Origin of the sequence: Desulfosediminicola flagellatus, from assembly GCF_005116655.2 — a bacterium.
GTDB lineage: Bacteria > Desulfobacterota > Desulfobulbia > Desulfobulbales > Desulfocapsaceae > Desulfopila > Desulfopila flagellata.
On sequence record NZ_CP050698.1, the window covers coordinates 3,557,501 to 3,672,843 of the forward strand.

General features: G+C 44.0%; 101 protein-coding genes, 3 tRNA genes, 3 rRNA genes, 1 other RNA gene and 1 pseudogene (2 of these 109 running past the window's edge). 71 read left to right on the forward strand and 38 right to left on the reverse strand.

All coding sequences use genetic code 11. The annotated features are described in order from the left end of the window. From FCL46_RS14660 to FCL46_RS14725, 14 genes are all read left to right on the forward strand, one after another. Nucleotides 1–291: ribosomal RNA gene (locus FCL46_RS14660) — 23S ribosomal RNA — on the forward strand; it begins 2,627 nt to the left of the window's first position. 141 nt (nt 292–432) lie between these two features. After that, a 5S ribosomal RNA gene (rrf, locus tag FCL46_RS14665) occupies nt 433–549 on the forward strand. A gap of 319 nt (nt 550–868) precedes the next feature. Next, the gene (locus tag FCL46_RS28885; RefSeq protein ID WP_420811277.1) at nt 869–997 is read left to right on the forward strand and encodes a response regulator; all 129 of its coding nucleotides are present in this window, start codon (nt 869–871) and stop codon (nt 995–997) included. A gap of 1,040 nt (nt 998–2,037) precedes the next feature. Next, a 5S ribosomal RNA gene (gene rrf / locus FCL46_RS14675) occupies nt 2,038–2,154 on the forward strand. 1,082 nt (nt 2,155–3,236) lie between these two features. Then, nucleotides 3,237–4,892 carry a sensor histidine kinase gene (locus FCL46_RS14680; protein ID WP_136806863.1) on the forward strand — a complete coding sequence of 552 codons (1,656 nt, stop codon included), beginning with the start codon at nt 3,237–3,239 and terminating at the stop codon, nt 4,890–4,892. A gap of 43 nt (nt 4,893–4,935) precedes the next feature. Beyond that, nucleotides 4,936–5,364, forward strand: coding sequence for a response regulator (locus tag FCL46_RS14685; RefSeq protein ID WP_136806862.1), 429 nt, complete (start codon nt 4,936–4,938; stop codon nt 5,362–5,364). 68 nt (nt 5,365–5,432) lie between these two features. Further along, nucleotides 5,433–6,725, forward strand: a complete 1,293-nt coding sequence (locus FCL46_RS14690; RefSeq protein ID WP_136806861.1) for a sulfite exporter TauE/SafE family protein — start codon at nt 5,433–5,435, stop codon at nt 6,723–6,725. After that, nucleotides 6,709–7,398, forward strand: coding sequence for a hypothetical protein (locus tag FCL46_RS14695; RefSeq protein WP_136806860.1), 690 nt, complete (start codon nt 6,709–6,711; stop codon nt 7,396–7,398). The genes FCL46_RS14690 and FCL46_RS14695 overlap by 17 nt, the downstream gene beginning before the upstream one ends. Nucleotides 7,399–7,481: 83 nt before the next feature. Beyond that, on the forward strand, nt 7,482–10,052 hold the full coding sequence (locus tag FCL46_RS14700; protein ID WP_136806859.1) for a PEP/pyruvate-binding domain-containing protein: 2,571 nt from the start codon (nt 7,482–7,484) through the stop codon (nt 10,050–10,052). Between the two features lie 4 nt (nt 10,053–10,056). Beyond that, complete coding sequence (locus tag FCL46_RS14705; protein WP_136806858.1) at nt 10,057–10,425, forward strand: response regulator; 369 nt, start codon at nt 10,057–10,059, stop codon at nt 10,423–10,425. A 406-nt stretch (nt 10,426–10,831) separates the two neighbouring features. Next, a complete protein-coding gene (locus FCL46_RS14710) occupies nt 10,832–11,461 on the forward strand; it encodes a cytidylate kinase family protein (protein ID WP_136806857.1) in 630 nt (209 codons plus the stop codon). Further along, on the forward strand, nt 11,458–13,014 hold the full coding sequence (locus tag FCL46_RS14715; protein WP_136806856.1) for a sensor histidine kinase: 1,557 nt from the start codon (nt 11,458–11,460) through the stop codon (nt 13,012–13,014). Before FCL46_RS14710 ends, FCL46_RS14715 begins: the two co-directional genes overlap by 4 nt. 9 nt (nt 13,015–13,023) lie before the next feature. Next, nucleotides 13,024–14,448, forward strand: coding sequence for a sigma-54-dependent transcriptional regulator (locus FCL46_RS14720; RefSeq protein WP_136806855.1), 1,425 nt, complete (start codon nt 13,024–13,026; stop codon nt 14,446–14,448). Between the two features lie 512 nt (nt 14,449–14,960). Beyond that, entirely contained in the window at nt 14,961–15,437 is a 477-nt protein-coding gene (locus tag FCL46_RS14725) for a universal stress protein (RefSeq protein ID WP_136806854.1), read from the forward strand. A 19-nt stretch (nt 15,438–15,456) separates the two neighbouring features. On the opposite strand, the gene FCL46_RS14730 is transcribed toward FCL46_RS14725, so the two are convergent. Continuing rightward, nucleotides 15,457–15,855, reverse strand: a complete 399-nt coding sequence (locus FCL46_RS14730) for a response regulator (protein WP_167505839.1) — start codon at nt 15,853–15,855, stop codon at nt 15,457–15,459. A gap of 58 nt (nt 15,856–15,913) precedes the next feature. Continuing rightward, nucleotides 15,914–16,306, reverse strand: coding sequence for a response regulator (locus FCL46_RS14735; RefSeq protein WP_136806852.1), 393 nt, complete (start codon nt 16,304–16,306; stop codon nt 15,914–15,916). 612 nt (nt 16,307–16,918) lie between these two features. Between FCL46_RS14735 and FCL46_RS14740 the strand changes: the two genes are divergently transcribed. After that, nucleotides 16,919–17,146, forward strand: coding sequence for a hypothetical protein (locus FCL46_RS14740; protein WP_136806851.1), 228 nt, complete (start codon nt 16,919–16,921; stop codon nt 17,144–17,146). 326 nt (nt 17,147–17,472) lie between these two features. Further along, nucleotides 17,473–17,892, forward strand: a complete 420-nt coding sequence (locus tag FCL46_RS14745; RefSeq protein ID WP_136806850.1) for a hypothetical protein — start codon at nt 17,473–17,475, stop codon at nt 17,890–17,892. Between the two features lie 273 nt (nt 17,893–18,165). Here FCL46_RS14745 and FCL46_RS28470 read toward each other — a convergent pair whose 3' ends face one another. The 4 genes from FCL46_RS28470 to FCL46_RS14760 form a co-directional block, all read right to left on the reverse strand. After that, nucleotides 18,166–18,294, reverse strand: coding sequence for a PIN domain-containing protein (locus FCL46_RS28470; RefSeq protein ID WP_267313629.1), 129 nt, complete (start codon nt 18,292–18,294; stop codon nt 18,166–18,168). A gap of 167 nt (nt 18,295–18,461) precedes the next feature. Further along, complete coding sequence (locus FCL46_RS14750; protein ID WP_136806849.1) at nt 18,462–19,592, reverse strand: 6-phosphofructokinase; 1,131 nt, start codon at nt 19,590–19,592, stop codon at nt 18,462–18,464. A gap of 179 nt (nt 19,593–19,771) precedes the next feature. Continuing rightward, a complete protein-coding gene (locus FCL46_RS14755) occupies nt 19,772–20,977 on the reverse strand; it encodes an SO_0444 family Cu/Zn efflux transporter (protein WP_153307122.1) in 1,206 nt (401 codons plus the stop codon). 49 nt (nt 20,978–21,026) lie between these two features. Further along, nucleotides 21,027–21,398: an ArsR/SmtB family transcription factor gene (locus FCL46_RS14760; RefSeq protein ID WP_136806848.1), complete on the reverse strand. Its 372-nt coding sequence runs from the start codon at nt 21,396–21,398 to the stop codon at nt 21,027–21,029. Between the two features lie 172 nt (nt 21,399–21,570). Here FCL46_RS14760 and rsmI point away from each other — a divergent pair, with 172 nt between their 5' ends. Beyond that, on the forward strand, nt 21,571–22,428 hold the full coding sequence (gene rsmI / locus FCL46_RS14765; protein ID WP_136806847.1) for a 16S rRNA (cytidine(1402)-2'-O)-methyltransferase: 858 nt from the start codon (nt 21,571–21,573) through the stop codon (nt 22,426–22,428). A 63-nt stretch (nt 22,429–22,491) separates the two neighbouring features. Further along, nucleotides 22,492–24,126 carry a hypothetical protein gene (locus FCL46_RS14770; RefSeq protein ID WP_136806846.1) on the forward strand — a complete coding sequence of 545 codons (1,635 nt, stop codon included), beginning with the start codon at nt 22,492–22,494 and terminating at the stop codon, nt 24,124–24,126. A 28-nt stretch (nt 24,127–24,154) separates the two neighbouring features. Here FCL46_RS14770 and fliW read toward each other — a convergent pair whose 3' ends face one another. Beyond that, nucleotides 24,155–24,589: a flagellar assembly protein FliW gene (gene fliW / locus FCL46_RS14775; protein WP_136806845.1), complete on the reverse strand. Its 435-nt coding sequence runs from the start codon at nt 24,587–24,589 to the stop codon at nt 24,155–24,157. Between the two features lie 350 nt (nt 24,590–24,939). Between fliW and trpB the strand changes: the two genes are divergently transcribed. From trpB to FCL46_RS14790, 3 genes are all read left to right on the forward strand, one after another. After that, complete coding sequence (trpB, locus tag FCL46_RS14780) at nt 24,940–26,172, forward strand: tryptophan synthase subunit beta (RefSeq protein WP_136806844.1); 1,233 nt, start codon at nt 24,940–24,942, stop codon at nt 26,170–26,172. Nucleotides 26,173–26,246: 74 nt separating this feature from the next. Continuing rightward, nucleotides 26,247–27,011: a tryptophan synthase subunit alpha gene (gene trpA, locus FCL46_RS14785; protein WP_136806843.1), complete on the forward strand. Its 765-nt coding sequence runs from the start codon at nt 26,247–26,249 to the stop codon at nt 27,009–27,011. A 92-nt stretch (nt 27,012–27,103) separates the two neighbouring features. After that, the gene (locus FCL46_RS14790; protein WP_136806842.1) at nt 27,104–28,882 is read left to right on the forward strand and encodes a M3 family oligoendopeptidase; all 1,779 of its coding nucleotides are present in this window, start codon (nt 27,104–27,106) and stop codon (nt 28,880–28,882) included. 89 nt (nt 28,883–28,971) lie between these two features. Here FCL46_RS14790 and FCL46_RS14795 read toward each other — a convergent pair whose 3' ends face one another. Then, entirely contained in the window at nt 28,972–30,366 is a 1,395-nt protein-coding gene (locus tag FCL46_RS14795; protein WP_136806841.1) for a sigma-54-dependent transcriptional regulator, read from the reverse strand. A 120-nt stretch (nt 30,367–30,486) separates the two neighbouring features. Here FCL46_RS14795 and tadA point away from each other — a divergent pair, with 120 nt between their 5' ends. The 21 genes from tadA to FCL46_RS14900 all read left to right on the forward strand — a co-directional run bounded on the left by tadA (nt 30,487) and on the right by FCL46_RS14900 (nt 48,640). After that, a complete protein-coding gene (gene tadA / locus FCL46_RS14800) occupies nt 30,487–30,996 on the forward strand; it encodes a tRNA adenosine(34) deaminase TadA (RefSeq protein WP_136806840.1) in 510 nt (169 codons plus the stop codon). A gap of 117 nt (nt 30,997–31,113) precedes the next feature. Continuing rightward, nucleotides 31,114–31,199: transfer RNA gene (locus tag FCL46_RS14805), tRNA-Ser, on the forward strand. Nucleotides 31,200–31,223: 24 nt separating this feature from the next. Then, an RNA gene (gene ffs, locus FCL46_RS14810) (signal recognition particle sRNA small type) lies at nt 31,224–31,320 on the forward strand. A 47-nt stretch (nt 31,321–31,367) separates the two neighbouring features. After that, nucleotides 31,368–33,230 carry a DNA polymerase III subunit gamma/tau gene (dnaX, locus tag FCL46_RS14815; RefSeq protein ID WP_136806839.1) on the forward strand — a complete coding sequence of 621 codons (1,863 nt, stop codon included), beginning with the start codon at nt 31,368–31,370 and terminating at the stop codon, nt 33,228–33,230. Between the two features lie 52 nt (nt 33,231–33,282). Next, nucleotides 33,283–33,603, forward strand: coding sequence for a YbaB/EbfC family nucleoid-associated protein (locus tag FCL46_RS14820; RefSeq protein ID WP_136806838.1), 321 nt, complete (start codon nt 33,283–33,285; stop codon nt 33,601–33,603). 14 nt (nt 33,604–33,617) lie between these two features. Next, nucleotides 33,618–34,220 carry a recombination mediator RecR gene (gene recR, locus FCL46_RS14825; RefSeq protein ID WP_136806837.1) on the forward strand — a complete coding sequence of 201 codons (603 nt, stop codon included), beginning with the start codon at nt 33,618–33,620 and terminating at the stop codon, nt 34,218–34,220. Between the two features lie 127 nt (nt 34,221–34,347). Beyond that, nucleotides 34,348–34,422: transfer RNA gene (locus FCL46_RS14830), tRNA-Val, on the forward strand. 79 nt (nt 34,423–34,501) lie between these two features. Further along, nucleotides 34,502–36,430, forward strand: coding sequence for a threonine--tRNA ligase (thrS, locus tag FCL46_RS14835; protein WP_136806836.1), 1,929 nt, complete (start codon nt 34,502–34,504; stop codon nt 36,428–36,430). A gap of 210 nt (nt 36,431–36,640) precedes the next feature. Next, complete coding sequence (infC, locus tag FCL46_RS14840; RefSeq protein ID WP_267313788.1) at nt 36,641–37,096, forward strand: translation initiation factor IF-3; 456 nt, start codon at nt 36,641–36,643, stop codon at nt 37,094–37,096. 147 nt (nt 37,097–37,243) lie between these two features. After that, nucleotides 37,244–37,441 (forward strand): 50S ribosomal protein L35, encoded by a 198-nt coding sequence (gene rpmI, locus FCL46_RS14845; protein WP_136806834.1) that lies wholly within the window; start codon nt 37,244–37,246, stop codon nt 37,439–37,441. Between the two features lie 97 nt (nt 37,442–37,538). After that, nucleotides 37,539–37,895 carry a 50S ribosomal protein L20 gene (gene rplT, locus FCL46_RS14850; protein WP_136806833.1) on the forward strand — a complete coding sequence of 119 codons (357 nt, stop codon included), beginning with the start codon at nt 37,539–37,541 and terminating at the stop codon, nt 37,893–37,895. 101 nt (nt 37,896–37,996) lie between these two features. Then, on the forward strand, nt 37,997–39,010 hold the full coding sequence (pheS, locus tag FCL46_RS14855) for a phenylalanine--tRNA ligase subunit alpha (RefSeq protein ID WP_136806832.1): 1,014 nt from the start codon (nt 37,997–37,999) through the stop codon (nt 39,008–39,010). Nucleotides 39,011–39,038: 28 nt separating this feature from the next. Continuing rightward, nucleotides 39,039–41,480, forward strand: a complete 2,442-nt coding sequence (gene pheT, locus FCL46_RS14860) for a phenylalanine--tRNA ligase subunit beta (protein WP_136806831.1) — start codon at nt 39,039–39,041, stop codon at nt 41,478–41,480. Between the two features lie 6 nt (nt 41,481–41,486). Beyond that, on the forward strand, nt 41,487–41,777 hold the full coding sequence (locus FCL46_RS14865; protein WP_136806830.1) for an integration host factor subunit alpha: 291 nt from the start codon (nt 41,487–41,489) through the stop codon (nt 41,775–41,777). A gap of 41 nt (nt 41,778–41,818) precedes the next feature. Then, nucleotides 41,819–42,181, forward strand: a complete 363-nt coding sequence (locus FCL46_RS14870) for a MerR family transcriptional regulator (RefSeq protein WP_136806829.1) — start codon at nt 41,819–41,821, stop codon at nt 42,179–42,181. A gap of 66 nt (nt 42,182–42,247) precedes the next feature. After that, a tRNA-Pro gene (locus tag FCL46_RS14875) sits at nt 42,248–42,324 on the forward strand. Nucleotides 42,325–42,882: 558 nt separating this feature from the next. Continuing rightward, nucleotides 42,883–43,509: a recombinase family protein gene (locus FCL46_RS14880; RefSeq protein ID WP_136806828.1), complete on the forward strand. Its 627-nt coding sequence runs from the start codon at nt 42,883–42,885 to the stop codon at nt 43,507–43,509. A 114-nt stretch (nt 43,510–43,623) separates the two neighbouring features. Next, complete coding sequence (locus FCL46_RS14885) at nt 43,624–44,877, forward strand: AAA family ATPase (protein WP_136806827.1); 1,254 nt, start codon at nt 43,624–43,626, stop codon at nt 44,875–44,877. Beyond that, a complete protein-coding gene (locus FCL46_RS14890; protein ID WP_136806826.1) occupies nt 44,877–45,851 on the forward strand; it encodes a hypothetical protein in 975 nt (324 codons plus the stop codon). Before FCL46_RS14885 ends, FCL46_RS14890 begins: the two co-directional genes overlap by 1 nt. Further along, entirely contained in the window at nt 45,848–47,443 is a 1,596-nt protein-coding gene (locus tag FCL46_RS14895; RefSeq protein WP_136806825.1) for a DUF262 domain-containing protein, read from the forward strand. Before FCL46_RS14890 ends, FCL46_RS14895 begins: the two co-directional genes overlap by 4 nt. Before the next feature lie 36 nt (nt 47,444–47,479). Further along, nucleotides 47,480–48,640 carry a DNA cytosine methyltransferase gene (locus tag FCL46_RS14900; RefSeq protein WP_136806824.1) on the forward strand — a complete coding sequence of 387 codons (1,161 nt, stop codon included), beginning with the start codon at nt 47,480–47,482 and terminating at the stop codon, nt 48,638–48,640. Between the two features lie 579 nt (nt 48,641–49,219). Here FCL46_RS14900 and FCL46_RS14905 read toward each other — a convergent pair. The 7 genes from FCL46_RS14905 to FCL46_RS14935 all read right to left on the reverse strand — a co-directional run bounded on the left by FCL46_RS14905 (nt 49,220) and on the right by FCL46_RS14935 (nt 56,786). Continuing rightward, nucleotides 49,220–50,053 carry a C1 family peptidase gene (locus FCL46_RS14905; protein WP_136806823.1) on the reverse strand — a complete coding sequence of 278 codons (834 nt, stop codon included), beginning with the start codon at nt 50,051–50,053 and terminating at the stop codon, nt 49,220–49,222. Between the two features lie 48 nt (nt 50,054–50,101). Then, complete coding sequence (locus FCL46_RS14910) at nt 50,102–51,037, reverse strand: trypsin-like serine peptidase (RefSeq protein WP_136806822.1); 936 nt, start codon at nt 51,035–51,037, stop codon at nt 50,102–50,104. Nucleotides 51,038–51,116: 79 nt separating this feature from the next. Then, nucleotides 51,117–52,454, reverse strand: coding sequence for a M14 family metallopeptidase (locus FCL46_RS14915; protein WP_136806821.1), 1,338 nt, complete (start codon nt 52,452–52,454; stop codon nt 51,117–51,119). A gap of 199 nt (nt 52,455–52,653) precedes the next feature. Then, entirely contained in the window at nt 52,654–53,754 is a 1,101-nt protein-coding gene (locus FCL46_RS14920) for a trypsin-like peptidase domain-containing protein (RefSeq protein WP_136806820.1), read from the reverse strand. A gap of 101 nt (nt 53,755–53,855) precedes the next feature. Continuing rightward, nucleotides 53,856–54,032 carry a hypothetical protein gene (locus tag FCL46_RS14925; protein ID WP_153307121.1) on the reverse strand — a complete coding sequence of 59 codons (177 nt, stop codon included), beginning with the start codon at nt 54,030–54,032 and terminating at the stop codon, nt 53,856–53,858. A gap of 22 nt (nt 54,033–54,054) precedes the next feature. Further along, nucleotides 54,055–54,456 (reverse strand): DUF1360 domain-containing protein, encoded by a 402-nt coding sequence (locus tag FCL46_RS14930; RefSeq protein WP_136806819.1) that lies wholly within the window; start codon nt 54,454–54,456, stop codon nt 54,055–54,057. Continuing rightward, nucleotides 54,453–56,786, reverse strand: a complete 2,334-nt coding sequence (locus FCL46_RS14935; protein WP_136806818.1) for a hypothetical protein — start codon at nt 56,784–56,786, stop codon at nt 54,453–54,455. The genes FCL46_RS14930 and FCL46_RS14935 overlap by 4 nt, the downstream gene beginning before the upstream one ends. A gap of 1,326 nt (nt 56,787–58,112) precedes the next feature. On the opposite strand from FCL46_RS14935, the gene FCL46_RS14940 reads away from it, so the two are divergent. Then, nucleotides 58,113–58,805 (forward strand): rhodanese-like domain-containing protein, encoded by a 693-nt coding sequence (locus FCL46_RS14940; RefSeq protein ID WP_136806817.1) that lies wholly within the window; start codon nt 58,113–58,115, stop codon nt 58,803–58,805. 179 nt (nt 58,806–58,984) lie between these two features. Here FCL46_RS14940 and FCL46_RS14945 read toward each other — a convergent pair whose 3' ends face one another. After that, nucleotides 58,985–60,259 (reverse strand): glycerophosphodiester phosphodiesterase family protein, encoded by a 1,275-nt coding sequence (locus FCL46_RS14945; RefSeq protein WP_136806816.1) that lies wholly within the window; start codon nt 60,257–60,259, stop codon nt 58,985–58,987. A 363-nt stretch (nt 60,260–60,622) separates the two neighbouring features. On the opposite strand from FCL46_RS14945, the gene FCL46_RS14950 reads away from it, so the two are divergent. Further along, on the forward strand, nt 60,623–60,922 hold the full coding sequence (locus FCL46_RS14950; protein WP_136806815.1) for a hypothetical protein: 300 nt from the start codon (nt 60,623–60,625) through the stop codon (nt 60,920–60,922). A gap of 445 nt (nt 60,923–61,367) precedes the next feature. On the opposite strand, the gene FCL46_RS14955 is transcribed toward FCL46_RS14950, so the two are convergent. After that, entirely contained in the window at nt 61,368–61,823 is a 456-nt protein-coding gene (locus FCL46_RS14955; protein ID WP_136806814.1) for a group II truncated hemoglobin, read from the reverse strand. 267 nt (nt 61,824–62,090) lie between these two features. Here FCL46_RS14955 and FCL46_RS14960 point away from each other — a divergent pair, with 267 nt between their 5' ends. Beyond that, the gene (locus FCL46_RS14960) at nt 62,091–64,370 is read left to right on the forward strand and encodes a response regulator (protein ID WP_136806813.1); all 2,280 of its coding nucleotides are present in this window, start codon (nt 62,091–62,093) and stop codon (nt 64,368–64,370) included. Between the two features lie 358 nt (nt 64,371–64,728). Here FCL46_RS14960 and FCL46_RS14965 read toward each other — a convergent pair whose 3' ends face one another. From FCL46_RS14965 to FCL46_RS14975, 3 genes are all read right to left on the reverse strand, one after another. Next, entirely contained in the window at nt 64,729–66,420 is a 1,692-nt protein-coding gene (locus tag FCL46_RS14965) for a tetratricopeptide repeat protein (RefSeq protein ID WP_136806812.1), read from the reverse strand. Nucleotides 66,421–66,715: 295 nt separating this feature from the next. Continuing rightward, on the reverse strand, nt 66,716–67,396 hold the full coding sequence (locus tag FCL46_RS14970) for a hypothetical protein (protein ID WP_136806811.1): 681 nt from the start codon (nt 67,394–67,396) through the stop codon (nt 66,716–66,718). Between the two features lie 312 nt (nt 67,397–67,708). After that, complete coding sequence (locus FCL46_RS14975; RefSeq protein WP_136806810.1) at nt 67,709–67,972, reverse strand: hypothetical protein; 264 nt, start codon at nt 67,970–67,972, stop codon at nt 67,709–67,711. Between the two features lie 513 nt (nt 67,973–68,485). On the opposite strand from FCL46_RS14975, the gene FCL46_RS14980 reads away from it, so the two are divergent. Beyond that, nucleotides 68,486–68,680, forward strand: a complete 195-nt coding sequence (locus FCL46_RS14980; protein WP_136806809.1) for a hypothetical protein — start codon at nt 68,486–68,488, stop codon at nt 68,678–68,680. Nucleotides 68,681–68,710: 30 nt separating this feature from the next. On the opposite strand, the gene FCL46_RS14985 is transcribed toward FCL46_RS14980, so the two are convergent. After that, complete coding sequence (locus FCL46_RS14985; protein ID WP_136806808.1) at nt 68,711–69,037, reverse strand: PqqD family protein; 327 nt, start codon at nt 69,035–69,037, stop codon at nt 68,711–68,713. Between the two features lie 353 nt (nt 69,038–69,390). On the opposite strand from FCL46_RS14985, the gene FCL46_RS14990 reads away from it, so the two are divergent. The 9 genes and pseudogenes from FCL46_RS14990 (at nt 69,391) to FCL46_RS15025 (ending at nt 77,926) form a co-directional block, all read left to right on the forward strand. Next, complete coding sequence (locus FCL46_RS14990; RefSeq protein WP_136806807.1) at nt 69,391–69,777, forward strand: PilZ domain-containing protein; 387 nt, start codon at nt 69,391–69,393, stop codon at nt 69,775–69,777. A gap of 373 nt (nt 69,778–70,150) precedes the next feature. After that, a complete protein-coding gene (locus FCL46_RS14995; protein ID WP_136806806.1) occupies nt 70,151–70,498 on the forward strand; it encodes a PAS domain-containing protein in 348 nt (115 codons plus the stop codon). Nucleotides 70,499–70,563: 65 nt separating this feature from the next. Continuing rightward, nucleotides 70,564–72,627, forward strand: a complete 2,064-nt coding sequence (locus FCL46_RS15000; RefSeq protein ID WP_136806805.1) for a PAS domain S-box protein — start codon at nt 70,564–70,566, stop codon at nt 72,625–72,627. An 8-nt stretch (nt 72,628–72,635) separates the two neighbouring features. Continuing rightward, nucleotides 72,636–72,938: an Hpt domain-containing protein gene (locus tag FCL46_RS15005; protein WP_136806804.1), complete on the forward strand. Its 303-nt coding sequence runs from the start codon at nt 72,636–72,638 to the stop codon at nt 72,936–72,938. A gap of 98 nt (nt 72,939–73,036) precedes the next feature. Further along, nucleotides 73,037–73,394: pseudogene (locus FCL46_RS28890) on the forward strand (response regulator); the annotation flags it as partial. A 23-nt stretch (nt 73,395–73,417) separates the two neighbouring features. Beyond that, nucleotides 73,418–74,218, forward strand: coding sequence for a PP2C family protein-serine/threonine phosphatase (locus FCL46_RS15010; protein WP_420811278.1), 801 nt, complete (start codon nt 73,418–73,420; stop codon nt 74,216–74,218). Nucleotides 74,219–74,365: 147 nt separating this feature from the next. Next, nucleotides 74,366–74,704 (forward strand): STAS domain-containing protein, encoded by a 339-nt coding sequence (locus tag FCL46_RS15015; RefSeq protein ID WP_136806802.1) that lies wholly within the window; start codon nt 74,366–74,368, stop codon nt 74,702–74,704. A 30-nt stretch (nt 74,705–74,734) separates the two neighbouring features. Continuing rightward, a complete protein-coding gene (locus FCL46_RS15020; protein WP_136806801.1) occupies nt 74,735–75,166 on the forward strand; it encodes an ATP-binding protein in 432 nt (143 codons plus the stop codon). Nucleotides 75,167–75,448: 282 nt separating this feature from the next. Next, complete coding sequence (locus FCL46_RS15025) at nt 75,449–77,926, forward strand: glycogen/starch/alpha-glucan phosphorylase (protein ID WP_136806800.1); 2,478 nt, start codon at nt 75,449–75,451, stop codon at nt 77,924–77,926. 67 nt (nt 77,927–77,993) lie between these two features. Here the strand turns inward: FCL46_RS15025 and FCL46_RS15030 are convergent, their stop codons facing one another. Then, the gene (locus FCL46_RS15030) at nt 77,994–79,553 is read right to left on the reverse strand and encodes a DUF4301 family protein (RefSeq protein WP_136806799.1); all 1,560 of its coding nucleotides are present in this window, start codon (nt 79,551–79,553) and stop codon (nt 77,994–77,996) included. A 565-nt stretch (nt 79,554–80,118) separates the two neighbouring features. On the opposite strand from FCL46_RS15030, the gene FCL46_RS15035 reads away from it, so the two are divergent. From FCL46_RS15035 to FCL46_RS15075, 9 genes are all read left to right on the forward strand, one after another. Then, nucleotides 80,119–81,990, forward strand: a complete 1,872-nt coding sequence (locus FCL46_RS15035) for a fructose-bisphosphatase class III (protein WP_228723229.1) — start codon at nt 80,119–80,121, stop codon at nt 81,988–81,990. Nucleotides 81,991–82,008: 18 nt separating this feature from the next. Continuing rightward, nucleotides 82,009–82,956, forward strand: coding sequence for a fructose-bisphosphatase class II family protein (locus FCL46_RS15040; protein ID WP_136806798.1), 948 nt, complete (start codon nt 82,009–82,011; stop codon nt 82,954–82,956). A 348-nt stretch (nt 82,957–83,304) separates the two neighbouring features. Continuing rightward, complete coding sequence (locus tag FCL46_RS15045) at nt 83,305–84,243, forward strand: NADH-quinone oxidoreductase subunit B family protein (RefSeq protein WP_136806797.1); 939 nt, start codon at nt 83,305–83,307, stop codon at nt 84,241–84,243. A 1-nt stretch (nt 84,244) separates the two neighbouring features. Beyond that, a complete protein-coding gene (locus tag FCL46_RS15050; RefSeq protein ID WP_136806796.1) occupies nt 84,245–85,753 on the forward strand; it encodes a nickel-dependent hydrogenase large subunit in 1,509 nt (502 codons plus the stop codon). 16 nt (nt 85,754–85,769) lie between these two features. Beyond that, nucleotides 85,770–86,201 carry a hydrogenase maturation protease gene (locus FCL46_RS15055; RefSeq protein ID WP_136806795.1) on the forward strand — a complete coding sequence of 144 codons (432 nt, stop codon included), beginning with the start codon at nt 85,770–85,772 and terminating at the stop codon, nt 86,199–86,201. Between the two features lie 128 nt (nt 86,202–86,329). After that, complete coding sequence (locus FCL46_RS15060; RefSeq protein ID WP_136806794.1) at nt 86,330–87,730, forward strand: response regulator; 1,401 nt, start codon at nt 86,330–86,332, stop codon at nt 87,728–87,730. A 126-nt stretch (nt 87,731–87,856) separates the two neighbouring features. Further along, nucleotides 87,857–88,516, forward strand: a complete 660-nt coding sequence (locus tag FCL46_RS15065) for a nitrite/sulfite reductase domain-containing protein (protein ID WP_136806793.1) — start codon at nt 87,857–87,859, stop codon at nt 88,514–88,516. Between the two features lie 416 nt (nt 88,517–88,932). Then, a complete protein-coding gene (locus FCL46_RS15070; RefSeq protein ID WP_136806792.1) occupies nt 88,933–90,048 on the forward strand; it encodes an OmpA/MotB family protein in 1,116 nt (371 codons plus the stop codon). A 62-nt stretch (nt 90,049–90,110) separates the two neighbouring features. Continuing rightward, on the forward strand, nt 90,111–90,917 hold the full coding sequence (locus FCL46_RS15075; protein WP_136806791.1) for a motility protein A: 807 nt from the start codon (nt 90,111–90,113) through the stop codon (nt 90,915–90,917). Nucleotides 90,918–91,237: 320 nt separating this feature from the next. Here the strand turns inward: FCL46_RS15075 and lepB are convergent, their stop codons facing one another. The 7 genes from lepB to FCL46_RS15110 all read right to left on the reverse strand — a co-directional run bounded on the left by lepB (nt 91,238) and on the right by FCL46_RS15110 (nt 99,966). After that, on the reverse strand, nt 91,238–91,993 hold the full coding sequence (gene lepB / locus FCL46_RS15080) for a signal peptidase I (RefSeq protein ID WP_217909441.1): 756 nt from the start codon (nt 91,991–91,993) through the stop codon (nt 91,238–91,240). Then, nucleotides 91,986–93,395 carry a DUF3999 domain-containing protein gene (locus FCL46_RS15085; protein ID WP_136806790.1) on the reverse strand — a complete coding sequence of 470 codons (1,410 nt, stop codon included), beginning with the start codon at nt 93,393–93,395 and terminating at the stop codon, nt 91,986–91,988. Before FCL46_RS15085 ends, lepB begins: the two co-directional genes overlap by 8 nt. Then, nucleotides 93,392–96,142 (reverse strand): DUF2339 domain-containing protein, encoded by a 2,751-nt coding sequence (locus FCL46_RS15090; protein WP_136806789.1) that lies wholly within the window; start codon nt 96,140–96,142, stop codon nt 93,392–93,394. The genes FCL46_RS15085 and FCL46_RS15090 overlap by 4 nt, the downstream gene beginning before the upstream one ends. 308 nt (nt 96,143–96,450) lie before the next feature. Continuing rightward, nucleotides 96,451–97,041, reverse strand: coding sequence for a pyridoxamine 5'-phosphate oxidase family protein (locus FCL46_RS15095; RefSeq protein WP_136806788.1), 591 nt, complete (start codon nt 97,039–97,041; stop codon nt 96,451–96,453). 23 nt (nt 97,042–97,064) lie between these two features. Beyond that, nucleotides 97,065–97,853 carry a radical SAM family protein gene (locus tag FCL46_RS15100; protein ID WP_136806787.1) on the reverse strand — a complete coding sequence of 263 codons (789 nt, stop codon included), beginning with the start codon at nt 97,851–97,853 and terminating at the stop codon, nt 97,065–97,067. A gap of 39 nt (nt 97,854–97,892) precedes the next feature. Further along, the gene (rph, locus tag FCL46_RS15105) at nt 97,893–98,597 is read right to left on the reverse strand and encodes a ribonuclease PH (RefSeq protein WP_136806786.1); all 705 of its coding nucleotides are present in this window, start codon (nt 98,595–98,597) and stop codon (nt 97,893–97,895) included. A 325-nt stretch (nt 98,598–98,922) separates the two neighbouring features. Then, on the reverse strand, nt 98,923–99,966 hold the full coding sequence (locus FCL46_RS15110; protein ID WP_136806785.1) for a TRAP transporter substrate-binding protein: 1,044 nt from the start codon (nt 99,964–99,966) through the stop codon (nt 98,923–98,925). 383 nt (nt 99,967–100,349) lie between these two features. Between FCL46_RS15110 and FCL46_RS15115 the strand changes: the two genes are divergently transcribed. The 4 genes from FCL46_RS15115 to FCL46_RS15130 all read left to right on the forward strand — a co-directional run bounded on the left by FCL46_RS15115 (nt 100,350) and on the right by FCL46_RS15130 (nt 103,839). After that, entirely contained in the window at nt 100,350–101,387 is a 1,038-nt protein-coding gene (locus FCL46_RS15115; protein ID WP_136806784.1) for a TRAP transporter substrate-binding protein, read from the forward strand. A gap of 112 nt (nt 101,388–101,499) precedes the next feature. Further along, on the forward strand, nt 101,500–102,009 hold the full coding sequence (locus tag FCL46_RS15120; RefSeq protein ID WP_136806783.1) for a TRAP transporter small permease: 510 nt from the start codon (nt 101,500–101,502) through the stop codon (nt 102,007–102,009). A 2-nt stretch (nt 102,010–102,011) separates the two neighbouring features. Next, on the forward strand, nt 102,012–103,307 hold the full coding sequence (locus FCL46_RS15125) for a TRAP transporter large permease (protein WP_136806782.1): 1,296 nt from the start codon (nt 102,012–102,014) through the stop codon (nt 103,305–103,307). A gap of 103 nt (nt 103,308–103,410) precedes the next feature. Next, entirely contained in the window at nt 103,411–103,839 is a 429-nt protein-coding gene (locus tag FCL46_RS15130; RefSeq protein ID WP_136806781.1) for a universal stress protein, read from the forward strand. An 80-nt stretch (nt 103,840–103,919) separates the two neighbouring features. Here FCL46_RS15130 and FCL46_RS15135 read toward each other — a convergent pair whose 3' ends face one another. Next, a complete protein-coding gene (locus FCL46_RS15135) occupies nt 103,920–104,270 on the reverse strand; it encodes a GTPase (RefSeq protein WP_136806780.1) in 351 nt (116 codons plus the stop codon). Between the two features lie 484 nt (nt 104,271–104,754). Between FCL46_RS15135 and fbaA the strand changes: the two genes are divergently transcribed. After that, a complete protein-coding gene (gene fbaA, locus FCL46_RS15140; RefSeq protein ID WP_136806779.1) occupies nt 104,755–105,786 on the forward strand; it encodes a class II fructose-bisphosphate aldolase in 1,032 nt (343 codons plus the stop codon). 108 nt (nt 105,787–105,894) lie between these two features. Here the strand turns inward: fbaA and ftsH are convergent, their stop codons facing one another. The 6 genes from ftsH to FCL46_RS15170 all read right to left on the reverse strand — a co-directional run bounded on the left by ftsH (nt 105,895) and on the right by FCL46_RS15170 (nt 111,800). Further along, on the reverse strand, nt 105,895–107,757 hold the full coding sequence (gene ftsH / locus FCL46_RS15145) for an ATP-dependent zinc metalloprotease FtsH (RefSeq protein ID WP_136806778.1): 1,863 nt from the start codon (nt 107,755–107,757) through the stop codon (nt 105,895–105,897). Nucleotides 107,758–108,173: 416 nt separating this feature from the next. Continuing rightward, on the reverse strand, nt 108,174–108,356 hold the full coding sequence (locus FCL46_RS15150) for a hypothetical protein (protein WP_136806777.1): 183 nt from the start codon (nt 108,354–108,356) through the stop codon (nt 108,174–108,176). Between the two features lie 607 nt (nt 108,357–108,963). Next, the gene (locus FCL46_RS15155) at nt 108,964–109,251 is read right to left on the reverse strand and encodes an FmdB family zinc ribbon protein (RefSeq protein WP_136806776.1); all 288 of its coding nucleotides are present in this window, start codon (nt 109,249–109,251) and stop codon (nt 108,964–108,966) included. A 4-nt stretch (nt 109,252–109,255) separates the two neighbouring features. After that, nucleotides 109,256–109,963, reverse strand: coding sequence for a DnaJ domain-containing protein (locus tag FCL46_RS15160; protein ID WP_136806775.1), 708 nt, complete (start codon nt 109,961–109,963; stop codon nt 109,256–109,258). A 262-nt stretch (nt 109,964–110,225) separates the two neighbouring features. Then, complete coding sequence (locus FCL46_RS15165; RefSeq protein ID WP_136806774.1) at nt 110,226–111,185, reverse strand: zinc metalloprotease HtpX; 960 nt, start codon at nt 111,183–111,185, stop codon at nt 110,226–110,228. 30 nt (nt 111,186–111,215) lie between these two features. Continuing rightward, nucleotides 111,216–111,800, reverse strand: coding sequence for a hypothetical protein (locus FCL46_RS15170; RefSeq protein WP_136806773.1), 585 nt, complete (start codon nt 111,798–111,800; stop codon nt 111,216–111,218). Nucleotides 111,801–112,070: 270 nt separating this feature from the next. Between FCL46_RS15170 and FCL46_RS15175 the strand changes: the two genes are divergently transcribed. Both FCL46_RS15175 and FCL46_RS15180 read left to right on the forward strand, forming a co-directional pair. Beyond that, nucleotides 112,071–112,517 carry an Hsp20/alpha crystallin family protein gene (locus FCL46_RS15175; RefSeq protein ID WP_136806772.1) on the forward strand — a complete coding sequence of 149 codons (447 nt, stop codon included), beginning with the start codon at nt 112,071–112,073 and terminating at the stop codon, nt 112,515–112,517. A 60-nt stretch (nt 112,518–112,577) separates the two neighbouring features. Beyond that, entirely contained in the window at nt 112,578–112,964 is a 387-nt protein-coding gene (locus tag FCL46_RS15180; RefSeq protein WP_136806771.1) for an Hsp20/alpha crystallin family protein, read from the forward strand. Nucleotides 112,965–113,175: 211 nt separating this feature from the next. Here the strand turns inward: FCL46_RS15180 and FCL46_RS15185 are convergent, their stop codons facing one another. Both FCL46_RS15185 and FCL46_RS15190 read right to left on the reverse strand, forming a co-directional pair. Continuing rightward, nucleotides 113,176–113,685 (reverse strand): ADP-ribosylglycohydrolase family protein, encoded by a 510-nt coding sequence (locus tag FCL46_RS15185; RefSeq protein ID WP_136806770.1) that lies wholly within the window; start codon nt 113,683–113,685, stop codon nt 113,176–113,178. Nucleotides 113,686–113,805: 120 nt separating this feature from the next. Next, nucleotides 113,806–115,343: the 3' portion of a PAS domain S-box protein gene (locus FCL46_RS15190; protein WP_136806769.1), read on the reverse strand. The gene runs 808 nt beyond the window's last position; only the last 1,538 of its 2,346 coding nucleotides appear in the window; the start codon falls outside the window, past its right edge; it ends in the stop codon at nt 113,806–113,808.

Below are 115,343 nucleotides of genomic sequence, written 5' to 3' on the forward strand. Positions count from 1 at the left end.
TTATCTGTTGCGGGCGCAGGAAATTTGAAGAGATCTTCCCCTAGTACGAGAGGACCGGGGTGGACGAACCTATGGTGTTCCAGTTGTTCTGCCAAGGGCATTGCTGGGTAGCTAAGTTCGGAAGGGATAACCGCTGAAAGCATCTAAGCGGGAAGCCCACTCTAAGATGAGATTTCCCATGACACTAGTCATCTGAAGGCTCGTTGTAGACTACAACGTTGATAGGTCGGGTGTGGAAGCGTAGCAATACGTGGAGCTTACCGATACTAATAAGCCGTGCGGCTTATCCACATTTTTTTGATTAACAACTACTGATTACTCTACTATTCGATTATCGATTTTTAATTGTGAGGTGTAAGGCGTGAGGAGTGTGGCGTAACTGCTATCCCCTACCCTATTTCTTGCAAGATATGCGCTGAATACACAAAGTTTTTCGGCGGTCATAGCGAAGAGGCTCCACCCGTTCCCATTCCGAACACGGAAGTTAAGCTCTTCAGCGCCGATGGTACTGCATGGGCAACTGTGTGGGAGAGTAGGTCACCGCCGATTTTATTTATAAAAAGCCCGATTGAATTATATTCAATCGGGCTTTTTGTTTTTGTGTATCAACAGGTTCATTCGAAAAACTTTATACTCTCTTTATACGATACAGCTCACGGTTTGTTTTCCCAGACCTACTGCTATTTATCTTCAAGGTCATAGCGAAGAAGCTCCACCCGTTGCCATTACGAACACGGTAGTTTCCTGAACTGTTCACCACTACGTTCTAATCGATATGACTTACTATGATGAAGAAGTTGCTCGCTGATGAAAAAGTAAAATCTACACAGCCTCATCCGGCAACGAAACACTAACACTTTGTCTTAATATCAATTTTTCTCTCACCCTGCTTGATGTTCAAATGGATGGAATGGATGGGTTCGAAACTGTAGAATTGATCCGTTCTAATGATAGCGCCGGTACAACACAGATAATTTTTCTTACAGCCAACAAATAAAAATATGCTGGATCTTTTTCGAGGTTACGATTCCGGCGCAGTCAATTACCTCTTTAATCCTATGGAATCTTATATACTTCTCAACAAGGTTGCAATATTCCTGGAACTGTGTAGTCAAAAACATGAACTGGAAACTGCCAGGCAAGCCCTTCTGCGCAAAATTGAACTTCGAATCCACGCTGAAAATGAAAAAATTCACTCATTGCAGAACTCAAACTAGCCTTGGCTGAGGTAAAAAACCTTCAGGGCATACTCCCTATGTGCTCAAATTGCCATAAAATCAAAAACGACGATGGGTAAAAATTGAACTCTATATCAGTGAACATTCGGAAGCGACTTTCCCCCATGGCATGTGTATGCAATGTTGTGATAAATTATACGGCAATTAAGAATGGTACACGAAAAAGTCGTAATCAGGAGGACGCCATCCACAAATCTGCATGATTTATTAATTAGTTTCCGTAGGAAAACGGTACTTTTCATCTAACTCTTTGTCATTCTCAAAACTTTACTCTCACAGATAAGCGAACGAAGTGAGACTTCGAGATCTTATATGTGGCTGTGCTAAAATTTATCAATTTGAGAATAACTGTCTATTCTCGGACCACCTTCCAGTTACCTATCAAAATCCAACAGTCAAAGATTGCCAGGTCAGCGTGTCCGTATCGTTGTAATCTCTCTCATACGTCTTACTTTGATCCCACAATTTCATATAAATAGTAGAATATTCTATTGATGTGTTGCTATTGCACATGTCTATAGTGAGTTTTTTATGCCTTCTGTGCTCCTTATCTTAATAAATAGTTTTTCTTCCTTTTTCATCTTCTCCTCGACTCGATATTATTATTCCCCCAAAACACTGGATATTTTGGTCCAATTTAATCTTTTCATACTCAACTATTTACATTTTTTTGAAAGTGTTCCTTGCTTTTCTATAAACATTTATGTAAAAGGGCTCTTCCAGCTCGGCTGGACGATTTACCGGAAGGATACTGATAGTAAAAAGTCACTCTCCTTCCCACGCCGAAATATCATTTTTTTTCGGTGGTCATAGCGAAGAAGATCCACCCGTTCCCATTCCGAACACGGAAGTTAAGCTCTTCAGCGCCGATGGTACTGCATGGGAAACCGTGTGGGAGAGTAGGTCGCCGCCGATTTATATATACAAAAAGCCCGATTGATTAATTTCAATCGGGCTTTTTGGTTTTCTTAACTATTTTTGATGATAGCCTTCCTATCTCCCCATCCCCGCTTTTTCATTCCTATTTTCCCCTTATTATCGCGACTATCACACGTATCATTCCTAAGCGTTGTATCTTATCAAAAGTTTTTTTTAGAAATTCAGCCCCAAATTTGATCGCCTGACGATTAGTGAATATTCAAAAAAGCTACATTATCCCATGGAATGAGTAAACTATGCTGCGATACGCTGTATGGCGATGAAGAATGATACAATAGATCCATCCGACAGCATTCCCAACAACCAGCCAGACCAATGAAACACTCCACTCTAAGGAAAATTTGCCTCTAATGTGATTCGTCTCAATCTTCCACCAAGACTTACACCACGAACCCTCGGATAATGTGATTATATCCTCTGATTTCTCAGATACTAATAGCTAACCGCCATTTTTTATTCTTTATTTACAGCTTTAACCTTTGATCGAGATGAATTTATAGAAAGTGTTACGTGGAATAACATCAGTTTTAATCGAGTCATTTATCCTTCCTGGAATTCCCTAAATTCATCGTTTTAACCCTACATATATCCTGCGATTTTTTTTCGCTTCTGCCAAACCCGCTATTACCCGATATACACTGTTAGGCCGCCGTCACGCGCCTGATTCACCATACAGGAACGCCTTCTTCTCGTTCCTGATGCGATTTTTTTACTAAAATTCCGTATGGAGGGTCATCACAATTACACAAGAATCAGCTGGTCATTTCGAAAATACATTTGATTCACTTGCAGTCTAAATGTGTCTGTTATTTTTACACCGTGTTAAGCAGTCAGACATCCTGTGATCTTCTATCCCTGCTCTATATTAATCGTACACCACCCTCAGAAACACTCATCAACTCAGCCTATCAATTTGTAATTATTGAATATATATTTGATACATCTAGGTTCACTTAGCATGGCACAGCAGTTGCTATTATAGCGGTATATGAATCTGACATATGTCGTCCTATCAACGACAAACCGCTAATTAATTAAAAACCAGAACGACTGAATACCATGGAGAGAAAAAAGCAATACTACAGCCGGATAACCAGAAGATTGCTCATTGCTTTTTTCTGCCTCAGTACCCTACCTATCATCATCTTTGCCTGGATAATGAAGGATTCTGTAGAACAAACAAATATCTTTAAACTTCAGGAACTCGCCAAAAGCACTATTGAACACAGGACCGAAGTAATAACACAATTTCTTGGAGACAAGATCGACCTTTTGAGCATGCTCGTCACCCTGTACCCAAAAGATCACCTTTTCAACCAGCAGAATGTAGAGCAGATCTTTCTCGCCATAAACCAAAGCGGTGATATCGTCGACCTTCAGGTGATCGGTGTCGACGGCCTCCAGCACGCCTATGTCGGACCATACAGCGCAAAGGTCAAAGACAAGACTTATAATGAAGCACTCTGGTTCATGGAAACCCTCATCAGCGGAGTTCATGTCAGTGATGTTTTTCTGGGATACCGCGATACACCACACTTCGTTGTTGCAGTTACAGATTCCCTAAAGAGTTTTGTACTGCGGGCAACTATCAACTCATCCATGTTCAACGCCCTACTCCACTCCGCCCAGCTAGGACCCGGCGGAGACGTTTTCATCATCAATCGAGCAGGTGAAATGCAAACGCCAAGCCTGCTTGGTAATACAGAACTCACCTATACAGAAAAGCAACTCATCTCCTTTGACCACTCAAACAGATCTCTATCGACAAATAACCACATCTATGCCACGCGGCGAATCGACAAGAGCATGTGGCTCCTGGTTCTGAAAGCTAGTATCAACGATTCCCTCGGGTATTACCTGACTCTCAGAAACAGGATCATCCTGGCTGTCATAATTATTTCCGGAATCGCGATGGCAGCCGCGACCTTCACTACACTCTCACTCTCCCATAACCTTGAGCATTCCGACAAAGAATATGCAGCACTAAGCCTGCAATTTTCTCAGGTTGAAAAGATGGCCACCGTCGGTCGACTTGCTGCCGGCATTGCCCACGAGATAAACAATCCTCTACAGATGATCGCAAACCAGGTGAGCTGGATTAGAGAACTCCTTCCCGATGAAGATCCTACCCAGGTAAAAAACTTCGATGAATACAAAAATTCAGTAGAAAAAATCAGGCATCATGTTCGCAGGGCCGGCACCATCACCCACCGGCTGCTCGGTTTTTCCAGAAAAATGACGGGCGAAAAAGAAAGTGTCCAGATTAACGACCTTATCGTCGAGACAGCATCATTCGTAGAGCGGGAGGCTAGCTATAACAATATCAACATTATCAAGAATCTTGCTCCCGATCTTCCATTAACCATGACTGACGGACCTCAACTCCAACAGGTACTGCTCAATCTGATCAATAACGGTATAGACTCCGTTGGGAAGTCAGGTGAAGTGGTACTTACCAGCAAACTCGAATCGCCAAACAGGATCATTATACAGTGCGCCGACAGCGGTCCTGGTATCCCTGAAGAAAACCTCAAATATTTGTTCGACCCGTTCTTCACTACGAAGGAACCCGGTAAGGGAACAGGACTTGGGCTCTACATAAGTTACGACATCGTAAAGAAACTCGAAGGGACAATATCGGCCGCAAATAAACCGGGCGGAGGTGCACTTTTCACCATCTCCCTGCCGATCAATAATTTCGCCAGACAGGCCTAGCAAACATACTCAATCGTTATTCTCAACTGAAAAGGAGTCAGCCATGAAAGAATTTACTGTACTGGTCGTTGATGATGAAGAGGAGTTCAGGGATCTCACCGTGAAGATCCTCAACAAAAGGGGAATAAAGGCAACAAGTGCTGAAAGTGGCACAGAGGCTCTTGAGTTGCTACAGCGAACCCCTGTTGACGTGGTGCTGCTTGATGTCAAAATGCCAGGCATTGATGGGATTGAGACACTGCGCCATATCAGGTCCAGGTCTCCGCTGGTCGAAGTTGTACTGCTGACCGGCCATGCGTCTGTGGAATCCGGAATTGAAGGAATGAAGCTGGGCGCATTTGACTACCTGATGAAGCCAATAGAACTCGAGCCGCTCCTTGAAAAACTGCGCCTTGCCTATGAGAAGAAGCGGCTTCAAATGGAGAAAATTGAAATGGCCCAGATGAAGAAACATATGGCTATGCCAAGCTGAAACAATGCCTTAACTGGATCATCTACGTTAGGCTTTAGAATAACCTTCGATATTGAAAAGGAAATAACATGAACTCGCTCAAACAGTTTTACCAACTGCTGGTCGCTGGCTCCAAGGCCCACGCCAGGTGGGAGCTGGAAATGTCGACCAACATCATCAAAAGCCGGTGGCGTATGAGTGTCCTCCTGCTGCTGCTTGTGCCGATACTTCTAGGCGGAATTGCCATAGCAGCCGGTGACGGATCGGGGTTGCCCAATGTGCTTGGGGGTAAATCAGCCTATATGCCGTCCAATTACACTCCTCTCATCTTTTTCGCCTCGATCTTTGTCGGTGTCTGCGCAGGTCTCATTACTGGCTGTATCGGTGCAGGCGGAGGGTTCATTATCGCTCCCGCCCTCATGAGCGTTGGTGTTAAAGGTATTCTCGCAGTCGGTACTGATCTATTCCACATCTTTGCCAAGGCAATCATGGGAAGCGTACTTCATAAGAAACTTGGTAACATCTCTATCTCACTTGCTGTCACCTTTCTCGTTGGCTCAATTGCTGGTTCAACTATGGGGGGTATGCTGAATAGATACCTCTATGATCTTAACCCGGTATTGAGCGACCTGTTCATAACATCGGTCTATGTTTTCATCCTTGGTTTTCTCTCATTCTACGCTCTGAGCGACTATTTCCGCAGCAAACGTGCAAACAGCACAGAGGATGGCATTTCAGTAAACGACGAGGATGTATCCCCCATGGGTGAACGAATACAGTCCGTCAACATCCCTCCCATGCTCACCTTCGATGAAGGTGTAACCCCAGGAGGCAGAAAAATATCAGCGATCTTTCTGGTCGTAAGCGGCTTCGTCGTCGGCATGGCTGCTGCGATCATGGGTGTTGGTGGAGGATTTCTCACTTTCCCCATCTTCGTTTACGGGCTTGGCGTCTCATCGATGACAACTGTTGGCACTGACATTTTTCAAATCGTTTTCACTGCTGGTTACAGTGCCCTAAGCCAATATGCAATCTACGGTTTCGTCTTCTACACCCTGGCTATGGGAATGTTGATTGGTTCTCTGTTAGGTGTACAGATAGGTTCCCTGATAACACGGGTGGTGTCGGGCATAATGATCCGCGGCTTCTTCGCACTTGCAGTGACGGCCGGTTTCATCAATCGCTTCTTCGCCCTGCCAGAAAAGCTCAAGAGCCTCAACTACATAGATATTTCCGATTCCACCGGAGCATGGCTCAGTACAATAGGCAACACCCTCTTCTTTGTCGTCATCGGTGCCTTCACTGTCTGGGTGCTATACGTTTTTTTCCGCAACATCAAAGCCTTGAAATCGGAGGAACAGTATCATGAATATGCAGAATAAACTGAAAACCAGAGGTATTCTTATGCTGATAGGTTTTGCAGCAGTTCTGGCAATTATCTTCAGTCCCGTCTTTCCTGAGAAAATGAACGGCCTTGATTTCATGGATAACCTGTTCAACATGGTGTCGAAGGGGTCATCCTATTTTATCCCGGCTGCGCTGGAGGACAGCGAACAATATGCAGGCAAGATTATTGATGTTACAATAACTATGAAAGACGAAAAGGAAGCTGCCGCGACATCAGGCCTACTCCAAAAATCCGGCGTAGCGGTCTCAACTACAGGTTCCCAGTTGCGGGTTAGAGGCGACATGAGCACCATACTCAAAAACAGCTTAGCCGACAGCGACTTGATGTTTGCCAATAATAGCGATGCGGTGCAGCAGAAGTATGGTTTTGGCGCAGAACTGGCACTGTTTACCTGGTGGAAATCATTCCACGCCATTGGAGCTGCTCTGAATAAACAGAAAAAATTTATCGAGGCCAAACCGTTTGCAACTATCCGCAAAAAGGCACTTGAACCCGCTTACAACTATTACGGTGTCACCCCCATGAACTGGCAGGACAACATTGGTCTAATCATTGCCGCGCTTGCATTCTACGTTGCCTATACACTCTGGTACGGGTTCGGAATCATGTTTCTTTTTGAGGGGTTTGGTTTGAAAATCGGGCACTGAGTTTTATACATACATCCTCACCACCCCCCAGGTATGCCGGAATTCATTCTGGCATACCTTTCTCCACCATAAGAGAGATTGCGATGCGCGCTTTATTTTCCACCTTACGGAACCATTTGTTCCCGCCCTCTTTGCCAGTAAAAAGCTCTGAGGAACTGCGAGCTGAATTCGCACTGCGCTATCGCAATTTCCGAAGCCTGCTAACCGCTAACAATAATGCTCTGCAGGCAATGGCCGAGCTTGAAAAGCTCTATTACTCTGGTGAAAGCTATCGGATGGCTGTCATCCGCTCTAAAATCACTGCCATCCTTGTCAACGTATACAAGATGATCCGCAACCTGAGAGAAATGTCCGGTGGAAGATACGCTGAACTAGAACGGAAATTCGAAGGCATCAGCAAACAACTCGGCACAATAGTCGACAGCATCCCTCGACACAAGGACGGCCCGCTCATACTACCATTGCACGATGTCAGTCGTGCACAGAGAGAACAGGTGGGTGAGAAAATGGCCAACCTCGGGGAGGTTGCCGGTCTTGGAGACATCAGAGTGCCCCACGGGTTTGTAGTAACAGCTACAGCAACCCGGCGCTTTCTTTCCAGTACACTTATAAACGAAATTAATCGAAGACTGCAGTCACTCGATCCGGACAACCTTAACGACCTCTCCCCTGTATGCAAAGAACTGCAGCAGATGATCATCGACAGCCCGCTGCCTCCTGAACTCGAAGAACTGCTTATGATCCACTATGAAAGGCTGGAGCGTGCAGTTCATCCAGGTTGCCTGGTGGCACTACGCTCAAGCGGACTCGGCGAAGATACAGCCGGCGTCTCCTTTGCCGGTCTTTACCGCACTATCCTTGATGTCGATAAAGACACATTCGTTAGCGCCTACAAAGAAGTCATTGCGGGTAAATATGGTGCCAGAGCAATCGCCTACAGACGAAAACGCGGATATCGGCATGAGGATATAGAGATGTGTGTCGGCTGTCTCACCATGATCGATAGTGCCATAAGCGGCGTAACCTATTCGCGAGATCCCAAACGACCTGAGCAGGATCTCATTTCCGTCAATGCTGTGAGCGGGCTCGGTCGCGGGGTTGTCGACGGTGTTGCCGATACAGACCTTTTCCTTATCGAGCGGCGTCCACCTTATCGGCTGGAATCATGCGAATTGCGCCAGCAGGCCAGCAAGCTGAACAACGGCACAGCCTTACAAATACTTACCGAACCACAGCTCAAAAATCTTGCAGATACCGCCCTTCGCCTCGAACGATATTTCGGCAGCCCACAGGATATCGAATGGTCCTTTGACCAGCAGGGTCTGCTCTATATCCTGCAAAGCAGACCTATGCTCCGTAACAATCTCAGAAGCGAACAGAACATTTCTTCTAAACCGATCAACCTGCTGCCACTCCTGAGTGGTGGAATCTCAGCTTCCGGCGGTATTGCCTTCGGAGCAGTTCATCACGCCATTACAGAGAACGCGCAAAACTCCTTCAGCGACGGTTCCGTTTTAGTGATTGAGCACCCCGTTCCTGACTGGGCGCCACTCGTCAGCCGTGCCTCAGCAGTCATTGCCGAGACCGGTACTGAAGCAGGTCACCTTGCCACCATCGCACGCGAGTTCGGCATCCCTGCGCTGTTTGGTCTACCCGGCGCAATTACCAAACTCACCGACGGCCAGCTTATAACCGTTGACAGCTCCAGCACCTCTATATATGCGGGGCGGATTGATGAACTACTTACCCGAAAAACAGTCAGAAGAGACCTGATGGCAGGTAGCCCGGTGCAGCGAATCGTCTCCGAGGCACTTGAGCATATTACTCCCCTCAACCTGAGTGATCCGGCCTCCATGCATTTCAAAGCATCAATGTGCGAGACGCTGCACGACATCACGCGTTTCAGTCATGAAAAATCTGTCTCGGAAATGTTCAACTTTGGCGGCTCAACCAGGTTCGCGCAGGGCAGCGCCAAACGGTTGGTCGGTGACGCACCAATGGAATGGTGGGTGATCGATCTTGCCGACGGATTCAAACCCGAAATAGCTGATGACGCCAGAACAATTCGCATCGAGGAAATCGTCTCGCAACCGATGCTGGCAATCTGGCAAGGCATCTCTGCCTTTCCATGGCAAGGACCACCACCTATAAGTGCCCGAGGTTTCGGATCGATCATCTTTCAATCTGCGATTCGACCGGACCTTGACCCGGCGGTCGCCTCAAAACTGACGACCAAGAATTATTTCCTCATCTCGGCAAATTTCTGCAATCTGAGTGTCCGCCTCGGCTACCATTACGCGATGATTGAGTCGTACCTGAGCGACTTGCTTACCGAGAGTTACGTCACTTTCCGTTTCAAAGGTGGTGCCGCAGACATGAGGCGTAAAGCAGTACGGGCCGAACTTCTGGCCGAAGTACTCAAAGAGTACGGTTTTAGCGTGGAGCTTCGCTCGGATGCCCTGCTCGCACGAGTGAAAAAGAAACCGATTGATTATTTGAGCCGTCGCCTTCAGATTCTCGGCTACATCACCCTACATGCTCGTCAAATCGATATGGTCATGACCAACCCTCAAGCATTGGCTCGTTACAGAGAAAAATTTTATAAAGACATCAATGAAATGCTGGCAAAAAAACCTTCACAGACACAAGGATGAATCCATGAACCGCAAAATCATGATGGTTGATGATGAACCGGAATTTCTTGAAACTATGTCCAAGTTCTTTATTCGACGTGATATTGATTTTGAGATGGCAGGTAACTGCCTTGAAGCTCTTGACCTTCAGGCAAAAGGCTGTTTCGACGTGGTTATAATGGATGTAAGTATGCCGGGTATGAGCGGGCTTGAATGTATGACAGAGATGAAAACGGTGCAACCTGATTTGAAAGTCATCGTGCTGACCGGGCACGCCTCAGTCAGTAGCGGCCTTATCGGTATGAAACAGGGTGCCTTCGACTACTGCCTTAAGCCGGTCGCTTTTGAGGAACTGTTCGAAAAGATTCTCCTCGCCAGACAAGGCCACAACTGAACAAAACGTTTAAAAGAATTTTTCTACAGATTATCGCTTCAACGTACTACCCACATTTCCATTACTATTGCTGGATATTTTTTCGATAGCAGAATAATTGACAGGCTAATTACTTGAAAAAACTTCCCAAAGGTGTCAGATATCTTTACACCCTGTCACTCTCCTTTACAACACTGTCCGATATCGTTGGACCGTTCATCTCATCGAACTGCATATTTTTACCATTTCCCATCAATAACAGATGCAACCATCACGCCTTATTTTGTTATACTACTGATATTACAAATTAAACGAATACGCTATTTCCTTCAGGGGATTTCCTAACCATTCCCAAACATTCCAGTATCACGCTAGGCATACTCCCTGCATTACTTAAAGTAAAACATAACCATTACGGAGAAACTTGATGATTTCCATAGCACTTTTCCCATGTCTCTTTACTGATGGCGCCCGGGTGGTCGGAGAACTCTCTTATACCTTTGGCAACCCTGTTATGACCGATGAACTGCTCATACACGAACTCTCCAAAGAGAACGAATATACTGCAAGTGAAATACGAACTCACCTGTTCGGCCCCCCAACAGGCAAAATGTCTCAGGAAATAATAAAGGCTAAACTCGTTTCACAGGTGACTCGACATCTTGCCACACTACTCCAGGATTCCACCGACTGGCTCTATTACGGTTTCTTTACTATTCTTCTGGATTCTGCCAAACATAACCTTCGCAAAATCCTAATCACTGCCGACTATGAATGCCGTCAACGAAACGCTGAACGACAAGAAAGCCTGACAAGAGAAAAAGCGCTGGATAAAATCAAAGAGCATGATCAGACCGCCAGCTATTGGACTCAGTACATCACAGGTAGTAGCCCCTACAGTCCAAGACTTTATGATACGGTCATAGAGTACCAGTGTCAGGATCTGCTCGATGTTATCGCCTCTATTTTCATGCTTTATGAGACAGGCGATAAGCAACCAGAACTGCAACTACAGCCCGAAACCCTGACACAAATTTCATTACAGCCTGATAAGTGACAAAATCTCCTGGCTATCAGATTCAGTTATGGGTAGAACAACAGGAAGAAATCAACGCAATGCAGGATATACTTACGTTTCAACAGGGATTATCTACAATGCCCGTCTCATTGAGTCTGCGAAGTAAACTCATATGCATTTTCGCCGCAATGACCTCCATTGTCCTAGTCTGCTGCCTGGTTATGCTGTGGAATACCCACATGGTCAGTTCTGTGCTGGAACAAGCTGTCCAGAAAGAACTGGTGCTGTATAAAACTGCTCAGGAAATGGAGCTCGCACTTGCCAACCAGAAGGGGTTCCTCACCTACTATTTCGTCGACGGCAACGCTGATTGGCTGAAGTCGCTTAACAGCTATCGCGATATGTTCAAACAGAGCATGGACCGGGCCTTCGCTCTTGATCTCGACCCCAGGCAGCGGCAGACCCTGGAAAAGATTACAACTGATTACGAGAAGTATAAGGAGGCTAAGGATTTCGCCATCGAAAACTACACCTCATACGTCCTACCCGGCAGCATCTCAGCACTCCACGAAAAACAGCGGGATGTGTTCTTTAACCTGCTGGAACTCTGTCGTACCTTCAGCCAGGAGCAGTGGCAGCTCATTCAGGCATCCGAAAAGGCTGCAGTGACACGGTCACACCACCTGAAAGTCATTGCAGGCTGGGCAATTCTTATCTTTATAGCGCTCTGCTCGCTTTTTCTCTACTTCCTCTACCACCATATTCTTCAGCCAATTCGAGACCTGGCAATAGAAACAGGTAGCAATCCGGAAGACAGTTACATGGATGAGGTGCTGTCGCTCTCTCATTCTCTTAAAGGTATGATGCGTGATTTCGATGCAACACACGACGAACTCGCCAAGAGCCGCAGAAATCTACTCCAGGCTGAGCGAATGGCTGTAGTGGGTGAGCTTGCCGCCGGCATAGCCCACACCATCAGGAACCCTTTCACCTCGATCAAGATGAGGATGTTCTCTCTCTCCCGCTCGCTCAACCTCTCGGATGTTCAGAACGAAGACCTCCAGGTTATCTCAACAGAGATTGACCGGATTGATAAAATCGTTGGTAATTTTCTGGAGTTTGCAAGACCACCGAAGCTGAAATTCGAAGAATGCTGCCTGAAAGAGCTGGTGAACTCAGTCGCCACCCTACTGGTCTATAGGCTGAAACAGTATGGCGCAGAGCTATGCTTTACTCCTGACGCCAACCTCTCACCTGTAAAAGTGGACCCCGACAGAATAAAAGAAGCTCTGCTCAACCTGATCACTAACAGCTGCGAAGCAATGGAGCAAGGCGGCACCATCACCATCAGCGAAAGCCGTGAACACCACCCAGAGAAAGGTGAAGTGGGCGTGCTGTCCGTCAAAGATACTGGCCCCGGCATTCCTGATTCCATACTGCACAAAGTTACAGCACCGTTTTTCACGACCAAGGAAGACGGCTCAGGCCTCGGTCTGAGCATCGTCTCCCGGATAGCCCGTGAACATGAAGGTGAGATAGTTATCCCCCCATCTGATAATGGGGCTGAGATTCAAATAAAAATCCCTGTATAAGAGAACGATATGAGCCTGGTTCTGATAATCGACGATGATCACCAGTTGTGCACAAGCTTTTCCAAACTGCTGCTTCAAGAAGGGTACAGCACCGCTACCGCTTTCAGCGGCACTGAGGGCATCGAGCAGGCTCACATCGTTAACCCAGATCTCATAGTCCTTGATATCCGGCTGCCGGACATGAGCGGCATTGAAGTTTTCGAAGTTCTGCATGCACATTATCCCAAGTTGCCAGTCATTATCATTACAGCCTTCGGCAACACCGAAACCGCCATTGGTGCAATTCAGAAAGGTGCCTACGATTTCATTTATAAACCATTTGATGTTCCAGAGATGCTGCAACTTGTAGAGAAAGCAATTATCACCGGCCGCTGCATGTCCTCTCTGGTCGAGGTTAACCCCGGCCCGGAAAACTACTCGGGCCGTGAGGCACTTGTAGGCAGCAGCAGGCAGATGCTTGAGGTATACAAAGCTATCGGCAGGGTTTCCTCAACTAACGCCACAGTCCTTATCCGGGGAGAATCAGGAACGGGTAAAGAGCTGGCCTCACGCGCCATCTATAACTACTCAGACAGGGTCGACTTGCCATTTATGGTGGTGAACTGCGTGGCCATTCCGGAAACCTTGTTGGAGAGCGAATTGTTCGGCTATGAAAAAGGCACCTTCACCGGCGCTACCCACAGGAGGCTCGGAAAAATCGAACAAGCCCGTGGCGGCACCGTCTTCCTCGACGAGGTCGGAGACATGCCACTGAGCATCCAGGCCAAGCTGCTTCGATTGCTGCAGGAAAACAGCATAGAGCGTTTAGGCGGCAAAGAACCGATCGACGTGGATGTCAGAATCATCGCCGCCACCAACCGCGATCTGGAAAAAGCTGTAAGAGAAGGTAAATTCAGGGAGGATCTTTATTACCGACTCCGCGTAGTAAGCATTACCATGCCGCCTCTACGGGAGAGAAAAGATGATATCAATATTCTCGTCACCTATCTATTGGCACGACTGACAAAAGAAATGGCAATTACCTCCCCCGGTATCACAAGTGAAGCGATTGCCAAGCTCAGCCGCTATGACTGGCCCGGCAACATACGTGAGCTCTCGAATACCTTAAAGAAAACCCTCATATTCAATCGCGGCGCCCCAATTCTAGCAGAAGATATATCCTTCCCCAGCATCATCAGACCTCATGATGCAACAGGACCAGCCATTGCCAAGACTATTCAGGCCTGGATACGTCATGTTCTAAAATCAGGTGAACATGAGCGCTCGTATGATTTCTGTCTCGACCATATCGCCTCAGTGATAATTCAGGAGGGGCTAAGCATGACTAAGGGCAACCGATCTCAAGCGGCCAAGATATTAGGTATCTCCCGGCCCACCCTCCATGCCAAAATGGAAAAATATGGTATTGATCAAGCTGTCGAGCAGGACGATTAGCATTAGGAGGCTCTCCGAGAATAAACATTCCTTCTCAAATCAAGGAATTTTCAAAATATCAAACCGAGACACCTATCTGATATTTTGAGCATTGTTATTATCAAAATGACGAAGAGCTGGGGGAAAAGGGCATTCTCAATCAGCCTCAAGGGATTTCACGATCGGTGATACACTCTTTTGCTTTACCTGTCGATTGTGATTGTAACCGTTGAAAAACACTATTCTCGAATACCAATAGTTTTGTCTTCGCACGGTTCTCAACCTGGCAAGGGCCGATTCACAAAAGCTCCATGGTTGTCCTCCGTTCAGCTGTCCACCTCCTTTACAATTAGCCAAAGAAGCGGACACCCTTTTTCACAACTGTGGCAGTAAATATAAAATTTATCATTATATCTTAGATATTTAATCACCTATAAGTACGGCATGAGAGTTGCATTTTCTAAATCAGAATCACATCCTTGCTGATACGGTGTGTTACTGGATCAGGAAATCATCAACTTTTGGAGATCGAAATGAAAAAGCTACACTCAATTCTCGCATGTGTCGATCTGTCTGCATACTCTATATCGACAATGGAATATGCCGTCGCTCTGGCAAGAGGGCTAATGACTGAAATAGTGGTGTTGAATATTATCAACTCACGGGATATTCAGGCGATAAAAAGCGTTAGTGCCGAATTCCCACATCGAGTTGATATTGATGAATTTCTCAAAAAGACCAGAGAATCACGATACTGGCAGGTAGATGAAATGTTAAACGAACATTTCAGCTCCGACAGTGAGCGAATGCGCATTCTCGTAGAGGTGGGTATTCCGTTTAAGGCGATACTTCGAACGATAGAAACGGAGATGGCCGATCTGGTCGTAATCGGAAACAAGGGGCGGGGAAACGTTATCGGCACTCTGTTCGGTTCCAATGCGGAGAAGGTTTTCCGTCACTCACCAGTACCGGTTTTGAGTATAAGAAATATAGCCCAGTTCAGCCGCTAAACTTCTACCGGGACGGGTCTCACAACATCTGATTTCCCGTCCCTACCAGGAATATATCATACACCCGTTTTTTTATGGCCAGGATGCTCGAATCACTTTTCACTATACGGCTGATGTTGGTGTGTATGGCTAAACCTGTAAACTGCCCTTCGTAGGTGTGCAAAATCACTTTGATCCGTTCATGCAAAGCAATATCCAATGCGGTTTGCAATAGATTGTTCCCATATAGCCACAATAGTTGAGGATCAAAAATGACCATGTCGTACTGGTCAGGTTTCAACATAGAATGATATAATTCAATACCATTGTCGAGCGTAGTTACCGAGAACCGGTTATCATCCAGTTCCCGTTTCAAAAGAGCGCTGACATGATGATTCATATCCGCGACAAGAATATGAAAAGGTTTCTGCCTGACCATGCTATCACGTCGGTTGTTTCTTTTTACATGGTGTAAAGGAACCTGACACATCCTCTTCTCAGTCCCAATGAGTAACTAGCCGACTGGCATATTTTTCTGTCTGCAGATATACTCGCTTTAGAAGATGCTTAGCGGTGAAAGGCTTCAGTATGTAATCATCAGCACCGCTACGAAAAGCCCTGATTACATTGAGCACATCATTATTTCCCGTTATAACAATAACTATTCTGCTACGGTCAAGCATTTTCGACGTCCGAATAACATCGATACCGCTTATGCTGCCCATCTCCAGGTCAGTAATAACAACATCGAATGTCTCCTGCCCCAGCATCTCAATCGCTTGCCCTCCACCACTAGCTAGTTTCACCCTATATCCATCACTTACGAGTATAGACTCAATCAATTCCCGCATGATCATCTCATCATCAACCACCAGTGCCCTTGTCAACATTGTCTTTCCTTATTTTCGTGGTAGTTATTTTCGTCTCGATCACAGTACCAGACGAGACGACCTATATCCTTCCATCGAAGATAAGTATTGCAATCACTGTTCCAGCACGTCTGCTGATCCAAATAATCCTGCCTTAACTTAGCTAAACACTACCTGTCAGTGATCAGTATCATACAACTGATCACTAACTTCACCTCTCAACCATATTCTAAAACCGGGAACCATATCACATATCACACCGTAATCCTATCAATTTAATGAACCTTCAAACAAAATACACCCATCAGATAGGCCTATCACTTTAAACGAGTTCTTTAGTTTGATTTTTTCGTTGGTCTTTGTAATAGTTTTACTACTATCCTCACACACACATACCTCACACATGCGGACGATCTACTTTTTTCCGGGGTAATATTTATGAAAACTAAACTATTTAGAGTTGTTAACAACCGAATACTGTTTCAATGCCACTCATGCAAATCACGACGTTCGGTTGGAGTAGGCCCACAAGTACGGCGCAGAAGTATTCGCTGTCATAAATGTGGCAATGTAACTCAGTGCAATCTAAACCGTCGTCTCAAACCACGAGAAACACAGGCCGGCAGATGTGTCATGATCACCAATCAGGGCAAAGAGATTGAAATCGATCTTCATGATGTTTCTATGGACGGACTGGGCTTTGACCTGCCAATAAGCGCTGCGCGAGCCTTGCGGGTCCAGCAGGAGGTTCAGTTTAAGTGTAGCTGGAATCCACGCTTACTGGGATCCAGCAGGTTTGTTGTTAGAAGTATCCAAGGGCGTAGGGTTGGAGCAGAGAAAGTCAATAAAAAATGGTCGTAATGCTCTTGCTTTTTTCTCTAACTGGCCTACAGATAGTTGTGATAAAGTTCAATTAATATTTTCGCAATTTTCTGGGGATTACCTATGTGTCTCCTTTACTCAGTATTTGACGTACTATCACCTGACTGCAAATGTCATTTCCGATACATTAGCTTTCTTAACACTATTCTTTTTCTCACCCGCAAAGCTCTATATGCACGACTGCAAGAGACTATATTAAGAAAGGTTCTGTGGTTTCGGTCAAGATTAGCATCAGCACAATATCAAGACAAACTCAGGGAAGCGCAATACGTAATCAAGGTAAACCATTACAAGGGAGAAACGTTATGAAAGATTCTTCAAGTCTGCATCTTAAAGTGCAGGAATTGTGTGATTGTTTTGCAACATCAGACCCTTTGAAAGAAATGTCCACTATCGAGAAAGAAGAAGAGCACGATGAAGCCGCACTCAAATGGCTTGCCCTTGCTGTTCTGCACGGCATTAACAGCAATGCCGAAAAGATACAAATTTCCGAGGACAAGGATGGCTCTATACAGGTCTCCGCCAAATATCGTAAAGCCAACCTGCCCTCTCCCGGTTCAGCAATAGGCAAAAAGGTTATCGAGACAATTCGCAACATAACACACCTTGAAAAAGCGAAAGGAGCCACCCCTCTTGCGTTCGGATTTCGTAACAACAGTATGGAACTATATGTTTCTGCAAAGGATAAAAAAGGAGAGAAAAAGGTGACTATAGAATTTCCGTAATATAAGGGTCTATCACCTTACGCCTATACAACAACCAGAATCGCCAATTTGCGCCGGGATGAAAGATTTCATTCCGGCGCAGATTACACACTCTCATACACACATTCCTCTATTTGGTTACAAGAATAGACGTTTCATAATGGCGTTAGGCAGATCTATAAAATCCTAAATTCAGTCCCCTTTGATCTGGCTGATTGTTTCCTTAAAAAATCCTCTTGATATCAGGATGCATTTCTTCCACCTGGCGAACTGAAATTTTGCCATTAATCAGTTCTATTTCTCGCCCTCCAGCAAAAGATCCTCTGCGCTGAATTCATCAACTGCCTCAATAAACTGGCCGGCATGGTAACTGATTATCTGACAACCCTTTTTTAAGCTGTCGAGTTCTTCAAAGACTGTCATTGCTGGATTCAGGTAACGATAATAGAGCGACGTTGATATCAGACAGGAATAACGTCAAATAGAAAATTCGCGAAAGGAAAACGTTATGTGAGAAAAAAAGGAAATATACACAAAACCTGCCTGAATTAAATTTTTCAGGCAGGTTCAAAGATGTGTTACGGATTCAATCAATCACCAAAACAAGTGTTAACATTACGGGCAGCGGATATCCACTCATGGTCAAGAGGAACTGTATATCGTTTACCTATGACATCTTCCAGCGGTACGGGTTCTGATTTTTCCCCTCGCACAGCTATCATCGCCCCGCTTACACCTTGCTTGAAATATTCTACACAGGCACTTCCAAGACGTGTTGCCAACACCCGGTCTGCTGCACTCGGAGTACCACCCCGCTGCAGATGCCCGAGTATCGTTAATCGCGATTCCAGCCCTGTAAGTTCCTCAAGCTGGTTTGTTAACTTCAAAGTATTATTATGTAAGGCTCGGGTAAATTCTTTTAACTGCTCTGAGGCCTTCTTGGCAGCCTTGGAATCTTCTGCTTCTTTTGCCTTGATCTTCTGTTCCTTTAAACGACTCACTGTAGCATGCTCATCGACCGAAAGCGCTCCCTCTGCTACTGCAACAATACTGAAATTTGTTCCTCGCTGCTGTCTCTCACGAATAGCCTGAGCCACCTTGATAGGGTCATACGGTATTTCCGGTATCAGAATTACATCAGCTCCACCTGCAACACCTGCTCCAAGAGCTAACCATCCTGCATTATGTCCCATTATCTCAACAACGATAATGCGGTGATGACTGTGGGCGGTTGAGTGCAACCGGTCAATTGCTTCTGTGGCTATTTCCATTGCAGTGTGAAAACCAAAAGTTACATCAGTCATTCCGACATCATTATCAATGGTTTTCGGAAGGGTCAGGATGTTTAAGCCCTGTTGGGACAGGCGGTAGGCATTTTTCTGCGTCCCACCACCACCGATGCAAATGAGTGCATCAAGATTGTGTCGCTTGTAATTTTCACATATGACCTGGGTCATATCCATAACTTCATTACCCACAGGCATTTTGTGAGGTTTATCCCGACTAGTCCCAAGAATGGTCCCACCCTGGGTAAGAATTGATGCCAGAACATCGTAGTCAAGCCGCATTGTTCTGTTTTCCATCAACCCGCGGAAACCGTCCCTGAAACCGACAATCTGAATGTCACCACCCTTAAGAGCAGTTTTTCCAATGCCTCGAATCGCTGCATTAAGCCCTGGGCTATCACCGCCCGCTGTCAAGATTCCTATATGTTTCTTCATTCAATCTCCCAGATACATGTCACGGTTACACTAAGATGATTTGGCTGCTTTGATATTACAAGTCCATTAGTATTATAGAGCTTAAAACATCTGTTTCAATGCAGCGAACAAAAATCTTTTAATCGTGCCGAGTTAATCATCTTCTAACAATCACTATATGAGTAGTCTTCGGTCGGGCACTACTCATTGGCTCCATGATTTCCGCACCCGCATGCACCGGATTCAGCATGCGAGTTGTTGGGCTTCAAACCGTGTATAGGATTTGAACGCAGATCAGGAAAATTGGCGACAACATACGTCTGTGATTTCTTTCGATTAGTCATTTTTTTAAACTGCGCCATAAGAGGTTTGACAGAAAACACAGCTAAAACCAAAACAGCCACAAGCTTAATCGGCTCAGGAATGATTTCAGCAGCCTCACCAATAATGGCCTGTGGTGAAATTCCCAGCATTGCGTAAATCTGATCAACTGCCAGACCAAACATTACGGCGGTTGTTGCCAAGACGGTCAGATATCGAAATGTGCTTTTTTTCCCAAGAATTCCAAATAACACTGAGAGTGAAGTCACATTTGTTGCTGGTCCAACTAAAAGAAAAACAAGCGCGGCACCCGGGCTAACACCTTTTAAAATAAGAGCCGCTGCCACAGGGGTAGATGCAGTCGCACAGATGTAGAGCGGGATACCAATAACCAGCATGATAAGCATGGAACTGAAACCACCCCCAAGTAGACTCACCATAAGTTCATCAGGTATGAGCACAGTAATTACCGCCGCAATCAGCAAGCCCACATAAAACCAGATGGCAATATCTCCCCACACATCAATTACTGCATAACGGAATCCTGCCAGTACCTTTTCTCTCTTTGAGTGATGATTCTTGTGTTCTTCTTCTGAACATGATTCACCATCACAACAATTATCAACAGGACACGAACGATTAACTTTTGTTTGTTTCTCCGGCTCACTCCAGTTAATCGTATTTTCTAATAAGCCAGCGGCTATCGCCGATAAGAAGGCAGCTATCGGCCGAATCACTGTCATAATTGGATCGAGCAATGCATAAGTAATAGCAATGGAATCAACCCCTGACTCAGGCGTGGAAATAAGGAACGCTGTCGTTGCGCCTTTATTTGCTCCCTGCTTCTGTAATGATGCTGCCGCCGGCAGCACACCACACGATCAGAGCGGCAAAGGAACACCAAAAAACGCTGCTTTGATGACAGAGCTATACCGACCTCTGCCAAGATGGTGAAGGATAATATCGGGATTAAGAACAACTTTTAACAACCCCGCGATGAGGATTCCAAAAAGAATATACACGGCTGAATCGAGGAGAATCCGCCATGCTTCCTGTATAATTTCGAGCGGTAGTGATAATAACATAGGGTATTGAAGATATGAGAGAAATAATTAATTATGAATCGTAGAGGTATTAACGTTCTGCTACCTGTTCGTTTTCTCGTAAATGTTCCAGAGCAAGTGAAATAAGGTCTATTACATGATTATCAGCGAGACGATAATAGAGGATGTTTCCATCACGCCTGTTGGCCACGAGTTTCATCGTACGCAACAACCGCAACTGATGACTTACCGCTGATTCTGATATCTCAAGCAGAGCTGCAAGATCACAGACACACATTTCCTGAGTTGATAAGGCATGAAGAATACGCAGCCTGCTGGGATCTCCGAATGCTTTAAAAATTTGACTCAACTCTTCAATTTCATGTAATTCAAGCGATCCGTCACGAGCCTGACTTACCTTGTCCTGATGTATAACCCTGCATCCGCAAAGTTCTTTCTCCATCTGTGCTCCATTGAAAATTTTTAATAAGAAGAATCTATATGAGTATCTGCTCACATATTACCCACAACTATTCAACTGTCAAGAAAAGCGGATGCATTTTCGACGCATATTGATCATAATGATCAAATACATATTCGCATCACTCTTAATCCTTCTATTTCTTCATACACGAATGGACACATCCCAAAACAAAACGCACGGAATTCTGTATATCGTTGCCACCCCTATCGGTAACCTCGAAGACATTACACTCCGGGCTATCAGAATATTAAAAGAAGTTGACCTCATTGCCGCAGAAGACACGCGCCATACCAAAAAGCTGCTCAATCATCTGGAAATCCACACTCCTTTGATAAGCTATTATCGTGAGAAAGAGCAGGAACGGGGTGCTCAGATAATCGAACGGTTACAAAACGGTGAGAATGTCGCTTTGGTGAGTGACGCAGGCACCCCTGCTGTTTCAGACCCAGGAGCCATACTTGTACAGCTTGCCCACGAGGCATCTATTACGGTTTGCCCAATACCCGGTGCATCTGCATTGACTGCAGCTGTAAGCAGCTCTGGCTTTACAGAAGGAGCATTTCTTTTTCTGGGTTTTGCCCCATCGAAAAAAGGCCTTCGTAAAAAGCTCCTCACCTCGTTAATGCAAACAGAATATCCGGTTGTCTTTTACGAATCCCCACGGAGGATTACCTCCTTCCTGCAGGATGCCCTGGAAACGCTTGGTAACCGCCCTACACTCTGGGCTCGTGAAATAACCAAAAAGTTTGAAGATCTTAGGAAAAGCACTCTTGCTGAATTGCTGGAGCATTGCAGCGGCCAGAACAACCGTGGCGAATTTGTCATAATCATCGGTCCTGACAAAATTGAGCAAGCTGAAGGCGAAAACATTGAAGAACTTCTCGTCTGGTATAGAGATCACTCGGATCTTTCCATGAAAGATGCATGTCGTAAACTCGCAAAAGACTTAGGCCTCTCCAGGTCACAGATATATCAGCAGGCACTGGAGATCTGGAAAGAAAAGAACTAGCAACACCATACGTGCAGCTCAAACTATATATTTTTCAAAAACAAAAACTTTTCAACCACACCTATGAATCGCATACGAAGCTCAGTAACTCCGGAAGGAAAATTTATATACGGTATACATAAGCCACAATATACGGTGACCAATTTACGTGACAATACACACATCCAATCACTTGGTCATATAGAAGGCTCAATCATAGTGGATAATGCCAGAAATTTTCCTGAAGATGATATCAACGTCACTAACGCTGATTGGATCTTTGAGATCCCTAACCCGTTTCCCTTTAAAGGCGTAACTTATATCGACAAAGAGTGGGCTGATGCAACCGCATGCGACTATAGCCGTATTCGTATCAAGACTCCTGAACCTGTCTCGTTTTCCGAATTACTTCAAAAGTCCGGCTCAGAAATGAGCCTTCTCCAACAACTACCCGAGCCAATGCAACTTGCACTGGCTACCTGCTCAACCGATCCGAAAGATCTCATACAACTGGCGGAGATAAGCTGCAAAATCGAAAAAGACGATGAAGGCAGAGTAACCGGCCTTGGTTACCGGAAAAATACAGATGGCTCAATCAGGCCGGTAATGCATAAACATATGCTCTTTGAAGCTGTAGCCAATAATCCGCACCTACCTCAAGAGTATAAAGTTGCCATGGTTCTTCGCCCTGGTGCACAAGGCGGAAGTGAAATAGTAGGAGAAATTCCCAGCGAAAATGAGACTCACGTATACGAATATTTACGAAGGAATTCATATATTGCAGGCGGGCATTATGCTGCAAACATGGCAGAAGATGCTAGCAGATATTCAATACAGGAACTCTCACAGCAGGATATGGATGGCTTACGTCATCTGTATTACCAACGTATCTATGTCCGCCTGGCAAAAGAGATTGGTATCAACGCGCCAGAAGAACAGAGAAAATTCACAAATAATGAACTTGAAGATCTGCGCAACAAAATAACTGTTAAGCTCAAGGAAACCCCGGAAATCCCTTCCACAGCGACGCTCTGGGGCTGGAATTTCGGCTTTGATTACGCACCATCAAAATACAGACTCCATGCCTCTCACCAGCAGATCCACCAGCAGTACGCAATGATTCCTGAAAGTGTTGAAGGCTATACCGGCAATCTTGAAGCTTCGCAATTTTCAATGGAGACATACGGCTGTGGAGATTTAGTTGCTGAGGTTATACGGCATTACCGGGCAGTGTATAATCGTGAGTTTTTCGTTGATTACCTCTCAGCTATTGAAAATAATACGCGAATGGACGAACGAACTGTTCTTGAATCCAGCCTTATTGTCTGGCGTGATGAGAACGTTATAGTCTTTGTCCCAAAAGCGCAGACTTCGCAGTGGGAACTGCAACTTATGACGATTGACAATAAGCACGGGATGCCGACCGGCAATATTCTTGAGGCCGATAGTTCCATGCGAAATTCTCTGAACAGGGGAATCTTTGCAGCACAAAAAGCTCTCGCCGGTATTGGGGCCAAGATGGTTACATCGATAGAGTATCCTAAACGCATCGGCAAACGTGGAGAACCCGGTCAACCGCTCATGTATGCGTTTCTGCCAAGACTCCCTGAATCACCAGGAGCATTTAGTGAAGCGCAATTACGATTTATCAATGGAACGTATCCTGAAGACTTTGCGGCTGTATTACGTACCCAGCTTTTACAATACAAAGAGGTGTAATCAACCGGAGAGTCTCAGGTCGGAGCCCTTAGGCCTGAACTATATTCACATCCATACGGGCTGTAGCGATAACCTTCTGCAGCCCCAGCCGCTTATCGAGGTTCAGGATAATTGGTCCGGCAATATTGGCATTAAGTGATGAATTACCTTCTCCACCCTCACCTTTTTTAGAGAGCATAAGTAGCACCGCGAGCAGTTTTGGGTCCTCTGCCTGCAAGATTTCCTGCTCTTCATCAGTGAGATCAAGTGAATAGTTCAGCCCGTAATCTGTTGGATCAACAAGGGTAAATGTCACCCTTGGGGTATCAACAGATTCCAGCCAGTACACACTTGACTTCTTTTCTTGCTTGTGAAAGATGTGATATTTAGTGTAGGTTTCAAATCCGGGTATTCCTAAAGGGAAAGTAATGACTTTTCCGGAATCCGTATCCGATTGCAGGACACCATTTTCAGCTTGTGACATACTCCTCTCCTTATGTTTTCACAGATACATTTTGTCAGGATTACTCACTATAGCAAATTTCTCTGGAGAGTAGCAAGGTACTCCCCTGAAATAACTGGATTACCCTCGCCTTAGACATTTTTTGGCAGTATTTTTTCCTTAGGAGACTGTCCGGGGATAGCAATTTCTCTCATAGAAAGGCATTTTGAAATAATAAGCATAGCCATATTGATACTATTGCGAACATTATTTTTTCATAATAACGTCGAGATGGGAGTAAGAGTAATCTCGTACGACCTCCTGAAAACCACATACTGCCCTGATTATAACCCGCACGACTGAAGTGCATTGTTTCTTTGATGGAGTTAACGATGGATAATAAAGGTTTTTTTGGAGACTGGGGAGGAGCATACATCCCGGAGGTCCTTCATCAAACATTTGAAGAGCTAAAAAAAGAGTACGCAAAAGCCCGTCAGGATCCTTCATTCTGGCAGGAATATCTGCACATTATGCGTACCTATTCATGCCGCCCGACACCGCTTACCCACGCCAAAAATCTCTCCGACCACTTTGGCGGAGCACAGATTTATATTAAACGTGAAGACCTGAATCATACCGGCGCCCACAAGGCGAATAACGTAATGGGACAGGGACTTCTGGTTCAACGAATGGGAAAAAAGCGGGTTATAGCCGAAACCGGTGCAGGACAACATGGTATGGCAACTGCGACCATGGCTGCAAAATTTGGTTTTGACTGTACCATATATATGGGTGAAGTTGATGTAATGCGTCAACGTCCGAATGTCTTCTGGATGGAGAAAATGGGAGCGACAGTCGTACCTGTAAAAGATGGCTCCCGAACCTTAAAAGATGCCATCAACGAAGCATTTCGTGACTGGGTCACTAATATTGATTCGACTCATTACGTATTTGGCACAGCCTGCGGGCCTGCTCCGTTCCCTGAGATGGTTTCATGGTTTCAGTCGATCATTAGCCAGGAAGCGATTGAGCAGATACAGGAATATCACGGAAAGTTGCCAGCCAGGATATATGCATGTGTCGGCGGTGGCTCAAACGCCATGGGAGCATTTACTCACTTTCTTGATACTGATACTGAATTAGTTGGCGTTGAAGCAGGTGGTCACGGTATTGAGACAGGGCAACACGCTGCCCGCCTCTGCGGTAAAGATGCTACTCCCGGCGTTGCCCAGGGGTATAAGACCATGTTCCTGCAAGACGATGATGGCCAGATGCTTGAGACTCATTCTGTTGCAGCTGGTCTTGATTATGTTGGCGTCAGCCCGATTCTTGCTGATCTGTGGGAGAAAAAGCGTGTTCGCTTTGAAGCAGCCACAGATAAAGAAGTCATGGCTGCCCTCGATCTGACGATGAAGAAGGAAGGAATTATTCCGGCTTTAGAGTCTTCCCATGCATTTGTCCAGGCTTTCAAGGAAGCACCAACCCTTTCCAGCGATGAAGCGATCATTATCAATATGTCCGGCAGAGGCGATAAAGACATCTTTACCATTGCACACGCCTTCGATGATCCATCATGGAAAGAGTTCATTATTGCAAGAGGCAAAGAATACAGTTCGAATTCCTGAAATCCTGTTTTTATGAATTCCTGAATTCCACATATCATTTGAATTTCACTACTCGTGTAAAAAGCAGGTAAACCATGCAATTAGAACAGATATTACGTGAGCGAAAAGAGGATAAAGACATCCTCCTCATGACCCATATAGTGCTTGGATATCCGTCCTTTGAAGCCAACAGAGAAATCATCCGCCAGATGGTTGAAAACGGTGTTGACTGCATTGAGATGCAGATTCCCTTCTCAGAACCGATGGCAGATGGCCCGGTTATTTTAAAAGCTAATCAGGACAGTCTTGCAGCGGGCACAACTGTAGAACAATGTCTTGAATTTGGCGCTGAAATGGCCGCCACCTATGATATTCCCTTCCTCTTCATGACCTATTACAATATAATTTTCAAATATGGAGAGGAGCAGTTTTTTGCAAGAGCAAAAGCCGCAGGTATAAAAGGATTTATAGTTCCGGATGTACCACCTGAGATGGGAACAACGTTCCTGAAAGAAGCGGAGAAAACAGATATAGCCCCGATTCTCATTTATGCCCCGACCTCCACACCAGAACGTATGACCCATCTCGATAGCATTGCCCAGGGCTTTATCTACTGTGTAGCCAGACGCGGCGTTACCGGTAAAAAGTCTGAATTCGGTGAAGGTTTTAATGACTACCTGGCACTGTGCAGAAAATCTACCCGCCTGCCTATTGCGGTTGGTTTTGGCATTCAGGATAAGGATGACATTAAAGCGCTTACCGGTCGTGCTGATATTGCTGTTATCGGTTCACAGACCATTCGCCTGGTCGACGAACACGGGCCTGATGCTGTCGGTCCTTTTATTGCCGGGCTACGTTAATCCGTAAACGACTTTATGCATTGCATAAAGGTTACGCTGAAGGTGCACGGAAAAATAGTGCACCTCAATACCCAGAAAACAAGGGGAAGACTATGGCTGAAGAGACTTCTTTGAACGAAAGACTGGCAACAAAAGAGATCATCTGGAACCTTGAAGACCTCTACTCAGCAGACGATACGACTGAGCTCGAGCGGGATATAGCTAAAGCCGGCCACGAAGCAGATAAAATACAAAAAGATTATTACGGTAAAGTAGCAACTCTTTCACCTGAAGATATCTTCCGGCTCGTTACCCGCCTTGAACACCTCGATTCAACTCTGGGTAAACTTGCGACCTACAGCTTTTTATTATTTACCACTCAAGTCGATAACGCTGAGGCCGGTGCGCTTAATCAGCGGATTCGAGAACTTGTGAGTCGCTGCGGCAAAGAAACAGTTTTCTTTGAACTTGAATGGAACCGCATAAGTGACGAGCAGGCAGGAGCACTGCTTAAAAGTCCGATCCTTGCGTCCTATCACCACCACCTTGCTTCAATGCGTCGCTACCTACCCCACCAGCTCTCTGAATCAGAAGAAAAACTCCTGCTTGAGACCCAGCCGGTTGGGCGCAAAAGCTGGACAACACTTTTTGAGAAAATTTTCGGCAACCTCAAATTCGGCCCGGATAAACGAAGCGAAGAAGAAGTACTTACCGATCTCTATAATGCTGATCGGGAAATACGTCAAAAAGCAGCAGCTGAGATGACTGAAGGCCTTGAAAGCCAGAGTCACATCCTGACCCATGTCTTTAATACCCTTGCTGCCGATAAAATGATCTCGGACAGAATTCGGAATTATGACAGCTGGGTGGGATCAATGAACCTCGATAATCAGCTGAAAGATTCAACTGTAGAAACGCTGATCAGTGCTGTTACAGGCAGGTATGATCTAGTTAGTCGCTATTACACCGTAAAAAAGGAACTCCTCGGCCTCGACCAGTTGAAAGATTATGACAGGTATGCACCACTACCATCTCTTCCTTCTGCACAAATTGACTGGAATACCTGCAAAAAAACAGTTTTAGAATCTTTTATGGACTTCTCACCTGAAGTTGCCGATATTGCCAAAGATTTTTTTACAAAACGGTGGATTCATGCTCCAGTCATACCAGGCAAACGCGGAGGAGCATTTGCTCATCCATGTGTTCCTGAAATTCACCCGTATGTACTGGTTAATTACACGGGTAATCTACGGGATGTTTCCACTGTTGCCCATGAACTTGGTCACGGCGTACACCAGGTACTGGCTGCAAGAAAAGGATATTATAACAGTGAAACTCCGCTGGTACTAGCTGAGACAGCTTCAGTGTTTGCAGAACTATTAGTTTTCAACAGTCAGCTTGCTCTTATTGAAGATCCACTGGAGAAGCGTGCCTTTATATGCCAGAAACTGGAATCGATTTTTGCTACAGTCTTCCGCCAGACTGCAATGAACCGTTTTGAGCAGGCAATGCATAACGGTCGACGTGACATCGGTGAACTCAGTACTGAAAAGCTCAGTGAATACTGGCTTAGCACACAACGTGAAATGTTTGCAGGATCAGTTGACCTTACAGATAATTACGGTGTCTGGTGGTCCTATATTCCACATTTCCTGCACACCCCGGGATACGTATACTCCTATGCATTCGGTGAATTGCTGGTTCTAGCGCTCTACAGGGTTTACCAGACTGAAGGAGATAAATTTATTCAGAAATACATCACCCTGCTCTCAGCAGGAGGATCTGAGTCGCCCTATGAGTTGCTTGAACCTTTCGGTCTTGATCTTGACTCACCTGACTTCTGGCAACAGGGGCTTGATGTGATCGATGAAATGGTAAGCCTCATCGAATAGACAAAAAAATTGCGGCAGGGCTACTCAATCGCCCCTGCCGCAATCCATACAGAAATTCATACTGCGAAAAGATATAAAATATTCAATTATTACGAATTTCGGCGCCAGTGCGGATGCGTAATCCCCAGCTTGTTGATCTTATAATTAAGTGATCGCGGACTGATTCCCAATTTTGCAGCAGCATTTTTCTGCACCCAGAGGCATTCCTCCAAAACCTGCATAATCAGATTTTTCTCCTGATCCGCTAACGATTGGCCATCATCGATATCCGTGGCCTCTGGTGTAACCTCATCCAAATGCGAAGGTTTAGCCACAGACTTCCTGACAGGCGGCAAGGAAAGGCTTGCTGCATGTATGATTACATCATCTTCCAGTATGACAGCCCGTTCAATGGTATTTGATAGTTGGCGAATATTACCCGGCCAGCTGTACGCTTGAATCAGACCTATGACTTCATCGGAAAATCCGTGAATATCTCGACGCATTGACTGACAACACTTTTTAAGCAGCAGATGCGCCAAAGGCAGCAGACAATCTCTTCGCTCATGAAGCGACGGTAATCGCACCGGCAACACATTAATACGGTAATATAAATCTTCTCTAAAATGACCTAACTCCACCTGCTGGACAAGATCTTTATTGGTTGCAGCAATAATCCGCACATCTGAATGAATGGTTTTATTCCCTCCCACCCTCTCAAATGCTTTTTCTTCAAGAACTCGTAATAGCTTAGTTTGCAAACCAAGACTCATTTCGCCAATCTCATCTAAAAATATTGTTCCGCCGGAAGCTTGCTCAAACCTACCGATCCGTAATTTATCCGCCCCTGTAAAGGCGCCCTTTTCGTGGCCGAAAAGCTCGGATTCCAGAAGATCTGCTGGAATGTTGGCACAGTTTATCTTCACAAACGGTTTTTGTCTGCGAGGTGAATTAAAATGTACTGTTCCAGATAGAAAACTTTTCCCGGTTCCGGTATCTCCGGTTATTAGAATAGTTGAATCCGTACCAGCAAATCGCTGCAAGCTGCCAAGAATGTTTCTCATCACCTCACTTTCAGCTATAACATCTTTAAAATCATAGACAACATCCTGACGGTGACGATGGTATGCAATTTCATTCCTATGATCGCGCAGTTCAATTGCCTTATCAACTGCAATGTAAATGCGTTCTCTGGAAAGAGGGTGAACAAGAAAATCACTGGCCCCGCTGTTGATGGCTTTGACAATAGTCTCGGCTTTTTCAGATTTACTCGTTATAATAATCGGCAAATACGGATTTTTCCCATGAATCACCTTGAGGAGTTCCAAACTTTTCTTCCCGGATGCATCTATATCTAAAAAGATCAGATCATATTGGTGAGCATCTACCTCTGCCGACACATCCTCTTCGCGTGGTATAGACGTTACTCTGTACCTGTGAGTAAGGGCAGCCTCCATAATGGCTTGTGTTTTCTCAAAGGAATCAAATAGAAGTATTTTGTGCATAGGAATTTCAATTTGGTAAAAGTTATTTCAAAATTGTAATCAACATAATTTTCTTATACGGGAAGCAGGATAAAAAAGCAAATTGCACTCGTATCCTACAAGCCCCAATAATGTAATACCATGCGACATACTCAGAGCCCCGAGGCGGCTATTGCCTCAGATAAAGCACATCCCAAAGACGATGAAAAGTGGATGAAGATGGCACTTAAGGCCGCTCAGGCCGCAGCAGATCAGGGAGAAGTTCCCGTCGGTGCTATAATTATTCATGACAACAATCTGATCGCAGCCGCAGGCAATCGGCCAATCGGCTTAAACGATCCTACCGCCCATGCAGAAATCCGGGCAATACGGATAGCCTCTCAATATTACGATAACTACAGGTTACCGGGTTCAACACTTTACGTAACGCTTGAACCGTGTATTATGTGCATAGGAGCAATCATTCATGCACGGATTGACAGACTCGTTTTTGGTGCCACAGACCCTAAGACTGGCGCAGTTGAATCATTGTATCAGATAGGCACTGATAATAGACTCAACCATTTGCCGGATATTACCAGCGGTGTACTCGAAGAAGAGTGTGCGGCCCTGTTAAAGAATTTTTTTTCTAAAAAAAGAAAACAACGGTAAATTGACCTTCTACCAATTCGAGCTTAATTAATTTAACATAGAAGCTAATTTTTCGTTGCCAAAAGATTCACGACAGGATACATAGTGTGTCACATTTTCATCGGGGGCAACCGATACGGAGAGGTGACCGAGTGGCTTAAGGTGCACGCCTGGAACGCGTGTGTACGCAAGTACCGTGAGTTCGAATCTCACCCTCTCCGCCAATATATATATGATTTCGGTTTGATAGCCGGGTCTGCGCAATGAAGAATCACGAACTCCGCCAGGTCCGGGAGGAAGCAACGGTAGTGACACTCTTCATGTGCCGCAGGTAGCCCGGCTATCATTTTTTTTTGCCTACAGATTGAAACCTTCCCCTATTCTCGGTGCTCATGTCTTATCTTGTCCTAGCGAGAAAATCCCGCCCTCAGACTTTCGACCAGGTCGTTGGTCAGCGTTCTGTCGTCAAAACTTTGCAAAATAGCCTCAAACGCGATCGAGTGGCTCATGCCATACTCTTTTCCGGTGTTCGCGGTGTTGGAAAAACAACACTTGCACGCTTGATGGCCAAAGCAATCAACTGTGAGATTGAAGACGACAATCGCCCCTGCAACACCTGTAATTCCTGTAAAGAAATCACTGCCGGAAGCGCTCTCGACCTGATTGAAATCGATGGTGCATCCAACCGCGGTATTCAGGAAATTCGTGAACTGAAAGAAAAAATCAAGTTCATGCCAACCTCGTGTAAATACAAAATAATTATAATTGACGAGGTTCACATGCTCACCACAGAGGCCTTCAATGCACTATTGAAGACTCTCGAAGAGCCGCCTGAACATGTTCATTTTATGTTTGCGACAACTGAGCTGCATAAAATACCCATAACGATACTCTCCCGCTGCCAGCAATATGAATTAAAGCGGATCCCTGCTGCCGAGTTAACTCACCACTTCAACTCTCTCGCCACTGCCGAAAACATCCAAATTGATCCTCCCGCACTTTCGCTGATTGTACGAGAAGCCGAAGGCTCTGTACGAGATGGGCTCAGCCTGTTGGATCAGGTTTTCTCTTTTGGTGAAACGCATATCACCACCCAGGATGTAACCGAAGTGCTTGGGCTTGTTGATCGCGACATACTGCTGAAACTGACCCAAGCATTACTTGGTGGAGACAGGGCAACATCGCTGCAATCCCTTGAAAATATTTTTGATTATGGCATGGACATTAAACGATTCTGCTCAGACCTTCTTGAGTGTTTTCGGACCCTGCTCCTGACAAAAATTGATGGATGCGCAGAGCTTATTGACTTGCCTGCAGATGAGTTTACCAGATTCACAGAACTTGGAAGACAATTCTCTGCTGAATCAATTCATCAGAAACTCATTCTGCTGATGCGCCTGGTTGAAGATGTTCGTTATTCCAGTCAACCTCGACTTTGCCTTGAGACAGGTTTCTTAAAAATCATCGAAGCAGGAAATGTAGTACCTGTAACGGAACTTCTCGGAAAAGTTGATCAGTTATTAAAGCATATTGACCAACCTGCAAATCAAACTGACACAGCAAGTGCTGCACCACAAAAACAGACTACAGCTCCAGCTCAGACGCCGCCAGTCAATCCATCACAAACTCTTAATGGTGCAACGCGAACAGTCAAAAAAAAAACAGCACCTCTCCCATCAACCCCTGAGCCATCAATAAACGAGCCTCCACCGATTGAAGAGCCCACAGGACCCGAGTCGGTATTTGCTGCAAAAAAAATGCAGACAAGTACGCCTCCGCTAAAACCAGCAGTACCGCCTCCTGCAACAATTGCTGGCGATTCAGTTGGAGTTTCGCCAACAGTAAATAAAAATGTCGAAATCCGTGCACACGAAAAAGATATCCGTAAATACTGGCAGGATTTTATTGCCTACGTGAAAGACCGGAGTGTCTGGATGGCTCAGGATCTTAACAGATCCAAAGTGAAACAGGTCGGCGACGAACTGCACCTTCACTACAACGACGCCACGGAGTGCTCACTTATTAAGCAACGTGAAAACAAGAACCAACTTACAGAGTTTGTCCTTGATTTTTTTCAAAAAGACCTCACCGTACACTTCATACTGCCTGAAATTGATGACAAGCCGGACGAGGATGGTGGCGAATCCCCCCATCAGAAGCGACAACAGTTAGCCAACGACCCGCTTACCATCATGACTGCAGAGATTTTTCATGGGCAGGTCGGTGATATTCGAATCGGCCCGAGAAGCAGATAAGTAGATAGAGACAACATTCACTACCAAATTTTATATCATTAGGACAGTACCCATGGACATGAGCAAAATCATGGAACAGGCGCAGCAGATGCAGCAGAAGATGAAACAAATCCAGGATGACCTGGCCAAAAAAACTATCGTTGGTTCAGCCGGCGGCGGAATGGTTCAGGTAACCGTAAACGGACAGGGCGACGTACTGGGGATTGAGATAGAGAAGCAACTCATCTCAGCTGACGAAACCCAGATGCTGCAGGATCTTATTGTCGCCGCGACTAATGACGGCCTGACCAAAGCAAAAGAGTTAAGTAAGCAGGAACTCGGCAGCCTCACCGGCGGACTCGACCTTCCCGGACTCACCAACTTCATGAGATAGGTACAGGTTACCCTATGCACGTTGTACCTCCTGCTCTTGACAGACTTATTGCTGATCTTGGGAAACTACCCGGGATCGGCAAAAAAACCGCGACCAGATTATCACTCAACATCCTGAGACGCCCTGCCGGTTATGCGCAGGAACTATCAGATGCACTTAAAGCACTACATTCATCAATACAGCTTTGCTCCTGCTGCTTTGCTTTTTCAGAAAGTGATCCATGCGCAATATGTGCAGATCCCAAAAGAGACGGACAAGTTGTTTGTGTTGTTGAAGAACCCGGCGATCTGCTTGCAATTGAAAAGACCGCCAGCTTTCGCGGCCATTATCATATCCTTCACGGGGTTTTATCCCCTATTGACGGTATTGGGCCGGACGAGCTGAAAATTCAGGAATTGATCGCCAGGATTCAGAGTGGTACAGTAAAAGAAATTCTAATCGCAACAAGCTCCACCGTACCAGGTGAAGCGACCGCATCGTACCTGATAGATATTCTGCATAAGGCTCCCGTTACCTTAACACGGCTTGCCTGCGGCATTCCTATGGGGATGGATATCAAATATGCGGACAAACACACACTGGCACGAGCTATTGAGAGCCGGTCACCAGCTAAATAAAAACGCTTGAAAAACAACACCAGACATCATTTTTTCTTGACATCAAAATTGAATATTGGTAATTCAAGCGGGTTCTTTGCATCCCGCAAAACACATGCAAAGAAGCAGCCCCAAAAAATGCGTATGCAGGCGCGTAGCTCAGTGGGAGAGCGCCACCTTGACGTGGTGGATGTCGGCGGTTCAATCCCGCCCGCGCCTACCAAATATAAGGCTAAAGCAGAACGACTTTCGCAAGATTGTCGTTTAGCTTTAGCCTTTATTTTTATATGGGAAGAGATACCATGTCAGACATAGCTGTTTCGCTTAAAGACGGCGAATCCATTTCAATTCCTGCTAACTCCACAGTTCAGGATGCACTTTCTCAACTCCTGTCAAATAAGCAGCGTAAGAAAACTATCGCAGCTATTGCAGGAGGAATTACCGTTGATTTCTGCACAGTTCTGACTGAAGATACTGTCCTCACTCCAGTCCTGATTGGCACTGACGAGGGACTTGAAATACTCCGCCACTCCACAGCTCACATTATGGCACATGCTGTACGTGATCTGTATGGTGAAGATGTTAAAGTAGCAATCGGCCCTTCTATTGATAACGGTTTCTACTACGACTTTCTTCGTTCCGAACCTTTCAGTCCTGATGATTTCGAAAAAATCGAAGCACGCATGGCAGAAATTGCCAATCAGAACCTGCCGTTTGAGCGTACCGACATCAGCAGTAGCGATGCTATCAAAAAATTCGAGGCCGAAGGCGAAAAATATAAAGTAGAGCTCATTCAGGACCTGGAAACTGAGACTGTTTCGCTCTATGGTGTTGGTGGCTTTGTTGATCTCTGCCGCGGGCCTCATGTTGCAAATACTTCTGTTATCAAAGCGTTTAAATTACTTCGAGTTGCAGGCGCATACTGGCGTGGCGATGAGAAAAGAGACGTTCTTCAACGTATCTACGGTACTGCATTCTTTGATGCAAAAGCGCTCAAGAAGCACCTGAACGCACTTGAAGAAGCTAAAAAGCGCGATCATAGAAGACTCGGTAAAGAACTTAACCTCTTTACAACAGACGATCAGATTGGACCCGGCCTTATCCTTTGGCAACCTAAAGGTGCCCAGCTGAGACGACTTATTGAAGATTATTGGAAGGATGAGCATTACTGTCACAGCTACGAACTGCTCTACACTCCACACATTGCCCGTCAGGACCTGTGGAAGACTTCAGGCCATCTTGATTTCTATGGTGAGAATATGTACTCCCCCATGGATATTGATGACGTGAGTTATCAGCTCAAACCGATGAACTGCCCATTCCATATCGGTGTATATAAGTCAGACAAGCGCAGCTACCGCGAATTCCCGCTCCGTTGGTGTGAGCTTGGCACTGTTTACAGGTACGAACGTGCAGGTGCTCTGCATGGATTACTCAGAGTCCGTGGTTTTACCCAGGATGATGCACATATTTTTTGCCGGCCGGACCAGCTTGAAGACGAAATATTTAACATTCTTGAATTGAATCTTCATATATTGAAGAATTTCGGTTTTGCAGATTACGATATTTACCTCTCAACCCGCCCAGAGAAGTATGTCGGTAGTGATGAGAACTGGGACGCAGCGACGGCAGCCCTGAAACTTGCCCTTGAGAAAAAAGGTCTCGATTATGAGGTTGATCCAGGTGAAGGCGTTTTCTACGGCCCGAAGATCGATATAAAAATAAAAGATCAGCTTGGTCGTTCATGGCAGTGTTCTACCATTCAGGTAGATTTCAACCTGCCTGAGCGTTTTGAAATGACCTATGTCGGTTCTGATAACACTGAACATCAGCCGATTATGATTCACCGTGCGCTGATGGGCTCACTTGAAAGATTCATCGGTGTTCTTATCGAGCATTACGCTGGTGCCTTTCCACTCTGGTTTGCTCCAGTCCAGGCACGTATCCTAAATATCACTGACGACCAGGCAGAATATTGCGAAGGTGTTTATAGCGAATTAAGAAAAGCTGGTATCAGAATCGAAAAAGATTTGCGCAATGAAAAATTGAACTATAAAATTAGAGAAGCGCAACTTGCGAAAATTCCGTACATGTTGATTGTCGGTGACAATGAGAAAGAAAGTGGTACAGTAACTGTTCGCTTACGCGACGGTAAAAATCTCCCACCGATGTCAATCGCAGAGTTTGCTCAGAAGGTTGTCGAAGAGGTCAAAGAAGGCCGAGGAATCTAATTTTTTAAAGAAATATGAATTTAATCGTGTACCGATTTGTAAAAATACGCTATTATCAGTCGCTTTTACAATTTGGTTTCACAATTACATCTTTTAAGCTCGTAGAAACGAGGAGGTACAGTTATTAACAGAAGAGGAAGGCACGCACCGGCTCAACGCGAAGCAAAGGCGGTAATCAATGATGCAATCCGTCACCCCGAAGTCCGACTTATTGGAAGCGACGGTACCCAACATGGTGTAGTTACCACCAAAGATGCCAAAGAGATGGCCTATAACGAAGGTCTTGACTTGGTAGAGGTATCAGCGAATGCCGATCCGCCTGTGTGCCGGATCATGAACTATGACAAGTTCCGCTACGAGCAAAAGAAAAAACAACAGGAAGCTAAGAAAAAACAGACTACTGTTGAGACCAAAGAGATTAAGTTCCGTCCTAAAACAGAGGAACATGATTTGAATTTTAAGATAAAGAATATCATAAAATTCCTTGGTCAGAATAATAAAGTAAAAATTACCATGCGTTTCAGAGGCCGCGAGATTGTCTACTCGCAATCTATCGGTATCGAAGCCATGAATAAAATTGCAGACGCCCTCAAAGATGATGCAATCATTCTGCAGCCTCCCAAAATGGAAGGTCGGCAGTTGGTCATGTTTGTAGGACCGAAGTAAGTTTTTTTTTGTTTGAGTTTCATCCTTCCCCGTCGAAACTCATTTTTTATAACGACAACGCTAGAGAACGGTTTACGTGTTCGCCTTCCCTCCGAATACGCGGCCTTTCCAATGGCAATGTATATTGGAGCGCAAAGGAGTTTTACCATGCCAAAAATGAAAACAAATAGAGGTGCTGCAAAGCGCTTCAAGCTGACAGGTTCTGGAAAGATCAAGCGTAATAAAGCGTTCTCAAGCCACATTCTCACCAAGAAGAGCACCAAGCGTAAGCGTGGTCTCAGATTGAGTGATGTGGTTTCTGCAGCTGATCACAAGGGAATCAAAAGAATTCTCCCATACATGTAATTATCGATGGATATTAGGCCTGACAGGTAATTCTGCAGCGCTAAAATCCATTCGTACGACCCGCTTTTCATAATGCGGGAATAAAAGGAGTTGAACAATGCCACGCGTCACACGAGGTTTTAAGGCACGTAGAAGAAGAAATCGAGTTTTAAAACTCGCTAAAGGTTTTAGAGGCGCTCGTTCGCGTCTTTACCGTTCCGCTACCGAAGCGGTTGATCGCGCACTTGTTTACGCATACCGCGACAGACGTACCAAGAAAAGAGATTTTCGTCGTCTGTGGATCACCCGTATCAATGCCGGTGCACGTATGAACGAAATGAGCTACAGCCAACTTATGGGTGGACTCAAAAAAGCCGGCGTTGAGCTGGACAGAAAGGTTCTCGCAAACATGGCAATTCTTGATGCCACTGCATTCTCTAAGGTTGTGCAGATAGCCAAAGAAGCAAACGCGTAACTCTTTCCCCACATACGCTTTTTTCTTTATGCATGCCGGCAATGGTTTTAAACCATTGACCGGCATGCTGTTTCCTTGAGCATTAAACTTTCTCGTTTACTATGGAACAGGAACTACACAGCCTGGCTGCTGAAGCCAAAGCACATCTCGAAGCGTTAACTGAAGCAGGCCAACTTGAAGATTTTCGTATCAAGTTTCTTGGCCGAAAAGGTGACTTCAGTACTATCATGCGTCAGCTTGGTACTGCATCAAAAGAAGATCGCCCCCGCCTTGGTCAACTTGCCAACACGGTTAAAACTGAAATTGAAGAACTGTTTGAGAAGAAGAAATCTTCACTACAATCCTCTGCTACTACAAGCGACGATTTCACAAAGCCTGACTTGACTCTCCCCGGCCGCCGTCCACAGACTGGAAGGTTACACCCTGTCACCAGGGTCCTGACTGAAGCCTGTGCCATTTTTGAAAATCTTGGATTTTCTGTGGCTGAAGGACCAGACGTCGAACAAGACTACTACAACTTCGAAGCACTCAATATCCCTGCCCATCATCCGGCTAGAGATATGCACGACACATTCTATGTGAGTGATTCCATCCTGCTTCGCACCCATACATCTCCAATGCAGGCACGTATCATGGAGGCACAGGATCCGCCTCTTCGTGTTATTGCTCCGGGAAAAGTATATCGATGCGATTCAGATATCACGCATACGCCGATGTTTCATCAGGTCGAAGGTTTCTTTGTTGATAAGAATGTCTCCTTTGCAGACTTGAAAGGTATTCTGACTGTCTTTACAGAGAAGATGTTTGGAAAAAAACTTGCGCTTAGATTCCGTCCGAGCTTTTTCCCATTTACAGAGCCCAGTGCAGAGGTTGATATCGCCTGTGTTATCTGTGAGGGTAAAGGCTGTCGTGTTTGTAAAAAAACAGGTTGGCTTGAGATTCTCGGATCCGGCATGATCGACCCAGAAGTTTTCAAAATGGTTGGCTATGATCCGGAAGTCTACAGCGGATTTGCTTTCGGCCTTGGCATTGAACGTATTGCCATGCTGAAATACGGCATCGACGACATCAGGCTATTTTACGAGAACGATCTTCGTTTTCTTTCCCAGTTCTAATCGCTTCCTATAAATCGACTATATTGCCATGAAGTTCACGCGTGACTGGTTGCAAAAATATGTAGATACAGACGGGCTGTCCAATGCACAACTCGCCGAACACCTCACAATGCTCGGCCTTGAGGTCGATGCTGTAGAGGAACTGTATGAGGATCTTGCTGCCCTTAAAACAGGCCATATCCTCAGTGCCGAGAAACATCCTGATGCTGATAAGCTTCAGGTGTGCAAGGTTCAGATTGGTGAGGAAACTCATCAGATTGTCTGTGGTGCCCCTAATGCCCGAACAGGGCTTAATGTTGTTGTCGCCCTTCCCGGCACCACCCTTCCCGGAAATTTTAAAATAAAAAAATCTAAGGTCCGTGGTGTTGAATCACTCGGGATGATCTGCTCTGAGCGCGAACTCGGACTTAGCGATGATCATCAGGGAATCATGGAACTTCCAGAAGGTACGGCACACGGCCAATCCTTTATCGAAGCTGTCGGTCTCGCCGATACTATGATTGAGGTTGACCTGACCCCGAATCGTCCTGACTGCGCCTCTGTAATCGGCACAGCCCGTGAGGTTGCTGGTGTTGTAAGAAAGCCTCTGCAGATTCCTGTCCTCAATGCTGAAATCACCAATGCCAGCAGGAAATTTGCTGTCGAGGTGGAATCTCCTGAGCTCTGCCCGAGATACGCCGCAAGAATGATTACTGGCGTAAAGATTGGCCCTTCACCATGGTGGTTAAGAAAACGATTGATGGCTGTTGGAATGCGCCCGATCAATAACGTTGTTGATATTACCAACTTCGTAATGCTTGAGTATGGTCAGCCACTCCACGCCTTTGACTTCGATACTCTTGCCGGTTCAAAGATTGTTGTACGTAACCCACGCACTGATGAAACAACATTCACTACACTTGATAACGTCGAACGTAAAATCGACAAAGACACACTGCTTATCTGTGATGCAGAAAAGCCTGTGGCACTCGCCGGTGTGATGGGTGGAATGAATTCAGAAGTTACTGCCTCAACGGTAAATGTACTACTTGAGAGCGCATGTTTTAACGCGGTATCGATTCGTCGTACAGCAAGAAACGTCAATCTGTCAACCGATGCATCATATCGCTTCGAACGCGGAGTTGATCCAGGCGGCACGATTAATGCGCTTAATCGTGCGGTAGACCTGATGTGCGAAATTGCAGGTGGGCAGGCAGAAGATGCCGGAGAAGATCGTTTTGAAGGACGTAAGCCTCTCAACTCCCAAACCCTGAAAATCACACGAACTGCAAACCTCCTCGGTATTGAACTCGACTACGATAAGATCGCCGATTTACTTGAGTCCATCGGGTTTAGGTGTAAGCCTAAAGATGATGATACTATATGGGTACTTTGCCCAACCTTCCGTATTGATATAGAACGCGAAGCTGACCTTGTTGAAGAAGTCGCACGGTTATACGGATATAATAATATCCCGACGACCCTGCCTTCTGCAAACCTCAGCTACCCTGAACAGGATACACGTCGTTTCAAACGCGCCGATGCTACACAAATGATGCTGTCCATCGGTTTCAGTGAGGCTATAAACTATAGCTTCACCGCTGAAAAGCATGCTGAAATGATGAAACTTGCAGCTGACGATGTACGTCGTCAGTTTGTCAAATTGCTCAATCCACTCACTGAAGATCAGGCTGTCATGCGAACCATGCTTCTGCCGGGTCTGCTCGAAAACGTTAAGCGTAATATCAGCTTTCAGAAGACAGCTGTTAAACTTTTCGAGATTGGTAAAGTGTTTCAGCCACTCGAAAAGAATGCACAGCCCAAAGAGACCAGTAATATCGCAGGCGTGATGACCGGGAACAAATATGGTGAAAGTTCTCAGCTGCACTTTAAAGCCGATAATGTCGATATTTTTGATGCTAAGGGTGCTGTTGAATACATCCTTGAAGAGCTTCGTATTACCGACAATAGTCAGATAAACGTAGAATTTGTCCATCCAGCTCAAGAAGGTGTGGAAAATTTTTGCGACTCCGACTATGCTCTTCTGGTTTTTGCCGGTGGAACTCTACTTGGAACCATTGGCAAAATTCTTCCGGATGTCCTGCGCAGCTTCGGTATCAAACACGATGTTTACTACTTCGAGCTTAACTTTGATGCAATCTGTGAATTACAGGCGGCACCTCGGGATTTTAGTTCACTGCCAGTCTATCCGTCCGTCAAGCGTGATATAGCTCTTGTCGTTCCGGTTACTGTATCAGCAGGAGAACTGTTGGCAAAGGTGCATGAGACCCGGGAGAAATTGATCGAATCGGCAGAAATATTTGATGTATTTCAAGGCGGCAAGATCGAAAAAGGATATAAGAGTGTGGCTGTTTCCATAACATACCGGTCCGCGACCAAGACACTCACTGAGAAAAATGTGGAAAAAGCCCACGTAAAAGTTGTAAAGTTGCTTACCGATACTTTCGGTGGCAGTTTCCGTGATGCATGAGGATATATGAACAGTAGTAATCTTACACGAAAAGACCTGGCAGAAGCCATTTCAACCCAACTTGGCTACCCGCAGAGCAGCTGTGCAGACATCGTCGACAGCTTTCTGGATACTATGAAGCAGGCATTGCTTGATGGCGAAACCATCAAACTGGTACACTTCGGCACCTTTACCGTTCGCGATAAAGCACCACGTCGTGGCCGAAACCCACGTACCGGTGAGACCATCACCATTAAAAAACGCCAGACAGTAAGCTTTAGGCCGAGTAAAAAATTGAGAGAGCAGATTAACGTTTAATACCCTGCTCTTCACCAATTGACAGGAGTCTCGCTGGTATTATGAATGTTAACATTCCAGACAAGCTCTACTTCAAAATTGGTGAGGTCGGCAAACTTGCAGAAGTGCCTACCCACGTTCTTCGCTACTGGGAAACTGAATTCAAAGGAATTCAACCCAAAAGAGCCAGCTCTAATCAACGGCTTTACCGTCGCGAAGACGTGGAACTTATCCTTAAGATAAAGGTTCTTCTGCATGAGCAAGGCTTCACGATCGCAGGTGCAAGAAAACTGATTGAAAGCGGCCAGGACATCCCTGAGCCAATTAAAACCAGTGATCAAAGCGCTGAATGCCTGACTGAAGCACTCGGCTCAATCAAGAGTGAACTGCAGGAGTTACGACAGTTCCTCAATAAAACAAAATAACTGTTACTGTTTTGTTCAGCTTCTGTTGACAGCAAAATAAAGTAATGGTACATAAGCAACACAGGTCGGGATGTAGCGCAGCTTGGTAGCGCATCTGTCTGGGGGACAGGGGGTCGGAGGTTCAAATCCTCTCATCCCGACCAACAATTGCAAGGGGTTACGGATCACACCGTAACCCCTTTTTTTGTGTTTTATGAACTATATGTAAACTTTCAGCCTAAATATTTCCCATCCAACTGATGTCGCAATAAGCATCATCTAGATGCACCTCATAAATTCACACCTGCTCATTAGTTTTTCTACGATAAAATAGAAATAATAAGGAAGCATCTCGGATTGGTCAAAACATAGACAATAGTCAAAAGCAGACTTAACCCCTTTTTTATTAACTGTTTAATAATTTGAGTTACATTTCAGGACGAGTTGTAGGAAAGTAATAAAGTTTTATACCAAGTATTAAAGTATCATACTGAACGAAATTCAATGTATCGAATTTCGTTCAGTATGAAGTTGTCCCCTCATTGTGTTGTCTCCTCTAAATCCACTTTTTTTGTAGTACCTCCTCCACCAGAAAAACGAACGTTTTCCTTGTTAACTAAAAAACGATACATTACTGTTGTTAGGGTAGCAAGATAACCCAATAAGAAAATCAATGGCAGGTTGTTGCCCTAGTTTTAAGTTTTTTGGTGCTAAGGATAGATATGCTGATTGGATATATCAGAGTTTCGAAAAATGATGGAAGCCAAGTCCTCGATTTGCAAAATGATGCTCTTGTTTCTGCAGGTGTTGATAAAGGTAGAATCTATGAAGATCTAGCTTCTGGTCGAAAAGATGATAGACCTGGGTTGAGAAAGTGTCTTAAAGCATTGCAGCCTGGAAATACACTCTTAGTATGGAAACTTGATCGTTTAGGTCGAAGCACAAAACATTTGATAGATATAGTTGAAGACCTGAATAATAGATCAGTTGGCTTAAAGGTTCTTGCTGGTGCTGGAGCAGAGATTGATACAACGACAGCGAATGGTCGTCTTATTTATGGTATTTTTGCAGCACTTGCAGAGTTCGAAGCAGAATTGATAAGAGAACGAACCAAGACTGGACTTGCAGCAGCCAGAGCTAGAGGTCGTTTGGGGGGCAGGCCAAGGAAAATGACGACTGATACCCTGAAAATGGCGATGTCTGCAATGGCTGATCCTAACTCCAATGCCTCTAAAGTGGCTAAGAGTCTAGGAATCACAACAACCACATTGTATGATTATGTAAATGGTGATGGTTCTGTGAAGGAAAAGGGTCAAATTCTGTTGTCCACAAAAATCGAGAGTTTATAGCAGCCAATTGAGCTCTAGGCGTTCATCATTAGTAAAGAAGACTGGTATAAAATCTCAAAGAAATCAATAGATTGACTTTTGAACAAAATACATACAATAAATTTAGGTTTTTAAATGAACGAAAACTCATGCTTGACATCTGTAACATTTGAAAATTATAGGGCTTTCAAAAGTAAATCAACTATAAGAATTAATAAGTTGACTTTGTTGTTTGGATACAACAATGCTGGGAAAAGTGCGTTGATTCGAATGCTACCATTTCTGGCCGATAGTTTTAAAAATAAGAAAACAAGTGAATATACAAAAAGTTATATGGATTACACTAGTTCTTCTTTAAGAGGAGCACTGTTTGAAGATATAAGGCATAAAAGTGCCAGGAAAATTCGTTTTGGATTGAAATGGAGTGATGACCTAGGGATAAGTTTTTCAATTCAGCAAAATGGGATGGAACCCGAGTACTTATCAGAGTTGATTTTATCGAAGGGAGCAATAGTCAATAAGTATGAAATGTCATTGGATTCAAAAGATAGTTTTGAAAATATACAAGATGATAGTGATGTGATTATTTTAAAATCATTTAATGAAATAAGTGATGGTGAACTGAAAACTAACATTATAAATTACTCTGAATCTATTCACTGGGTTTCATCCACGCGAGTGCATCCTCCACGTGAGTTTGAAATAGGAATTGGAGTGAAAATCGGTGTCAATCCTGATGGTAGTAGAGTTGGAGAAACAATTTGGCATTTAGCTGAAAATAAGAGTGCGTCTTTTGATGATATCAACAATTGGTTGTCTAAAACTTGTAATCGACATTTCGAATTTAAGTCATCTTCAAGCAGTGTAACTTCTGCAGGTCGAAGGAAGGTTAAGTTAGAGACAGTAGCAAATGAAGAGTTTGAGATGAATTCAGCACCAGTTAATATTCCTATATTGGACTCAGGTGAAGGGATAGCTCAAGCATTACCTGTTGTAACAATTTGTGCTATGGCAGCAAATGGGGAATTAGGGAAGTGTCCAATTGTTGTCATTGAACAGCCTGAACTTCATTTGCATCCGAAAGCAATTGTAGTACTCGCAAATTATATAGTTGAGTGTACAGAAAAAAATGTAAATGCACGAATTCTCGTTGAAACTCATTCTGAGAGCTTTTTATTGGCTCTACAGACTGCAATTATAGATAGAAAGCTTAAGCTTAACGATTTTTCATGTTATTGGGTAGGCAGAGAAAATAATGAAAGTCATATACAAAAAGTCGAATTTGATAGCGAGGGGTATATCATCGGAAATTGGCCTCAAAGTGTATTTAGAGAAACGGTGAACCAATCAAAAGAATTGTTGAATAAGCGAAAAAAAATGGTGCTGTAATGGTCATCTATTTGGAGAAAGAACTTTTTAAAGATTCAAATCGTGATGATTTATTATTGATATTGCATTTAGGAATCAAAAACCAAACATTTATCCAATTTGATGACGATGACGAAGATGTTAAAAATTGGCAGGAAAACAATAATCCTGAAGGTTGGGATGAAGTTTTCAGGTGTTGGATTAGTGATGCTACTAAATTTCAACAAATGAACAAAGCTATAGTTAGGGAAGAACTGTTAGAAAGTGATTGGTTGAGTGGTGAATTTCCCATTATTACACTCACAGATGCTTATTATCTCATTATTAAAAGTTTCGAACTATGGCTTGAGAATGAACGCAATGATGGTTCATTTATTCGCTGTGTCATTGACGACGATGTTAGAGATCGGTTTGATCAGCTAAGGAGTCGCGGACGGCTTAAGCTAAATGGCTTGGGCGGTATAGGTGAAATGAAAGCAGTTTTAAGATTAGAGCCCAAAGAATTTGGTTTTCGGAATAAAATATTCGTGATTTGTGATAGTGATGCAGCAAATCCCTCTATACGAGATGAAAATGCTGAGGAAATTGTCGCGATTTGTAATGACAATAAAATTTGGCATCATTGTCTTGAGCGAAGGGCAATTGAGAATTATGTGCCAATTAATTATTTAGCAGATAAAATGAATCCATTACAACGAACTAATAGTGATTTGGGTAAAAAATATGATGCTTTTTTAAGCTTGAATATTAACCAGAAAAACCATTTTCATATGAAAAATGGTTTTAAAAATCTCGGCTGTTTAAATTCGGGGTTATATGATTCTTTAGCTGATGATGTTAAGACTTTGTTAGAAGGTGGTTTCGGTGATAAATTGTCCGAAGTCTTTTCTGATGAAGACCCTGAAATTATTCATAACCATATTCATGGTGATGGTGATCCGGAGCTAAATAGTATATTCACTAAAATTAATCACTTTATGAGGGTTCCGGTATGAGTTTAAATTTCACTATGGAACCAAGGGTTTCATTTCTAACTGAATTGTTAAAAGAAATAGATAACTGTTCATTGCAAATACCACGTTTTCAAAGAGAATATGTTTGGGTATGGGATCAACAGAGAGACCTGTTGTGTAGTATTTACGAAGGATTACCTATAGGATCAATATTGGTTTGGAGTACAAAATTAGCAAATGTTAAGTCACACAATCAGATTGGACCTTTCAAACTAAAAGAAATAGACCAAGAAACTTACAGCAAAATGTTTATAATGGATGGCTTGCAAAGGATGACAACACTTTATGCCACATTATTTCACCCTGTCGGGGACGATTATGATAGCTTGGAAGGTACTGACGATTACTTTATTTATTGTGATTTAGATGCTGATGATATTCAGAGTTTATTTGTAAGAAAGATTGATATAAAAAATTTTGGTATTAACGACTCAGGAAACTTCATGCCGTTGAGATATGTTTTTGATACAAAGGCATTTTTAAAATTTCAACGGCAATTACCAGAGGATAGAGAGGACTGGATTGATAAAGCTGATGAGATAGTGGCAGTTTTTAAAAATTATAAAATACCCGTGATTCCACTCGAATCAAACGAAATAAGTCTGGTTACCAAGAGCTTCGAGAGAATAAATACGCGTGGAACTGTCATGTCTGAAACTCATATGTTGAACGCATTGAGTTATTCCGATCGATTTGATTTGCTAAAAATAATTAGCGAATATCAAGAATCATATTTAGGTGAAGTTGAGGGCTGGGGAGAGGTTGATAAAGATTTTATTTTGTCTTTGATTAAAATGGAATTAGGGTTTGATATTTATTTTAAAAATACTGATGTAGTTGCTGAAAATCTTAATCAAAAAATAGTCCAAAAAGTGTTTTGTGCCATAAAGGATTTTATTGCATTTTCTAATGAAATCTTAAATTTAAATAACGCTAAACTCTTCCCATACAAGCTACAAATGTATGGTTTAGGTTACTCATTTCTCCAAAGTGAACCTCTCCCAAATGATGTCCTCAAGGCATGGTATATAATTACAACATATACAGGGGCTTTTGGTGCAACAGCACGAAATTCATCATATTCTCTTGAGGACTTGAAACGTTATATTCAAAACAAAGAGTTTAAATGGACTTTAAACATTCAACCACAAGTTAATGTGTGGCGTGAAAATGTTGGATTTCGCAGTGCGCGAATGAAGGCTTGGGGGTTTGCCCTAGCTAATAAACAAGATTCAACTCTTCAAAATAGGAATTCTGCTCTAAATCTTATTACCAGTTACAGAGGCAAATATTTTCGTAAACCATTAGAATTGAAAACAGTTAGTAGTAAGAGACCTGGGCATCATTTCTTAATTCCACCAGAAAAAGTCAAAAGTTTTTCAATTATTTCTTTATCAGAAATTGAGCGTGAAGCTCATTTTATAAATGATTTGTTAATTGACTATCTTTTAAGTGATGACTTTGATTCATTTGCGAATGAAAGGGAGGATCTAATATTTAATTGGGAATTACAAAATATAGTTAAGCCCGCGGCACATTTGTTAGGATTGAAAAATATTACTTATAATGGATAGTGGTCTCTTAAGACTATGGTGGAGTAACGATAATAGATGAAAAGTTTTTTAGAGTTTTTTGCTGGTGTAGGTCTGATACGAGAGGGGCTTAGTGCAACTGGGTGGGAATGTCTTTTAGCAAATGATATATCTGAGGACAAAAGGGATATATATGTCAAAAATTTTGGGGAAGATGATTTCCTTTTAGGTAATATCTGGGATCTTATTAGTGAACCTGCTTTAGTACCAGATAGTGTGTTTTTGTATACAGCATCATTTCCTTGTAGTGACCTTTCGGTAGCAGGCAGTCAGGCTGGTCTGCAAGGTTCTGCATCTGGGACGCTTAATGCTCTTTTACAAATATTGAGTATAAAGACAAAATGTAACACGCATCCTAAGGTTATACTTTTAGAGAATGTTAGCGGTTTTTTGACATCTAATAATGGGGATGATGTTGTTCGTACAGTTAAAATGTTCAATGATCTAGATTATTACGTAGACATTATAGAGCTTGATGCTATTAATTTTTCGGCGCAAAGCCGACCAAGATCTTTTTTGATTGCTGTTGAAAGTGATTTGGCACAGCGAAATATGGAAATAAAATGTAGTACAATAGGAGCTAATAAATGGTGGGAAAAGTACGAATTATATCCAAGCCTCAGGCCTGGTAAGATAAGGAAAATTATACGTCAAAACGAGAGCTTGAAATGGGGCCTATTTGATATTGAGCCTAGTAAGCCATCTTCAATGAGATTGAAAGATATTATCGATCAAAGTATACGTACCAATTCTTCTTTATGGTGGGTTGATGATCGAAAGACACGGTTGTTCGATCAAATGAGTCAAGGACATAAAATTAAATTGCATGGAATGATAGAAAGTCAGAAAACTTTATATGGTACTGTTTACCGTAGAATGAGAAACGGTAAATCTATGGCTGAATTGAGAACAGACGGGTTCTCTGGGTGCCTTAGAACACCAAAGGGTGGTTCAAGTAAACAAATTTTAGTAGAGGCTGGTGGTGGTGATTGGAAGGTCCGGTTATTAATGCCACGTGAATATGCTAGATTACAGGGGCTTAGAGATAGTTTTATCTTACCTGAGAATGTAACCAAGGGGTATTTTGCAATGGGTGATGCTGTTTGCGTCCCTATTATTGAGTATATTGCTGAAAAAATTCTTAATCCTTTGTATTCAAGTTTAGCTGAAGAAGTTTGATACTAATATATAGTATATTTCTTATACTGTGTAATCTTAACCAATTTGATTGGCACAAAGCCACAAAGCCAAGGGGCAAGTCCGCTTTTGACTTTTATCTATGCTTTGACCAATCCAAGATACGCACTGACTATCTCAAACGTAAAAGGCCATGCATAAGCAACTGAAATTCAATCTCGAAGGTAAATATTTTCAGATTAAGTCTGAACTATTCTAGTTCAACCGGTCTCGGATCTACCATCAATTTGCACATAAACAATCTTGGTTCTCCCCTGACTTTTTTCTTGGTCTTGTATAGCTGGCCCTGAATCATGGTGAGAAAATCGATTGTTAAATAAAAAAATCAAGTACTTCTAACTCAATCGCACTTTTATTCTGCCAGTCTGCTTTGTTAAGGTTTTGCAGTAGACGCTTTCGGAAAAATGGTTCATATTTTTGAGATGGCAAACCTCTCAGTTTTCGTTCTATCCCCCTTCACTTTTACAAAAGGAGAGAAGAGGACAAAATACTTGAAGCAATAAACTCTACCAGAACCGAGTGTTTTAAGTTCTTCTGGGAATCGCAACTATTCTGGTAAACCTACAAAACGGCTCCATATGCTTCAGTAAATGCTTTGGCGATATATTCATTGCTACAATATGCAAATCCTTTGTCACCCCATTTAGTCCCCCAGCTATTTCGTACAATGAAGTAATCTTTTGTATAACCCACCAGGCAGACCGCATGACCACCAAAGGTTTTAGAGCCATCATACGTATCCAGCTCTCCGTTTGTTGAGGTTGCTTTCTTCCAGTTCTTATCAACATCTAAACGAGTTAACACTGGACCTGCATGTGCAATCCAGCTTCGCCAGTGATCGAAATTCAGCCGAAGATTGTAATAAGCGGTGATCCGAAATTGCGCAGCGATTGAAAAGAAAACATTGGCCGGGAGTTTTGAGAGAGAACCATTCATCGAAAGCATATGCTCGGGCACACACCCATATTTTTGTGCAATTCTGAGTGCAAGTTTTGTAGAGGTGCCAGCATTTTCTATAAATGTTGTGGGGTATCTCGTTAGATCATCAGTTTCTTTGTTAGCCATCCAGATAAAACGAGGAGAAGGTTCTTCTGTCTCAGCCATTTTTCCTTTGGTAACATAGTGCCATCGTAATACACCATCTGCAGTCGCAAATCCTACACATGCCCCAGTTTTCCCCTGGTCACGAATTTTCCACCAGGATTGCCTGAGATCTTTTTTCTTTGGTCGTGGACTGGAAAAATCACCACTGGAAATTTGCAATGCCCCGGTGAAAATATTCTCAGATTCTGTTTGAGCTATTACGGCATCTTCATAATTCCAATCATTTTCATCACCGGGTGATTTCCCGCAATTGAGGACAAATCGACTGACTTTAGGCCCTTTTTTTCCCATTGGATTCCTCCCCGCCTAATGTATTATTCTGATGTTTATGCTGGGCACCTAATCATTAGTTCCAGGTAGCTTATCCAAAAATACGTTTGCTTTTGTTATTGCTTCCCCTCCTTCGGCATTTGTCAGTTGATTACTCTTGAAGCAATTATATTCATTATCAATAAGATAATCTTTTGCTCCGCGCACCAAGATACCCTCCACTAACCCTTCAGAATTAAATACTGCCGACCCGGAATTACCACCATAGGTGTCAAGATTTGCAAATAACCACGGTCCTTCATCCCGCATGACAACAGTAGTTTCCCCAAATGCTATCTTCACAGGTAAACCACTCGGGTAACCGATTACCCCAAGATTTCGCCCCAAACCTAATTCCCCGCTTTTTCGTACTGGTAATGGCGCAGCACCGGAAGCAGTTATTTCCCTATCGACACGAACTATTGCAAAATCACCAGTAGAAGATAACTCATGAGCGACCAGTTCTTTACCAAAGTAAACCTGGTCTGCAGTAAAATGCGTTGTTCCTTTGTCATCAGCGCTCGCCACTTTAAAACCAAAGACATATGCGGTTCCTTGAATTTCAAATTCAGTCTCACCACAATGGCCGGCAGTGGCAATTAAATCCGGACCAACCATAAATCCAGAACACCACCCTCCTGTGTGTTGGTTCCCAAATCGCTCCCCTGCACACGGTGGAAATCCCTGACGTACAAAACTACCGACCTTAAGCCTGAATGTACCGTCTTCCTGTTCTATTATGTCATCCTTGTTAGTTAATATAACAGTGGCATCTGCTAATTTTCTCTGAAGCTCATCGTGAGCTTCAGTCGTTACAAGAGTGTAATAATCTCTACGGTCATCCTCGCCAAACAGGACTTTGTCGCCTTTCGGGCCGACGTCTATTCCATTGCTGTTTTTTAGACCTGTTTCTTTGTGATAATATTGAGAGATTCTTTCTTCTCGATCTTTCCTTGATTCAGACATGATATATTTTCCTTGTATTCTTCAATTTTAGATCGTCAAGAGCCTGAGTGTTCAGATGGAAACCATGTAGTATGCAAAATCAACGTGGACAAACACACCAACATAGTTCTGTCATTGCAGCTCCTACTTCCTTAATGATGTTTTTCATTTCTCGGTATGGTGGGATAAACTCCTTGCCGAATTCAATTGTCCAACCTTGAATTTTTCTTTTGTCTCGAGCAGCTAAACTCCGACTGAAAGCATAGTCAGACGATGTACCGGTTGTTGGATAAAGCCCGGAGGATTCGTTAACAGTATAACCTTGACTACCATGAACTGATGCTAAAGCCTGATTCATACGATGAGCTAATCCTATAGAGAGTATTTCATCTGTTGGTGAGATAAATTCCCGGTATAGGTCATCATCCAACCTGCCACGCTTCCCATCATATTCGGAATTACCGAAATGCTGTTTCGGGTTATTGCTCTGGTTGTCATCGTTTCCCCAGCTGTATAAAATCAACTCTGAATAGCTATGAATATCGACGTAGTATTCAATATTTTCAAAGCATTTGAATAGATGGAGGATATTCAGTATTTCAGGTTCGGAGAAGGGAGATTCACCCTTATATATGTTACTTGCGGGATTTGTTGATGTACCTATTCCACTTGACCACAGAAAATCAAAGTTACGATTGAGATCCACCCCCAAATATCGCTGGTCTACATCATTATTGGGGTTTCGATTTTTTCGCCACATTGGGAAAACAGTCTGGCTGTAATGCTTACCGTCAGGGTTGACGTCAGGGAATACGATTATATTTACGTCATCAATAATTGTCCGGACCTGATCAATACTGAAAACTTTTTGACCGTATTGAAGGGATTCATCAGCCAGATAGGAATCAACTAATCCAAGTAAAAAAGATACACAGATATCTGATCCACCCCATTCCCGAGCGTGCATGCTCCCTGTAAATAAGAGAGTTGTTTTTTCTGTGTCCCTGGAACTGCCGATGCGTACAGCATGAGACACCCGTTCTTCCCAGGTACGATTGGGAAGTTCGATAAGTTCGACAAGATCAGGATGTTCGACACTTAGGTTAAGTAATGATTCCTCCACTTCATCAACCGTCAAATATCCCTGAATAGTTCGTTTTGCCATATCAGATACGTGCTTGGCTGTGAGAAATCGATTTTCCGGAGACACTTCAGCTTTACATGCCAAAGTCATTGAAGCAAGGTCACTGACGATAGTGACCTCAAATCCGGCCTGTTTAACTTGGGTGATTTCCTCTTCATTCAAAATCCCGGAAACCATGAATTTATTCCTGCTTATCTGGCGGGTTCCCCTATATTTCAAATCAAGATCCAGCTTGCCCAGTAATCTGAGATGAGCGAAACTGTTTGCAATAATGGAGGTTTCATAGATGCTCATCACATGCCCTCCCACATAAAGTTTTTTTGTAGAGATACAGTATAGTTACTAGTGAAAATAACTGGCTCTGAAAACAGACCGTTTCGGCCATGAAATAATCACTCGGGAATCGATGAGGTAAGCAGCAAGAGAGGATACCTTCCCCCCCCCCTCCTCTCTTGCTGCTATTAAAAATGAATCATTGATAGACTTTTTACATTTAACAGCCTTCATCGTTACAGAGGATTACGATGTTGTCTGTCGTAAATCGTGGTCCGTTAAACGTTTCACCAAATGAACCTGTGCAGGTTCCATCATCATATCCGCTCACAACAGAATTCACCCAGTTACTCTTACGATAACTCCGAATCCACGGGCCACCGCTTGCTCCATAGGTCATTGAACAGCCGGTGTTCAGTACAGTGGAACCTCCACAACTACCACCAGGACTGAAGCTTTCTGAAACGCAGAGTTCTTTCTTGTTACCGCTCCCGATATTGCCTGGATAGCCAACTGCATGATGCAACTGATTGGAAGAGTAGTTCCATGAACGGCCAAGCCAACCAGTGTAGTATGTCACATCTTTTGATTGAGAATTTTTTCCAAGCGAGATAAGGCAGACATCAGAACGGCGGTCACCGTCGCTTATCCACCTGTTTAAGATTCTGGCCGATTTCCATGGAAATGTTCCATAGGGTGCATAGCCGTCCCTGTAGGCTGGAGTAAAACTCCACCCTCCAATCCACTTGCTCTCGGATCGGTCATAGCAACAATGGGCCGCAGTAACGATGATGTTATTCTTGCTTATAACCGTTGCTGAGCATGTTCCCGAACTGGAAAACAATTTTCCAATTGCCACCTGCGGATAATTGTAATTGACACTCGAACAGTTCTCGCAATACTGAGCATAGACATCCTTTGTACCAAAATCTATGCTTTTGCCTTGACTGGATTTACTATCTCCGCTCTCTGCTTCATCATTTTTTTTCCAATCGTCCGGGAATGAACTTTTCGCCTCATTGTTTGCTTTTGGATCAGGCGGACTCCCTGAGCTGTTGCCAGGCTCCCCTGTGGCGGATTTCATCATATCTGGCGATGTGGGATCAATTTTTTTGGGTGTACCTCGAGTTGCATCCCAATCCAATGGCTTGGCATTGATCCTCGCTGCACGGGTTTTGAACGCGTCGACATCATCTCCCTTTTCATCCATGTCTGAACGCTTTATACTCTGTGTTTTACCAGACTCATCAGCCAGGGCTAAGCAGCTAATACCTAGTCCGACAATAACGAATAACACGATCAACAATTTCCGGAATTCCATAACCTGCCTCCTTTTAGCATAAGAAGATTCGGTTGATGTTCATGGTCAACTACAACCAACCAATCACATGTGCATAACCAGAAACCTATCATTCCCCCTTTTTAGACGATGCTGCGAAGTTGTGGAATGGTTTCGAATGAAGGTGCATCACGAGAATCAACGGCAGCAACAGCACCATTCTCCTTAAAGCGATAGCGCCTGCCGGTTACCTGTCCATGGACGAGCATTCCGGTATGGCCGATGTATTCATAATAGACTGATGGACTACGTGTTGGCATCCTCCCGTGCCCTATCGTGGTGTTAGGTTGGCGAGTCGCCGCTTTCTTCATTCGTGTCTCGCTCTGAATTCGTCGTCTCCGTTGTCCGCAACATCCCATTGGAATTATCCTCTTCTTCGAAGTACAGCGCAGCAGGAGGATGGTCACCCAGTCCAGTAAGCCGTGCCAACACTATTGCACCGCCGGAGAGAGCTGGCCAAAGAATAACCATCTCCTTTAAATTCTCGCCAATCAATACAGCAGCAGGAGCCGCAACCCACACACTCAGGCAGTAGAAGCAATCCAGCAGCTCCCCCCAGAAACCTTCTCCTGCCCGTAAACGGAGTCTGACAAAAATGTTCCAGGGACCATCCTCCTCATATAGCAGGTGGGTGATTCGCCATACTGCGAGTGTGCTAATTACCAGCCAGTACCATTGACTCATTTTAGCAGCTTCAGGTTCCCGGCATCTTGTGCTTCCGGAGGACAGAGATCTGAACATGCCGTATGATCCGGATGCCCTACCAGGTCCTCCCGGAGTACCGTAAAGCTGAATTCACACCAATTCGTATGGAAGTGTTGCGGAGCAGTACATCCGTTTGTTGTTCGTTTCCATACCTTGAGCCTGATCAAAAATGCACAACAGGTCTCAAAAGCTTTGTGTGGACTTCCAGGTACAATGCCATCCACTGGAACGGTGACCTTGAAGTTGCCACCATACCAATGTGGCCGTGCTATTGACCCCGGTAATCCCTGCGTCAACGCCTGATTATACGTCGGTCCGTAGTGTAAATCGGGATCTCCTGCCAATGTACCTCCAGCAAGGATATTAAAAACATCACTCTCTGCCCAATGTGCATGGAGGGAATATCTCTCCAGATGCCCATCTGTATCACTGGCATTGAAATGTATTGTCAGGGTATCACCAGATTTAACACGGGCCACACCGCATGGATCCACGCATCTATCGAGCTGCAGAGAGAGCGGTATTGCCGGATTTTCGTTTACTACGATTGCACAGATGTTGGGGAAGTCGCAGTCAGGCTCTGTGGTATTCAAGTGAACACTTCCGAACACCCTCGACCAGACCCTGTTGTCCAGACGCAGGCGAATTGTGGCATGAAGGGCAGGATCAACCACCTCACCGGGAGGAGCACAAAGAGGCATTACCTGCTGTTCCTTCAATGTATCACTTGCCGCATCGTAGCTGTACCCAATAAATCGTAACTCATAGACACCATCTTGTAGGCCTGGCATTGGAGCGCCATTGTTTGCCTGATCATCAGCAGTTTTCCATTTAAGCAGGATGTCGCTATTGCTCGGGTCTACGAACGGGTTAACATCCGGGTTTTCAGCACGATAACGTGATATGGTTTTGAGCACTTGCTCACTATCCACATCCAGTAGCTTGACTGTCTCGTATTTGTGGAATGGGGGAGGAGGTCCAATCCAATGTCCACGTTTGAAGAGAGCTACCTCATCAGGATTCATATCAGTCCACCCGGTTGGTGAAGGCGACAGCCGCCTGCGTTGCGGCTTGTAAAAATCGACCGCACTACCGTCGCCGAATACTCCCCGGATGGAAATCGTTCCTCCGAACGGTCGATCATTTGTCCCGGGTTGTGCATACCCTACCAGGGGATCAGCCAAATTCTGCTCTATCTGCTCAAAGGGGTAACTTGTAAAACAGCCAACACCGTGTAACGCCAGACAATCATCGTCTGGTGGATCCGAGCAGCAGAATGGGCCGCAGCAGGCATCTTCATTGGCAACAAGAACCACACCATCAAGCTCAGTAGGAATATTCCAGCGTGTTTCAGTGCTACTTTCGCTGTAAATTGTCATTTCACCTTCGCCGCAATCCTGTCTTACTTTAAAGACAATGTCCGGTGTACAGTCAAAAAGAGGATACCAAGGCCAGACGTGTAATGAGCGCAACTCTGGTGCATCCGGCAGGTGTGCCACCAGTTTCTCACCAAACTGTACAAAATTTGATGAGCTATCCTCCTCAATCATTGTTTGCATGGGGTCATTCTGAGTACTGTCAGCAACCATACGCTCGAATATGCTGAAGTCAGGAACCGGCTCCGGTAGTGGAAGTGGAATTGGTGAGTGCTCGAACACTTTTTGAATTCGCCCGACAAGATCGGGATCGATCCGCCAGTATTTAAAGAACCACGGACGCCACCACCAACAGCACCAGGTGAATTTGATTTCAAAATTACCATTGAGATCGGTGAAATCAGATCCCACTTCATCACGACGGTACCACCACCAAAATCTGTCCACGTCAAAAGCAGTTACTTCCGCTCCGCGAACGGGAGCATCGCAAATCACAAATGTCTGCTCAATGGGATCCCACACCCATCTGCGACAGACAACACGACCGCGCAAAGTATACGTTCGGCAGCCACGAAGCCAAGTGCGGTAAAGGCGATCGGTTATTGCCAATTCCACATCTTTTGCCACTCCATCTTTGAATGTGTTTGCTTTCACCCAAACCTGGTGATGATCGGTTGACCTAAGTGCCTCATCAGAAACATTAGCTCCAGCCAGTACCCTTACGCCCATTGGCTGAGAACCCTCTGACTTAAATTTCAGGTTATACTCCAGTTTGTTCTGGCCAGGTTTCAGATGAAAGACCTTTGATTGTAATATTCGGCAATTGCGCGCGATAGCAATTTTAATGCTTAGTTCATCACGAATTTCATCGGCCTCTTTAATATTCAGGATTCCACTTACCGTTTGTTTTAAAAATCTTTTATCCTGTCCCATGCTGAGCCTCCTATAGAGAAAAAGATTTAAAAAAGTCTATTGTTTGATCCAGCATTACAACCTGCTTGACCCTTCGTTATCTAAACCACGTCGCTCAAATCATGCGTGGCCAAGACAGCTTTTCTCATAATCTTTTGTCCTACTACAGCCGCAGAATACGTTTGTGCGTAAAGTTCAAATATTTAAAGCCCACTTGCGTGGGTGTTACTTTGAATTATGATTATTAGAGAAACTACTGCTACAACGGCTCTCATCTCCGTTATTTTGTCATGCAAACATCAAGACCAAGAGGGATATAGAATGAACCGATTTATGCAATGCGGGTTCTTGACGAAGCATCTAAAAAAACAACAAATCAACCAGAGACGCTACTAATACTAGTACTATTTTACTACAGCCTTAAACGTAAGGCAATTTTGCTACTCGGTTGTATATCAAATATTAAGCGTGCAGAAGTCTATTAATGTGCAGAAAAAGAGGAGGTTAATACAGTAGTATTACTACTGTAAAAAATGATAGGAGATACAATTCATTTATTGGAAAGTAATGCGAACTGCGAAGAAAAAAGCATTGAGTACTCGTAGAGAATTCACCCCATGTCAATCTTTTTTTCCGCTAGGCATGCCAAGAGTGCCAATCTACCCAAAATCATACTGACCCACCGAATCATTTACATGACGGCGGAGGTTCAACCCCTATCATCCAGACTTGCAACTACCAAGAGTCCCGATCAGTGTATACGATTTCAGTCGTCGACCTCTCTATTTCCAGACAACGTATATTGCGTATCGTATTGATATTGTGATGGTAAGCTTTTAGTAATTTTAACTTGTTGCTAATTGCCTCGTTGGTCTTAATACAGTATATGTGTTGCGAACACTCTGATGGGCATAAGCCATTACCAGTATTTTTTACAGGATCAACTGTTGAAGTTTCAGAAGAAATTGATTTTTAATGAACGAAGCTGAGCAAGTTTAAAGCCTATTGCTCACGGCGAAATCAAAACTGTAGGTCAGCGCACTCTACATGGTCATAATAGACAAAATCTTTATAGCAACCGAACCTCTTCCCAATATTTCAAGTTTGGCAATAAGTTGTTTAATACTAGAGGGTCATGCTACTCGATCTTTTGATTCGGCGGTGTATGACTTAATGTCATACACTATCCGTTAAGATTCTTATGATTCTCGTTCTTGCTCATACCACAGCATTGGGTATATTATACCGCCGGTAAACTCATTAATGTTCTCCGGATAAATGTAATTTGCCGGTACAACTAATCAAATCATCAAATCATCAACTCAAATTAAAACACATAGCTTTTCAATGAATAAAACAACGCTCTCAACTATCTCGGTTTTCACTCTCAGCTTAATTCTCTGCTTTGTCCTATTAAATGCCAACCTTTTTGCTGAAAACCACATTTCAGGATCAGTGCAGGAGGGATATCGTATATTGCCTGTTCCAAAGGGAGTAAACACTATCGAGTTTACGGTCTACCGTGGAGATTACCTGAAATTCCGTGTTGAAGATGAGGGCCTGCAATCTCCCGTATTGTCGATACCTTCTCTTGCAATCACGCAATCTTTAACTGGCGATTTTCGAACTGCACCATATTTCAAAATGAAAACGACCGGTACCTATCCGTTCTCTATCGGTCATGTAACCGGGAATATCACTGTAGTTGAGTATGAAGAAGCCCAATACCAGGCGTTAACAGCTGAAGAAACTGCAAGACTCATCGAAAATATTTCGCCAGTGATCCTGGATGTGAGGACTCATGCTGAATATGCCGGAGGCCATCTTCCCAACGCGATACTTATCCCAGTGCAGGAAATACAACAACGATTCGGCGAGTTATCAGCGTATCAGCATGAAAATATCCTTATTTACTGCGCAACAGGTAACAGAAGCACGGTAGCCGCCAAAATTCTTATCGATAATGGATTCACACGTATCTATAATATGCGGGAAGGATTTCATGTCTGGGCTCAACACGGCTATGCAGTGGAACGCTGATCGCGGAACCTCATTGATAAAAGTGACACGCGAAAGACAAGGCGGTAAACCCTAAATAGTTGCCTGGCCATATAAAAAACTCCCTGGGGATAAAATTCCACAGGGAGTCAGACGCAACCATTTGCAAAGAGATGTAACCTCCTTATTCAGGTCAACTCTTCATCTCTACACTCTACCTGTTACTTCTTCTTGCAATTGGCATAATAGGTAACGGTACCAGGCCAATCGGAAAACACCCCAATTACGCCCACATCCTCTGCAAGTACATCAAGAGCTTCAAACATATCACCATCATTGTTTATAGACGCATTAACAGTCTGGTAATACCATCCACCACCCTCTTTAAGCAGGCCGGAACGTTCAAACGACCAAGTTATAATATCGAGACCTGCAGCTTTTGCTTCTTTGGAATATTCAGAAGGAACAATTTTACCGTCGTTGTCCACAGAGAGCAGCATCCAGATTGGTGGTGCTATGATTTTAACATTTGCCTTCGCGAGCTCACCCATCGAGGGTGACCACGTTTCAGGTTTGGTGATATCAAATGCTTTATCATCGTATCTGTCATCGAGAAAAACAGCTTGCTTACCAAAGTCTGGTTCATTTGCCAGCCAGTATTTAACATCGTCAAGATTGAATGACTGCGCAAATACATCTTCGGGCTTTACACCCGCCGCTTTATACTCAGAGATCATCTGCTTCGCGTAATCTTCCTGTGAATAACTTCCCTGAAACGGCATAGGGACACTTGCAGACTTTAATTCAGGGGTCATCTTCACCCCCAGTTCTTTAAAAAGCTCAATAGACTCTTTATGAGTAACCAATGTACCACGCGCTGAATACAGATCTGTTCTCCATGATGGCGTACCGTCCATATATTCTGCCACTGTCTGTGCATTAGTATCTGCAGCATCCATCTTGCCTTTCAAAGTCTTAAACTCAGCAAGCGTGATATCGCTGGTACAACACTTCGCAGATGCTTTTTTAATCAGCTCTCCGGTATTTTCATCAAATTCGGCAGGGCTGAAAGGCTCCGAACATTTAGCAGCAAGTTCGGGGATGGCAAGAATATTTGTTGTTGTATGCAGATCACACTGAGAGTGGCGGCATACCAGTTCCTGATCCATGGTAAATGTAACATCGCACTCAATAATTCCTGCTCCCATACGGGCCGCTGCCATATATGATTCACGGGTATGCTCCGGAAACTCCATACACGCACCGCGATGACCTATAGAGAAATCTGTTTTCTGAAATGACATTTCACTACAGGCAGCCAGTTCATCTTTCAGCTTACCGTTATCCATATCATCAATGAGATAGTATGGGCGTACACCTACCTCAACATTCGGGGTTCCAGCCATCGCAGGACATACTACCAACTGGGACGCCGATATTATTGTTATCAGCGCTACAGCATACATCACCTTTTTTCTACTCAGAAACCGTCTCATACGCTTTCCTCCTGATTGTTATCAATTAATATTACATGTGTGTCGTCTTCCTAAAACTGACTTAACCTAACATGTAAATTGATTGCAACATTTCTATTTGATCAGGATTTTTTTAGTATTAGGTTTCTGTAATAAAAAAGAAAACAACCGACAGACACGCCTGGAGTTCAGTACACTGTGCGCAAATTTCTCATATTCTGACGGAAAACTGAGGCCGCTGTGTTGGCACGAATTTTGGTAGATACAGATGCAGAGGATATACATTTGTGCCGGTCTGTACCAGGTACCACCGGCCATGCATTCACAGTAATTGCGAGAAAGAACTCTATGTCATTCACTTACGATCTGGTTTTAGGAGCTAGCATGAACGTTTACAAAAAATCTCAATTATCTCAAGGTGGGAAACTATTTGCAGAGTGGGAAAAAATTGCATCCCCTATCATCCAATGTATCAATATCAGGCAACGCCAAATATATAAAAATATCCTCTGCTGGCGATCGATGACTTTCCGCCGAGTTCACGATGTATATACTTTGCCGGCAAACATCTTCAAGGTTTTGCCCTGCTCTGAAGTGTTCATATATTCGACAGGAAATTATCAGCACGCTTTCGTACTGGTAACAAACTCACGCCTGCATAATACACAACAACTGGGGGCGTAAATGAGATCTAAAGACTTCGAAAAATATACCCAACGGCTCATGATTGTAAATATTTCCCTTTTGGGAATTATCATATCCTGTTCCGCGGCAGTTATTGCCCTCCTCAGATACTCTGTCTAATATCCACTGTATCCTTTATCATCCCCCCAAGGAATCACTTAATGGTACGTCACAGATCATGTATGCGTCGTGCCATTAGGTTTTTCAATCCCCATTAGTGTCATGTCATGTGTCAGATGTCGTAATAATGTGAAGCTTTTTCTCTTCCTCCAAGGCATGACTGATGGAGCATAGCAGCGCTATGTAACTGAAGGAGTAACGAAGTCAGGAAGTGAAAAGGGCAAGCAGAATTAGACATCTGAGGCATGACAGGACACTAGTCGTGCTTTATGTTCATAGCATGTAAACGCTGCCACATTGAATGCAGCAATCAAAAAAATATCAGCTATTTTAGACCTGGTATTCCTGGCGGTAGCACAACTGGAAGTCCATTCACCTGCTGTTGACAGGTAATTCGTATTTTTTCAGCCGGTATTTCAAATCGCTTGTTCAAATATATTTTCAGCTTTTCATCAATCGGCTGTTTTTCAATAGCCAGATTCATACAGGCAAGCCACGTATCTCGCTCATCTGTATTGATATCAAAATGCACATGTATTCCTGCAAGATTTGCAGTTCCGAATTTTTCTTTATATAAAGGTGGGCCACCAAGCCAACCACAAAGAAACAGTGCCAGATTTTCTCTGGTATCCTTCAAATCACGTGGATGCATTTCACGAATTTTCCGTGCTCGGGGTAATTCTTCCATGACGTCATAAAAACAGTTAGCAAGGATTTTCACCCCAACAACTCCACCCAGCAAATCAAAAGCGTTATCTTTGTACTCTTCCTGCAATTCCATTCACACCTCCTTATCAAAAAACACGTACAGATATACATTTTATTTTAGCAGTTCAATACTATCAATCTCCCAGCCGCAACTCAATCAGATGCTCGTTATCATAGGAGTTTAGATTTTCATTTTGTTCATCATTATCGTCTATCATTCTAACACAAAACGGATTTCAAACCATTTACCTCTCAAACACATGCCTCATTTGTATTATCTCTGCACTTTCCCTACAATGAAGTCAAACATATCTTAAAAGATTGCAAACGGGGACACGCATTGCTCAATTCAATTAACAGCAAATTCTACGCTATTGCTATCTTGCTCACAACTTCACTTTGTCTGGGCTATGGCATTCTCGCCTACTTTCAACACAAACAACATCAAAACTCCATTCTGACACAGGACGCCATCAACCTTGAGCAGGATATATCTACCCTCACTGAACTTTTTCATGAGGCACGTTTCTGGGAAAAGGTAATTTTATCAGGGAAAGTTCCTGAAGCTGATATGCAATTCGGCACCATCACCCAAAAAATGCGAAGCCACTTCAACCTAATAAACACTAAATACCTGAACACTAGAACAAGCATTCAATTCAATGAGATTGCAGAACAAATATCTCGATACGAAACACAAGTTGCAGAGTTGATACAGCTTAAGACCAAACATAATTTACACTCTACAATGATGGAAACCACCTTTCGCTCGGCTGTCTCCAGTATCCTTACAAACAACAATCCAGATCTTTTAAAACCACTTTTCAACTTCACCAATTTTTTTCTGAGGTATCAATCCTCAAAGGATCTGCCACAATATCAGGCTCTAAAATTGGTTAGTACGTCTTTAGAAAAAAACATACGCTCTATGCAAATCAGTGATTTGCAACTGGGAAACACCATCAAACGTTTCAATACTCTTCTTGATGAAAACTATGAAATGGAACTTGATACAATATCAATACATACTACGATCGAAAGGTTGAGCGTAAAAATAAAAAATATTTTCACTCATATCTCAAATCGCTCAGAAAAAGAATTGTATAACAGCCTCATACAGTCCAGTAACAGTCGAAGAGAATTACACATGCTTTTTCTTTTCGCAACTCTTCTCGGCATTCTCATTCTCATACTGATTCTGAGCATTATTTCGAGAAAGATTATCCTGCCGATCCGATCTATAGCCACCGTAATGCAACAGATCAAACATGGTGATATCACGGCTCGTTTTCAAGGCAATAAGGAGTCAAAAGATGAAATAATTCAGTTCGGTTTTGCCTTTAATGAAATGCTTGAAACATTTGAATCGAACAATACCAGGCTATTGAAATACCAAAACAAATTAGAATCCAAGTTTCATGAACTCTCACAACGGGATCTCGAGAGACAGCAACTGACCGCTCAACTACGCAGAAGCGAAAAAATGGAAGCTATTGGTACCGTTGCCGGAGGAATTGCACACGACTTGAATAACATATTGAGCGGTATGGTTTCTTACCCGGAACTTTTACTGCTTGATTTACCTGAAGAGAGCCCTTACCGCCAAGCTATCAGTGCAATAGAAGAGTCCGGTAGAAATGCAACTGCACTTGTGCAGGATCTCCTGACACTTGCACGTAGAAGTGTAGGCGTTACTGTTACTACTGATCTCAATACCCTTATCTCAACCTACCTTGCCAGCCCTGAACACCATAAGCTTCTGAGACAGCGACCAGATGTTAAAATTATCACAAAACTACAGGATGATACTGGCCACATAAAGGGTTCTCCTGCCCATCTTTCAAAAGCCATCATGAATCTTGTTATTAATGGTGTTGAATCAATCAATGGGGTGGGAACTGTCACCATCGCCACAGAAAGCAGATATCTTTCAGATCCTGTAACTGGATATAATGAAGTTCAACCAGGAGAATATACAGTACTCGTTGTCAGAGATTCAGGTACGGCAATCGCAGCGCCAAACCTGGACCGAATATTTGAACCATTTTTTTCCAGAAAAAATCTGGGTTCAAACAGCTCCGGACTCAGTCTTGCTGTGGTGTGGGGAACTGTCAGAGACCATAACGGCTATATTGACGTACTCAGCACACCCGGAATAGGAACAACCTTTACTGTCTACTTTCCTGTTACTTACGAAAAAATCAATCCAGAAAAAACACCATTCCCAATAGAATCATACATGGGTAATCGCGAACGCATACTGGTTGTGGATGATATTGAAAACCAGAGAGAGATTGCCTGCAATATGCTGCAGAGACTTGGTTACACGGCTATGTCAATTTCCTCAGGCGAGGAGGCTGTAGAATTTATGCAGGGCAATGAAGCTGATTTGTTGCTGCTTGACATGCTTATGCCACCAGGAATTGACGGCCTCGAGACCTATAAACGAATTCTGAAAACCTCTCCGGAAATGCCGGCAATTATCGCCAGCGGCTTCTCTGAAACTGACAGAGTGAAAAAAGCAAAAGAGTTGGGAGTAGCATCCTACATCAAAAAGCCATATTCACTTGAAACTCTGGGGACTGCTGTTAAGGCAGGTCTTAAACAGGTACCCTCCTAGGAGGCTGTCCGACAATGGCTTTTTCTCAAACTCTTCGGAATTTTCAAAAAATAATGCTCGCAATATCGATTATATGGCTGTGCTTATTTTTTAAAAATGTCTCGATTTTGACCAAAACCCTTATTGTCGGACACCCTCCTAGGAGGCTGTCCGACAATGCCCTTTCCGCTCATATCATCGTTAAACTCGAAAAATTATCCTCCGGTAAGCGAGGGACGAGACTCCGAGATATTAACTATATGCCTCCGGTAATTTTTCGTGTTTGCCTCGATCTGAGCGAAAATCCCTATTCTCGGACAGCCTCCTGGTAAGACACACCATTTCAAGCCCTGGCAAAAAATCATACAACAAATCACCATTACCTACGGCCGCTTTGATAGCGTACCAATACACGCCTGAACATCTCGGCCTCGTTATCTTTACCCTTTTCGTTGAACTGGTTCACAACGCTATTAATAACATTTGCCGCTTCACTGAAATCTCCCAACTCAGCATATACTTTGGCAAGAGTCTCAAGGCAGGAAGAATTTTTTCCCTTGGTGATCTCTACCGCTTGTAATGCAAGTTCCAGCGCTCTCGGAGCATCTCTGTATGATGTTGTTCTGACAGTTATTAAAAACCATGCATAGGCGTTATACGGGACAGCGCTTTCCGGTGCTACCCTTAAGGCAGCCTCATAATCAACAACAGCCTTGGTATATTCCTTTGAAACTGACCATATTTTTGCCCTGTTAACATATGCGTTAACATTATCAGGCTTTTTTGCTATCGCCAGCGCATAATCAGTGACGGCTTTTTCCAACTCTCCCAAATCATAATGTACATTCCCCCTGTTATTATAGCCATCGGAGTAGTCAGGGTTCAACCGCAGTGCAGTGTTATAATCAAGGATTGCCTGCTGTGGCTTTCCTAGTTTTCGATAGCTGTTACCTCTGTTAATATAGGCATAAAAGTATTTGGGGTTTAACTCAATTGCCTTGTTATAGTCAGCTATCGCTTCAGGATATCGTCCTACAATATAATAATTGTTACCACGACTATTATAACTGCTACTTGAGCCCGATAGCGCAATGGCAACATCATAATCCTCAAGAGCTTCGGTATACATCCCCATTTTTTCCATAACCCGGCCGCGGTTAATATAGCCATATGCTCTTTCAGGGGCGTGGGTTACAGCACTGCTGTAGTCCTGCAAAGCCAGTTCATACTCTCCCATGCTAAAATATGCATTCCCGCGATTGTTGTAACACTCGCCATAGTCCGGTGCTAATTGCAGCGCCTTGTCATAATCCTTAATAGCCAGATTATTCCTGCCGAGCTTTCGATAGACATTTCCCCGGCCCATATAGGCCTCCAGCGAATTATTATCAATATCCAGTGCAGTGTTATAATCTTGCAGCGCTCTACCATAATCGCCAAGTTCAAGATAGATGCTCGCCCTGTTGTTATAAGCAAAAAAGTATCGCAAGTTGTAGGAAATAGCCTTGGTATAATCTTCGAGCGCTTTCTGGATCTCACCCAGATCATACCAGGCATTACCTCGATTGTTATACCCGTCAGCATGACGTGGCTTAATGGTGATTGACCGGGTGTATTCCTCAATTGCCAGTCTCGTATTCCCCTGTTTACGGTAAACATTACCACGATTACTGTGGGCATAGTACATACGTGGTTCCAGATCAATTGCCCTGGCAAAATCCTTTAGAGCATGCTCATGCTCTCCCAGATCGTAATAGCTGTTTCCTCTCGCATTAAATGCGTAATCAAATACCGGGTTCAGTTGAATTGCTTTGTCGTAATCACGTATCGCGAGTCTGTATTCACCAATTTCGTGATAATTAATGCCTCTATTATACAAACTGCGCGAGAGATCGTCTTTAGAGAGCTTTCCTGACTGTATACACTTGGTATACAATGCCATCTGTTGCTGTGCTTCTTTAATTTTTTCTGCATCATGGCAGACCTTGGGAACTTTGGCAGCCACATTGCTTACAAAGAACAATATAATGATGCAAACAACAGGTAGAGACGTTATCAATCTACCATTCATTACTCACCAACCAGAATAAAGGAGTTAAATCTGCTACTAGTCAACCAGTACTCAAACTATGGGTTGTATCAACCATGAAAGCGCATGTTATCCGGCAGGGTAAACAAACCTTCCTGACAATATTATAACACAGAGAATGTCTAGAAAAGAAAGGAGCTACAGACTATTAGAAGACAAACAATCAAAATAGGGAGGGAAAACATAGTCCTGCATAGAGATATTTTTTATCACTTTTTTTGTCCGGATTTATTCCGGGTGAGTACATGGTGCAACAGCGTCTACACGCCCAAAATTGTCACCCTTCGGGCGCAATGAGCCGTCTCCTCACCGTATCAAACCATTTTTGTTGTACTTCTCTGTCGTAATAGAGTGATGTCTCTTCATCGAATGCGGTATGCTTGACGATATCCGCCTCCAAGACTTCGCGGGAAACACTTCTGACAATTTCCAAAAGTTCATTCTGCACTTCTTTAAAACTTTTACCTATCGCCAGATATTGCTCAAGACCTTCCCTATACTGTCTGTTCATACGCCTGGCACTCAGTTCGGTCAAAGCAAAGTGAATCTGCTCATGCTGAAGAACATAGGATTTTTTTCGGCCAGGTACGTGTGGATTCCACCATGAGCATTCTGGATTAAATACTGCTTCAAAAGAAATCTTGGAATAACTGCCCATATACACCTCCTGACCACCGAGCACATTATTGGTTATACGTATACGCGTCTCTTTGGCGGGGCGAATGCTGATACATGAACGTGCCTGAATATTATGATGATATTGTTCATAGGTTGTAGGCAATGAATCGGCCTTGAAATCGGCTATGGTTAGCTTACGATAGCCAAAACCGTTCTTTAAAACCGGCGCATTGTCTTCTGTTGCATGAAATGTTGGTTTTGCATATTCCGGCAATGTGCTACAGGCAGAAAAGAGCAGCAGGATAGCGAGAAAAAATACAGTAAGGAATTGTTGAATCATTATGAATAACAGGAAATTTTAATAGTAAAGACCTTAACAGCCAAACCAATAGGTGTTTGGATGATTACGCGTAACATTGCCTTATGTTGTAATATTGAACTCTAGAATTCTTGAGCAAACACCGTGATTTTTTGATTTGACAACTAACAGGTTGGAAGCATAATACATTCAGCAGTGAAATCTAAAGCCCCGTACCAATGGCTGCTCGGCAAACCAAAAAACCTGACACACCATTGCATCTAGTATGTATACATGAATAACACAATCGAATTTTCTGTTATTTCGATATAATGGCATTATAGAAAAATAGAATCAGATAATTACCCGCCCACCGAACGACTCAAGATCCGTCTTATCCGGGCAGACGCTTGACCACTTACTGACACGAACATAATCGCTCCGGCGTTCACCGCTTACCCGCCGTTCAATTGCTATTCTACGGTCCTGTCCGCCATTCTTAAAATATTGCAACGAATGGATCTGTCGCCTATCCTCTCCTGAACGACGATCCATAAACGTGTCTTTTTTTCGCAAGTCCAGAGAGGAACCAGCTAAGTGCTTCTCTTTCTTTGTCATATCTGACTCCTCCAAAATTTCGTTACTCTCAACCCGGAAGCCAATGAGCACGAAGGTTTCTACTTTCCTTATACTATAGATCGTTTACCAGGCATCGGTAGTGGTAATTATTATTTTGTATGAGGTGCCCGATAGGCAAATCACTCCTTTTTTTTTACGGATACCTTGAGCAAAGAGAACTCATCCATTTGATATTATCCAGGGTCCTGTCATGCCTCAGATGTCTAATTCGGCTCGCCCTTTTCACTTCCTGACTTCGTTATTCCTTCTGTTACATAGCGCTGCTATGCTCCATCAGTCATGCCTTGCAGGAAGAGAAAACACCAACATCTGACACATGACATGACACTAGCTTATCACCTCCAACTAATAAAATCCGCCACCGCTTCAATGAAAACATGAGAACTTCTCAAAGTTTCTACAGATCCCGACCTGTTCTGAATAGGCACATCCGTGCTATACTATTTAGTAACAACAGCATCTCCCAAAACACTCATCAGCGGAGCCACGGATATGCCAGGAAAAATAATCGAAGTTGCAATGCAGGAGGAATTCCGATCTTGCCCAACCTGCGGATACAGAGACGGTTTTCACTCAATGTTTCAACGAACTGAAGAGGGCATCAAATGGCTGTTTATCTGCCCATCGTGTCACGATACATTTGATCTGGGTTTTACAGTCGACCAAATGGTTAAGCAGAAAGCCTGATCAATACAATTCCAGAGTGCCCCACGCTTGTTACTCAGCTTTTTCTACAGGATACGTCTGCTCTGATACCTGTAGAAGTATTTGACGATCTACCAGCTGATCAATTAATTTGACGACATCACGTCTAAGTATTTCATGAGGCACGTCCGAAAAATATTCAGCGCAATTCTCAATAATACGTTCTTTCGAGACAGTATTCTCAACACACTCCCAAATTCTCTGGCCCATTGCATTCAAGTGGATAATCGCATCAGTTTCCGAGTCGATTAAAACCGTCTCATCATCTCGTCGTCTCTCACCGATAATGGGGTTCCGCTTATAGTAAACATGTTTGTTTTCGGTATATTTGACTCTCATACGCCTCCCTGCAATAACATTGCCACTGCATAGCAAATTATCATCCAACCTATTGAAATAAGATACATTCGCTTATTCGTAACAGCAGTTTATAGGTATATTATGCCACAAATACTCAACAGTGTTCCATAAATTGTTCGCGTTTTTTTATACAACCATGACCATTTGAAAATGCGGGATAACAGAAATTATTTCTAATAATATTATGTATCAAAGGTCATTTTTTCATTAATCCCATAGCATTTAATCACCATCATATATATTTTGTTTCATATATTATGGTCCTACCACTTTCAATGCAGATACCATTTATGGTAGAGTCGGATTATTAAAGCCTTACAAGGGGGATTGAAATGATAGCTGCATCCAGCACAAAAGAGAGAAGGAATAGTGAACGACTGAAAGGTCGAAAAGAAGCTATTCTTATTACCCCAAACGGAATGCATAACATTCGCGATATTAGTAAAAGCGGTCTGTCGTTTAAATGTTCAGAAGAAGATTTTTTTCCTTCTCAATGGCCTGTTGAAATTATCTATGCCGGCACTCCTCTTTACATTAAAGCAATTAAGGTCAGGATGGTTCGCGAAAATTTCGTTGAAACCGATACTCTGATAGCCAATTCATCGAAAGAAATTGGCGTCGAGTTTGTTGACATGGACGAATCAGGTAAACTGCTACTTCACGAACTCCTTGCCTATCACTCAAAAGTCGCAGAAAAGGAGCATCCAAACACTCACTAAGTTGCATGGCCTGTCTCCTGATCCCCCCTTAACATGAATGATCGTCGGTGCCAGACGAGGAGGCCGTCACACCAATGCATTTATGCGAATCCGAATGGAAGAGGCATTGGTGCGGACATTTTTATCTCTGTTCCTGATGTATTTCTCCCTCCTCACCAACAATCATCATCATCATCATCATCACCTGATCCGTCCAAAAACAACTCCCTAATGCGCTGCATCCCTCAAATCACCGCCCATATACCACAGCGAAATTTCCAGTTGCAGTCAACACACCAAAGTGATAGGCATTAATATATACTTTTAAAATCTCACATGATATGTATGCCGACTACTGATTGTTGAATTGGTATTCAGATCTGAGGTATCAGTTATGACCGAGTACGAAAAATTCAAAAATGAAGAACGCAAACCTGTAATATTTGTCCAAACTGACGGCACTATTACAGGCATTAATGATGCCTTTGTAAAAACATACAGATGGCCTCATGATGAACTTGTCGGCCAACCACTTATCAAAATAATTCCATCCGGTCTCCAGGGTGGACACAACATGGGATTCTCCAGGTTTGTGCTTACTGGTAAGTCAAATTTGCTCGGGACACCTGTAGACCTTGAGATTCAATTGGGAAACGGTGAAAAGATGCTGGCACAACATCTTATTGTCTCTCTTGACAACAAAGGTAGTCAGATACTTGCAGCAATAATAACACCTCGCTGAAAATCACCTCATACGTAACAACTACTTCACTCAATCACCTACCTGATATTTCTGATAGGAAATGTATGGATAGTTCACTTCAGGTTATACACAGTCTCCAAAAAACTTTAGGACAGATGGAAATCGCCCTCGGAACAATCCGTGAAGCGATAGTCTGGACCAACCGTGAAGGTACTATCCAGTGGTGCAACGCCGCTTTTGATAATCTTGTTTCAACACCGCACATCCTGGTTTTAGGAAAGAATATATGTACCCTCTTTTCACTTAAAAAAAATAATACGGTGGTCCCTGCTGATAATCACCCATTTAACCTGCTAAAAGAAGTTGGTTCACTGGATAAAAAACTTTATGAATTCGATAAAGATCTAAAATCACTGATACTTGAGGTCTCCGGCAACACTATTGTTCTGGATAATGATGAAGATGATGATATTTTTATATTTTTAATACAGGATGTCAGTGAGTTAAAGAGAAGCGAAGATTTACTCAGAAGAGCAAATGAAACACTTGAAGAACGCATCCGAGAGCGGGCGTCACAGCTCGTAGAAATTTCGAACCGTTATGCTGCAATCCTTGACTGCGCAGTAGACTCGATCATATCAATTGATCCACGTGGAAACATGCTGTCCTTAAATCCTGCCGCTGAGAGGATGTTTGGTTACACCAGCAGGGAGATTGTCGGAAACAACGTCAAAATGCTCATGCCTGAGCCATTTCATAGTGAACATGACGGTTACCTCAGAAAATACCTTGAGACAAACGAGAGTAAGATCATCGGCGTAGGCCGTGAGGTAACAGGACGCAAAAAGAATGGTGATCTTTTTCCGATTTATCTGGCGGTAAGTGAAGTACGTTTTAGCGGACAACTCATATTTACAGGCATTCTGCGAGATATTTCAAAGCAAAAAGCGATAATGGCAGATCTCAAAAATGCCAAGATCATAGCTGAGGAGGCCAATAAATCAAAGAGTGAATTTCTTGCCAGAATGAGTCATGAGTTACGAACTCCGCTCAACGCAATTCTCGGCATGGCCGACTTACTCAATGAATCCAACCTTGATGACGAACAAAGAAAATTTGTACGCGTCAGCCGTTCAGCAGGCGAGCACCTTCTCAATATTATAGAAGATTTACTTGATGTCGCCAGAATAGAGGCGGGTAAGATGGTCCTTGATAATATCAATTTTGACCTGGGTCAACTGGTGGACGATGTTATCGCAATCGTCCGTTTGACCGCCCAGAAAAAGGAACTTGAAGTTTCCTGCCTCCTTGAAGAAGATGTTCCCCGACAAATTAAAGGAGACCCGAAAAGGTTGAGACAGATCCTCATAAATCTCATGGGAAACTCCATCAAGTTCACAGAAAAAGGAACAATCACTCTGCTCGTCAGCCTGCAACAGTTTCCCGCCGAAGATAATATGTTAACCCTGCAGTTCAGCATCTCCGACACAGGAATTGGTATTAGCAAAGAGGTACAGGACACTATCTTTGAAAGTTTCTCACAAGGACATGCACTTATTACCAGGCAATATGGTGGTACCGGTCTTGGGCTGACGATTTCTCAAAACCTTGTACGATTGATGCAAGGTGAAATATCTGTAGATAGCGTTATCGGTGAAGGCAGCACCTTCACCTTTACCGCTAAATTTCAAAAAAGTACTCAGACAGAGAAATCGTCATCCAGCCAACAGACTGAAAGCACAAAAAAAAGCGAAGGAATCGACAATAAAAACCTACTAAAGACAGGTAACCCTCTTAGAATTCTACTCGCAGAAGACTCGCCGGATAACAGATTACTTTTCAGCACCTATCTCAAGAAACTGAACTGCAGAGTAGATTTGGCGGAAAACGGCCAGATAGCCATCGAGAAATACCTGTCAGGAAAATATGATATACTGCTTCTTGATATACAAATGCCTGTTATGGACGGTTACACTGCGGCAAGAACCATTAGACGCCACGAGAAAGAACACGGCATCAAGCCTATTCCTATCATTGCACTTACCGCACATGCACTTGACTCAGACAGACAGGCCAGCCTTGATGCCGGCTGTACTCAGCATGTTGTTAAACCAGTCCCCAAGAAGGTACTCATCGAAGCGATCAATTCATTAACACGCAAACAGTGAGAGACCAAATGTCCACAGTCACAGTTTTTGTCGATATTGACCTTAAAGAACTCATTCCGCTATTTTTAAATGGCAGACGAGAAGATATTGCAGCTCTCAAAAAAGCTCTATCAGAAGAAAATTACGAAGAATTGAAAAATCTTGGTCACTCTCTGAAGGGCGTAGGGGGAGGCTATGGCTTTCATTTTATCTCTGACATTGGCGATAAAATTGAAAAATCAGCAAAAAATACGGATGCTGCTCACATACAATCATTGATTGATGAAATAGAAACCTCATTGGATAATCTGGAAATAATTTACGAGGATTAATTTCTTTAATTCTTTCATTGCAACTATGAGCATGATGATAGACTGCCCCCTGTAACTTATGAGAATGACATATAAGCCAGGACGACGGAGAGAAAAACGTGGAAACTATCCTGATAGTTGACGATAACAGGGATAACAGAAACCTTCTGAGAGTAATCCTTGAAAAGCATGGTTATGAACTTTTTGAAGCTGCTGACGGCCAGGAAGCTTTGGAAATTGCTATGACGCATGATCTCGATCTCATCCTGCTGGATATTGTCATGCCGATTAAAGACGGATATGAAACCTGTGAAATCCTGAAAAATCAAGATGAAACATCTGATATCCCGATAATATTTCTATCCGCTAAAGGAAATGCAAAAGATAAAATAAAAGGGCTCATGCTTGGAGCCAGTGACTATATTACCAAACCATTTAACAAAGCAGAAGTCGTTGCCAGAGTTAAAACCCATTTACACATTCACGGCCTTTCCCGCTCTCTGGCAAGAGCCAATCTTGAACTTCTTGAAAAACAGGCAAAAATTGAGGAAGATCTCGCTGCGGCAGCCCAGATCCAGTACAGCCTCATCCCTGGCAGCACCCCTGATATTGCAAATTGCACCTTTGCGTATCGATTCATTCCATCAGATCTTAGCGGTGGCGATATGTTTAATGTGCATAAACTTGATGAGCAACACACTGCAATATACATAATAGATGTAAGCGGTCATGGGGTGCCTGCCGCGATGGTCACGGTTTCCGTGGCCCAGGCATTACAACCTCACGGCCAGACAATTCTGAAAGAACCACGGCAGGAACCACCCTATTATCAACTTACCAGGCCTGTTGATGTATTGAATAAACTTGATCAGCAATATCCGATTGAAAGATTCGATAAATACTTCACAATGATATACCTGCTGTTAAACCATCAAACGGGAAAAGTGCTGTACTCTAATGCCGCCCACCCGATGCCTGCATTATTACGCGAGTCTGGTCAGATTGAAATCCTTGAGGCTGGTGGTCCAATCATCAGTATGGGGGATATGATTCCCTTCGAGCACGGTGAATGTACGCTATTTCCAGGCGACCGTCTCTATCTCTACACAGACGGAATTGTCGAACTTGAAAATAAGAATGAGGATTTTTTTGGTGAAGATCGCCTGTATCATGTACTGATAGACAGCAGAAACCTCACTTTAGATGCCTCCTGCGAGCGGATTATTGACGCTCTAAAACACTTTAGCGGGTCAACCAGGGCACAGGACGACATTACGCTCGTTGCCTTACAGTACAATTGACCCGTTTGTCTATTGTCTATTGTTTATTGAATATTGTTTATTGAATATTACAGGATAATGCCCATCCAAAACTTCCATCTATGAATATTTCTGATCTATCAGGACTCTATCAAAATGCATCTCTGGTAAACTACTAAGGAGTAATCTATGCAACTCACGACACGCAAACTACATAATATTCTGGTAGTCAAATGCGATGTAGATCGATTGGATGCAAAAGTAGCTGTCGATTTCAAAACATCAATGGCCAAACTGATCAATCAAGGCAACAGCAAAATACTACTGGATATTTCGACTGTTACCTTTATTGACAGTAGTGCCCTGGGAGCTATCGTATCAAGCCTGAAACTCATCGGCCCTGATGGCGAATTATTCATTGCCGGAGCTCAGGACCCAATCCGGAAAATGTTTAAGCTCACCAGAATGGACAGAGTATTCAGGATGTTCCCTACAGAAGAGGACGCTCTGCAACATATTTCCGATTAAACATGCAGGCAAATAATACGTTAACGTAAAATGGTATCGATAACCCTCACAATTGAAAGTGACCTTGAAAATGTCAGCCTGGTCGGAATTTCAATCAACGCCCTCGCCCAACATTTCGGGATGAGTGAAAGCTGTGCAGACGATGTAGAAATCTGCGTCGTCGAAGGCATAAACAACGTTATTGAACATGCCTACATCCATGATCCAGGCAAAACCGTAGCAATAATCGTAGAATCAAACTCTACTAATCTGTACATAAAGATTAAAGATAGCGGTATTTCAATGGGAAAGCTTACCGAACCAGAGATCGACGTCGACCTGGAAAATATTAACACGTTACCTGAAGGGGGATTCGGTCTTTATATCATTCACAATCTGATGGACTCCGTCCAATACGGCTCCGTTGATGGAACAAATACGCTATCGATGACTAAGCGCATAGACAGCACGACAAAATCATGACGGGATTATACTTATAAAAACCTGCCCTCCCTCCCCTTTGACCTATCGTTTCACAACCGTATCAGCATACATCAGTAACATCCCCGCCTGAGATAAGATACGCAGCCACAAATAACATTTATCATATTGTGATAATTCAGATAATACAGGCCGATAATCTAAATATGATATCTGGCAAATATCATTGAACTGGAATCTCAAACCAATACGTCATATAATTAATCGCAGTCTGGAAAAAAGTAGCCATTGTCCACACTCCAAACTTGACATTGAGGAACACGTATGGACACCCACTCCTTTAGCATCCCGGAACACGGCAATCCTGCGGCTAATGACATAGCCGCCTTTCAATCTTCGATTCTTCACTATCTCAAGTTTACTTACGGCAAAGAACTCGCCCACGCATCTGCAGATGACATCTTTCAATCCGTTTCCCTGGCGCTGAGGGAGTATCTGATTGATAGTATGATTGCAACGTCAGGAAGGTACGAAAGAACCAACGCAAAAAAACTCTATTACCTCTCTACAGAGTTCCTTCTTGGCAGATCTCTGGGTAATAACCTCATCAATCTGGGCCTCATGGATCTCGCCCGAGAATCCCTTCTCCAGCTGGAAATCAATCTTGAGGAAATCCAGCAACATGAATCAGAGGCACTGCTCGGCAATGGCGGACTCGGGCGTCTTGCCGCATGTTTTCTTGATTCGCTTGCAACCCTCAATCTTCCCGGATATGGATATGGTCTCAATTATGAGTTTGGCCTTTTTCGACAGGAAATCACAGACGGTCAGCAAAACGAAAAACCCAACAGGTGGAGTGCATTTGACTGCCCCTGGCTGATTTCAAGCCCATGCGAAACATTCAAGATACCCATATACGGTAAGATTAATCATATACGAGATACAGATAACAACTATTTTCCCACCTGGACTGATTTCCGACACATCATCGGAAGAGCCCATGATATGCCAATTGCCGGCTATGGCGGAAAAACTGTCAATTATCTGAGACTATTCTCTGCACGTTCATCTGATGAATTTGATCGAACGATTTTAACAGATGTCGATTACTACCGTGCAGTAAATGGGAAAATATCAAACGAAACTATCACAAAAATACTCTATCCAGCCGACTCTGATATTCAGGAAAAGGAACATCGTCTTGTACAGGAGTACTTCCTCGTATCTTGCTCAATTCAGGACATAATTAAAAAGCACCGTAACGCCGGCCACGACATTACCAGCCTTGCAGAAATGGTATCTATTCAGATTAACGATACAAACACTGCACTTGCCGGAGTTGAATTAATGCGCATTCTGCTTGATGACTTTTCACTGGACTGGGACACAGCGTGGAAAACAACAGTTAATGTCTGCGGATATACAAATCATACCCTTATTCCTGAGGCTCTGGAAAAATGGTCTGTCAGTCTGCTTGAACGGGTTATTCCCAGACATATGCAGATTATCTATGAGATAAATCATAGGTTCTTAAAAGAAGTTCAGGAGTATTTCCCTGATGATGAAAATGCCCCCACCCGCATGTCGCTCATCGAAGAAGCGGCTGGTAAAAAAGTTAATATGGCTCATCTCGCTATCGTAGGCAGTCATTCAGTCAACGGTGTAGCCCTTATGCACAGTAGACTGATGCGAACCAGTCTTTTTCCAGATTTTCATGACATGTATCCTGAACGATTCAGTAATAAAACCAACGGCATTACTCCGCGACGCTGGTTGATAAAAGCCAATCCACTGCTATCTGAACTTATCACAAAAACCATCGGAACAAGCTGGGTTACCAACCTCGATCATCTCACCCTGCTGGAGCAACACATCTCTGACAGTGATTTCTGCACACAATTTAGAAACGTTAAACAGGCTAATAAGCAAGCGCTTGCAGAGCTAATCACGACAACAACCGGATTACAGATAAACCCGAAATCACTTTTTGATGTTCATATCAAACGTATTCATGAATACAAGCGGCAGTTGCTCAATGTCATGAATATCATTCACACCTATCTGTCCATCATCGAAGACAAAGACTACCCGCAGGTGCCACGTGTTCATATTTTCGCAGGCAAGGCAGCGCCAGGCTACACCATTGCCAAACTGATCATCAGACTCATCAACAATGTTGCCGACGTGATCAATAATGATAAACGGGTAAAGGACTATATTCGTGTCGTTATGCTGCCGGATTTCAACGTTTCACTTGCTGAGAAAATTGCTCCTGCAGCTGATCTTAGCGAACAAATATCTACTGCTGGCATGGAAGCATCCGGAACAGGTAATATGAAACTGAGCATGAACGGAGCCCTTACAATCGGAACTCTTGACGGCTCTAATATAGAAATCATGGAAGAGGTCGGCGCTGAAAATTTTTTCATGTTCGGCCTGAACGTTGAACAGATAGAAGAGATTCGAGATGATAACAACTGCAGTCCCTGGGATTATTACGCCAACAATCCCACAATACGGCGCGTCATGGACTGCCTCGATTCCGAGATGTTCTGTCAGGAAAATCCTGGATTATTCAAACCTATTTACAACTCGATCATGGAGGAAGGTGACTATTTCTTCTACCTCCCCGATCTTCAGGACTATATTGATACACAAAAAAAGGTGAGTCATGCCTACCAGGATTCAGCAAAATGGACAGAAATGGCGATACGCAATGTCGCAAGAATGGGTCGGTTTTCCTCAGATAGAACGATCCGCCAATATGCCGAGGTCATCTGGCGAATCACCCCAGTTGAATAGCTGCTTCAACAATGAAATACTGCAATGCGTATAGGCTCAACAGTGACACTCTGTAAAAAGAAACTTTTTATAGAGTTTTCTGATGTTCCTCTCGCAATAAGTCATTCACCGTTTTAACCGGATTAAAGGTACTCAGCGGAACCTCAACAAAAACAGTATTCCAGTAGGCCATTGATCCGTTCCAGAGCCCTGGAAGTTCTAGTGCCTTAAGTTCCCTGCCATTTTTCGATTTGCAGCTGATAAGGCCGAGATTAAGATCCACATACCGCGTCAGATTGTATGGCTGCCCTTTGTGATCACGAACTCCACAAATAAGATCAACGGGATTGAAATGGGTGGAAGCATCAAATATTTTCTTTTGATCTTCATTATCCAGTTCCACCTGTGCTGACTCAACAATCTGCAGCGGACACTCCTCCCCTTCAGTCAACCAGAACGGCCCACCACCAGGTTCTCCAAGATTCTTCACCATTCCGCACACTCTTAGAGGACGATGCAATCTGCCAAACAGATATTCCCGTTTGGCACTATCGGTATAATCATCGTAATCCTCAGGCAACCTTCCACCGAGCTCCTTCTGCAGAAAGTGGCTGACTGAAGCGAGCTCCTCGGCATTGACCTGTTTATCATCCAGTCTATTCAATGCTGCAAAAATCTTTTTTTGCAGCATTACCAGATATCCGCCCAGGAGTTGTTTGTATGTGTAGGTTTCCGGCTTCAGGTGGTCAGGCACGACATTGTCGATATTCTTTATAAATATAATATCTCCACGTAGATCGTTTAAGTTTTCCAGTAATGCACCATGCCCGGCTGGACGAAATACAAGCAGTTCATCATTGGCACGAATAGGGTTATTCTCCATATCAACAGCAAGGGTTCGGGAAGACGTTTTTTGGGTTGAGTAGGTTATATCAAAACGAATTCCTGCCTGTTCATATCTGCTGCATGCCTGTTTGACATGATTCTCAATAGCTTCATGAAATTCTGGTGGTACTGTGAAGTGAACCCGCGCCACCCTATTATTGTCCATAGCATAATTGACAGCCTCTTCAAGATGCTCAACAAATGCTGAACGCGCCCCTTCCTCAGCGTTATGAAAAAGAATAAGCCCTTTCGGCAAGTTCGCATAATTGAGCCCTGCATCGGTGAGAATATATTTTAGAATTGTCGCATGGTCTCCTGCTTCCAGCAACGCGTCCAGACGCTGGCCATTTTCAGCAAGCACATCTTTCAGCTGTCTGTAGAAAGCAAACTGCGTAATTGAACCAATGAATTTTTCTCCAAATGTTCTCACATCGTCAGCAATGTCATCTCTATTCCCCTCACAACCATGCATATAGCCTATTAGCGACTTGAACATTCTGCTGGCAGCACCTGAGGCCGGAACAAATTTAGTTACCCGTCCATTAACGGTAGCCTCGGAAAATGCTTCTTTCAGTTCAGGAAACTCTCTGGGTTCAATAACATGTATTCCATCCCCTATAGTACAGGGTCTGGCCAAACGGGTATATGGAATCCCCCTCTCAAATTTTTCCATCTGATCGAGTAAGGCTTCTTCCGCCACCCCGCTGGCTACAATCTGGTTTAGTATAGCTTCAACCCGTTCGATTTCTTCATCTCTACTCATATAATCATCTCCTCAGAAAAACTGGTGTTCAACTACTCATTTATCTATCATTGAAGAGAGGTGGTTATCCGGACATTCGTAACAGAGAAGGACCTAACCCCTTAATGGGGTTATTGTATCATACTTGCCCTCTCATTGTGGTTGAAGTCGTAACATATTTCGATATAGCAACTTTTTTTATATGACAGGATATTGCAGAACAGTATTCCGGCAAACATCCTCATGCCCCGCGACCACACAATCGACAAAAATCATATTTTCACCAATATAATTGGATAGTAACACACGAAAAACCCAACCGTTAATACGCTAATCACAAAGCACCTCAACAACCTGTATACAGGTTGTTATTGTCTCGTAAATATACAATTCACATCTCCCTCAACAGCGCTCTTAAATGATCTGATAACACGATGGTATATTGACCTATTTGTGATAATCAGTTTGCCACACCTGTATGCAGATGCTACAATGAGAGTTATGGTTAATGATATAAACAGCCCCCGTAGGGCTGATTGATAGTACGCTGTTAATAACAGGACAAAACGGTTCACCGGAGTTTTCTATGTCCCCCATGAACACAGAAGTTGAAAAAACAGTAGTAGCGTCCCCGGACCGGCATGTGAGAGTTGGTGAAATTGACAAGCTGGCAAACGAGTTGCTGCAGCTTGAAAATGCATTGAATGCCAATATCCCTACGACTCTCTGGATCAGTGACCTCCATGGCGAGGGAGACAGGTTCAAATCTATCCTGCGTGGTAGATTCGGCATGTTGTACCAAACCTGCCGTGAAGCTCTGCCAAATACCTTCAGCTCAGAAAAAATACAATACCTCGTCCGCATAATACGGCGTGCCGACTATTACAAAGATGATGACATCTCAATGGATATTCAGGATGCCATCCTCTGCCTGACTGAAGTGCTCAAATATAAAATTTCCAACAGGATGTATCAGGTAAACGATATAATTAAACCTGAATTTCGTGACACGATCACCCGCCTGCTTTCAGGCCTGCCTGTCCCTGACCCTATCTTTGAAGAACCGATAATATCAAAACGACTTATTGCTCACCTTTCAAAAGCCATCCGCGAAGTGTTGCTGGATCGTATTCAGGTAGTTGGTGATATTTTTGACCGAGGTGCCCAACCTGATAAAATCATACGGATTCTCTCCTCTTCTGCGTATAGAAACATCGTCGATTATGTATACGGCAATCACGATATCCTCTGGATGGGCGCAGCTTCAGGAAACCTCTCGCTCATGGCAGAAGCATTGCGTATTACCTGCCGCTATGATCATTTCGAGCTCATGACACGGCTCAATTTTAATACCGACAGATTAGCGGAATTTGCTGCCAGGACCTATCCTGCCGAAACGGTAAAAGGCAAATTCAAAGCCAAGACCGACCGCGGCCTCTCAATGGAAAAAGCACTGGCGGTCATCCAGTTCAAACTTGAAGAACGAACAATTAAAGACAACCCGGAATACGAAATGAAACCGCGGTTGTGGCTGGAAAAACTTGCCGCAATGCTGAAATCAGGTGACACCAAGGCGTTGAACGACAGTCACTTCCCTACAATAAACGTCAACGACCCGCTAGCTCTCACAGATGAGGAGCAGGAAATCATTGATGATCTTGCAGAACAATTCGCCACCAACCGAAGACTCAAGCGACTGTTGGCCTATTTCTTCACCAAGGGCGAGACCTACCATATTCACAGCAACACCTTAAATATTCATGCATTGGTACCCTCCACCTCCGACGGCGAGTTTGAAGAATTTTTAGGACGAAAAGGGAAGAATCTCCTCGACCATCTTCAGGAGATGATTCGCAGGGTAGGCAGGAATTATATAGAAGGCAAACCGCAGAACGGGCAAGACCAGGATCTCTTTTTCTATTTATGGTGCGGCCCGAAATCACCATTTTTCGGAAAACATGCCATGAAGACCTTTGAACGGTACTTCATGCTCGACGAGAAGACCCATGTTGAACACACCCTCTACTGGAAAGACAACATGCAGACCAAAGAATTCAAACAGAAAATGCTTGAAGAATTCGGGGTTCAGCGGGTTGTTTATGGCCACACGCCAGTCAACTATATGAAAGGCGCGAAAATGTCCAGCGATGATGGTGTAGCAATTAACGTAGATGGCGGATTTGCAGAAGCCTATTACAACCGTGGACACTCGCTGGTACATACTCCGCATCAGATATATGGCCTCATACTGCCGACACCCAGCGAAATCAAAGAAGCTGTCAAAAAGCTGGATTCAGCTCCGCTTGATATTGAGCTCATCGATGAGTTCAGTCAACCGCTTAAAATCAGGGATACCATTGAAGGAAAAAAGCTGATGATAAAGCGTGATGAAATCATGAGCAAAATACGGGAACTGGCCGCAACAAACGGATACAGCAGCCCCAACCCAATGAAATAACGGACCTGCGAAAGAGATATGAATACCAACTATGGAATGGAAATAGTCCGGGCGACTGAAATTGCGGCATTAACTGCAGCCAGGATGCAGGGACTCGGCGATCATGACGACATTCTCAACAACACCCGGTCAGCCATCATAAAAACCCTTAACCGTATCAATGTTGACGGTCATGTGATTAACGACAGATTTCATGACCGAGATGACATTGTCCGGTTGCCGAAAAAAATCGGCCAGGGTGGTGAAAAAACAGATGTGATGGCCATCGCCCTTGAAGGCTATCATAACGCCGCTGATGGACGGGGCAACGTTACTTCTTACGCTGCGATAACGAAAGAAGGAGCAATCCAGTCTGTACCGAATCTCTCCATGTACAAGATAGTGGTGGGTCCAAAGGTTGGTAACGTTATTGATATCAATCAGCCGCCAATCGTCAATGTGAAGCGCACAGCACGTTCACTCAGAAAATACACCGAAAATATAACAGTGTGTATCCTCAATCAGGCTAGGCACTATCAACTCATTCGCGAAGTGAGAAGTTGCGGAGCACGTATAAAACTGATTGATGAAGGTGAGATTTCAGGTTGTCTGGCAGCTATCACCGGAGAAAAGGCAGATATCTATATGGGGTATGGTTTTGCTCCTGAAGGGACCATGGTCGCAGCAGCAATCAGCTGTCTCGGCGGCTACTTTGAAGGCAAAATTTTCTACGAAAATGACAGGGATAAAGCTCTGGCCGCCGGACACGGCATTAAAGATTTTAACAAGACATTCAGAACACAGGATTTGATCGGCAGCAAGGAAGTCGCATTTGCAGCTACCGGAGTAACCGATGGTGAATTCCTCGAAGGAGTGCGGTTCACCTCAAACGGTGCAGTAACCTCCTCCTTTGTTGCCCGCGGAGAAACCCACACCTACCGTCGTATGGAAACCAGGCATTTCTTCGATTACAAACCAGTATTTTAGATTTCTCAAGGCATCTAGCCCGCACAATCATTACACATGCGGGCTATACTCAATGATGCGCTATACCGCAATCTGTGTTACTATGCCTTACGTAAAGATGTATATTTGAAAATACTTGATTACTCCTGATTCAGAACAACAGAAGTTGAGGGAAAACACTGAGAAGATTTACGGTTTCCACCTGCAAACTAACCAGTGCCTCCATCCTCATCTGTTATCATGTGTGCTGAATCTCCCTGCTATAATGAAAGCAGGAGAGTGAGCCACCCTGGAATTCAGTGATAATCAACTCAATATATAATCCATCTTACCCGCCGGAAATGTATTACACGGCTATGGGGGAACCCAGTGAAACCCACCCTCTTCTGGTTACAGAGTGGGGGCTGTGGTGGCGACACTATGGCCCTGCTCAATGCAGAATCACCGGATATCATTGAAGCACGGAACGGCCTGGGGCTTGACATGCTCTACCATCCTAGCTTTTCGGCACGCAGCAGCCGTGATTGCGCTGCTACCATTGCTGACATCGAAGCAAATCGAATTACACTCGACGTACTGTGTATTGAGGGCGCTGTTATTTTAGGGCCTGAGAACACCGGCCTCTATGAGACAATCGACGGCACTCCCAAAAAAGATATTATCCGGCTTCTTGCCCACAAAGCACGATATGTATTTGCCATCGGCACATGCGCTTCTTTTGGCGGTGTATCCCGAGCCTGTGGTATTGGTGCAGTAGGACTACAATTCACAGCAAGTGAACCCGGCGGTTTTCTGGGGAAAGATTTCACCACACAAATAGGGTTACCTGTCATCAACCTCCCCGGTTGCCCAGTTCATCCATCGGTATTCTTTGGGACAGCCAGTGCCTTTCTCAGTGGATATCATTTAACACTTAACAACTACCAGGCCCCTCTCGAATATTTCAGCATGCTTGTCCATCAGGGCTGCACACGTAATGAGTACCATGAGTTTCAGGTGGAAGAACAAGATTTCGGTGACGTCGGCTGTCTGTTTTTTCATATGGGTTGTCATGGCCCGCTTGCACATGGTCCCTGCAATAAGTTTCTCTGGAATAACCGAAACAGTAAAACCCGAAACGGTGTACCGTGCTTCGGTTGCACAGAACCTGGTTTTCCTCAGGATGAACCGTTTTTTTCAACCCCGAACATTGTTGGCCTGCCACTCAACCTCCCTGACGGTGTGGATAGACCATATTATCTTGCATATAAAGGCATGGCCGCCGCTGCTGCTCCGGCTAGATTGAAAGATCGGAAAACACAGGTTTAACATGGTAACAACTCTCTCTACCCCCAGGACAATTTCTTTTAATAAAGTTCAGGGTGACCTCGAACTCTCGGTTGAAATCACAGATAACTGTGTAACCAATGCCTGGTCAAAAGGTACGATGTATCGCGGTTTTGAAAACATGCTCGTTGGACGTGGTTCCCGCGATGGCCTGGTTCTCACCCCTCGTGTCTGCGGAATGTGCGGCATTGCCCACCTCTTTGCAGCAGTAAAATCTCTGGAGATGATCTGCGATGTAACACCTCCAAACAATGCCATCCTCGTTCGCAATATCACCCTGCTTGCCGAACATATTCAGAGTGATATCCGGCATGCCGTACTCATCTTCCTAAAAGATTTCACAAATTCTGCATATTCAGAAACACCACTTTATGACGAAGCAGTCTTGCGATATGAGTCTTTTCACGGAAGTTCTATTATTGAGACAATCCGGATGACCAAAAAAATTCTTGAGGTTGTCGCCATCCTCGGTGGGCAATGGCCGAACTCTTCCTTCATGGTGCCAGGAGGAATTGCAGGCACACCGAGTTATAATGATCTGGTCAGCTGTAAATATATCATAAACCTTTTTCGCAGGTGGTACGAAGAACAGATTTTGGGATGTTCGATTCAGAGATGGCTTGAAATACAGAGTGAAGCGGACCTTCAACGCTGGATGAATGAAAATGAATCTCATATTAACAGTGATCTTGGATTTTTTATCCGGTTTTCTCATCTCGTCGATCTTCATAAACTTGGCAGCGGATTTGGCAATTTTATCAGCTTTGGCGAGCAACAGCTCCCTGATGGTAAACTTAACATAAATAGTTTTAGCAGCCATTTCACTCGCGGAGTTCTCACCGGTAGCATATCCCAAACCCTTGAGCAGAAAAACATTTCAGAACATGTTACCTACTCACACTTCAAAGATTACGCCGGTGGCAAACATCCATTTGATGGTCAGACTGATCCGCACGTTACCCGTTACGAAGGAGTAAAATACTCGTTTGCGAAAGCCCCAAGATACAACGATCTTCCATACGAAACCGGCCCTCTCGCGCAGATGCTCGTAGGAAAGAACCGCCTTTTTCAGGATCTGATTAATACGTATGGGTCTAGCGCCTACGTCCGGCAGTTATCACGAATTGCCAGGCCGGCAATCCTGCTGCCCATTATGCAGTCATGGCTTGAAGAAATTGACCACAAAGCACCCTATTACACAACCACACGCGAGATTGCAGACGGCCAGGGTTTTGGTCTGGTTGAGGCTAGTCGTGGAGCACTTGGACATTGGGTAAAAATTGCCAACAACCAGATTGCGCACTATCAGATAATCACTCCCACGACCTGGAACGGTTCTCCGCGAGACCAACACAACACGAGAGGCCCATGGGAGGAGGCTGTTGTTGGAACCCCAGTTAAGGACCCTGATAATCCAATTGAAATAGAACATATTATCCGCTCCTTTGATCCATGCCAGGTTTGTTCAGTGCATATGGCACAAAAAAAATAGCTATATCCGTGATAATATGATGTTGAACAGAATCATATGCATTGGCAATCGCTTTCACCCTGAAGATTGCTGCGGCCCGCAGGTTTATGACCTTCTGTTAGAAAGAACCTTGCCAGCACACACAGAAGTAATTGATGGCGGGCTCGGGGGGATTAACCTTTTGACGTGTCTTGAACACGTTGACCGGGTTCTGTTTGTAGATGCTGTCGCAGGCTTTGCTGCCGGGGATGATATTGTTGTTATTAAAGACCCTGTCAACGCCCTGCAGATTGACGATACTTTCGGTCACAATGCAGGGCTTGGATATTTGCTGCGTGTAGCACCAATGATTGTGGAAACCCGAATGCCAGAAATACTCCTGATAGGCATAAACGGGACACCGGATAACAGACTTTGCAATCAGGCTGCCGATACCTGTCTGTCTATTCTGCAATCTGCTTTTCAGTGATAATCAGATTGCCCTACTTACCGGTTTATAGTCGGCAGAGGATACACAATCAGTTTCTGACATCGAGTTGAACCATGCGAGTTTCTCGCTAATAAGAGAATGTTCTCCGTTGTTGCAGGAGTAAACGTATGACGTCATGTTATCCTAAACAATACGAGCAACTTTTACGGGAAAACGAAGCTTTACTGAAAGAGCTGAAGGTTGCCAGAAAGGCTGCAGATATTACTGCCGAGCTTGTTGCGCAACAATTTGCCAACCTTGATCTGGTGGTCAGGGATCTTGAAAAACATGCAAAAGCAGAGCAAACGCTGCGCAAAGAAATGACCCAGGCCCGCAGCGAAGCCGAGGCAGCAAGTGTTGCCAAAAGTGATTTTCTTGCAAATATGAGTCACGAGATCCGCACACCGATGAATGGCATCATAGGCATGACAAACCTGGTGCTGGCCACCGAATTGGATCCGGAACAACATCGACATCTGCAGCTCGTGAAACGATCAGCTGACAGGTTAATGCGTGTAATAAATGATATTCTCGATTTTTCAAAAATCGAATCGGGAAAATTACGTCTTGATACAATAGATTTTGACCTACCGGAACTCCTTGAAAACTGTATCCAGCTACTCACCATGCCCGCCCAGCAAAAAGGTATCAGCCTCGAATTCCGGCTGGGAAAAGGTTTACCCCAAAAGGTTCGCGGAGACTCTAACAGGCTGATGCAGATTCTTATAAATTTGCTCAATAATGCCATAAAATTCACAGAGCAAGGATCCGTAACCCTGGATGTACATCCACTGCCGATCGATTCAGAGGACGAAGTTTATCTTAAATTCAGTGTAATTGATACCGGCATAGGAATCCCGCTAAGTAAACAACATCGTATATTTGAATCGTTTAACCAGGCCGACACAAGTACTACCAGGAGATATGGCGGTACTGGCCTTGGTCTTGCTATCTCTTCACAGCTCGCCGAACTGATGGGTTCGAGAATCTATCTCGAGTCTAAACCCGGTTTCGGCTCAACGTTCTGGTTTGTTGGCATTCTCAGCCCCGCCATAGTGCTGCCTGAAAATTTTCAGCAGCCAGGCACTAACGATATCCAGCAGGAAACACGTCATGAGATTCTCATTGGCAGCAGAATTCTACTGGCCGAAGATGAACCTATCAATCAGACTCTGGCAACAGCTCTTCTTGAAAAACTTGGCATTACCGTTACTGCTGTAACGAATGGCAAAGAAGCCCTTGAGGAGATGCATATAAACCCTTACGACCTGGTCCTGATGGATCTGCAGATGCCTGAACTCGATGGCTTTGATGCAACCCGGGCGATCCGCGCACTCGAAGGCAGCGCCTCCGCTACACCGATTGTGGCACTCACCGCACATGCACGAGTTGAAGACAAGGTTAAATGTCTTCAGGTAGGTATGGATGATTACCTTAGCAAGCCGATCGACTCACACCAACTCGAAAAGACATTGATTCATCAGCTAAAACAGCACAGAAACGTTGTTTCTGAAAGTCAATTCGACTAATTAGATCGACCCGAGGTGTTCAGAATATCTTGCAAGGTTTGTCGTAACGGTTATTATTACAGCCATTAAAATCGACAATTTTTATTTCCATAACCATATAGACTACCCGAAGTAAGGAGAACACTCATGTCGAAAGCAGATGGACCCAAAGGAGCTATACTCCAACGTGATAAAAAGACCTACGCAATTGTTCCGCGCATCCCCGCTGGTGTTATTAAACGTGAACACCTCAAAGCGTTATCTAACGTTGTTGAGAAATATGATATTCCCATCGTAAAGATCACTTCCGGTCACCGTATTGCCCTCGTTGGCATGACCGAAGAACAGATTCTGCCAATTTACGAAGACCTCGGTATGAATGAGGGAAAAGCAGTTGAGCTTTGCCTCCATTATGTTCAGGCCTGTCCAGGCACCGAAGTTTGTAAATTCGGTATCCAGGATTCTCTTGGCTTCGGTATGCAGTTAGAAGAAGTTCTTTCCGGCATTGAGATGCCTGCCAAGTTCAAGGTGGGTGTTTCCGGCTGTCCTTTTCTTTGTGCAGAAAGCCTCGTTCGCGATTTAGGCCTTATCGGAAAGAAAAATGGTTGGACCCTGGTTTTTGGTGGTAACTCAGGCCGTAAAGTACGTGAAGCTGATGTTCTTGCTGAAGATCTTTCTGCAGATGAGGCAACCAATCTTGCGCAAAAATGTATTGATTTCTACACAGCAAACGCCAAGAAAAGAGAACGTGCAGGTGCATTTGTTGAGCGTGTTGGCCTTGAAGAGTTTAAGAAAGCTGTTCTGTAACATTCCCTTTTCACTGCTCGTCCCAGTTGTATACACCGGTAAATCAGCTCACTGCTGATTTACCGGTGTTATCAAAATCCCTTCCATCCTTCGTACCATCTTCTCTACCCAACCAAAATCGCCAGTAATTTCGCCAGTAATTTCGCAATAGCGAAGAGGTACTTATAGTATCAAATATGTATTTCCAAAATTTCAGGATTAATTATCACCAGGCCAACATCGATATATCTCCATCAATAACGGTTAAATAGCAGACATTTCTCACTTTAGACAGCTATCCTATCAGGACTAACTCAATTTCTCCCCCTTGAGATTTAGGCCATTCCTGCCGATAGTAATCATAGAGCTAATCGGACGAATAATTTCAGAGTGTTCGGGTTTATCCCATCGTCCCCAATATATCAGCAGGTACATGTATGGATATCAGTAAAGCCCCCGAAACACCACATGCAGAAGTTCATCCAAAACTGCTCGGGGCCAAATACATCTCTATAGAACGTCGTTCACCCGGAGATACGGTTTTTTTAGTTGATGATACGCCGTTTCGTTCATCTATGCCTCAGGCCACCCACTGGTCAATTGCCTGGTCAGATTTGATGATGACTATGTTCGTTCTCTTTCTTTCGTTGTTTGTCTATAAAACTGCGAACCAGGATTTTGTGAACCCTGACAAGATGGAAGTTGTAGGCGGGAATATAGGCGAAGCCCTCAATTCTTCTGAATTTGAACGTAATGGTTTACCATTTGCCCCGATAGGACCAAGCCTTCCGCTCATAACAGATTCCACGGTATCCAAAACAGAAGCAATCACCCTAAAAGAGGCGGAACCGGACTTACCTTACCCGACAATTACCCGACCAAATGAACCAGTAACTGAGTACATTGAAGTTCCTGTAGAATCCGAATTCCCACAAATTCCTCAAATCACCCAAAATGTCGTTGTTCTAGACAGCACAGAAACCCTACTACAGCGCCCGCAACCGCAGGGACGCGATATAGTCGAACCACGACCGCTTGGGCCAACTGGGACAACCAGGCCTGATCGTATACAGGATATCTACAGACTCAGCAAAGAAACAATCGCAAAAAACAACCTGAAGAATTTTGCATCAATTGATCTGGTTCCCGACAAAACTATGCGAATCATCCTAACAGGTGATTTACTCTTTGCTACAGGCGAGGCCGAGCTGTCCAACGAATCCCGTGACCGCCTTGAAAAACTCGCCACAGCCATAAAGTCTACACCATATGTAGTAAACGTGGTCGGCCACACCGATAATGTACCGATTTCGTCATCACGATATGCAAGCAACTGGGAACTCTCTGTTTCACGCGCAAGCGCAGTGGCACGATTTCTTATAGAAAACATGGAGATGAGTCCGCACCAATTTATTGTAAGTGGTTACGCCTCGTATAACCCCATGGTACCGAACAGTAGCGCCAGAAACAGAATGAAAAACCGTAGAGTTGAAATAATTATCAGCAAAAAATTGCCAAGACCTGTTCAGGCAAGCACATTCGGTATAAACTAATTTGTAATAATATCATTATTGTCCCCCTCCTGCTCAATAGAGCAAACATATAGGAACACTACATGTTGCGGAAAAACTTTTTAGGCCTCCTGCTCTGCGCAATACTCTTTTGTATGGGTTTTGTAATCAATGGCAATCTCAATTTATATTTCAATCTATCAGGCTTAATGATAGTTTTCGGAGGTACCTTTGCCGCTACACTGCTTAGTTTCAAAATTGACCAGTTGCGCATAGTCAGCAAAGTCCTCTGGTCTGCATATAACAGGCAAATGAAGCAGGAAACAGAAATAATAAATATCCTGATAGATCTATCTATCCGCTCACGCATGGCGGGTATTCTCTCGCTACAGCAACATGAAAATGAAACTACCATTCTCTTTCTTCGTAGAGCCCTAGGCTGCCTCGTAGATGGCTATAAAACTGAACAAATTAGAGATATCCTCAATACCGAAATGTATTTTTTCAGACTGCGAAGAGAAGATTCAGAGCGAATTCTCCGCACTATAGCTGACTTTTTTCCAGCATTTGGCATTATCGGATCTGTTGTAGGTTTGATCACAATGCTTGGCGGAATTGGCGATACAAATGTAATATTGAAAGCAATCCCGATAGCACTCACCTCCACGCTCTATGGACTGATTTTTTCAAATTTTTTCTTTTTGCCATTCGCAGCAAATATCAAGGAACGAACAAATCATGAACTGTTGATGCAGAAAATTATTATGGAAGGTGTGATAGCAATAGAGTCTGAGATGAATCCGGTAATCTTAAAAACCAAACTGGAGTCTTTTCTCACCCCTTCAGCCCGAGCTACAGAACTGGTCTCTTACCAGAAATTGAAGGAACGATTTCAAATTGAACAGGAATAACATTGCTCGCTGGATGGTTTAGAGTGATGAAGTCAAACCACAACACAATCGCCATACAGTTTTAGGTAAATTCATCAATTGACGTTGAGCGGAGGTAGAGAGATAACCGCAGAGTAGTAATTGTTTTCAGTGCCCCATTGTTGCGATTCTACCCGTCGTGTGAAAAAAATGACATGACACCAGAGATAACCTGACTGCAAAATCCGCATAGTATTGCGGCACAGATCTGTTACTGAATTCCTCGAACGAGATTCTGAGCACTACACTAAAACAACACGAAAGCACTATTGAATACTATGGATATGTGTTTTGTATTGGAATTAAATCAGTTCAGCCAAAATTCTATTCCAACGTGGATGTAAAAAAGAGCCATCTCTTGAAATAACGATTTTAGTTGCCTGGCCAACAATGAGCGTTCTGTCAACCAGTCCAAAAAACCTGGAATCTGCGCTGTTATCCCGGTTATCCCCCATCATGAAATACTGGCCTTCAGGAAGCACAATCGGATTAAAAGTCGCCTGTGGTGGCTGGGAAGGTAAAAATTGTACCGTGTGAGAAATACCTGTCAGATCCTCTTGAAAAATTCGAAATGATTGTTGTCCTGATTCACCAGCCTCATCTGATGCAATCCCCTTTACACGCTCATAATTGAGAAATTGACCATTTACAAACAGCCTGTTCTGCCTAAGTCCAACAGTATCTCCGGGGATTCCGACAACACGTTTTATCATTCTGGTTCCATCTTCAGGCGAATAAAACACAACAATATCTCCTCGCTTCGGGTCGGACCACTTTGCCAGATGGATTGTTGTATATGGAATTTTCAAATCATAAGCCAGCTTATTGACAAACACACGATCGCCAATCAAAATGGTCGGCTTCATTGAACCGGTAGGGACATCATTCCAATCCGCAATGGCTGATTTAAATGAAGTTGCGATCAGGATGGCAATGACAAAACTTACTCCCCAGCCACGCCAGACTGACGAAATTTTTTCTAGAAGTGTATTTTTCGTATTATTGCGTGGATCATTCATCATCTCGTGGGGCCCTTCCTCAAATTTTTCACTACTCATCGTCTGTTTCGTCAGTCGCCTTCTGCATATCTTTTATAAGACTCATTGCCATAATTGCCATCAGTAAAACACCAACAATCAGTACTCCCCAGAGCAACCAGGTCTTCCATGGCTTTGGCGGAGCCGGTGGTTCAAGAGCAGCTTCTCCACCAAGTTCGATCTTCTTTCCCAGCCCTGCATTAAGCACAACGCCTTCACCCTGCTGTTTTACGGCAGCAAGCACCATATCGGTTCGACTTGCGGACTGTACGCTCTCAATTTTACCACTGCCATAGGCCAAAAGAAACGGGGGGGTTCCTCTTGCCATAAAAATCAATTCATCACTTTTCCAGCCAAGATCGATCATCACATTTTTGCTATTTCCAGAAAGCCCTGCACCATCATCCAGTACAACCAGCCGCCATTCTCGACTCGTTGTTCCCAAAAACGAGCACGGTTCACTTTGCACAGTCTGTCCTTCAACCTTAACCGAATAGAACACCCCCCGACACTGCTCACGCCACTCCTGGCTTTCAGCGGCACGTGACTGTATCGAAGCGTTTATGATAGCATTAGGTTCGGTAAACCTCAGCCGTACATTTCTTACGGGCAGACGGTAGTTCGAGGTAAAATCAATTGCCGTGATACCATTTTCGGTCGATTTAATACCATTATACAAAGAAACCCATTGCAGATTCTGACGTGAAACAATTGGCCGTGACTCAGCAGTCACAGACTCCAACTCAATAGCTGGTGAGTCCTTTTGCCAGATCATCTTGAGGTACCGCTCTGCTCTTCCCTGGAAATGAATTTTTCTCTGGACAACACGGTTGCCGCCATACTCCATATCAACCAGAGTAACCCTATGGACGAGGGGATACCAATGTTGAAGATCTGCAGACTGTTGAAGGCTTACAGTTACAGAACCATGCCTGCCATTGGTCAACCAATAGAGCTCTAAACTACCCGTGTTCTCACTCTGTTTTCCCAAATCAAGAAGATAACCTGTTGCTGCAATTCCTTCTGATTGTCCTACCCGGCTGCTGTCAAAGTCTAGTATTGTTCCATCAGCATCACGACGAATAGAGAGAGATATATCATCCTGACTACTCTCGGTTTCATACAAAGGGAAATACGGAACTGAGGCAGTAGTTCGTGATTTCTCATCTTTCAATGTGCGCAGAGCATAAGGGACAGCCTCACCAGCCCCGTTAAATACCTGGATATCAGAAAGATCCGCTCTTCGCAGCTGCCTGTACACTTCATTTGGGAGGGGAAAAGAATACAACGGACTCTCTCCCGGAGTTTTAAGCATATAACCATAGGCAAAATCACGACTGGTCATTTCTTCAGAACCGATAGCAACACCAGAGCCTGCAATTCCGCAAAGCATCAAACTCAATACAACACAAAGCAATCTCATACAGCTTCCTCATCTTTTTTCGGCGGCATTGGAGAGAAATAGCCAATAACCAGCATAAGTATTCCAACAGAGAGAAACGAAACGATCCTGGCGACAGTGCCTGTGCCCGAAAGATCAACCATGAACAGTTTAGCCACAACCAACCCGAGCAGAACTGCACCGCAAGCCCAGACAAGTCGGTTTCCTGTGCGGGCAGCCCAGACCGTTGCTGACAACGCCACCAGACTCCATAAAGCAGAAACCGCAGCCTGAAAAACCACCGAGTAGTAAAGAGAATCAAAATGATACGGGATTCCGATATAGAAATGTACCGCCCGTGCAACCACACCGTTAAGCCAGAAAAAGCAAAGAATCACAACAATCCAGTAGAGCACATTGACAGGTATAAAACGTGAAAGTGTACATGCCCCCCTGCGACAGCACATCGCCCAGCTAAAAAGAACCAGAAGCACAAAGAATAACGACAGTTCTAGCGGATTAAAAACCGGTACATACATAATCGGTGCGGGATCACCGGATTCCCCAAGTGTCAGAACACTGTATACAACAAGCATTACAGCCGGGATGGCGATGCCAGCTCCCTTGTAGTATTCTTTCCATTCACTCAATGGCCAGCGTATTTTTTCTGACCAGCGAATAATCATAAATATGGCGGCAGCAGGAATAACACCCCAGCAGACTATGGTCCATACTTCGTTAAGTTCAAGGGTGATATCGGTAAGCCAGCTCGCCTCAAAGCCAAGAATAATCAACAGCAACCACAGTGTTGCAATGTGCCAATAACCGGCAAGGCGCTTCGGCCAGAGCGAATCAAACTGGTGCAACATTCTATATTGTGAAAAAAATGCGACAAACCAGACCAGTTTACCCCATTCTGCCAGCAGATGTGAACGATACGAGAGATCTATCATGCCTATAGCCGTGACAATTACCATGATCGGTAACAACACAAGTTGCGCGACAGCAAGCTGTCTCCATTCAGTCTTTCTGGCAACTATGGACATAAACATTGTCGAACCACAGCTAAACAGTAAAAAGGCGTAATATTCCTTGATTGCTGCAAAGTGTCGGTCAGTCTCGCGAATGCCGCCATAATACCACCAGCAGATACCCCATATAAGCAGAGGGATAGGCAGAAATCGTTCCCAGCGATAAAGAGTCTCTTTATACTTGTTGATATAGTAGCTAGAGAACAGTGCGGAGATTGAGAGAAAGACACAACTGAAAAAATAACTGTTTAAAAATGAGACAGCTCCAAATGGGTAAAACACACTTTCGACAAATGTCCATGCAGCACCAAACTGCAAAAGCAGGGCAAAGAACCTGGCAAGTGCGCGTTTCTGGCGTACACCAATCCATACCATTGCCGCGCCTTCAAGTGCCCATGCAGCTGTTGTCCACTGACTATCGAGAGCCAGCGGAATAGTAAGACTGGCAAAGACAACCCCCATTGCCAGAAAGGCTTCGCAGAGTAAGCGCATACCTTCAGCAAGCCTGCGCCAAAGCACAGTGGCCAACAACAGGTAAAAAAATCCAAAGCTGAAGGAACTGATCGCCATACCATACTGCATATCCTTCACCAGTAAGTATTGCAGGCCGCTCACGACAAGCGGAAGTCCGAACACCAGAGGCCCGTCGATGTATCCTTTAAGCTTAACAGGCTGGCGATGGGCAAATAGCACGGATATGGCTACATAAAAAAGAAAATAGCCAATAAGAAATGGTTCTGTCGAAGAGAAAAATTCAGGCTGATACCCATTACTTCCCCACAGAGTACCTATTCCGAAAGTGAAAAAGAAGCCGATTAGATTAAGTTCACGCCAGGCTTTAAACCAGGCGATTCCCAAAATTCCCAGATTGAGCAGCCCAAAATAGGAAAAGAGCATAACATGACTGCCGGTTCCGGTGGACATCAGGACCGGTGCAAGAAAACCGCCGACTGTACCAAATATTGCCAGGCCCCGGCTGTCCTGCAAAACGGCAAGCGCTCCTGAAACAGCAACCAGACCAACCATAACGCCCAAAGCCAGCGGCATAGGAAGCAAACTGTAGAGTTTGGCTGCACCAAAGACTACGAGATATAAAATACCAACTCCGCCTCCCTGCAATCCCTGGCCGTAGACGGGAGCTTTGTTTCGCAAACGCCAGCCAATTGCCAACAGAGAACAACCAAATATCGCGGCAGCAATTAATCTGAGTTCTATCGAGACAAGATTACGCTGGGCCGCATATTTAATCAGGAACGCAACACCGAAAAAGATGATAATAAGCCCGGCTTTAAGTACCAGGTTACCACCAGTCAGGAAATGACGAATGGGTTCGATTCCCTTACCCAAAGCATTTTCGAGTGACGAGACAATGGCATCAACTTTGTAGGGTGACTGTTCAGCTTTCGCCTTCGACGCTGTTTCAGTTTTTTCGATTTTTCTGGCGGGAGTAGTCTCACTCTTTGCTCTTATAAGTGAAGCAGCGGTGTGTGTTGTGGTATGGGTTTGTTCGGAAGCTTTGGGTCGAGTATCTGCTGTAGCAGTATGATGCACATCATCCGGCTCAACAGGTGAAAATACAATCTCTTCCGATTCTTTTACCGAAGCAGCTTTAGATTGTGATTCGAGAAGAACAACCCGTTTTTTTAAGATCACAAGCTCTGCTGCAAGGTAGCCGACCACTCCACCAAGTATACAGCCTGGTATTCCGAGCCCTGCGGCGCCCAACAATGCCGCTATAAGAATGAAAATAACATGCATAGAAGCTTACCCAAAAAATGAAACAGGTTAAGTTGCCAACAACCAGAACAGGTAATGAAGGTTCACTGACACTGCCCGAGAGAATACGATCACAAGTAATATTATACCTTTATAATATATTTACATTCGTCAGCAACGTAAAAAAACTCCCAAATACCGCCCAATGTCAGTTTGCCTCACTCTTCACACCGAACCCCTCAGCCCTCAGTCCTCAGCCCTCAGCCCTCAGCCCTCAGCCCTCAGCCCTCAGCCCTTAGTCCTTAGCCCTTAGTCCTTAGTCCTCAGTCCTTAACCCTCAGTCCTAGTAGTTAAGCCCCCGGCCGTATCAAATCAGCTGCCTCTTTATCCCCCGGGAGATTTCTCAAGGTGAGATATTCTGCAATCTGCTGCTTTTGCTCATCACTTTTTTTCTGTGCCAGGTCGCTCTTAGCAGTTATCGAATCAACACACACAGCGACAACCGAACATGCCGAAACAGCAGGTGTAGCGGCGGTGATCTCGGAAAAATCAGGTCTATTTTCATGTGTAGCCATCATCGCGTTTAAAGCCATGACTTTTTCATCTATATCCTCAATAATATCAGCATTCCCTCTAATAATTACAGAGTGATAAAACTGGTGAACCTGACACGCCGGGTATTGATCATCGAAATCAGTTCCGAGATACGCAAGAGGGATATCCACTTCAAAACAGACCTTTGGATTACGCAAAATGTTATCGGTCTTTTCCCCTTTTCGTGCACAGTGAAAATAAATCGAGCCATTACTGTATACAAAGTTAAGCGGTGTAATATACGGGTATCCATCGACACCAATTGTAGCCAGCCTACCGACTGTACAACGCCGTAGAATTTCGCTGATACTTTCAGGATCTGTTATTGCGCATTGCTTTCTTCTCATCGTTTAATACTCACCCCATTATTTTAGATATCCAGACCAGGCTCACTAACCAACTCAACACCTACAACTGTTTTAATCGATTCCTTCCAGCGGATAAGTGGTTCGTCCTGCAATTCTTTGTAGATCAGTAGAATCTCTGAGTCGACTTGTCCCGCCTTTATTCGCTCCACAAAAAGAACAGACGTATCGCTATCAATCTGCACGCGCTCGTCGATTTTGTTCATTTTTCCGAGCCAGATAGAATGAGTCACGCAGGGAAGCAGCTCTCTGACCATGGTGACAACATCAGATGTGTCAAGCATTGGCTCAACACTCACTGAAGTTTCAAAACCTTGATCAAAGGCATAACAAAGACTTGTTTTTCGCTCAGAATAGGCAGGAGCACCAGGCTCCCAGAAATCTAAAACACTTTTATCTCGTGCAGTTATAGTAAACCTAAACAACAGTTTATCTTTATAGTCCGTGAACTCTTTACAAAGCTCACGGACACATTCAAGATGAGGTTTGGAAACCACCAGCACCTGGTTGCCGGCTTCAAGCAAATTACGCAGAACCTGAATACATGGCTGCAGATTTTCGGGCAGGATATCGTGGGTAGTGGGAAACATAACCTGCCCGGGATAGAGCGGTCTGGCTTTAAGCACATCACTTTCGCGCACCAGACATTCCTTCCACTCTTCCGAAGAGAGCTGACCCTTTTTCACCACTGCATCATAGCGGGCATAACAGTAACGGCAATCATGGGTGCATCCCGTACAACAATCCACATTTGCCACAGCCCACTCACGAGTTCCACGTATAGGTTTCTTCATCGAACACCTCACATAAATCCGCAATGATTGATTGTGCTTTTAGTCCTTGGACCAGTGCGTAAACAGCTCTTCAATGCCTTTACGGGCAAGAGCCATGAGTTTCAGGAATTCTTCTTCAGCAAATGGTAGACCTTCAGCTGTTGACTGAATTTCTATCCATCTGCCGTTGCCTGACATTACAAAGTTTGCGTCTGTCTCAGCTGCAGAATCTTCTTTGTAGTCGAGATCAAGCACAGGTGTGCCGTCTACGATACCAACAGAAATTGCAGCGACAGGCAATATTTCAGGCATTTTTTCCAGTTTGCCGCTAGTAACAAGCTTTTTCAAGCCGTCATGAATAGCAAGAGCACCACCTGTAATAGAGGCAGTTCTTGTACCACCATCTGCATTCAGCACATCGCAATCAATACGCAAGGTACGCTCTCCGATTGATTTAAGATCGACCATCATTCGAAGACTTCTGCCGATAAGACGCTGAATCTCAGACGTACGGCCGGTCTTTCCATTCGTTTCACGTCGGTAACGACCACTGGTTGCACAGGGAAGCATTCCGTATTCTGCTGTAATCCAGCCCTGCCCTTTGCCTTCTAAAAATGGCGGAACCTTTTCTTCGATGGTTAAGCCGCATATAACATGGGTGTTCCCCATCTTTATGAGTATAGATGCATCAGCGTTAAGCTGAATCCCGCGTTCAATTGTTACAGGTCGCAGATTATCTGCCGCCCTGTTGTAACTTCGATCCATAATTTCACCTGATATATTAAAAAGCAGTAAACTGATCCGCTGGCATTTCGCCAGAAGAATATTCTGTAATTAGTTGATTTAAATAGTTTCCATCCGAAAACTACCTAGTAAAAACTCTAAAGTCAAAAAGGGCCTGAGGTGCATGTTGCAACCTCAGGCCCTTTTAGCATACTCATGAATGCAAGCGAATAAAACCGTATTCTACTATCTTTCCTGAATCATTTCACATTATGCTCACGCGTGTTAACCGATACTACCGTATCGTTTTGCGTTTCACTGTTCCCGGTTAATTGATCGGCTTAACATTCTGAATTGTTGGTAATGGTCAATTCAGGCTGGTGCGCACTGTTTGGAGGTATTGCTTACCAATTTTTTCCTGCCAGGCAGTGTAAACAGTTTCGGCACCGCTTTTCATTTTTTGCAGATCAGCATCAGTAAGCTTTAGGAAAACCACGCCATCCTTCTTTGCCGCTGCAATCTCACGCTCCTGCTGATCTTTGGTAAGCTGGCGTGCGGCAGCACTCTCTTCTGCAATGACTCGCAATAAGGTTTCACGAACATCCTCGGGCAGGCTCTTTAACCATTTGGTGTTGATCATATGAACGTAGAGGCCTTGTGCATAATCAAGCTCTGTATAGTATCGTGCTACAGTGAATTTTTTGCTGATATTACATACGATGGGGGTATGGTCCAAACCATTGATCACACCGGTCTGAAGCGCCTGAGGCACGTCAGGCCACGGTAATACAGAAAATTTCAGATCCCACGCCTTGTATGCATCAATATTCACAGGTGCCTGGGCAATCCTGAAGTTCACGCCGGCAGCTTCAGCAAGACTTGTAACCGGTGTTGTCGTAGCCCAGCCATAACTGCCATATCCTGTAAAATCTATAGCCTGCAGACCTTTGGACAGCGCCGCATCACGAAACGGTTCCCAAGTTGCTGCAGTATTTCTAAAAGCATCCAGCTTATCAAAAGAATCGACAACAAAGGGAAGATTTACAATTCCCAGCTTTGGCGAAATATTTGCCGCCGCAACTGATGAACTCATCATGCCCTGTACGGCACCGAATTTTAATTTATTAATAACATCTTTCTCACCACCCAACTGGCTGAGAGGACGGAAATCAACATAGAGTTGTCCGTTAGTTTCCTCCCACACACGATCACGGATACGAAATCCTACAGCTACACCTTCGATGGCAGGATGCCCCACGCAGGAGAGCAGGTAGGTATACTTGGCACCGGTTGGATCAAATTCAGGTTGCCACTTCGCCAGCGGATCAGCTGCAAATGACAAATGAGCTGTCACCAGGCAGATGGTCAGCACATTGGAAAACCACAAAAACAATTTCCGAACATTTTTCATAGTGTTCTCCTTAGATAGATTTACCATAACGGAGGGGTATCATTGGCCCGAAATCTACCGGAAAGTACGTTAAAAAAGCAACGTAAACTTTCTACTCGTGACACTATGTAACACTATAATTTGACGCTTTTTATACCGATACGATATTCACCAGGAGGCAATCCTCTCCATAGGCAATTTATCATTGTTAGCCACAAAAGACACTTTGACTAACTTTATTCCCCAAACAACACCAAAAACCTCACTTTTTTCCAGTTATGGATTGAACAACAAAACTATTCATGTTATGTGAATTTACATAAAACAATACAAAACCAGACTATTTTTTATTTTGTCTGCATTAAAAAAATAATTCAGAACATCACCTGCATGGAGAATTGCCAATGAGAAAGCTTTTAGTCCTACTCCTCCTAGTAACCATCAGCCTGTCTACTGCAATGATTGCAGCAGCGAAGAAAGACCCTCTGGCTGCATGGCAACCAAAGTTTGACCCGAGCACAGCCGAGTATACTTATATATTATCTAACGTAAGCCACCCGGTAATTGAAGGTGTTGCTGTTGGTTATCGTATTCGTGACGCTGTCTGGGAAGCTACCAACGGGCGCATCTATGTTGATTACAGACCTCTATCACAGCTTGGTGGAGAAAAAGATGTAATCAGCAAGCTGAAGCTTGGTGCTGTTCAGGGTATGCTCTCTTCGTCTGTTGCTGCAGCTAACGTTTCTGACCGCCTTGGAATCGTCAATCTGCCGTATGTTATCGACACATTTGACAAACTTGACACATTCCGCAATACTCCTGATCTCTGGGAACCATTTGCCAATGGCGCACAACGCCAGGGCCTTATAGTTGCGGACATCACCGGTTATGGTCCATACGGCTGGGCAACCAACACACCTGTAAATAGTATTGCTGATGCCAAGGCTGTTAACTTTCGTATTGCCGAAGCCCCTGTAAACACAGATTCCTATAAAGCATGGGGACTGAAGTTCACCGTTATGCCATGGCCAGATGTACCGCAGGCTCTTCAGACCGGCGTTATCACCGGCCTTGACCACACCGCAATTGTCTGTAACATCACCAAGAAATTTACTATCGCCAAGAACTTCACTGAGCTGAATTACGCTCAGGGGCTCTTCGTTCATCTTGTGAATAAACGCTGGCTTAATAAACTGCCAAAAGACTTGCAGGAAGTATTTCTCAATGTTATCAAAGAAGAAAGTGAAAAAACTCGTGCTCTGACCCGTCAACAGCATGAGGAGCAAATTGCTAAAGCCAAAGAAGCAGGAGTTACATTCACAAAGCTCTCTGACGCTGACATAGCCGAAATTAAAACCCAGGCAGAACCGGTACTGACAAAGTGGGGCCAGAAGATTGGTCCTGATTATCTTGCCAAGGTACGTACGACTCTTGGTAACTAGCGACTGATATCTGTAACAGATATGACTGGCCATAGATGCTATGGTCAGACATTTTTCAGGGTTGAAGACTATCTCTTCAACCCTTTTTTCTTGCAAAAATTATCGATATAAAATGTTGAAAAAACTGTACAAAACCATCGACCGCGGATTTCTCTTTATAGAGGAATGGTCGCTTTTTGCGGCAGTCTGCATCGCCCTGCTGACTGCTATGGCCAATGTTGTGCTACGTAAAACCACCAGCGATTACAGTCTCTACTGGTCGGATGAAGTTGTTCGAAAAGTTATCTATTTTTCAACATATATAGGTTGCGTGGCTGCAATCCGCAGCCGTTCGCTCATTCGCATAGACGCACTCCCGCAAATGCTACCGGTTCTGAAAAAACCGCTTACCCAACTCTCACATATTGCTGTACTGGTTTTTTCCAGCTGTATGATCTACCTGGGCAGCACGATGACCATGATGATGTTTGAAGACGAGTACGCTCTGACCGCCACTCTGCAAATCCCGGAATGGTATTTTTATGCAATTCTGCCACTGATGGGATTTATGATGTTTATCCGCACCCTGATCACCATGCGTGAAGACTGGATCGGCAAAAATGATATTACGGGAGGCGAATAATCATGGATAATTCATACCTGATGATCTTCGCCCTGCTGCTCGGCTGCCTCGCCTCCACCATGCCGGTATTTATGGCGCTCTTTTTTACCGGCACAATCGGCCTTGTTTTTGGTGTAGGTATTGATCCGCAGATTGTTATAGAAGTGCTCTATCGCAGCATGGACAAATTTGCCCTTGTGGTTGTTATGTTTTTCGTACTTTGTGGAAACATTATGACTACCGGATCAATTGTCGCAAAGCTCATCAAAACTGCAAACGTCCTGGTTGGTTTTCTTCCTGGCGGACTTGCAATGGCAGGTGTTCTGGCATGTGGATTCTTCGGTGCTATATCAGGTTCTACGGTCGCTACCGTTGTAGCTATTGGCGGCTTCATGATCCCTGCTCTAATAGAGAATAACTATGATGAGAAATTCTCTGTCGGCATTATGACCACGGCTCCAATTCTCGGTGTTATCATCCCCCCTTCCATTGCTATGATACTCTACGCAATGGTGAGCAATGATCAGCTTGAAGCACTGTTTTTGACCGGCTTTATTCCTGGCTTGCTGATTATGTTGGCTATGAGCGCATATTCCTATTTTGTCTGTAAAAAGATGGGAATGAAAAAGCGCAAACGGCCATCAGCACAGGAAATTATTGCAGTATTTAAAGAGAGCGGCTGGGCCCTGTTTTTACCGGTTTTAATCTTTGGCGGAATATATTCCGGCCTGTTCACTGCCAATGAGGCAGCTGTTGTTGCCTGTTTTTATGCTTTTTTTGTTGAGATCTGCATCCATCGTGACATGAAGGTCAAAGATATAAAACGGGTTATCGTTTCATCAGCCGTTACCTCTGCAACTCTGCTGGTTATTGTTGCCGGCGCCTCGGTTTTTGGTGAATATCTTACATTTGAGCAAATCCCTGGCCAAATTGCCTCGGTTGTTGTGGAGAACATCAGTTCACCATGGGTCTTTTTACTTTCAGTTAATATCCTGCTGCTTTTTATCGGCATGTTTATGGATATCATTTCAGCGACCCTGATTCTTACTCCTATTTTTCTACCCCTCTTGAGTAAATTCGGGATAGACACCATGCACTTCGGCCTATTGATGACTATAAATCTTGGTATTGGCTACTGTACCCCGCCACTTGGTGTCAGCCTATATATCACCGGCGCGACTGTAGATCGTAACCTGGTATATGTTTCAAGAGCTGTAATGCCGTTTCTGCTCATCCAGATCGCCATCCTCATGGTGCTGACCTTCTGGCCGGATCTCGTATTACTGCTGCCGAAACTGATATACGGATATGGAAATTAAAGTGTATAATAGTATTCAGCAGACATAACAGTAATGCTGTTAGACCCGCCTCCACCCTGAGGCATACTCAGGGTGGACGTTAATTTCAGAACGGGAGGTAAGTATGGACCCTAAGATCCTGATTCCTGTAGATGATTCACTAACTGCCAAAAAAACTATCGAAGCAGTAATCGAGCAACGAAAGCGTTTCCCGAGAAAAATCACACTGCTCTATGTCATTAACCAGGAGCAGCTCGCCTATAGGATGATTCCTGATTTTCAGCTGGATATGGTGAAGCAGAATGCCGCAAAATCCGGCAGAAATCTTCTGGAAAAATACAACGGTATGCTGCAGGATGTTGGATTTTCCTGCGAGCTGTTACTAGAAACAGGTGAACCACGACAGACAATCATTCACATTGCCAACAGCAGGGATTTTCAGCTCGTTGTGATCGGCAGACACGAAGGTGGTGGTGAAATACGGGACGTCCTTTTCGGCTCTGTCGCCAACCATGTGCTGCATAATGTAAAATGTCCGGTATTACTCGTTTAACTCTTATCCGTAATACTATCTCAAGAATATATTTTTCAAGTCAGGACCGGTAGATCTCTTTCTACCGGCCCCGATTTATTCTATCCTGCTTTCTCCAACTGCTGAACAGCATCGATAAGGCCAGTAAGGTTTTTAAACGACTCCAGCTCTTCTTTTGAAATAGCGATATCCAGCGTGTTTGTCTCTTTTAAAATCACCGGGTATTCCATCTTTTTCGCGTAGTTTTTCTCGAATTCGTCCCGATGCATAAAAACCATCTCATACGTTGAATGTTCTCGAAATGTTTTCCATTCTGGATTTTCTCTGAAGGTACCGTGAGTTAAGCTGCATAGCAGGCAATCATAGGTATCCGGGCTAAAAAGCTTGTGCCCGATATCTTTAACGGTATTTAGTACTCCGCTATCCGCATTATAGATAAAAATCAATTTCATTCAGCACTCCTTTATAAAATTTGAGTGGTCTGTAAGGTCTTTTTTTATTTTCGCTCAAGTAATTATCATTAATCCGCAATTCCAAAGTGAGGTGATAGGCGTGAAGAGGAAGGCGTATCTACACTAAAACACTTCACCCCTTACGCCTCCCCCTCACTTTTCCAATCTGAGTCTCAGTAGTAATTATTAAAAATCACAAATCCAACATGTAAATATGAAGTTTAAACGCCTCCTTTTATTCCATTTTTCCAGGCAGATACTGCACATTTCCTGGAAATATTGGTATAAGGCATTACTAGTATCTGTAATTACAACATTTTCAAAATCATCCGTCTTTACTTTCAATACATGTACATTCATGATTGAATTCATGTAGCCACTGCCCGAATGAATACTTGGACAGTCACCCATGATACAGAAACCTGTATCGTTTAGAACGCAAGGAACTCTCTACTTTAACTCTCACCAAGGGAGGAATTCTATTATGCCAGTTGTTAACTATCAGCAATATTGCCAGATGCTGGACAATGCAAAAGAGAATAAATTTGCCTATCCAGCTGTAAATATAACTTCAAGCTCAACAATCAATGCAGCTCTTCTGGCCTTTAAAGAGGCAAATTCCGACGGTATTATTCAGGTTTCGACCGGTGGCGGCAAATTTGGCTCGGGGATTGGAGTAGGATCCATGGCTAAAGGTGCCATCGCTCTTGCAGTCTATACACATATCATGGCTGAACATTATGATGTAAATATTGCACTGCATACCGACCATTGCCATCCTGAATATGTTGACTCATTTATGATGCCACTTATCGAGGAGACCAAACGACGAAGAGCTGCAGGGCTTCCGAATCTCTTCAGTTCCCATATGTATGATGGTTCAGCTCTGCCGATGAATGAGAACATCGCTGAATCTAAGCGATTGATGAAGATCTGTGTCGAACTGGATTTGATTCTAGAAATCGAAACAGGCATTGTCGGTGGCGAAGAGGATGGTCACGACACATCCGGAGTATCAGCAGATAAACTCTACACAACCCCTGAAGATATGGTGCTGGCATCACGTGAACTTGGATCGATGGGACGTTTTCTACTGGCAGCCACCTTTGGCAATGTGCATGGAGTTTACAAACCGGGTAATGTGAAACTTAAACCGACTATCCTGCGCGATGGACAGGAAGCTGTTGCCAAAGCAGAAGGCCCCGATACCCGCCTTGATCTTGTGTTCCATGGAGGTTCAGGTTCTGAAATTGCTGATATCCATGAATCGCTTAATTACGGCGTGGTGAAAATGAATATCGACACCGATACCCAGTATGCATACACACGCCCTGTCGTTGATCATATGATGAAAAATTATGACGGTGTGCTGAAAATCGAAGGTGAGGTTGGCAACAAAAAAGTCTACGATCCACGATCCTGGGGCAAAAAAGCTGAACAGAATATGGCCGATCGACTTATGCGTGCCTGTAACGACCTGCGCTCTACCGGAACGAGTCTTGGAAAGAATATCTAAGCCTCACTTCTTATGACGCTATTCAATATGTTCAGGTGCTCATATTCAAAAGTGTTCAGGGGTGACACCCCAATGCCACCCCTGAACGCGGCCTTTGTCGTGTTTTTGCTAATTCATGTTTATTGAAGTGTTTGCAAGCGGAAACACTTCAACTTTGTGTAAATCTTTGGTCAACTCTTTTAATGAATTCTCATCAAGTGTTTCTTTTTCCAGTAGTACTTTGGCACATTCCTCAAGAATGGTCCTATTTGATTCAAGCAGGGACAACGTTGAACTAAATATCGTATCAACTATTTCACGCACAGATGTATCTATCTGCTCTGCGGTTGAATCACTCATCCCTGTCCTGTTAGCCGACGGGAACCCCTGCTGTCCCAGAAAGGTCTGCTGATGATCCTCAAAGACAACATGACCGATCTTTTCATCCATACCGTAACGGGTAACCATTGACCGTGCGATATCTGTAATTCGTCCGAGGTCATCTGATGCGCCGGTTGAAAGATGGTCAAAAATGAGTTTTTCCGCGGCACGGCCACCCATGAGCACAGCTATTTTCCGTTCAAGTTCTTCCTTAGTCATCAAAAATCGGTCTTCTGTCGGACGCTGCATAGTGTAACCAAGGGCACCTACTCCGCGAGGAATTATTGAAACTTTATGGACAGGATCTGCACCGGGCATGGCCAACGCAACGAGCGCATGACCGATCTCATGATAGGCGACAATTTCACGCTCTCGAGGATTTAACAGCCGATTCTTTTTCTCAAGACCTGCAACAATACGTTCTATTGCGCGTGTAAAATCTTCTGTTTCGACCCGCTCCGCCTTCCGCCGTGTTGCAAGCAGTGCTGCTTCATTAACAAGATTTGCGAGATCAGCCCCGGAAAAACCGGTTGTCAGCTCAGCGATCTTATACACCTCCATATCGTCAGCAATCTTGACGTTTTTCATATGCACTTTCAGGATTTGCTCTCTTCCGATCTTATCAGGGCGATCAACCAGCACCTGACGATCAAAGCGACCGGCTCTCAGTAAAGCAGGATCAAGTATCTCGGGACGATTTGTTGCAGCAAGCAAAATAAGCCCGCCGGTCTGATCAAAGCCATCCATCTCGACCAGCAACTGATTAAGCGTCTGCTCCCGCTCATCGTTACCGCCCATGCCGCCTACAGCGCTTCTAGCCCGCCCCAGCGCATCTAACTCATCAATGAAAATTATTGCCGGCGCAGCTTTAGTAGCCTGCTCAAAAAGATCACGCACCCGTGCCGCACCCACTCCGACAAACATCTCTACGAACTCAGACCCGCTAATAGAAAAAAATGGAACTCCCGCCTCACCTGCAACAGCTCGCGCTAAAAGCGTTTTTCCTGTACCTGGAGGTCCGATCAGCAAAATACCTTTTGGCATTCGCGCACCCAAAACACCATATTCATCAGGAGATCTAAGGAAATCTACAATTTCAACCAGCTCAGCCTTACTCTCTTCCACCCCGGCAACATCCTCAAAATCAACCCCTGTCTGTTGTTCAACATAAATTTTTGCTTTTGATTTCCCGATATTCATAAAGCCACCGCCAGGACCCTGTTTATCGATAACTTTTCGAATAACAAATAACCAGATTCCGAAAAATACGAGGGCGGGAACAATCCACGAAAAGAGTGTCAGGAGAAATTTGCTTTCGTGGGCCTGGGTGAAGGGAACGTTATAGCGGGACAACTGTTCAGCAAGACGAGGATCAACACGGTTGGCGATAATTACCTTTTTCCCTTTTTCATCAGGGTCTCGCAAATTACCGGCAATCGTCCGTTCCCTAATGGTAAGCTCAGTGACTTTGCCCTGCTCAAGCAGTTTTTCGAGCTCACTATAGGGAACCGGTTGAACCGTTTGCTGCTGAATAAGCAGATCCTGAAGAATCATTATGCCAAATAAGGCAATTATCGCATAAATCAGATTGAGTTTTTGGGGATTATCCATAAGGCTCCTCTAGTTCAGAGGTTATCAATTGCTGTAATAGGCAGGGTTGAGATTCCACCTGATATATTTTCAAATATAACAACACAACAACACATTATGAATGGTCACTCCCCGACCATTTTTTCGAATAGGTTATCGGGTTGAATCCATCACAGATCTACTGCTCAGCTCCCCTATTCCCTATGCTATATAAAGTATAGCATCCAATTGGCAATTATCATTAGCTCTATTTCAAAATAGGAACACTACAAGAAGGAAGGAAACAGCAGAAAGCAACTCTTCTGTCAGTTCACGCACAGAAATGCAGAAAACACATTACCATTCTTCTGCCTCATCACTATCCTTTCAACCTTACATGAAAAGATAGCAGCACAAAGAAATACGGTGACATATTGAAAAGCCGAGAATCTTGAATTTTACGTATCCTCTTCATTTTCATAGGGAAGTCTGAGCCATAGTACACGATAAGAATAGATGTACATCCCGGAAGCAAGGATAACTCCTAGCGGATTATGCATCAGAGCAATGGCAAAAAAACCGACAATAACACAGATGAGGGGAAACGCTTGGTATAGGGGAGTGGGTAGCCAAATATTCATAACTCAGCCTCCATCCAGTTGAATTGAATGCCCTACTGCATCGGACTCGCTGAAGCAGTCTTATCACTATTGTATTTTATCAAATTTACTTGCCAGAAACAAGAGTGCGACCTGCTTCGAATCAAGTAGACGATCCTGATTGTTGCCAGGCATACAGTGTATAAGCAAAAGGATCCGTAACATCCTTTTTGGTTATAATTTAGTGATCAGAAAATCAGTGGAAAGAAAATTTTAGTGTCACGTCAATGATGAAATGTCGGTATATTGCACCGTAATTTTATGCTCCTGTGCTGTCGATGTATGTGGCGCATAGTTGTGCAATGTAACACATACACCGACAGCACAGGAGCGAAAAAGGACAAGCAAGATACTGACAGATCAGCGTTGACGGGACACTAGATCAGTTCATATTGATAAACAAACCACGGAACGATCCTAAGAAACCTCATGTCCATCAAAGCCTTTATTACAAAAATAACAGGAGCAAAACCCGTCTCTTCTAAAAGGATAAAATTCGGTCATAAGAGCCTTTTAGCAATGATTGTCATCTCAGTTAAAAGGCTCAGCAGGCATGTAAAAATCTGCGTCTTTTTTGTTTCAAAACTGATCAAACCGTTGAACTAGCCGAACAGTTTGCCGTCCCCTCTTTCTTTACTGTAGAAGCTCTACAGTTCTCTACACTGCCAGTTTTTGTTGATGACTCCGTGCCAGGCTGCTTTGATGAATATCCATCGGCATACCAACCACCTCCCTTGAGCTGGAATGAATTCAGTGATATCAGTTTATAGAGTTCTCCACCACAATCGGGACACTCTGTTTTTGGGGCATCAGTAATTTTCTGTATACATTCATGTTGGGTTGAACACTCACTGCACTTATACTCGTAAATTGGCATGGCTTTAACTCCTTTTATATATACGTATAACCGCGTTTATAGAAATATCCCGATCATTGATTCTAGTGACCGGAAGTTGAATAGTATGACCGGACCGGACTCCTGCCGGGTAGCTGAGCAGCAGCTGTTTCTCGCCTGTCAGATAGCCAGCCCCATTACAGCGCCAGCAGCCCCGCACTCGCCGATGACCTGCACTATTGCAGCTGGGACAGCGGATCTGCATCGGAACGTTTAACCGCACATTGCCACCTTTTTCCGCCTGATCGCTGGTCAACTGGACCTCGATTGTCCGATTAAGGGTAAACTGAGGATGTCGGTCTTCATGGAATCCAGAAAGCATCCGGTCGAATAGGCCATCAAACAGGCTATTGTAGTGATGGATAGATCGATCCAGAGACCTGTTCGGATGTGCCGGAGTTCTCTCTTGAGGAATAAGTGGCTCAACATGGCTACTAGCCTTAGAAACATCAACCGTATCAGATTCGGGATGATTGTATCTGCCAATCCCGTCCTGGAGATTATTGTCATAACTTCTACGCTGTGCAGGATCACTCAGAACTGAATAGGCTTCATGGATCACCTGAAAAGGAGCCTGGTTGCTTCCGAAATAATCAGGATGATACTCCTTAGCCAGACGACGATAGGCCGCCTTGATATCATCCTCGGTAGAATTAACTGGAATGCCTAAAATAATATAATAGTTTTTGGGCATGGTAGATCCTCCTGAAGAATATTGTCTCTTCTGAAATTGTTCAGAATTATCTATGGGTGAAAAGGTGTCCGAAAACTCACTGTGCTTGTTATATTATTTTCTTTTTTTGTTTCTTAACGCATTTACATTTCTTTGTTTTCCCCAGGGTTGAATTTTGATGAACCTGAATCGTTTATCTCAGACCACGAAGCTGTCCAAGCCTGTAAAGAATGTCATATAATACTTTTTTGCTGCCATATCGTCTTTAGATACCCACTCAGTCTCAACAGTTTAGACAGCGCATACGACGAACCGACAGTGGACTCCGTTTAGACTGCCTTCCATGCGGTTGCCAGTGATCAGTTGTATACACATCCGCACGAGGCGAATCGACAAGCGCCATAGCCATAATCCGACGAATACGCTGCGCAATTGGTGGATGAGTTTGCAATAATGACGGTGCCCTATAACTCCTCCAGGGTGTAAACAACAGACTACGCCAGTAATTGCGATGATAGTGCTCAAGTTTATACAAAGCCTGAGCCAGGCCAGCCGGATCCCCGGTAAGTTCACTTCCCACCAAATCGGCTTCAAACTCCCTCGTTCTGGAAAGTGCCATTTGCAGCGCCAGGACAATTGTCGGCGCAAAAACGATAAAAAGCATCGGGACCAGCGAGATACTGACTTTTCCAACTATCACCAAAGGCATGGCAAGCAGTAATACCATCTGACCAAAGATGGAGATAAAACCGGTGATTCTCTGAACACTATCCGCCATGAGCATCACTTTGAGATCATTGTTCCTGATGTGAGCAATCTCATGCCCAAGGATTCCTGTAATGTCTCGCATGTTGAGATTACGGAGCAGAGCATCAGTCAAAACAATTACAGGCTTTTCCCTCCTGCCTGTAGCATAGGCATTCATGGTTCCTGACGGTTCATAGAAAAGTTGTGGAATATGAGAGAGCCCTGCACGTCGAGCTAGAGTAGAGACTACCTGATACAACCGGGGATGCTGTATCTGCGATAGAGGTTTGGCCCCTCTTACCCGGATCAGATGCTCGGTTGTTGAATTTCCGTAAAAGAGAATAGGAATAACACTTCCAAATACTGCGAACCAGACTCCATCGGTGCCAGCTACCATATAGGCAGCAAGGCCAGTAACAGTCGCCATTATAATTAACAGAACAACTGTGTGGATAAGGTTTTTAACTTTATTGTGAAATACAAGATCGCTATTCATGTTCTTACCTCGAAATTGTATCGCTGTTTTTTACCAACCCTCCATCGCCATTCCTTTATCGATAATCGTATCAATCTCATCAATACTCTTCTCGGTCAGGGCGATCTGTTTTTCTATCATTTCAAAGAGATCATCTTCTGCACCAAGCAGTTCGCGGGTCTTCTTTTTCAGCCGCTCACCTGCCATTAGATACTCTCTCATCTCCTTGCGGATGACTTTTCGTTTATGGTGTTTTTCAAGCTCCGTCTCAATGAGCGGAACGAGCCGTTTAATCGAAATCTCGACAATTACATCTCTTGGAATATTGTGCTGCCGGGCTATAGCATTTATTGCGTTGAGAGTTGATCTGCTTAGAACAAATGTTTTCTGTTTAACCGCGCCCCTACGGGTTTCTTCACTCTTTGCAATCTTTGCCAGTCTTTTCAGCTCCAGCCTGTCCTGGGTCAGCTGATCAATCACTGATTTCTGTTTAATACCCAACTGTCCTGACATTACTCCCAGTAATTCTATAAGATCTACCGGGAGCTTGAATGTTGCCCGAACCGACTGCTTACAAATAAGGTCATCAATTGTAAGGTCGTTTATGTTTTCTTCAGTTTGCTTCTCAGTCACCATGTATTCCCTCCGTTGTTTAAAAATAGCAACACCACATTACCATGTCAACAAGGAAACAAAAAGTAATGTGAGAGAAAAAATATATTTTCTGCTTTTCACATATTGACATGAATAACAGTGACCTTATTTTCTGCGACAAAGGATACAATCGACCGCTCATATGAAAGAGAATTTGATAATCAACACGTTTTCATTCATTTGGTGGTTGAAACATGCAGCCGCCCTTTACCCTGGGCGGAGTAAAAAACTCTCTAACTGGAGGAAAAGATTATGTGGACAAGAACAAATGACATCGATCGTATGTTTAGTGCCATGGATCTACTGAACTCAAGAATGAACAGATTGTTCACTGAATACGACAGATCCGCTGGCCGCGACTTTCGCTTGAGAGCAAACAATGATACTCCAAAGACAAACCTGTATGACCTTGGTGATAAACTTCAATTAATCGCTGAACTGCCAGGTGTAGCCAAAGCAGACCTGAACGTACGTATTCAGGGTAACTATCTCGAACTGAGCGGATCACGAAAGTCTGAAGTACCTGAAGGCTATAAAGCACACAGAGTTGAGCGCGGCAGTATCACATTTACCCGAAGCTTCACCCTGCCAACAGATGTAGACTCCGAGCGTGTCGAAGCGGTACTTAGAGATGGTGTATTAACTATGAACCTGCCAAAAATTGAGGCGGCCAAACCCAAGCAGATAACCATCAGTTAGGAAATAGGGGCCAGATGAGAACCAGGGTCCATATGAATGGTAAATTTCGGAGGAAATGTCATGAGTGAGAAAAAAGAAATGACTACACGGGAAGAGAGCATGCCTGAGCGTAGCATGGATATCCCTACCATCGCAACATTGGTCGATATTTATGAAAATGATGAAGAGATCCTGCTCCACGCCGATATGCCAGGAGTGAAGAAAGATGCGATCAACATCAATATCGATAACGGAAAACTTGAGATAACCGGTATAAGAAAGCTACAGACGACTGGTGCAACCGGCTGGGAGGAATTTGGCGATGTCGAATTCCAGAGAGTGTTTTCGATACCCCAGACTATAGAAATTGGTAAAGTGAATGCCGAATTGAAAGAAGGGGTACTAAAACTCCATCTTCCCAAGGCTGAAGCTGCAAAACCGCGCACCATTGAGATTCGATCAGCTTAGCAGAAGGTGCTAAAATCGCCGAACAAAAGCATGAGATCTACCATTAAGATTCATTAAGAGAAAGCGGGTAAGCCGTCACCGGTTTACCCGCTTTAATTTTTCAAATACAGTCGTTAAGCTTTTCACTTTCAATTCCATTAGTTGCCAACGCAGAAATCAACACCAGCGTTACCACCATTGATCGAAAAACACACTGAGCAATTTAGACTTTTCAAGCAGGATCCATTTTAATATCGGGATCAATTGCTGCTGCCATTTCTGCAGGACGGGTGGCATAGCGCATTCCTATGACCAGAGTCCGTTCAATGGCTTCGGTGGTGTCGGCATTGCTCCCGTTATCCTGCCAACCTATCGCTCTGATGGTCTTCTGTTGCCAGACGTCTCGTATAAATTGGCTGGTATATAGCCCAGGGCCGCTCATCGGAGTTCCGTCAAGTTGTGGAAAAAGATCGCCATCCAACCGCTTACAGAAATCGCTTTCATCATAACCGCCACAATCGTTCAAAGAACGAGTCATCATGGTCAGGATATACCCGGACTGTGAAAGCTGATCGGCCTTTAACCAATCATGGTATCGCCCGGATTTTGGATCTGTATAGTCATCAATCCACTCCCCATAATCTGCTCGCAACTCACTGAGGTCATAGTACCAATGAGGTCCGAGCCCCAAGGCATCGCCAATAAATGCTCCAAGTATCGCCCCTTGCGCTCTTTCGTGCATTGTTATGGTCGTCCTCGTCTCCTCGTTGTTTTTAACGATATGATATTGAGAGAAAAAGATGAGGCTCACCCACCACATCAATTATCATTTCATTTCAAATACTTAAACACAAAATGTTCATTAGGATCGATCAAGTTCTTCCTTTACGGCCACTCCCAGTTTTTCTATGACATACGGCTTTTTCACATATACACCTGCACCAAGCGATTGGACAGCCTTCACCCGATCCGACTCTGAAAATCCACTCACAATAATCGCTTTTTGTTTCGGATGTATTTCAAGCACTCTTCTAAATGTTTCAAGCCCATCTATGCCTGGATCCATGATCATATCAAGAACCAACAGGTCAACCGTGTTATTCTTTACATATTCCACAGCCTCTTCACCGCTTTTTACGCTTGAAACGCTGTAATTCAATTCCTCAAGTATGATAGTGGCAATATCCCGCTGCTCCTTAACATCATCTACAATAAGAATGGATTCGCCTCTCCCTTGTAATTCAGAAATTTTTACATGAATATTTTCGGAAACTATTTTTTCCCTCGTTACCGGGAGATAAATGGTAAATGTGCTTCCTTTGTTCTCTTTGCTCTGGATGTTAATGTAACCCTGATGATCCTTCACCGTTCCCCAGACCACAGCCAACCCTAATCCTGTTCCGCTTCTGCCCATGACCTTTTTTGTATAGAATGGCTCAAAAATCCGATTGATATCTTTCTCATCAATTCCTTCCCCCTGATCGGACACGGATAAAGCTACATAGTCACCTTCTTCAATCTTATCATATCCATGAACTGGCCTATCAAGATACTGGTTAGTTGTCTTGATAGTAACAATACCCCCATGTGGCATAGATTCACTCGCGTTGGAAACCAGATTGTATATCGATTTACTCATATGCAATGAAGAACCGGAAATGTTCAGCAGGTCCGGCGCAAGATCGGTTGTAATAGTTACTGAGGGGTGATGACGGAGTAAATTTGCAAACTCCGGGGAGTGCTGGCATTCAACAATGATCGTGTTGAGGTTTAAAACATCCATTTTAGGAACACCGCGTCTGGCAAGGGTCAACAGGTCATCCACGATCGCTGCTGCCTTTTGGCCTCCTTTCATAATCGCAGTTAGTTGTGGCCTGCTGGCGCTTAACTTGTCAGTCTTTATAAGTAGCATTTCAGCATATCCAAGGATTACACCAAGGACATTATTGAGATCATGGGCTACACCACCTGCCAGAATGCCGAGTGACTCCATTTTCTCGGCACGGCTAAGCCGATTCTGTAAATCTATCCTTTCCTCTTCCATTACCCTACGCTTGGTAATATCTATGAGTGTTCCTTCGACGACACCACGGGACTGGTCTACCCGGGCACTGAATTCAACCCAGAATAAGGCACCGGTCAGACGATTCTTCACCTGCAATGCATAGTCGGATATATACCCCTGCTCCTGCAGAATATGTATTATCTCCTTACGATCATCAGAATTGCTGTAAAGGTGTAGGGTATCCATACCAATTGCACTTTTGATGGAGGGGAATCCGGCCAGATCGCAATATCGCTGGTTGCATGCAACAATCTTTGCATCTATCAGGTTCGTTTCGAAAAGGCCGACATGAGCATGCTGATAAAGATTACGATATTTCCGCTCGCTCTCCTGCA

Bases quoted from the DNA above. Each gene is read 5' to 3' on its own strand.
- FCL46_RS15100 (WP_136806787.1), bottom strand. From the start codon at position 97,853: ATGAAGAAACCTATACGTGGAACTCGTGAGTGGGCTGTGGCAAATGTG.
- FCL46_RS14735 (WP_136806852.1), bottom strand. From the start codon at position 16,306: ATGTTGACAAGGGCACTGGTGGTTGATGATGAGATGATCATGCGGGAA.
- FCL46_RS14945 (WP_136806816.1), bottom strand. From the start codon at position 60,259: ATGAGACGGTTTCTGAGTAGAAAAAAGGTGATGTATGCTGTAGCGCTG.
- FCL46_RS15170 (WP_136806773.1), bottom strand. From the start codon at position 111,800: ATGGTGACTGAGAAGCAAACTGAAGAAAACATAAACGACCTTACAATT.
- FCL46_RS14915 (WP_136806821.1), bottom strand. From the start codon at position 52,454: ATGAGCATCTATGAAACCTCCATTATTGCAAACAGTTTCGCTCATCTC.
- lepB (WP_217909441.1), bottom strand. From the start codon at position 91,993: ATGAGTAGTGAAAAATTTGAGGAAGGGCCCCACGAGATGATGAATGAT.
- FCL46_RS14880 (WP_136806828.1), top strand. From the start codon at position 42,883: ATGCTGATTGGATATATCAGAGTTTCGAAAAATGATGGAAGCCAAGTC.
- FCL46_RS14790 (WP_136806842.1), top strand. From the start codon at position 27,104: ATGGCTGAAGAGACTTCTTTGAACGAAAGACTGGCAACAAAAGAGATC.
- FCL46_RS14700 (WP_136806859.1), top strand. From the start codon at position 7,482: ATGCGCGCTTTATTTTCCACCTTACGGAACCATTTGTTCCCGCCCTCT.
- FCL46_RS14920 (WP_136806820.1), bottom strand. From the start codon at position 53,754: ATGGAATTCCGGAAATTGTTGATCGTGTTATTCGTTATTGTCGGACTA.
- pheS (WP_136806832.1), top strand. From the start codon at position 37,997: ATGGAACAGGAACTACACAGCCTGGCTGCTGAAGCCAAAGCACATCTC.
- FCL46_RS15065 (WP_136806793.1), top strand. From the start codon at position 87,857: ATGTCGAAAGCAGATGGACCCAAAGGAGCTATACTCCAACGTGATAAA.
- FCL46_RS14935 (WP_136806818.1), bottom strand. From the start codon at position 56,786: ATGGGACAGGATAAAAGATTTTTAAAACAAACGGTAAGTGGAATCCTG.
- tadA (WP_136806840.1), top strand. From the start codon at position 30,487: ATGCGACATACTCAGAGCCCCGAGGCGGCTATTGCCTCAGATAAAGCA.
- FCL46_RS14820 (WP_136806838.1), top strand. From the start codon at position 33,283: ATGGACATGAGCAAAATCATGGAACAGGCGCAGCAGATGCAGCAGAAG.
- FCL46_RS15070 (WP_136806792.1), top strand. From the start codon at position 88,933: ATGGATATCAGTAAAGCCCCCGAAACACCACATGCAGAAGTTCATCCA.
- FCL46_RS15075 (WP_136806791.1), top strand. From the start codon at position 90,111: ATGTTGCGGAAAAACTTTTTAGGCCTCCTGCTCTGCGCAATACTCTTT.
- FCL46_RS14980 (WP_136806809.1), top strand. From the start codon at position 68,486: ATGCCAGGAAAAATAATCGAAGTTGCAATGCAGGAGGAATTCCGATCT.
- FCL46_RS15040 (WP_136806798.1), top strand. From the start codon at position 82,009: ATGAATACCAACTATGGAATGGAAATAGTCCGGGCGACTGAAATTGCG.
- FCL46_RS14770 (WP_136806846.1), top strand. From the start codon at position 22,492: ATGAATCGCATACGAAGCTCAGTAACTCCGGAAGGAAAATTTATATAC.
- rpmI (WP_136806834.1), top strand. From the start codon at position 37,244: ATGCCAAAAATGAAAACAAATAGAGGTGCTGCAAAGCGCTTCAAGCTG.
- rsmI (WP_136806847.1), top strand. From the start codon at position 21,571: ATGGACACATCCCAAAACAAAACGCACGGAATTCTGTATATCGTTGCC.
- FCL46_RS14985 (WP_136806808.1), bottom strand. From the start codon at position 69,037: ATGAGAGTCAAATATACCGAAAACAAACATGTTTACTATAAGCGGAAC.
- FCL46_RS14740 (WP_136806851.1), top strand. From the start codon at position 16,919: ATGATCACCAATCAGGGCAAAGAGATTGAAATCGATCTTCATGATGTT.
- FCL46_RS14940 (WP_136806817.1), top strand. From the start codon at position 58,113: ATGAATAAAACAACGCTCTCAACTATCTCGGTTTTCACTCTCAGCTTA.
- rplT (WP_136806833.1), top strand. From the start codon at position 37,539: ATGCCACGCGTCACACGAGGTTTTAAGGCACGTAGAAGAAGAAATCGA.
- FCL46_RS14720 (WP_136806855.1), top strand. From the start codon at position 13,024: ATGAGCCTGGTTCTGATAATCGACGATGATCACCAGTTGTGCACAAGC.
- FCL46_RS14710 (WP_136806857.1), top strand. From the start codon at position 10,832: ATGATTTCCATAGCACTTTTCCCATGTCTCTTTACTGATGGCGCCCGG.
- FCL46_RS15175 (WP_136806772.1), top strand. From the start codon at position 112,071: ATGTGGACAAGAACAAATGACATCGATCGTATGTTTAGTGCCATGGAT.
- FCL46_RS14900 (WP_136806824.1), top strand. From the start codon at position 47,480: ATGAAAAGTTTTTTAGAGTTTTTTGCTGGTGTAGGTCTGATACGAGAG.
- FCL46_RS15130 (WP_136806781.1), top strand. From the start codon at position 103,411: ATGGACCCTAAGATCCTGATTCCTGTAGATGATTCACTAACTGCCAAA.
- FCL46_RS15035 (WP_228723229.1), top strand. From the start codon at position 80,119: ATGTCCCCCATGAACACAGAAGTTGAAAAAACAGTAGTAGCGTCCCCG.
- trpA (WP_136806843.1), top strand. From the start codon at position 26,247: ATGCAATTAGAACAGATATTACGTGAGCGAAAAGAGGATAAAGACATC.
- FCL46_RS14705 (WP_136806858.1), top strand. From the start codon at position 10,057: ATGAACCGCAAAATCATGATGGTTGATGATGAACCGGAATTTCTTGAA.
- recR (WP_136806837.1), top strand. From the start codon at position 33,618: ATGCACGTTGTACCTCCTGCTCTTGACAGACTTATTGCTGATCTTGGG.
- FCL46_RS15050 (WP_136806796.1), top strand. From the start codon at position 84,245: ATGGTAACAACTCTCTCTACCCCCAGGACAATTTCTTTTAATAAAGTT.
- FCL46_RS15015 (WP_136806802.1), top strand. From the start codon at position 74,366: ATGCAACTCACGACACGCAAACTACATAATATTCTGGTAGTCAAATGC.
- ftsH (WP_136806778.1), bottom strand. From the start codon at position 107,757: ATGGATAATCCCCAAAAACTCAATCTGATTTATGCGATAATTGCCTTA.
- FCL46_RS14725 (WP_136806854.1), top strand. From the start codon at position 14,961: ATGAAAAAGCTACACTCAATTCTCGCATGTGTCGATCTGTCTGCATAC.
- FCL46_RS14745 (WP_136806850.1), top strand. From the start codon at position 17,473: ATGAAAGATTCTTCAAGTCTGCATCTTAAAGTGCAGGAATTGTGTGAT.
- trpB (WP_136806844.1), top strand. From the start codon at position 24,940: ATGGATAATAAAGGTTTTTTTGGAGACTGGGGAGGAGCATACATCCCG.
- FCL46_RS15020 (WP_136806801.1), top strand. From the start codon at position 74,735: ATGGTATCGATAACCCTCACAATTGAAAGTGACCTTGAAAATGTCAGC.
- dnaX (WP_136806839.1), top strand. From the start codon at position 31,368: ATGTCTTATCTTGTCCTAGCGAGAAAATCCCGCCCTCAGACTTTCGAC.
- rph (WP_136806786.1), bottom strand. From the start codon at position 98,597: ATGGATCGAAGTTACAACAGGGCGGCAGATAATCTGCGACCTGTAACA.
- FCL46_RS15095 (WP_136806788.1), bottom strand. From the start codon at position 97,041: ATGAGAAGAAAGCAATGCGCAATAACAGATCCTGAAAGTATCAGCGAA.
- FCL46_RS15125 (WP_136806782.1), top strand. From the start codon at position 102,012: ATGGATAATTCATACCTGATGATCTTCGCCCTGCTGCTCGGCTGCCTC.
- pheT (WP_136806831.1), top strand. From the start codon at position 39,039: ATGAAGTTCACGCGTGACTGGTTGCAAAAATATGTAGATACAGACGGG.
- FCL46_RS14930 (WP_136806819.1), bottom strand. From the start codon at position 54,456: ATGAGTCAATGGTACTGGCTGGTAATTAGCACACTCGCAGTATGGCGA.
- FCL46_RS15160 (WP_136806775.1), bottom strand. From the start codon at position 109,963: ATGCCCAAAAACTATTATATTATTTTAGGCATTCCAGTTAATTCTACC.
- FCL46_RS14750 (WP_136806849.1), bottom strand. From the start codon at position 19,592: ATGAAGAAACATATAGGAATCTTGACAGCGGGCGGTGATAGCCCAGGG.
- FCL46_RS14970 (WP_136806811.1), bottom strand. From the start codon at position 67,396: ATGATTCAACAATTCCTTACTGTATTTTTTCTCGCTATCCTGCTGCTC.
- FCL46_RS14680 (WP_136806863.1), top strand. From the start codon at position 3,237: ATGGAGAGAAAAAAGCAATACTACAGCCGGATAACCAGAAGATTGCTC.
- fbaA (WP_136806779.1), top strand. From the start codon at position 104,755: ATGCCAGTTGTTAACTATCAGCAATATTGCCAGATGCTGGACAATGCA.
- FCL46_RS15115 (WP_136806784.1), top strand. From the start codon at position 100,350: ATGAGAAAGCTTTTAGTCCTACTCCTCCTAGTAACCATCAGCCTGTCT.
- fliW (WP_136806845.1), bottom strand. From the start codon at position 24,589: ATGTCACAAGCTGAAAATGGTGTCCTGCAATCGGATACGGATTCCGGA.
- FCL46_RS14795 (WP_136806841.1), bottom strand. From the start codon at position 30,366: ATGCACAAAATACTTCTATTTGATTCCTTTGAGAAAACACAAGCCATT.
- FCL46_RS14865 (WP_136806830.1), top strand. From the start codon at position 41,487: ATGAACAGTAGTAATCTTACACGAAAAGACCTGGCAGAAGCCATTTCA.
- FCL46_RS15180 (WP_136806771.1), top strand. From the start codon at position 112,578: ATGAGTGAGAAAAAAGAAATGACTACACGGGAAGAGAGCATGCCTGAG.
- FCL46_RS14690 (WP_136806861.1), top strand. From the start codon at position 5,433: ATGAACTCGCTCAAACAGTTTTACCAACTGCTGGTCGCTGGCTCCAAG.
- FCL46_RS14990 (WP_136806807.1), top strand. From the start codon at position 69,391: ATGATAGCTGCATCCAGCACAAAAGAGAGAAGGAATAGTGAACGACTG.
- FCL46_RS14925 (WP_153307121.1), bottom strand. From the start codon at position 54,032: ATGCCAACACGTAGTCCATCAGTCTATTATGAATACATCGGCCATACC.
- FCL46_RS14695 (WP_136806860.1), top strand. From the start codon at position 6,709: ATGAATATGCAGAATAAACTGAAAACCAGAGGTATTCTTATGCTGATA.
- FCL46_RS14890 (WP_136806826.1), top strand. From the start codon at position 44,877: ATGGTCATCTATTTGGAGAAAGAACTTTTTAAAGATTCAAATCGTGAT.
- FCL46_RS14965 (WP_136806812.1), bottom strand. From the start codon at position 66,420: ATGAATGGTAGATTGATAACGTCTCTACCTGTTGTTTGCATCATTATA.
- FCL46_RS14975 (WP_136806810.1), bottom strand. From the start codon at position 67,972: ATGACAAAGAAAGAGAAGCACTTAGCTGGTTCCTCTCTGGACTTGCGA.
- thrS (WP_136806836.1), top strand. From the start codon at position 34,502: ATGTCAGACATAGCTGTTTCGCTTAAAGACGGCGAATCCATTTCAATT.
- FCL46_RS14950 (WP_136806815.1), top strand. From the start codon at position 60,623: ATGAACGTTTACAAAAAATCTCAATTATCTCAAGGTGGGAAACTATTT.
- FCL46_RS14760 (WP_136806848.1), bottom strand. From the start codon at position 21,398: ATGGAGAAAGAACTTTGCGGATGCAGGGTTATACATCAGGACAAGGTA.
- FCL46_RS15090 (WP_136806789.1), bottom strand. From the start codon at position 96,142: ATGCATGTTATTTTCATTCTTATAGCGGCATTGTTGGGCGCCGCAGGG.
- FCL46_RS14955 (WP_136806814.1), bottom strand. From the start codon at position 61,823: ATGGAATTGCAGGAAGAGTACAAAGATAACGCTTTTGATTTGCTGGGT.
- FCL46_RS15025 (WP_136806800.1), top strand. From the start codon at position 75,449: ATGGACACCCACTCCTTTAGCATCCCGGAACACGGCAATCCTGCGGCT.
- FCL46_RS14685 (WP_136806862.1), top strand. From the start codon at position 4,936: ATGAAAGAATTTACTGTACTGGTCGTTGATGATGAAGAGGAGTTCAGG.
- FCL46_RS15150 (WP_136806777.1), bottom strand. From the start codon at position 108,356: ATGAATATTTGGCTACCCACTCCCCTATACCAAGCGTTTCCCCTCATC.
- FCL46_RS14995 (WP_136806806.1), top strand. From the start codon at position 70,151: ATGACCGAGTACGAAAAATTCAAAAATGAAGAACGCAAACCTGTAATA.
- FCL46_RS14870 (WP_136806829.1), top strand. From the start codon at position 41,819: ATGAATGTTAACATTCCAGACAAGCTCTACTTCAAAATTGGTGAGGTC.
- FCL46_RS14730 (WP_167505839.1), bottom strand. From the start codon at position 15,855: ATGGTCAGGCAGAAACCTTTTCATATTCTTGTCGCGGATATGAATCAT.
- FCL46_RS15155 (WP_136806776.1), bottom strand. From the start codon at position 109,251: ATGCCAATTTACGAGTATAAGTGCAGTGAGTGTTCAACCCAACATGAA.
- FCL46_RS15055 (WP_136806795.1), top strand. From the start codon at position 85,770: ATGATGTTGAACAGAATCATATGCATTGGCAATCGCTTTCACCCTGAA.
- FCL46_RS15085 (WP_136806790.1), bottom strand. From the start codon at position 93,395: ATGAGATTGCTTTGTGTTGTATTGAGTTTGATGCTTTGCGGAATTGCA.
- FCL46_RS15185 (WP_136806770.1), bottom strand. From the start codon at position 113,685: ATGCACGAAAGAGCGCAAGGGGCGATACTTGGAGCATTTATTGGCGAT.
- FCL46_RS15005 (WP_136806804.1), top strand. From the start codon at position 72,636: ATGTCCACAGTCACAGTTTTTGTCGATATTGACCTTAAAGAACTCATT.
- FCL46_RS14905 (WP_136806823.1), bottom strand. From the start codon at position 50,053: ATGGGAAAAAAAGGGCCTAAAGTCAGTCGATTTGTCCTCAATTGCGGG.
- FCL46_RS15030 (WP_136806799.1), bottom strand. From the start codon at position 79,553: ATGAGTAGAGATGAAGAAATCGAACGGGTTGAAGCTATACTAAACCAG.
- FCL46_RS15000 (WP_136806805.1), top strand. From the start codon at position 70,564: ATGGATAGTTCACTTCAGGTTATACACAGTCTCCAAAAAACTTTAGGA.
- FCL46_RS15135 (WP_136806780.1), bottom strand. From the start codon at position 104,270: ATGAAATTGATTTTTATCTATAATGCGGATAGCGGAGTACTAAATACC.
- FCL46_RS15120 (WP_136806783.1), top strand. From the start codon at position 101,500: ATGTTGAAAAAACTGTACAAAACCATCGACCGCGGATTTCTCTTTATA.
- FCL46_RS28470 (WP_267313629.1), bottom strand. From the start codon at position 18,294: ATGACAGTCTTTGAAGAACTCGACAGCTTAAAAAAGGGTTGTCAGATA.
- FCL46_RS14910 (WP_136806822.1), bottom strand. From the start codon at position 51,037: ATGTCTGAATCAAGGAAAGATCGAGAAGAAAGAATCTCTCAATATTAT.
- FCL46_RS15165 (WP_136806774.1), bottom strand. From the start codon at position 111,185: ATGAATAGCGATCTTGTATTTCACAATAAAGTTAAAAACCTTATCCAC.
- FCL46_RS15060 (WP_136806794.1), top strand. From the start codon at position 86,330: ATGACGTCATGTTATCCTAAACAATACGAGCAACTTTTACGGGAAAAC.
- FCL46_RS14885 (WP_136806827.1), top strand. From the start codon at position 43,624: ATGAACGAAAACTCATGCTTGACATCTGTAACATTTGAAAATTATAGG.
- FCL46_RS15110 (WP_136806785.1), bottom strand. From the start codon at position 99,966: ATGAAAAATGTTCGGAAATTGTTTTTGTGGTTTTCCAATGTGCTGACC.
- FCL46_RS14895 (WP_136806825.1), top strand. From the start codon at position 45,848: ATGAGTTTAAATTTCACTATGGAACCAAGGGTTTCATTTCTAACTGAA.